General features: G+C 31.5%; 109 protein-coding genes and 1 tRNA gene (2 of these 110 cut by a window edge). 48 read left to right on the top strand and 62 right to left on the bottom strand.

Annotation, left to right across the window (positions count from 1 at the left end; all coding sequences use genetic code 11):
• From aroE to recO, 3 genes are all read left to right on the top strand, one after another.
• Positions 1-353, top strand: partial view of a shikimate dehydrogenase gene (aroE, locus tag IPK88_08115; protein MBK8243375.1) — the final stretch only. Its footprint begins 376 nt before the window's first position; only the last 353 of its 729 coding nucleotides appear in the window; its start codon lies off the left edge, out of view; its stop codon occupies positions 351-353.
• 108 nt (positions 354-461) lie between these two features.
• Positions 462-1,550, top strand: a complete 1,089-nt coding sequence (locus IPK88_08110) for a proline dehydrogenase family protein (protein ID MBK8243374.1) — start codon at positions 462-464, stop codon at positions 1,548-1,550.
• 46 nt (positions 1,551-1,596) lie between these two features.
• Positions 1,597-2,319 (top strand): DNA repair protein RecO, encoded by a 723-nt coding sequence (gene recO, locus IPK88_08105; protein ID MBK8243373.1) that lies wholly within the window; start codon positions 1,597-1,599, stop codon positions 2,317-2,319.
• On the opposite strand, the gene IPK88_08100 is transcribed toward recO, so the two are convergent.
• Genes IPK88_08100 through carB form a run of 3 tightly spaced genes read right to left on the bottom strand, consistent with a single transcriptional unit; the run spans position 2,316 to position 7,038 of the window.
• Entirely contained in the window at positions 2,316-3,554 is a 1,239-nt protein-coding gene (locus IPK88_08100; protein MBK8243372.1) for an ABC transporter permease, read from the bottom strand. The two genes, recO and IPK88_08100, sit on opposite strands and share 4 nt — an antisense overlap.
• The gene (locus IPK88_08095; protein MBK8243371.1) at positions 3,551-4,180 is read right to left on the bottom strand and encodes an ATP-binding cassette domain-containing protein; all 630 of its coding nucleotides are present in this window, start codon (positions 4,178-4,180) and stop codon (positions 3,551-3,553) included. Before IPK88_08095 ends, IPK88_08100 begins: the two co-directional genes overlap by 4 nt.
• Positions 4,181-4,221: 41 nt before the next feature.
• Positions 4,222-7,038 carry a carbamoyl-phosphate synthase large subunit gene (gene carB / locus IPK88_08090; GenBank protein MBK8243370.1) on the bottom strand — a complete coding sequence of 939 codons (2,817 nt, stop codon included), beginning with the start codon at positions 7,036-7,038 and terminating at the stop codon, positions 4,222-4,224.
• Between the two features lie 367 nt (positions 7,039-7,405).
• Here carB and IPK88_08085 point away from each other — a divergent pair, with 367 nt between their 5' ends.
• On the top strand, positions 7,406-7,672 hold the full coding sequence (locus IPK88_08085; GenBank protein ID MBK8243369.1) for a co-chaperone GroES: 267 nt from the start codon (positions 7,406-7,408) through the stop codon (positions 7,670-7,672).
• 55 nt (positions 7,673-7,727) lie between these two features.
• A complete protein-coding gene (groL, locus tag IPK88_08080; protein ID MBK8243368.1) occupies positions 7,728-9,362 on the top strand; it encodes a chaperonin GroEL in 1,635 nt (544 codons plus the stop codon).
• Between the two features lie 196 nt (positions 9,363-9,558).
• Here groL and IPK88_08075 read toward each other — a convergent pair whose 3' ends face one another.
• Entirely contained in the window at positions 9,559-10,263 is a 705-nt protein-coding gene (locus IPK88_08075; GenBank protein ID MBK8243367.1) for an SOS response-associated peptidase, read from the bottom strand.
• An 88-nt stretch (positions 10,264-10,351) separates the two neighbouring features.
• A complete protein-coding gene (locus IPK88_08070; GenBank protein MBK8243366.1) occupies positions 10,352-11,083 on the bottom strand; it encodes an SPOR domain-containing protein in 732 nt (243 codons plus the stop codon).
• 334 nt (positions 11,084-11,417) lie between these two features.
• Here IPK88_08070 and IPK88_08065 point away from each other — a divergent pair, with 334 nt between their 5' ends.
• Together IPK88_08065 and IPK88_08060 are read left to right on the top strand one after the other, a co-directional pair.
• Positions 11,418-12,635 carry a trypsin-like peptidase domain-containing protein gene (locus tag IPK88_08065; protein ID MBK8243365.1) on the top strand — a complete coding sequence of 406 codons (1,218 nt, stop codon included), beginning with the start codon at positions 11,418-11,420 and terminating at the stop codon, positions 12,633-12,635.
• An 89-nt stretch (positions 12,636-12,724) separates the two neighbouring features.
• Complete coding sequence (locus tag IPK88_08060) at positions 12,725-13,441, top strand: ComF family protein (protein ID MBK8243364.1); 717 nt, start codon at positions 12,725-12,727, stop codon at positions 13,439-13,441.
• 187 nt (positions 13,442-13,628) lie between these two features.
• Here IPK88_08060 and rpoN read toward each other — a convergent pair whose 3' ends face one another.
• Complete coding sequence (rpoN, locus tag IPK88_08055; protein MBK8243363.1) at positions 13,629-15,185, bottom strand: RNA polymerase factor sigma-54; 1,557 nt, start codon at positions 15,183-15,185, stop codon at positions 13,629-13,631.
• A 140-nt stretch (positions 15,186-15,325) separates the two neighbouring features.
• Here rpoN and IPK88_08050 point away from each other — a divergent pair, with 140 nt between their 5' ends.
• The gene (locus IPK88_08050; GenBank protein ID MBK8243362.1) at positions 15,326-17,113 is read left to right on the top strand and encodes an aminopeptidase P family protein; all 1,788 of its coding nucleotides are present in this window, start codon (positions 15,326-15,328) and stop codon (positions 17,111-17,113) included.
• A gap of 24 nt (positions 17,114-17,137) precedes the next feature.
• On the opposite strand, the gene porQ is transcribed toward IPK88_08050, so the two are convergent.
• The 8 genes from porQ to IPK88_08010 form a co-directional block, all read right to left on the bottom strand.
• Positions 17,138-18,241 carry a type IX secretion system protein PorQ gene (porQ, locus tag IPK88_08045; GenBank protein MBK8243361.1) on the bottom strand — a complete coding sequence of 368 codons (1,104 nt, stop codon included), beginning with the start codon at positions 18,239-18,241 and terminating at the stop codon, positions 17,138-17,140.
• A gap of 11 nt (positions 18,242-18,252) precedes the next feature.
• Positions 18,253-18,867 (bottom strand): toxin-antitoxin system YwqK family antitoxin, encoded by a 615-nt coding sequence (locus IPK88_08040; GenBank protein MBK8243360.1) that lies wholly within the window; start codon positions 18,865-18,867, stop codon positions 18,253-18,255.
• 108 nt (positions 18,868-18,975) lie between these two features.
• On the bottom strand, positions 18,976-21,099 hold the full coding sequence (locus tag IPK88_08035; GenBank protein MBK8243359.1) for a peptidylprolyl isomerase: 2,124 nt from the start codon (positions 21,097-21,099) through the stop codon (positions 18,976-18,978).
• Positions 21,100-21,373: 274 nt separating this feature from the next.
• Positions 21,374-23,647, bottom strand: coding sequence for a gliding motility-associated C-terminal domain-containing protein (locus tag IPK88_08030; protein ID MBK8243358.1), 2,274 nt, complete (start codon positions 23,645-23,647; stop codon positions 21,374-21,376).
• 793 nt (positions 23,648-24,440) lie between these two features.
• A complete protein-coding gene (locus IPK88_08025) occupies positions 24,441-25,814 on the bottom strand; it encodes a peptidylprolyl isomerase (protein MBK8243357.1) in 1,374 nt (457 codons plus the stop codon).
• Between the two features lie 48 nt (positions 25,815-25,862).
• Positions 25,863-26,723, bottom strand: coding sequence for a peptidyl-prolyl cis-trans isomerase (locus tag IPK88_08020; GenBank protein MBK8243356.1), 861 nt, complete (start codon positions 26,721-26,723; stop codon positions 25,863-25,865).
• Positions 26,724-26,728: 5 nt separating this feature from the next.
• Complete coding sequence (locus tag IPK88_08015; GenBank protein MBK8243355.1) at positions 26,729-28,696, bottom strand: peptidylprolyl isomerase; 1,968 nt, start codon at positions 28,694-28,696, stop codon at positions 26,729-26,731.
• Between the two features lie 458 nt (positions 28,697-29,154).
• A complete protein-coding gene (locus IPK88_08010; protein MBK8243354.1) occupies positions 29,155-29,427 on the bottom strand; it encodes an HU family DNA-binding protein in 273 nt (90 codons plus the stop codon).
• 188 nt (positions 29,428-29,615) lie between these two features.
• Between IPK88_08010 and IPK88_08005 the strand changes: the two genes are divergently transcribed.
• Positions 29,616-29,816 carry a hypothetical protein gene (locus tag IPK88_08005; protein MBK8243353.1) on the top strand — a complete coding sequence of 67 codons (201 nt, stop codon included), beginning with the start codon at positions 29,616-29,618 and terminating at the stop codon, positions 29,814-29,816.
• A 1-nt stretch (position 29,817) separates the two neighbouring features.
• Here the strand turns inward: IPK88_08005 and IPK88_08000 are convergent, their stop codons facing one another.
• Entirely contained in the window at positions 29,818-30,807 is a 990-nt protein-coding gene (locus tag IPK88_08000) for a bifunctional phosphoglucose/phosphomannose isomerase (GenBank protein MBK8243352.1), read from the bottom strand.
• Positions 30,808-30,847: 40 nt separating this feature from the next.
• Here IPK88_08000 and IPK88_07995 point away from each other — a divergent pair, with 40 nt between their 5' ends.
• Positions 30,848-31,204 carry a YraN family protein gene (locus IPK88_07995; protein ID MBK8243351.1) on the top strand — a complete coding sequence of 119 codons (357 nt, stop codon included), beginning with the start codon at positions 30,848-30,850 and terminating at the stop codon, positions 31,202-31,204.
• A gap of 8 nt (positions 31,205-31,212) precedes the next feature.
• On the opposite strand, the gene IPK88_07990 is transcribed toward IPK88_07995, so the two are convergent.
• Together IPK88_07990 and gyrB are read right to left on the bottom strand one after the other, a co-directional pair.
• The gene (locus tag IPK88_07990; protein MBK8243350.1) at positions 31,213-32,766 is read right to left on the bottom strand and encodes a glycine--tRNA ligase; all 1,554 of its coding nucleotides are present in this window, start codon (positions 32,764-32,766) and stop codon (positions 31,213-31,215) included.
• Positions 32,767-32,823: 57 nt separating this feature from the next.
• Entirely contained in the window at positions 32,824-34,758 is a 1,935-nt protein-coding gene (gene gyrB, locus IPK88_07985; protein MBK8243349.1) for a DNA topoisomerase (ATP-hydrolyzing) subunit B, read from the bottom strand.
• 177 nt (positions 34,759-34,935) lie between these two features.
• Between gyrB and tsaE the strand changes: the two genes are divergently transcribed.
• Together tsaE and IPK88_07975 are read left to right on the top strand one after the other, a co-directional pair.
• On the top strand, positions 34,936-35,367 hold the full coding sequence (gene tsaE / locus IPK88_07980) for a tRNA (adenosine(37)-N6)-threonylcarbamoyltransferase complex ATPase subunit type 1 TsaE (GenBank protein ID MBK8243348.1): 432 nt from the start codon (positions 34,936-34,938) through the stop codon (positions 35,365-35,367).
• Positions 35,364-36,578 carry an alanine dehydrogenase gene (locus IPK88_07975; protein ID MBK8243347.1) on the top strand — a complete coding sequence of 405 codons (1,215 nt, stop codon included), beginning with the start codon at positions 35,364-35,366 and terminating at the stop codon, positions 36,576-36,578. The genes tsaE and IPK88_07975 overlap by 4 nt, the downstream gene beginning before the upstream one ends.
• Before the next feature lie 19 nt (positions 36,579-36,597).
• Here IPK88_07975 and IPK88_07970 read toward each other — a convergent pair whose 3' ends face one another.
• Positions 36,598-37,116, bottom strand: a complete 519-nt coding sequence (locus IPK88_07970) for a DUF2480 family protein (protein MBK8243346.1) — start codon at positions 37,114-37,116, stop codon at positions 36,598-36,600.
• Positions 37,109-37,720, bottom strand: coding sequence for an SMC-Scp complex subunit ScpB (gene scpB / locus IPK88_07965; GenBank protein MBK8243345.1), 612 nt, complete (start codon positions 37,718-37,720; stop codon positions 37,109-37,111). The genes IPK88_07970 and scpB overlap by 8 nt, the downstream gene beginning before the upstream one ends.
• A gap of 379 nt (positions 37,721-38,099) precedes the next feature.
• Between scpB and radA the strand changes: the two genes are divergently transcribed.
• The 3 genes from radA (at position 38,100) to IPK88_07950 (ending at position 42,512) form a co-directional block, all read left to right on the top strand.
• Positions 38,100-39,485, top strand: coding sequence for a DNA repair protein RadA (radA, locus tag IPK88_07960; protein ID MBK8243344.1), 1,386 nt, complete (start codon positions 38,100-38,102; stop codon positions 39,483-39,485).
• Between the two features lie 36 nt (positions 39,486-39,521).
• Complete coding sequence (gene fahA / locus IPK88_07955) at positions 39,522-40,763, top strand: fumarylacetoacetase (protein MBK8243343.1); 1,242 nt, start codon at positions 39,522-39,524, stop codon at positions 40,761-40,763.
• A gap of 273 nt (positions 40,764-41,036) precedes the next feature.
• Positions 41,037-42,512, top strand: a complete 1,476-nt coding sequence (locus IPK88_07950) for a hypothetical protein (protein MBK8243342.1) — start codon at positions 41,037-41,039, stop codon at positions 42,510-42,512.
• A 268-nt stretch (positions 42,513-42,780) separates the two neighbouring features.
• On the opposite strand, the gene IPK88_07945 is transcribed toward IPK88_07950, so the two are convergent.
• Positions 42,781-43,038 (bottom strand): Txe/YoeB family addiction module toxin, encoded by a 258-nt coding sequence (locus tag IPK88_07945; protein MBK8243341.1) that lies wholly within the window; start codon positions 43,036-43,038, stop codon positions 42,781-42,783.
• Entirely contained in the window at positions 43,035-43,289 is a 255-nt protein-coding gene (locus tag IPK88_07940) for a type II toxin-antitoxin system prevent-host-death family antitoxin (protein MBK8243340.1), read from the bottom strand. Before IPK88_07940 ends, IPK88_07945 begins: the two co-directional genes overlap by 4 nt.
• Before the next feature lie 521 nt (positions 43,290-43,810).
• On the opposite strand from IPK88_07940, the gene IPK88_07935 reads away from it, so the two are divergent.
• Positions 43,811-45,025, top strand: coding sequence for a site-specific integrase (locus tag IPK88_07935; protein ID MBK8243339.1), 1,215 nt, complete (start codon positions 43,811-43,813; stop codon positions 45,023-45,025).
• Between the two features lie 400 nt (positions 45,026-45,425).
• Here IPK88_07935 and IPK88_07930 read toward each other — a convergent pair whose 3' ends face one another.
• A complete protein-coding gene (locus IPK88_07930) occupies positions 45,426-46,499 on the bottom strand; it encodes a hypothetical protein (protein MBK8243338.1) in 1,074 nt (357 codons plus the stop codon).
• Between the two features lie 57 nt (positions 46,500-46,556).
• Complete coding sequence (locus tag IPK88_07925; protein MBK8243337.1) at positions 46,557-47,159, bottom strand: peptidase S24; 603 nt, start codon at positions 47,157-47,159, stop codon at positions 46,557-46,559.
• 97 nt (positions 47,160-47,256) lie between these two features.
• Here IPK88_07925 and IPK88_07920 point away from each other — a divergent pair, with 97 nt between their 5' ends.
• The gene (locus IPK88_07920; protein ID MBK8243336.1) at positions 47,257-47,463 is read left to right on the top strand and encodes a hypothetical protein; all 207 of its coding nucleotides are present in this window, start codon (positions 47,257-47,259) and stop codon (positions 47,461-47,463) included.
• A 145-nt stretch (positions 47,464-47,608) separates the two neighbouring features.
• Here the strand turns inward: IPK88_07920 and IPK88_07915 are convergent, their stop codons facing one another.
• The 14 genes from IPK88_07915 to IPK88_07850 all read right to left on the bottom strand — a co-directional run bounded on the left by IPK88_07915 (position 47,609) and on the right by IPK88_07850 (position 59,875).
• On the bottom strand, positions 47,609-47,794 hold the full coding sequence (locus tag IPK88_07915) for a hypothetical protein (GenBank protein MBK8243335.1): 186 nt from the start codon (positions 47,792-47,794) through the stop codon (positions 47,609-47,611).
• A 109-nt stretch (positions 47,795-47,903) separates the two neighbouring features.
• Complete coding sequence (locus IPK88_07910; protein ID MBK8243334.1) at positions 47,904-49,064, bottom strand: hypothetical protein; 1,161 nt, start codon at positions 49,062-49,064, stop codon at positions 47,904-47,906.
• An 87-nt stretch (positions 49,065-49,151) separates the two neighbouring features.
• Positions 49,152-49,847 (bottom strand): FRG domain-containing protein, encoded by a 696-nt coding sequence (locus IPK88_07905; GenBank protein MBK8243333.1) that lies wholly within the window; start codon positions 49,845-49,847, stop codon positions 49,152-49,154.
• A 158-nt stretch (positions 49,848-50,005) separates the two neighbouring features.
• Entirely contained in the window at positions 50,006-50,737 is a 732-nt protein-coding gene (locus IPK88_07900) for an ATP-binding protein (protein ID MBK8243332.1), read from the bottom strand.
• 16 nt (positions 50,738-50,753) lie between these two features.
• Positions 50,754-52,340, bottom strand: a complete 1,587-nt coding sequence (locus IPK88_07895; GenBank protein MBK8243331.1) for an IS21 family transposase — start codon at positions 52,338-52,340, stop codon at positions 50,754-50,756.
• 622 nt (positions 52,341-52,962) lie between these two features.
• Positions 52,963-54,006 (bottom strand): hypothetical protein, encoded by a 1,044-nt coding sequence (locus tag IPK88_07890; protein ID MBK8243330.1) that lies wholly within the window; start codon positions 54,004-54,006, stop codon positions 52,963-52,965.
• A gap of 43 nt (positions 54,007-54,049) precedes the next feature.
• Positions 54,050-54,511 (bottom strand): hypothetical protein, encoded by a 462-nt coding sequence (locus tag IPK88_07885; protein MBK8243329.1) that lies wholly within the window; start codon positions 54,509-54,511, stop codon positions 54,050-54,052.
• Between the two features lie 408 nt (positions 54,512-54,919).
• Entirely contained in the window at positions 54,920-55,792 is an 873-nt protein-coding gene (locus IPK88_07880) for a relaxase/mobilization nuclease domain-containing protein (GenBank protein ID MBK8243328.1), read from the bottom strand.
• Between the two features lie 48 nt (positions 55,793-55,840).
• A complete protein-coding gene (locus IPK88_07875; protein ID MBK8243327.1) occupies positions 55,841-56,380 on the bottom strand; it encodes a hypothetical protein in 540 nt (179 codons plus the stop codon).
• On the bottom strand, positions 56,364-57,806 hold the full coding sequence (locus tag IPK88_07870) for a type IV secretory system conjugative DNA transfer family protein (GenBank protein MBK8243326.1): 1,443 nt from the start codon (positions 57,804-57,806) through the stop codon (positions 56,364-56,366). Before IPK88_07870 ends, IPK88_07875 begins: the two co-directional genes overlap by 17 nt.
• Positions 57,803-57,961 (bottom strand): hypothetical protein, encoded by a 159-nt coding sequence (locus IPK88_07865; protein ID MBK8243325.1) that lies wholly within the window; start codon positions 57,959-57,961, stop codon positions 57,803-57,805. Before IPK88_07865 ends, IPK88_07870 begins: the two co-directional genes overlap by 4 nt.
• Positions 57,962-57,965: 4 nt before the next feature.
• Positions 57,966-58,670 (bottom strand): hypothetical protein, encoded by a 705-nt coding sequence (locus tag IPK88_07860; GenBank protein MBK8243324.1) that lies wholly within the window; start codon positions 58,668-58,670, stop codon positions 57,966-57,968.
• On the bottom strand, positions 58,651-59,670 hold the full coding sequence (locus tag IPK88_07855; GenBank protein MBK8243323.1) for a hypothetical protein: 1,020 nt from the start codon (positions 59,668-59,670) through the stop codon (positions 58,651-58,653). Before IPK88_07855 ends, IPK88_07860 begins: the two co-directional genes overlap by 20 nt.
• A gap of 13 nt (positions 59,671-59,683) precedes the next feature.
• Positions 59,684-59,875, bottom strand: a complete 192-nt coding sequence (locus IPK88_07850) for a hypothetical protein (GenBank protein ID MBK8243322.1) — start codon at positions 59,873-59,875, stop codon at positions 59,684-59,686.
• Between the two features lie 490 nt (positions 59,876-60,365).
• Here IPK88_07850 and IPK88_07845 point away from each other — a divergent pair, with 490 nt between their 5' ends.
• Together IPK88_07845 and IPK88_07840 are read left to right on the top strand one after the other, a co-directional pair.
• On the top strand, positions 60,366-60,812 hold the full coding sequence (locus tag IPK88_07845) for a sigma-70 family RNA polymerase sigma factor (GenBank protein MBK8243321.1): 447 nt from the start codon (positions 60,366-60,368) through the stop codon (positions 60,810-60,812).
• Positions 60,813-60,816: 4 nt separating this feature from the next.
• Positions 60,817-61,017 (top strand): hypothetical protein, encoded by a 201-nt coding sequence (locus IPK88_07840; protein ID MBK8243320.1) that lies wholly within the window; start codon positions 60,817-60,819, stop codon positions 61,015-61,017.
• A 61-nt stretch (positions 61,018-61,078) separates the two neighbouring features.
• On the opposite strand, the gene IPK88_07835 is transcribed toward IPK88_07840, so the two are convergent.
• The 3 genes from IPK88_07835 to IPK88_07825 form a co-directional block, all read right to left on the bottom strand.
• On the bottom strand, positions 61,079-62,002 hold the full coding sequence (locus IPK88_07835; protein MBK8243319.1) for a DUF1738 domain-containing protein: 924 nt from the start codon (positions 62,000-62,002) through the stop codon (positions 61,079-61,081).
• A 30-nt stretch (positions 62,003-62,032) separates the two neighbouring features.
• Entirely contained in the window at positions 62,033-62,512 is a 480-nt protein-coding gene (locus IPK88_07830; protein ID MBK8243318.1) for a JAB domain-containing protein, read from the bottom strand.
• Between the two features lie 227 nt (positions 62,513-62,739).
• Positions 62,740-68,550 carry a PKD domain-containing protein gene (locus IPK88_07825; GenBank protein MBK8243317.1) on the bottom strand — a complete coding sequence of 1,937 codons (5,811 nt, stop codon included), beginning with the start codon at positions 68,548-68,550 and terminating at the stop codon, positions 62,740-62,742.
• 189 nt (positions 68,551-68,739) lie between these two features.
• Here IPK88_07825 and IPK88_07820 point away from each other — a divergent pair, with 189 nt between their 5' ends.
• Positions 68,740-71,769 carry a gliding motility-associated C-terminal domain-containing protein gene (locus IPK88_07820; protein MBK8243316.1) on the top strand — a complete coding sequence of 1,010 codons (3,030 nt, stop codon included), beginning with the start codon at positions 68,740-68,742 and terminating at the stop codon, positions 71,767-71,769.
• A gap of 90 nt (positions 71,770-71,859) precedes the next feature.
• Here IPK88_07820 and IPK88_07815 read toward each other — a convergent pair whose 3' ends face one another.
• Positions 71,860-73,032 carry a type IV secretion system DNA-binding domain-containing protein gene (locus IPK88_07815; protein ID MBK8243315.1) on the bottom strand — a complete coding sequence of 391 codons (1,173 nt, stop codon included), beginning with the start codon at positions 73,030-73,032 and terminating at the stop codon, positions 71,860-71,862.
• A 106-nt stretch (positions 73,033-73,138) separates the two neighbouring features.
• Between IPK88_07815 and IPK88_07810 the strand changes: the two genes are divergently transcribed.
• Entirely contained in the window at positions 73,139-74,128 is a 990-nt protein-coding gene (locus tag IPK88_07810) for a site-specific integrase (protein MBK8243314.1), read from the top strand.
• Between the two features lie 257 nt (positions 74,129-74,385).
• Positions 74,386-76,092: a hypothetical protein gene (locus IPK88_07805; GenBank protein ID MBK8243313.1), complete on the top strand. Its 1,707-nt coding sequence runs from the start codon at positions 74,386-74,388 to the stop codon at positions 76,090-76,092.
• Between the two features lie 30 nt (positions 76,093-76,122).
• Here the strand turns inward: IPK88_07805 and IPK88_07800 are convergent.
• A tRNA-Lys gene (locus tag IPK88_07800) sits at positions 76,123-76,195 on the bottom strand.
• Between the two features lie 496 nt (positions 76,196-76,691).
• Between IPK88_07800 and IPK88_07795 the strand changes: the two genes are divergently transcribed.
• The 3 genes from IPK88_07795 to IPK88_07785 all read left to right on the top strand — a co-directional run bounded on the left by IPK88_07795 (position 76,692) and on the right by IPK88_07785 (position 78,956).
• Entirely contained in the window at positions 76,692-77,573 is an 882-nt protein-coding gene (locus tag IPK88_07795) for a tyrosine-type recombinase/integrase (GenBank protein ID MBK8243312.1), read from the top strand.
• Positions 77,574-78,110: 537 nt separating this feature from the next.
• Positions 78,111-78,449 carry a helix-turn-helix transcriptional regulator gene (locus tag IPK88_07790; protein ID MBK8243311.1) on the top strand — a complete coding sequence of 113 codons (339 nt, stop codon included), beginning with the start codon at positions 78,111-78,113 and terminating at the stop codon, positions 78,447-78,449.
• Positions 78,450-78,455: 6 nt separating this feature from the next.
• On the top strand, positions 78,456-78,956 hold the full coding sequence (locus IPK88_07785; protein ID MBK8243310.1) for a hypothetical protein: 501 nt from the start codon (positions 78,456-78,458) through the stop codon (positions 78,954-78,956).
• A 28-nt stretch (positions 78,957-78,984) separates the two neighbouring features.
• Here the strand turns inward: IPK88_07785 and pgeF are convergent, their stop codons facing one another.
• The 3 genes from pgeF to IPK88_07770 all read right to left on the bottom strand — a co-directional run bounded on the left by pgeF (position 78,985) and on the right by IPK88_07770 (position 81,061).
• Positions 78,985-79,707, bottom strand: a complete 723-nt coding sequence (pgeF, locus tag IPK88_07780) for a peptidoglycan editing factor PgeF (protein MBK8243309.1) — start codon at positions 79,705-79,707, stop codon at positions 78,985-78,987.
• Positions 79,700-80,641 carry a hypothetical protein gene (locus tag IPK88_07775; protein ID MBK8243308.1) on the bottom strand — a complete coding sequence of 314 codons (942 nt, stop codon included), beginning with the start codon at positions 80,639-80,641 and terminating at the stop codon, positions 79,700-79,702. Before IPK88_07775 ends, pgeF begins: the two co-directional genes overlap by 8 nt.
• A 63-nt stretch (positions 80,642-80,704) precedes the next feature.
• Positions 80,705-81,061: a helix-turn-helix transcriptional regulator gene (locus IPK88_07770; protein ID MBK8243307.1), complete on the bottom strand. Its 357-nt coding sequence runs from the start codon at positions 81,059-81,061 to the stop codon at positions 80,705-80,707.
• 150 nt (positions 81,062-81,211) lie between these two features.
• Here IPK88_07770 and IPK88_07765 point away from each other — a divergent pair, with 150 nt between their 5' ends.
• A complete protein-coding gene (locus tag IPK88_07765; protein MBK8243306.1) occupies positions 81,212-82,015 on the top strand; it encodes a hypothetical protein in 804 nt (267 codons plus the stop codon).
• A 41-nt stretch (positions 82,016-82,056) separates the two neighbouring features.
• On the opposite strand, the gene IPK88_07760 is transcribed toward IPK88_07765, so the two are convergent.
• Entirely contained in the window at positions 82,057-82,887 is an 831-nt protein-coding gene (locus tag IPK88_07760) for a hypothetical protein (protein MBK8243305.1), read from the bottom strand.
• A gap of 485 nt (positions 82,888-83,372) precedes the next feature.
• On the opposite strand from IPK88_07760, the gene IPK88_07755 reads away from it, so the two are divergent.
• From IPK88_07755 to IPK88_07720, 8 genes are all read left to right on the top strand, one after another.
• Entirely contained in the window at positions 83,373-83,720 is a 348-nt protein-coding gene (locus IPK88_07755) for a helix-turn-helix transcriptional regulator (GenBank protein MBK8243304.1), read from the top strand.
• Positions 83,717-84,223 carry a hypothetical protein gene (locus IPK88_07750; protein MBK8243303.1) on the top strand — a complete coding sequence of 169 codons (507 nt, stop codon included), beginning with the start codon at positions 83,717-83,719 and terminating at the stop codon, positions 84,221-84,223. Before IPK88_07755 ends, IPK88_07750 begins: the two co-directional genes overlap by 4 nt.
• Before the next feature lie 224 nt (positions 84,224-84,447).
• Positions 84,448-84,990 (top strand): hypothetical protein, encoded by a 543-nt coding sequence (locus IPK88_07745; protein MBK8243302.1) that lies wholly within the window; start codon positions 84,448-84,450, stop codon positions 84,988-84,990.
• Between the two features lie 300 nt (positions 84,991-85,290).
• The gene (locus tag IPK88_07740) at positions 85,291-85,779 is read left to right on the top strand and encodes an NUDIX domain-containing protein (GenBank protein MBK8243301.1); all 489 of its coding nucleotides are present in this window, start codon (positions 85,291-85,293) and stop codon (positions 85,777-85,779) included.
• A 2-nt stretch (positions 85,780-85,781) separates the two neighbouring features.
• A complete protein-coding gene (locus IPK88_07735) occupies positions 85,782-86,321 on the top strand; it encodes a radical SAM protein (protein MBK8243300.1) in 540 nt (179 codons plus the stop codon).
• Positions 86,322-86,386: 65 nt separating this feature from the next.
• Complete coding sequence (locus tag IPK88_07730) at positions 86,387-86,944, top strand: SPASM domain-containing protein (GenBank protein MBK8243299.1); 558 nt, start codon at positions 86,387-86,389, stop codon at positions 86,942-86,944.
• A gap of 10 nt (positions 86,945-86,954) precedes the next feature.
• A complete protein-coding gene (locus tag IPK88_07725; GenBank protein MBK8243298.1) occupies positions 86,955-87,644 on the top strand; it encodes a class I SAM-dependent methyltransferase in 690 nt (229 codons plus the stop codon).
• A gap of 15 nt (positions 87,645-87,659) precedes the next feature.
• On the top strand, positions 87,660-88,718 hold the full coding sequence (locus tag IPK88_07720; GenBank protein MBK8243297.1) for a hypothetical protein: 1,059 nt from the start codon (positions 87,660-87,662) through the stop codon (positions 88,716-88,718).
• A 27-nt stretch (positions 88,719-88,745) separates the two neighbouring features.
• Here the strand turns inward: IPK88_07720 and IPK88_07715 are convergent, their stop codons facing one another.
• The 9 genes from IPK88_07715 to IPK88_07675 form a co-directional block, all read right to left on the bottom strand.
• Entirely contained in the window at positions 88,746-89,591 is an 846-nt protein-coding gene (locus tag IPK88_07715; GenBank protein ID MBK8243296.1) for a hypothetical protein, read from the bottom strand.
• A gap of 126 nt (positions 89,592-89,717) precedes the next feature.
• On the bottom strand, positions 89,718-90,881 hold the full coding sequence (locus IPK88_07710; GenBank protein ID MBK8243295.1) for an FxsB family radical SAM/SPASM domain protein: 1,164 nt from the start codon (positions 90,879-90,881) through the stop codon (positions 89,718-89,720).
• Between the two features lie 45 nt (positions 90,882-90,926).
• Positions 90,927-91,076, bottom strand: a complete 150-nt coding sequence (locus IPK88_07705) for a hypothetical protein (GenBank protein MBK8243294.1) — start codon at positions 91,074-91,076, stop codon at positions 90,927-90,929.
• An 11-nt stretch (positions 91,077-91,087) separates the two neighbouring features.
• A complete protein-coding gene (locus IPK88_07700; protein ID MBK8243293.1) occupies positions 91,088-91,240 on the bottom strand; it encodes a hypothetical protein in 153 nt (50 codons plus the stop codon).
• A gap of 245 nt (positions 91,241-91,485) precedes the next feature.
• Positions 91,486-92,313 carry a hypothetical protein gene (locus IPK88_07695; GenBank protein ID MBK8243292.1) on the bottom strand — a complete coding sequence of 276 codons (828 nt, stop codon included), beginning with the start codon at positions 92,311-92,313 and terminating at the stop codon, positions 91,486-91,488.
• 27 nt (positions 92,314-92,340) lie between these two features.
• The gene (locus tag IPK88_07690) at positions 92,341-92,571 is read right to left on the bottom strand and encodes a hypothetical protein (GenBank protein MBK8243291.1); all 231 of its coding nucleotides are present in this window, start codon (positions 92,569-92,571) and stop codon (positions 92,341-92,343) included.
• Positions 92,572-93,221: 650 nt separating this feature from the next.
• Positions 93,222-93,701, bottom strand: coding sequence for a hypothetical protein (locus IPK88_07685; GenBank protein ID MBK8243290.1), 480 nt, complete (start codon positions 93,699-93,701; stop codon positions 93,222-93,224).
• A 19-nt stretch (positions 93,702-93,720) separates the two neighbouring features.
• Positions 93,721-93,951 carry a hypothetical protein gene (locus tag IPK88_07680; protein MBK8243289.1) on the bottom strand — a complete coding sequence of 77 codons (231 nt, stop codon included), beginning with the start codon at positions 93,949-93,951 and terminating at the stop codon, positions 93,721-93,723.
• Positions 93,951-94,220, bottom strand: coding sequence for a helix-turn-helix domain-containing protein (locus tag IPK88_07675; GenBank protein MBK8243288.1), 270 nt, complete (start codon positions 94,218-94,220; stop codon positions 93,951-93,953). Before IPK88_07675 ends, IPK88_07680 begins: the two co-directional genes overlap by 1 nt.
• Before the next feature lie 345 nt (positions 94,221-94,565).
• Here IPK88_07675 and IPK88_07670 point away from each other — a divergent pair, with 345 nt between their 5' ends.
• Positions 94,566-95,822, top strand: a complete 1,257-nt coding sequence (locus IPK88_07670) for a site-specific integrase (protein MBK8243287.1) — start codon at positions 94,566-94,568, stop codon at positions 95,820-95,822.
• Positions 95,823-95,896: 74 nt separating this feature from the next.
• Here IPK88_07670 and IPK88_07665 read toward each other — a convergent pair whose 3' ends face one another.
• The 7 genes from IPK88_07665 to IPK88_07635 all read right to left on the bottom strand — a co-directional run bounded on the left by IPK88_07665 (position 95,897) and on the right by IPK88_07635 (position 100,400).
• Positions 95,897-96,259 (bottom strand): hypothetical protein, encoded by a 363-nt coding sequence (locus IPK88_07665; GenBank protein MBK8243286.1) that lies wholly within the window; start codon positions 96,257-96,259, stop codon positions 95,897-95,899.
• A 116-nt stretch (positions 96,260-96,375) separates the two neighbouring features.
• Positions 96,376-96,927 (bottom strand): bifunctional (p)ppGpp synthetase/guanosine-3',5'-bis(diphosphate) 3'-pyrophosphohydrolase, encoded by a 552-nt coding sequence (locus IPK88_07660; GenBank protein MBK8243285.1) that lies wholly within the window; start codon positions 96,925-96,927, stop codon positions 96,376-96,378.
• 804 nt (positions 96,928-97,731) lie between these two features.
• The gene (locus IPK88_07655; protein MBK8243284.1) at positions 97,732-98,523 is read right to left on the bottom strand and encodes a hypothetical protein; all 792 of its coding nucleotides are present in this window, start codon (positions 98,521-98,523) and stop codon (positions 97,732-97,734) included.
• A gap of 41 nt (positions 98,524-98,564) precedes the next feature.
• Positions 98,565-98,864, bottom strand: a complete 300-nt coding sequence (locus IPK88_07650; protein ID MBK8243283.1) for a hypothetical protein — start codon at positions 98,862-98,864, stop codon at positions 98,565-98,567.
• 34 nt (positions 98,865-98,898) lie between these two features.
• Positions 98,899-99,495, bottom strand: a complete 597-nt coding sequence (locus IPK88_07645; GenBank protein MBK8243282.1) for a hypothetical protein — start codon at positions 99,493-99,495, stop codon at positions 98,899-98,901.
• A gap of 75 nt (positions 99,496-99,570) precedes the next feature.
• Positions 99,571-100,149 (bottom strand): thermonuclease family protein, encoded by a 579-nt coding sequence (locus tag IPK88_07640; protein ID MBK8243281.1) that lies wholly within the window; start codon positions 100,147-100,149, stop codon positions 99,571-99,573.
• Positions 100,146-100,400: a hypothetical protein gene (locus IPK88_07635; protein MBK8243280.1), complete on the bottom strand. Its 255-nt coding sequence runs from the start codon at positions 100,398-100,400 to the stop codon at positions 100,146-100,148. The genes IPK88_07640 and IPK88_07635 overlap by 4 nt, the downstream gene beginning before the upstream one ends.
• A 959-nt stretch (positions 100,401-101,359) precedes the next feature.
• On the opposite strand from IPK88_07635, the gene IPK88_07630 reads away from it, so the two are divergent.
• The 13 genes from IPK88_07630 to IPK88_07570 all read left to right on the top strand — a co-directional run.
• Positions 101,360-102,013 carry a recombinase family protein gene (locus IPK88_07630; protein ID MBK8243279.1) on the top strand — a complete coding sequence of 218 codons (654 nt, stop codon included), beginning with the start codon at positions 101,360-101,362 and terminating at the stop codon, positions 102,011-102,013.
• Positions 102,014-102,097: 84 nt separating this feature from the next.
• Positions 102,098-102,313 (top strand): helix-turn-helix transcriptional regulator, encoded by a 216-nt coding sequence (locus tag IPK88_07625; GenBank protein ID MBK8243278.1) that lies wholly within the window; start codon positions 102,098-102,100, stop codon positions 102,311-102,313.
• Between the two features lie 1,292 nt (positions 102,314-103,605).
• Entirely contained in the window at positions 103,606-105,168 is a 1,563-nt protein-coding gene (locus tag IPK88_07620; GenBank protein ID MBK8243277.1) for an N-6 DNA methylase, read from the top strand.
• On the top strand, positions 105,152-106,333 hold the full coding sequence (locus IPK88_07615; protein MBK8243276.1) for a restriction endonuclease subunit S: 1,182 nt from the start codon (positions 105,152-105,154) through the stop codon (positions 106,331-106,333). Before IPK88_07620 ends, IPK88_07615 begins: the two co-directional genes overlap by 17 nt.
• A 7-nt stretch (positions 106,334-106,340) precedes the next feature.
• Positions 106,341-107,510, top strand: a complete 1,170-nt coding sequence (locus IPK88_07610; protein ID MBK8243275.1) for a toll/interleukin-1 receptor domain-containing protein — start codon at positions 106,341-106,343, stop codon at positions 107,508-107,510.
• Entirely contained in the window at positions 107,510-108,169 is a 660-nt protein-coding gene (locus IPK88_07605) for a hypothetical protein (protein MBK8243274.1), read from the top strand. The genes IPK88_07610 and IPK88_07605 overlap by 1 nt, the downstream gene beginning before the upstream one ends.
• A gap of 4 nt (positions 108,170-108,173) precedes the next feature.
• On the top strand, positions 108,174-108,782 hold the full coding sequence (locus IPK88_07600) for a TIR domain-containing protein (protein MBK8243273.1): 609 nt from the start codon (positions 108,174-108,176) through the stop codon (positions 108,780-108,782).
• 3 nt (positions 108,783-108,785) lie between these two features.
• A complete protein-coding gene (locus tag IPK88_07595) occupies positions 108,786-109,367 on the top strand; it encodes a toll/interleukin-1 receptor domain-containing protein (protein ID MBK8243272.1) in 582 nt (193 codons plus the stop codon).
• Positions 109,368-109,397: 30 nt separating this feature from the next.
• On the top strand, positions 109,398-110,000 hold the full coding sequence (locus IPK88_07590; protein MBK8243271.1) for a transposase: 603 nt from the start codon (positions 109,398-109,400) through the stop codon (positions 109,998-110,000).
• Entirely contained in the window at positions 109,997-113,209 is a 3,213-nt protein-coding gene (locus IPK88_07585) for a type I restriction endonuclease subunit R (protein ID MBK8243270.1), read from the top strand. The genes IPK88_07590 and IPK88_07585 overlap by 4 nt, the downstream gene beginning before the upstream one ends.
• A gap of 53 nt (positions 113,210-113,262) precedes the next feature.
• The gene (locus IPK88_07580) at positions 113,263-114,321 is read left to right on the top strand and encodes a hypothetical protein (protein ID MBK8243269.1); all 1,059 of its coding nucleotides are present in this window, start codon (positions 113,263-113,265) and stop codon (positions 114,319-114,321) included.
• Between the two features lie 85 nt (positions 114,322-114,406).
• Positions 114,407-114,760 carry a helix-turn-helix domain-containing protein gene (locus tag IPK88_07575; protein MBK8243268.1) on the top strand — a complete coding sequence of 118 codons (354 nt, stop codon included), beginning with the start codon at positions 114,407-114,409 and terminating at the stop codon, positions 114,758-114,760.
• A protein-coding gene (locus IPK88_07570) for a DUF3987 domain-containing protein (GenBank protein ID MBK8243267.1) crosses the window boundary here: on the top strand, positions 114,757-115,343 show its beginning. It continues 901 nt past the right edge of the window; the window shows 587 of its 1,488 coding nt (coding positions 1-587); it begins with the start codon at positions 114,757-114,759; its stop codon lies beyond the right edge, outside the window. The genes IPK88_07575 and IPK88_07570 overlap by 4 nt, the downstream gene beginning before the upstream one ends.

The following is a 115,343-nucleotide window of genomic DNA, read 5'->3' as shown; positions in this document are numbered from 1 at the left end:
GAGGATCGTCTAAAGCTGTTTGCTATGTTTTGGATAAAAAAAACATTAATTATCAATTAGTATCAAGAAATCCACTAAATTTTGAATACCAAAATATAACTAAAGATATCCTGAATCAACACAAACTTATTATCAATACAAGTCCCCTTGGAATGTTCCCTGATCTTACCTTAGCTCCAAATATCAATTATTCCTGGATAGGAACTGAGCACTTTTTATTTGATTTAGTTTATAATCCTGAAAATTCACTATTTTTGAGGCGAGGTATTCTTCAAGGATCTCATGTTCAAAATGGATTAGAAATGTTATACCGGCAAGCCCAATTAAGTTGGGATTTTTGGAATCATTCTTAAATTATGAAAGATCAACTAGACCCTACATTAAATTTTAACAATACTGAAATAGCATTTTCGTACAAATCCAATAAGGAACTCATCCATACTTATCGACTTTTTCAATTTATGAATAAGCCAACATTGGTAAAATTAGGTACTTATTTTGGTCAATTAGCTTCCCAATTACCTTTTGGAATTGCTGATCCTATCATCAGAGAAACCATATTTAAGCAATTTTGTGGCGGTATTAGTTTATTAGAATGCCAAAAAGTTATAGACCGATTAAATTTAAAAAAAACACTTACCATCCTGGATTATGGTGTAGAAGCTAAAGAAGTTGATGAAGAATTTCGTAAGACTTTAGATGAAAATCTTAAAGCTATTGAATTTGCATATAGCAACTCAAATGTTCCGGTAATTAGTACTAAATTAACTGGATATATTCCAATAGCTGTCTTAGAAAAAATACATGCGGGTGAGACCTTAAATCAAGCTGAACAAATAAAATTTGAACGTTTAGAAGAACGTTTTGCAATACTTTGTAAAAAAGCTTATGAAATGGGGGTCTCCATTTTTGTCGATGCAGAAGAAAGTTGGATTCAAAAGCCTATTGATGATTTGGTTAACAAATACATGGCCCTTTATAATAAAGAAAAACCAATTATTTACAATACCTATCAGATGTACCTTTCGGATCGTTTAGAAGCGTTGAAATTGCAGTTTGAACAAGCACAACAACATCATTTTATTCTTGGTGCTAAAACAGTCCGAGGTGCTTATCTTGATAAAGAAAGAAAACGTGCACAATCAAAGAACTATAAAGACCCTACCAATGCGAATAAAGAAAAAACGGATGAAGACTATAACAAAGCCATAGCATTTTGCTTAAATAATCCAGATCAAATCAGTATATGTAATTCAAGTCATAACTGGGCTAGTAATTTATACATGACTGAATTGATGGATCAGAAAAAAATAGCAAAAGATCATCCACATTTAAATTTTTGTCAGTTATTCGGAATGAGTGATAACATTACATTTAATCTAGCTGCAAAAGGGTATAACGTAGCTAAATATTTGCCCTATGGGCCAATAAAAGATGTTATTCCATATTTAATCAGACGAGCTCAAGAAAACACAAGTGTAACAGGAGATATGAGCCGCGAACTTCAATTATTAACAACAGAAATGAAACGAAGGGGTCTCATTAGTTAATGAGATATCCTTATTTCTTGGATGGTTTGATTCCGTATTGATTAATATGCTAGAAACACGCGGCGTTATTTTAAGAAGTATTAAATATAAAGAATCAAGCTTAATTTTAGATATATATACAGAACATAAAGGATTACAATCCTTTTTAATAAATGGTGTTTTTAAAAAGGGGAACCAAAGATTAGCAGGTATTCTTCAATTATGCAATCTTGTTGATCTCATCTCATATTTCAATGAGCAAAAACATCTTCATCGAATTAAAGAAATCAACTTAAATTATATATATAGTGATTTGAGTTATAATTTAACCAAATCAGCTATTGCTACATTTATTTTGGAGATTTGCAAAAAATGTTTAAAAGATCAACAAACGAATGTTGAATTATTTAAGTTTATTCATAGATGTTTTATATTGTTGGATAAACAAAGTCCGATTGACCCCAATTTTCATTTAAAATTTCTGGTACGCTTTATTCAGTTTTTAGGTGTTCAACCAACCAATAATTATTCAACAATAAACAACTCATTTGATTTAAGAAATGGTTGTTTTGTAGCATATGATCAAATATTAATTCATGCAATAGAACCTGAGTTGAGCAAACTATTTAGTTCTCTATTTAATGAAAAAGATTTTGGCTCGGGTTTCACAATAACTATAAACTATTCAGACAGGAAAAACCTTTTGGATCTATTAATACTATATTATCAATTTCACGTAGAACAATTTGGTCAATTAAAATCTCTTGAAGTATTGAGAACACTTTTCTAAATTTTAGAAATCGTATGATGTATGTTTTGACTAGAGGCTCTAATTACAGGAAGTATAGTTGCTACCAGTCCACATACCAATCCAATAAAAAGAACATAAATTTCATCAATACAAAAATAATGTCCTTGAATTCCATATTTGTCAGATAAATGATATTTTGAAGCTGAAAAAAATAAAATAATATGTCCCAAAACCAATCCTAAAATTATACCCATAAAACTTAAAATGAATCCTTCAAAAATTAGTAATTGAGCTATGTAACTTCGACTTCCTCCACCTATTCGTATTAAAGCAATTTCAAATTTTCTTTCATTTAAAGCTTGTGACAAATTAATAAAGATAGCAATAAAAGCTAATATAGATAAAATGATTCCAATTAGATTTAATAGCTCACTTGCTGAGCCTGTTAATTCATACAACCTATTTAATTCAATGGCTGGATTGACTGCCATTACATTCGTGTTTTCATTAATACTTCGCCCAAAATTTAAACTTTGGATATTAGTCCCTTTGAATTTTACTAACAAGCTTGTAATGGTTTTATCATAATTCATTAATTCTTGATTTGATAAAACATTTTGCTCATGATGTATATGTTCATGATCTACTTCATGTTCATGTAAGTTCCAATAACTTGAAATACTGATAAAAATCAATCGATCCTGAATACCCCCAGAACGATTTAAAATACCACTGACGATTAAATCATTATTATGGTGATGTTCATCATCTATACCTACTAACCCATGACTCGATTGTAATGTATCACCAATATTTAATTCATATTTTGAAGCCACTTCAGAACCTAATACCAATTGAAAATCATTATTAAAAAATTGTCCTCGCTCAATGCCTAAGGAATACCAATCAAAGTATTCCTCTGTCACTCCAACGATTCTATATCCTTGATAACTATCGCCAATTGCAATTGGCAATGCCTTCTTAATAATTGGATGATTTGGGTTTAGAAATGGCTTAATCTCAGAAATACTAATGTTCCCTGTTGGAGCATCGATGTGCATAATATTACATAATACAGATTGTAATGGACTCCCTTTGGCACATAAGATTAAATCTACATCCGAAGCATTTTTTTCAAAATGTTGACTCATTTGTTTATTAATCAATAGTATCATGACTAATAAACTAACAGCCATTCCAATCAATAAAATATTAAAAATAAATCTTGAAGGATGATGCATTAAATTCTTCCATGCTAAATACCATTTACTCATTTCAATCGTATTTTATTTTGGAATTTAGAAAACAATCTTTCATCATGGCTTACTATAACTAAAGCGGCATGATGCTCTTGACATTGGTTTTTTAATAATTCGATAATAATATGTGTATTGGTATCATCTAATGCTGAAGTGGGTTCATCAGCAAGTATGAGTTTAGGATTATTTATTAATGCTCTGGCAAACATCAACCGTTGTTGTTCCCCTTGTGACAAGGTATATGTTTTTTGATGCGCCTTATTTATTAATTTCAATTGGTTTAATTGTTCATTAATAACTTTAATATTCTTTTTATTACCAATAAGTTCTTGCGCTAAAATTAAATTTTCTAAAACAGTTAGTGATTGAATGAAAATTGGCCTTTGCAAACATATGCCAATGTATGTTCCTCTAAATAAATCTAAATGAGAGGATCTCAAATTTGTAATATCCTGATTAAAAATATTAACAGTACCCGTTAATGGTTTTATAAGTCCAGCCAAAATATGAAGCAAAGTTGTTTTTCCACAACCTGATGGTCCATGAATTAAAAAAGCATCCTTTTGACTTACGTCAATATCAGGAAATGTTATTTCATTTTCCTGACTATAACGTATAGAAAGATTTCTAGTCGAAAGCATAAATCAAATCTAACAACAATATAAATAATTGAGATATAAAATTATCTCGTCAAATACATATTACGTTTAGAGTCTAAATCTCTAAAATATGGATCAAATAAGTCCTTAATAAAATAAATGCCTTCGCCTGTGGATTTCATTTCTGGTCCAAGACTAATGTCTACATTTGGAAATTTATTAAAAGAAAAAACAGGAACTTTAATTGCATAACCATTCAATTTATGCTCCATTTTGAAATCTTTTAATTTATGGGTTCCTAACATGACTTTAGTCGCAATATTTAAATATGGAACTTGGTATGCTTTTGCTATAAATGGTGTTGTCCTAGACGCTCTTGGATTGGCTTCAATAACATATACCTGATCCCCTTTAATTGCAAATTGAATATTTATTAAACCTCTTATTTGTAATCGAATTGCAATTCTTTTAGCGTATTCCTTCATTTTCTCAATACTCGCTTCAGAAAGACTATAAGTAGGCAACACTGCTGAGCTATCTCCCGAATGAATACCGGCAGGTTCAATATGTTCCATAATTCCCATAATGTGTACATCTTCACCATCACATATAGCATCAATTTCTGCTTCCTTCGCACGCTCCAAAAATTGGTCTATCAATACTTTATTGTCGGGCATATGTTTGAAAATCGATAATACCTGCCGTTCCAATTCTTCATCATTTATGACTATTCTCATTCGTTGACCTCCTAAGACATAGGATGGCCTTACCAAAACTGGATAACCAATTTCATGTGCTACATCAAGAGCAATATCAGCATCTGTAATAACACCATATTTTGGATATGGGATATCCATTTCTTTCAATAAATCAGAAAATCTTCCACGATCTTCGGCAATATCCATATTATTAAAATCTGTTCCAATAATAGGCACGCCTTTTAAGTGAATTTTTTCAGCTAATTTAAGAGCGGTCTGTCCTCCTAATTGTAAAATAACGCCTTCAGGTTTTTCCAGATCTAGTATTTCTTCAATGTGTTCCCAATACACTGGTTCAAAATATAATTTGTCGGCAATATCAAAATCAGTAGAAACGGTTTCAGGATTACAATTTACCATTATTGCTTCCATGCCTACCTCTTTAATAGCTAGAATTCCATGCACGCAACAATAATCAAATTCTATTCCTTGTCCTATTCGATTAGGCCCGGATCCTAAAACGATTATTTTCTTTTTATCACTTGGAATACTTTCATTTTCTTGATCAAATGTGGAATAAAAATATGGGGTCTTGGCTTCAAATTCAGCGGCGCAGGTATCCACCGTTTTATAAACCCTATTTATTCCGTGCTTCTTTCTAAATTTGGTCACCTCTTGATCCCCAACACGCAATAACCAAGCTATTTGTACATCAGAATATCCATTCTTTTTTAATTCCATAAAAAAATCCACTGGGATGTCTTCTGGTAAATTATACTTCAAAAGTTGCTCTTCGAACTGTACTAATTTTTTAATTTCTCTAATAAACCAAAGGTCTATCCCGGTTAGTTTTTGAACAGATTTTTCTGGAACTCCAATTCTTAATGCATCCTTTAATCTATATATTCGATCGTCACTAACTTGCTCCAGGCGCTCTAAAATATCCTGTGTATTTAACCATTCTTTTTTATCTGCTCCAAGACCATGTCTATCATTTTCCTGACTCTGACATGCTTTTTGAAGGGCTTCATTAAAACTTCGACCTATGGCCATTACTTCACCAACAGATTTCATTTGAAGACCTAACCGTACATCGGCGCCTTGGAATTTCTCAAAATTCCATCTTGGCATTTTAACGATAACATAATCCAAGGAAGGCTCAAAAAAAGCACTCGTAGTTCCTGTAATCTGATTGGGAAGTTCATCCAGTGTATAACCTAGTGCCAATTTTGCAGCAACTTTGGCAATAGGATATCCAGTAGCCTTACTAGCCAGAGCAGATGATCTACTCACTCTTGGATTGATTTCAACAGCAATCAATTCTTCTGTAATCGGATTTTGAGCAAATTGTACATTACATCCACCTGAAAAATTACCCAAGGAACGCATCATCATGATGGCTTGATCTCTCATTTGTTGAAATCCAGTATCCGATAAAGTCATTGCTGGTGCTACGGTTATACTATCTCCAGTATGAATTCCCATAGGATCAATATTCTCAACAGTACAAATGATTACCACATTGTCTTTGTGATCTCGCAATAACTCTAGCTCAAATTCTTTCCAACCTAGTACTGCTTTTTCGACTAATACTTCATGTGTTGGTGAAGCATCTAAACCTCTTCTTAATGCTTCATCAAACAATTCTTGTTTATAAACAAGACTGCCACCACTTCCTCCTAAAGTAAAAGAAGGTCGAATCACTAATGGAAAACCTATTTCTTGAGCAGCTTCCTTTCCTTCTAAATATGAGTTTGCAATCCTGGAAGGAGCTACGGAAACACCAATCTTAATCATGTGATCTCTGAATTGTTCCCTGTCCTCAGTCAACTCTATGGCTTTAATATCGACCCCAATCATCCGAACTCCAAAACGAGACCAAACATTTTGTTTTTCAGCCTCAATGGCTAAATTCAATGCTGTTTGCCCTCCCATAGTTGGTAGAACTGCATCAATTTGTCGTTCCTCTAAAATTTTTACAATACTTTCAACTGTTAATGGCCACAAATAAATATGGTCAGCTGTTACAGGATCAGTCATAATTGTTGCTGGATTAGAGTTTATTAAACTCACTTCAATACCTTCTTCCCTAAGGGATCTAGAAGCTTGAGTTCCAGAGTAATCAAACTCACATGCTTGACCAATAATTATAGGTCCGCTTCCAATAATGAGTACGGATTTGATAGTATTATCCTTGGGCATATAAAAATTTCCGCAAAGATAAACGATAAGATGGTTTTATAATTACAAATTGATATGAAAATAAAAATGTTTAAAAAGCTGATAATAAATAATTTAGAATAAAAATTGGTGCTTAAAAAACAATTATAGAGAAAATTACCGAATCACCAATTCTTAACATATTTTGATATTTTGAAATCCTTAAAATTGCGACCTACACGTTATTAACCTGACAAATTGAGCTCATCTTATGAATTTCGAGGTAAAAGTTCCATTTAATGGCAGAAAAAGCAGACAATTTTTCAAGCAACATGCTTTGGCATAGTTTTGATGAAGTCATTGTTATTGTTAAAACAATTTTTAAAAATTTTTAAAATTCTATAGACTTATGAAGCCAATAAATGATCGAGTTATTGTGAAGCCAGCATCTGCTGAAGACAAAACTAAAGGTGGAATTATTATACCAGATACTGCCAAAGAAAAACCACAACGTGGTGAAGTTATTGCAGTTGGACCAGGAAAAGATGGAAATCTGATGACTGTTGCCAAAGGTGATATCGTACTTTATGGTAAATATGCTGGCCAAGAATTTACTTTCAAAGGACATGATTATTTAATCATGCGTGAAGATGATATTCTTGTCATCATTGATTAATTGTTATTTTACTATTGAAGTTTTTTATTTAATAAAATTATAAAATCTAAATACCATGTCAAAAGATATTAGTTTTAAAAATGATGCCAGAGAAAAGTTAAAATCTGGTATCGACAAACTTGCAAATGCAGTCAAAGTTACTCTTGGTCCAAAAGGGAGAAATGTTGTTATTCAAAAATCTTTCGGAGCCCCTCAAATTACTAAAGATGGTGTAACCGTTGCAAAAGAAATTGAATTAGAAGATGCGGTTGAAAATATGGGTGCTCAAATGTTAAAAGAAGTTGCTTCTAAAACCGCAGATATCGCTGGTGATGGAACAACAACAGCAACAGTATTAGCTCAAGCTATGGTCACTGCAGGTATGAAATATGTAGCAGCAGGTGCTAATCCAATGGATCTTAAAAGAGGAATTGATAAAGCAGTCGCTTCTGTTACAAAAGATCTTAAGAAACAAACAGAACAAATTGGTAATGATTACGAAAAAATCAAACAGGTAGGTTCTATCTCTGCAAACAATGATGATGAAATTGGAGGCTTGATTGCTGATGCTATGAAACGTGTTTCCAAAGATGGTGTCATTACAGTGGAAGAATCTAAAGGTACAAATACATATGTTGATGAAGTAATCGGAATGCAATTCGACAGAGGATATTTATCCCCGTACTTTATTACCAATGCAGAAAAAATGATCGCTGATTATGATAGTCCATATATCTTAATCACTGATAAGAAGATCTCCAATATGCAGGAAATAGTACCCATTCTTGAGAAAGTAGTGGCTTCAGGAAGACCTTTATTAATCATTGCTGAAGATGTTGATAGCCAAGCATTAGGGGTTTTAGTGGTCAATAGACTACGGGCTAATCTTAAAGTCATTGCGGTAAAAGCTCCGGGTTTTGGAGATCGACGAAAAGCCATGCTTGAAGATATAGCAGTATTAACTAATGGCACGGTAATCTCTGATGAAAAAGGTTACAAATTAGAAAATACTGAACTTGATATGTTGGGTCAATCTGAAAAAATTGAAGTTGATAAAGACAATACCACTATAGTAAATGGTAAAGGAACTAAGAAAAATATCGAAGCTCGTATTGGTCAAATCAGACAGCAAATAGATGCCACAACTTCAGATTATGATAAAGAAAAACTACAAGAGCGGCTTGCAAAATTAGCAGGTGGTGTTGCTGTACTTTATGTAGGAGCAGCGACTGAAGTAGAAATGAAAGAGAAAAAAGATCGCGTTGATGATGCATTAAATGCTACTCGCGCTGCAGTTGAAGAAGGTATAGTTGCTGGTGGTGGTGTAGCATTAGTTCGCGCTATCGATTCCTTAGAAAAAATCACTTCTCTAAATGAAGATGAAAAATTGGGAATTGACATAGTACGTAAAGCACTTGAATCACCTATGCGGGTAATTGCAGAAAATTCAGGTGATGAAGCATCTGTAGTCCTTATGAATGTCAAAGCTAAAAAAGGATCTTATGGATATAATGCTCGGACTGGTCAATATGAAGATTTGAAAAAAGCTGGTGTTATTGATCCTACAAAAGTAACTCGAATTGCATTAGAAAATGCTGGTTCCATTGCAGGAATGGTATTGATGACAGAATGTGTAATTAATGACAGACCGAAGGAAGATAAGGGTGGACATTCTCACGCACATGGTGGTGGAATGGATGGAATGATGTAATTATTTCATTAGAAACCAAGAATAATTATAAAAACCTCTTGAATGATTTCAAGGGGTTTTTTTATTTAAAAACAAAATGTCAAGTGGACGAATGGGTTAGTATGGTAGAATATTTACCATCATAAATCTATGAGTTATTAAAATAAGATGCTGTGATAAAAAAATTATTTAATACCTCTTTTATCCTATTTTCAAATCAAAACAAACTTTGATTATCAGTTTCATCTAACTTTTCAATAAGTGATGCATTGTTATTTTTAACTTGATTAACGGCATCAGAAACTGGATATGCGTCTAAATAATCACCTGCAAGGGGTGTAATAAGTTGGAGTGACTGCTCTAAGCTCATCAGTGGATCTAACCAAAGAGATTCTTGTTCTCTTTGAAGTATAGCTGGCATGCGATCATGAATGCTACTCAAATAAGGATTCGGCTTTTGAGTAATGATAGTAAAACTGTGTATTATTTCAGCTTTTTCGTTTTTCCATTGATCATATAAACCAGCTACAAAAAAAATCGAATCATCCTTAAAGCGAATTCGATATGGTTTTTTAATCTTATTAGCTACAACTTTCCATTCATAAAATCCATCCAATGGGACTATACATCTTCGATCCTTTAAAGCAGATTTAAAAAATGGTTTCTCAATTAATCCTTCCACACGGGCATTAATTAATTTTGAACCTATTTTATGATCTTTGGACCAACTTGGTATTAAACCCCATTTGAAATATTGAAAATGCTGAGGGTCTTGTTGTGTAATTACAGGATGCCATTGAGTTGGTGCCAGATTAAAGGTGGGTAAAGGATTATAGCGCTCCAAATCATCAGAATAAAATGTAGCATTAAATCTTTTTTCCAAATCCTTTTCTACTTTATTTAATGAGCCACGTCCACACATAAATTAAATTCATTTAACAAAAAAAGGAGTACGTTTTTGTCAAACATACTCCCAGTATTATTTCAATTACAAAATAAAAATTAAATCACTATTCTACTTTCAAAAATGCTTTTTCACCTTTTGATCTAACTAATTTTAAAGTTTGTTCAGCATCAGCACGTGTATCATATCTACCCACTATAGCAGAATAATATTCTGCATTACCAAACACTTTTTTCTCAGAGGATGAAAATCCCAATTTTTTCAATTTACTCACTTGTTTGTCTGCGTGTGAAGGGACTATAAAACTACCAGAAATTACATAAAATTTACCCGTTTTACTGGATTTTGCAACATTAGCAGTACTTTTTGTACTTTTCTCTGTGGTTGCAGCAGAAGTTTTATTTGTGACTTTTTTATTCTCCGTTTTTGAAGTCTTGTTTTCTGTTTTTGATACCGATGTTTTTACTTCAGCTGCAGTAGTATTAGCAACACTTACATTGGTTTTATTTGAAACTGTTTGAGCTTTAGGGCTCATATTTTCATGTTTACTTTGGTCACCATTTTTGACAGGCTGGCTATAATCAATAGATCCATTATCATGGTCAGCAGGTCCAACTTGGTTAGGCAATTCTCCTGTCATTCCTAAAATAAGGCTATCCTCAGCCGTTAGGGCATTTAAAGCTGCCATAGTTGTATCTACAAACAAACTATCAGTCGTTTCAGTAGTTGGCTCAATTTCAGGAACAGGTGTTTTATAACGTTTATACATCATAACTGAAATAGCCACAACAAGTAGTGCTAAAAGCACATAGAGTAATACACGAATCAAATTCTTCATTTTTATAATATATTTTAGTGCAAATATACAACATTTTACAAATAACGAAAATAAAAATATGTAAATATTTGCTATTTTTTTGTTAACTATCACAAATATTAAGACTGACTCTTTTGACTAAACTTAAGTTACTTTGTCCCAACTTAAAAAGAATCATCTGATTAATAAAACCTGGTCAAAAAATGGACTTAAAATCGTTTTTAATAATATTAAATCAACCATTTTAATCATTAATACCTTGGTAATGACCCTGTTAAAACTATGTTAAATCAAAATTTACAAAAAACAGCATGAAACAACTTTGCGTTTTAATCAGCAAATAAATTAACTAACTATGAATCGAATTATTTCTTATGGAATCGCAGGATTTATCGGTGGGTTGGTTGCTTTTGGTGGCATTCAATTCGTTGATAATCAGACTAAAAGTAAAAACACTACAGAGCAAACTCAATCAGCTCAGCGGGTCAATCAATCAACATCATTTAATGCGTCTGTAGGGCCTGATTTCTCTGTTGCTGCAGAAAAAGGGATGAATGCAGTAGTTCAAATTAATGCCCAAGAAAGTGATAAACTTGTTCGACAAAATGAAGAACGCAATAATCCATTTAAAGATCATCCTTTGTTTAGGGAATTTAATTTTCCAGGATTTGGAGGTTATATGCCAAAAAAAGGAAGTGGTAGTGGAGTTATTTATTCTTCAGATGGGTATATCGTAACAAATAATCATGTCGTTGAATTTGCAGATGAAATAGAAGTTATTTTGAAAGACGGCAAAAAATATTCAGCTAAAAAAATAGGGACAGACCCAAGAACAGATTTAGCTATTATAAAAATTGAAGCGACAAATTTACCAGTCTTACAAATGGCAAATTCTGATGATTTAAAAATTGGAAGTTGGGTCCTTGCAGTAGGAAATCCATTTGGCTATCTTACATCAACGGTAACTGCTGGTATAGTAAGTGCAAAAGGGCGTGATCTAAATTTAATAAATAATCAAATGGAAGATGAAAATCCATTTTCCAATTATCAACAATTAAATAGCAGAACAAATCAAGGTATTGAAGAATTTATCCAAACCGATGCAGCAGTTAACCCGGGTAATAGCGGTGGGGCATTAGTAGATGAGCAAGGTAGATTATTAGGGATAAATTCAGCAATCGCGTCTAAAACTGGTTATTATAGTGGTTATTCATTTGCAATACCGGTAAATTTAATGAATAAAGTGGTTAAGGAATTAATTTCTAAAGGAAGTTTTAATCGCGGCAGATTAGGAATTTCAGTCTCTGAAATTGATGAAAATAGTTATAAAGAATTGAACCTTTTTTCAAAAGACGGCGTTATTATAGAGTCTTTAGAAGAAAACAGCTCTGCTAAAAATGCTGGATTGCAAGAAAAAGATGCAATTATTGGTATAAATGGCAAAGATGTAAAGAACTATGATGATCTTCAACGAATAGTTGGTTTAACTAAAGTTGGTGAGACCCTAAACATTAAGATTATTAGAAACGGTTCTGTTCGTGATATTCCAGTCAAAATTTTGAAAGGAATTTAAAAAGGTTTTTGTAGCTTTCTATAAAGTTGGTTTTTCGTTTTGTTTGAATGTCCCGATCAGCAATGGTCGGGATTTTTTTATTGTATTAAATGGACATCCAGAAAATTAAACAATTGATGCAATATGGGATTGAATCTGTGTTAGATTTGATCTACCCTAATTTATGCATGGGTTGTGAAAGGAGATGTAACAATCAAAAAGATTTATTCTGTTTATCCTGTCAATCAAAAATTAGTCCTACCAATCATTATGCACATCTCATCAATCCATTTACTGAACATTTTAATGGGAGAATTAATTTATACACAGGTGCTAGTTTATATTATTATGTTCGAGGTGGTTTGGTTCATGATATCTTAGAACAAATTAAGTATAGGAATAGAGAAGATTTAGCTTACAAGTTTGGCCAATATTATGGAATGATTTTAAGTGAAAGTCCATATTATCAAAACATCGATGTTATTATTCCTGTTCCACTTCATAAAAAAAGGCAGGCTCAAAGAGGATATAATCAATGCAGCCTTATTGCAAAAGGTATCGCTGAAGCATTACATTGTAGTATTTCAGATCAAATAATAATGCGAAAAATAAATACACTAACTCAAACAGATAAAAGCAGGATAGATCGGATCAACAATATGGAAGGCGTATTTCATATTTTGAATTTAACTGACATTCATCAAAAAAACATTTTAATTGTAGATGATGTATTAACTACAGGCGCTACTCTTGAATCATGTGCATTGGAATTATTAAAAGCTAAACCTGCCACGATTCGCATGGCTACTATTGCTATGGGATTATAATTTCAATTCAATAGTTTTATGGATTGTTCTTTTTAAAACATCCTAAAACATAAAGGAATCTTGTTTTTTGTATTCCATGTAAAGAGAGTTAAGAACTCAATAATCATTCGAATTACCTTATTCAATTAATAGTATCTTTTAATTCTAATGTTTAAAAGAAATAGTAAATAATAAAATTCAATAAACGCTATACTAATTCTCTTCTTAATCTCGCAACAGGAATGTTGAGTTGTTCTCGATATTTTGCTATAGTACGTCTGGCAATATTATAACCCTTCCTAAGCAACATTTCTTTTAATTTTTCATCACTATAGGGCTTGCGTTTACTTTCGCCCGTTATCATTTCAGAAAGAATTTTTTTAACTTCTAGTGTAGATACTTCATCACCTTCTTCGGTTTGCATAGATTCAGAAAAGAAATCCTTTAACCGCTTATTTCCAAATTCTGTTTGAACAAATTTGCTATTTGCAACTCTCGACACTGTAGAAATATCCAGACTGGTAATATCGGCAAGATCTTTTAATATCATGGGCTTTATTTTTTTCTGATCTCCAGTCAAAAAATATTCCCGCTGAAACTGCATGATTGCATACATGGTACGAAATAAAGTATCTTGACGTTGTCTGATAGCATCAATAAACCATTTGGCACTTTCTATTTTCTGCTTAATAAACATGACCGTTTCTTTCTCCTTCTTACCATTAGTTCCAACTTTTTTATTATCCTTATATGTTCTCAACATATCAAGATATTGATCATTAATTCTTAAATCAGGTGCATTCTTGGAGTTTAATGAAAGCTCCAATTCTCCATCTCTATTGGTAACTGTAAAATCTGGTATAATATAATGACCTGCAACAGAATTATAAGCTAGTGGATCGACATAACCTGAAGATGGTTTTGGATTCAATTTTAAAATTTCATCCATTGCTACTTTAAGTTGTGCCTCAGACAACCCTAATGCCCGCTGTAATTTTGGGTAATGCTTTTTTGTAAACTCTTCAAAATACTTATCCAGTAAATTTTCGGCTAATTTTAAGATTTTAATTTTAGATTTTCGCTGTTCATTTTTCAGTTTAAATTTTATTTGCAGCAATAAACATTCTTGTAAATTTCGCGCCCCAACACCTGGTGGGTCGAAAGATTGAATTTTGTATAAAATGGATAATATTTCTTTTTCGTTCGTATCAATATTTTGAGAAAAAATTAAATCGTCTATAATGGAGACACATTCACGCCTTAAATAACCATCATCGTCAATACTTCCGATAATTTGAAGGGCTATTTTATATTGTTTTTCATCTTTCAAATTTAATAAGCCTATTTGCCGTTCCAGGTGATCATGAAATGTATTCTCAACCGCAAAAGGTAAACTTTTATGCTCGTCTTGTTCTCCACTATAATCATCGGATTTATACTTATATGATGCTGTATCGTCATCCATATAGTTATTCAGGTAATCATCAAATTCATTATTGAGCTTATCTTCGTTTTGATCCTTTGCATCATAATCTGATTCATCTCCAATATAATCATCATTAGCTTCAGAATCATCTTCTATGTCCAGTTTGTCAAAAACTTCTTCTTCAGATTCGTTACCCTCTTCTAAGGCAGGATTTTGCTCCAGTTCTTCCTGAATACGCTGATCCAGAATAGCAGTAGGGATTTGAAGCAATTTCATTAACTGAATTTGTTGGGGAGATAGCTTCTGTAATAACTTTTGGCTTAAATGTTGTTTTAACATGTTTATAAATCTACACTAATGAAACAAAATATTACAATAATTGGTTTTTGGATCTTCAATCCTTATTCGTAGTATTGCAGGGCAAATATAACTATTCTTTTTTCATATTATAAAATTATTTAATATATAAATTGCAGATAATGGACATAAACTCAAAACTAGAGGCTATTAGGTCTAAAATGAAAATCAACGGCATCGATGCCTATATTATAGGAACTGCTGACCCTCATCAAAGTGAATACCCTCCAAGTTTTTGGGCTGGACGCCAGTGGATCAGCGGTTTTGATGGTTCTGCAGGAACCGTAATCATCAGCCAAGATCATGCTGGACTATGGACTGATTCACGTTATTTTCAACAAGCCGAACTTCAATTAGCTCACACATCATTTGTGCTACATAAACTTCAAGTCCAAACCCAATCCGAATATATTGACTGGATTTGCAATGAATTTAAGGCTGGTCAGACCGTCGGGGTTGATTTTTGGTGTTTTTCATTAAACCAAATACATCAGTTTGACAAATTGTTATCTGCCAAAGGCATTAAATTTAAAGATTGTGGAGATCTGTTAATGGATATTTGGACAGATAGACCACCATTATCTAAAACTCTGATTTATGAACATGACATTAAATATGCTGGACAGTCAAGAAAAGAAAAAATAGATTTAGTTAGGAAAGAGATGGCCCGATTAAATGCCAACATATCAATAGTCTCTGCACTAGATGAAATTGGTTACATTCTTAACCTTCGTGGAAATGATGTTCATTGTAATCCTGTTTTTGTGGCTTATTTAGTTATTCAGAAAGAGGATAGTATCTTGTTTATTGACGAGCAAAAACTAGAACCTTGGTTAAAAAATCAACTTTCAGTAGATCGTATTTTTACTCAAGATTATAAACAAATAGTTGATTATATAACTAAGCTTGATTTAAAACAAAAGGTCTTAATAGACCACAGTACACTTAATGCTAAGTTAACCTTAATGTTAGCTAAAGATTCATTAATATCAAGTGAAAGCTGTATCATGCGATTTAAATCAATAAAAAACGAAATTGAAATAAGTCATATCCGGCGTGTAATGCAAAAAGACGGTGTAGCATTGGTGAAATCTTTTAGATGGTTGGAAGCTAAATTAGCAGAACAAGACTACCCGACGGAATACCAATTTGCTATGAAAATAAAAGAATTTCGTGCTGAACAAGAAGGATATGTTAATGAAAGTTTTGATGCTATTATTGGATACAAAGGAAACGGATCGATTATTCACTATCGACCTGAAAAAGATAATTGTGAAATAATAAAATCAGAAGGTGTCTTATTATGTGATTCAGGTGGACAATATCTTGATGGAACTACAGATATTACACGTACCATTGCACTTGGTCCTATTGATGAAGAAATAAAAATTCAAAATACTGCAGTTTTAATGGGTCATATTTCTTTGGCCCGATTAATTTTTCCAGTTGACACCAAAGGTATTCAATTTGATATTTTGGCCAGACAACATTTATGGCAATTAGGTCTCAATTACAATCATGGAACGGGCCACGGTGTAGGCTTCTTTATGAATGTACATGAACCTCCGCAGGGTTTTGTATCCGTTTGGAACCAAAGAGGAAGTGCTTCATTTAAAGCGGGCATGCTGACCTCTAATGAACCAGGGTATTATCAAGTAGGCTCTTATGGAATACGAATAGAAAACCTAGTTTTGACTATTCCTCATTCAAAGAATGAATATGGTGAATTTTTACAATTCGAATCTGTAAGTTTATTTCCCATCGATGTAAACATGATACATCTGCCAATGCTTGATAAAGTATCATTACAATGGCTTAATACTTACCATGCTAAAGTATTCAATGATCTTAGTCCTTGGCTTAATACAGAAGAAAGAAATTGGCTGGAAGAAAAATGCAAACCGTTATAATTTTTTTTTAATTATTTATACCGATTATAATTTAGTATTTTTTAGAAAAGAATTAATTGAAGTTGTTATGCTAAATTGATTAGTCCCTCCTGCGATGTGATATTTAGCATATGAATAATCAATTTTAAACTTATATATTTTAAATCCTATGCCATATGACAAACCCCCAAAGGTTGTATAGTCAGCTACACTCAAATCTTTTTTTCTGAGATGATTATACCCTAATCTTAAATTAAACTGTTCTTTTTTACCTAACAACATTTCTCCACCTAATGAAAAGTGTCGCAATACATTATTCGTCCATTTAGTAAAAGCACTTTTCTCTTTGACATTGCCAAAAATATCTGAATTACTATTTAAATTTGGATCATCATATCTCACATTACCTGTCTCTAAATGATGAGCAGTGATGTAATAAATAAAAGGTAAATGAAGTAGTCGTTTTGAAAATCCAAGTTCAACAGTGAAGGGCAATTTTTCTTTTTCTATATCATAGGCATCCAAAACAACACCTAAATTTCTCAGAACTAAACTCAAACCATAATTCTTTTCCGGATTGAAATACAAACCACTAATAGAAGTGGCTAAAGCATTAGATGAAAATAAACCCAAATGACTATTGATATAATGTAAACTTGCACCAAGGGTAATTCGGTCATTAAATTTCCTAGAACCAACAACAAAAAAGTCCAGTTCATTTGCATCCGTAGTCCCATAAATATTACCAATTTCGTCAGCAGCAACTATTTTATCAGAGGAAATATATTGAATGCCAGCCTGAGCATTAATGTTCCATTTTTTAATAAGTTGAGAATAAGAAACATGACCAGCATCAATTCCATCAAAATAAAACTGATGATTAAAACTAATCGCCGTGTTCATTTTGTCATTTAATAATGATGGATTTAAATATGCTGAAGTTGGATCAGATCCCGGCCAGCTAATAGCATAAGATCCCAAAGCGGTATTTCTAGCAGAAGGTGATAAATTTAAAAATAAAAAGCTAGATTGACCTCCCGTTTGACCATACAAAGAGTGGCTGATAACTTGGAAAATAATAGCAAAGCTAATTGCAACCATCTTCATTTGTGTCCATTTGATAAATCTCATTCTAAAAAGTAGTTGCATGTTTTAAATAATTAAATTGAATCCCTTTTCCAAATGGTATTACAAATTCCATGATCACAGTTCATTTTACGAATCAAAACACCAGTGGAATCAAATAATTGAAGCAACCCATGTTCATTTGGTCCATTTAAATATGTTCCTTCAGCTTTTTTAGTTCCAGAAATATGAAATTCAACGAAAGGTCCATTTTCTTCATTGTTTGCCATTTCAACAATTTCCTTTATTTGCTGATTTTCATAATATGTTTTAAGTGTGCCAGTAAGGACATTATGCACATAATTACCCTCTAATTTTAATTGGCCATTTGGATAAAAAACCTGATAAGTACCGTGGAATTCATCATTGACATATTGTTCAATACTATACAAAGCACCTTTTTCATAAATTTTTCGAGTACCATCCAATTTGTTATCATGGTACATTTTACTTTCTATAAGGTTACCTAAGGTATCAAAATATTCATATAAGCCATTTTTGCCCATTAAAGTATCTCCATTAACTGTAATTCTTGTAGTTAAAAGACCATTTGCACTTCGAATCTCGATGATCTTATCATTTTTACATGATAATGAGACTAGTAAAAGGAGTATATTAAATAAAATGTGTTTATCAATTGTAAAAAACATAATAAACGTTTAACGTAAAAATAGCATTTTCATTTTATTGAGTTCAATAAAAAAAGCCTACCCTTTGAAAGAGTAGGCTCTGTAAGATTTAAATATTCTATTTTTCTATTAGAAGAATTTAGATCGGTGATCTACAACTCCATAATTTTTCTTTAAAGCAGCCATTAAATAAGTCATTGCAGTATTTACCGCCGGGTGTTTATAAAACTGTCTAAACATGGCTACATTGTTTTGTTTACCTGGATCTTTTTTCTCAAGTAATTTAGCAAAATAAACCCCACTCTCGCCACGGATTGGACCAACAAAAGTGTTTGGTTCTGAAATAGCTACTTGTGATATTAAATCATATTCATAGCCGGTTTTTAATTGTCCAGAATTTGTTGTGGTCTCTTTAGTCGTATCAATGACTGCTGTATAGGAACCATATTGAGTGGTCAAATCATTAACTGTTCCAATAGCTGCTACTATTTTATTGAATTTTACATCCTTCATTACATCTTCACGAACTAAATCTAAAAGAGCTTCTCCTTTTGGAATGCCTTTTTCATTAATGCTCGATAACCCAGCAATTATATATCTATTGGTAAACTTTTTGATAGGATCCTGCAATGAATAAACTTCTAAAGAAACATCACCTGGTTTGGTTTCCTTATTAAAAGCCCATTTGATAATATCTCTTGCTGCGCTGGATGAGTTTTCACCAAAATTTTTAATTTGATAACCATTCTCTAATATATTAGCTGCGGTTTCTAATTTATATTTTCCACCTTCATTGATCACTTTTTCCAGATTAACAAGATTACTATTTTCCTCAATCAATTTTTGGGCTTCTTCCAATTTACTATCCGTGATATCATCACCTGGAGCGATAGTTTCTGAAATTATACCCAGGTGCACACCCATTTCATTTTTTATGAATTTCTGATCTGTAATTTGAACTAAGTGTAAACCAAATTGGGTCGCAATTATATATAGTTTTCCTTTTTCTCCTTTATAAAAAGTAATGTCATTAAACTGTTGAACCATAGCACCTTTAGGGTAATAACCCATGTCTCCACCTTTTATACTAGAACCACCATCTTGACTGAACTGCATTGCTAAAGAATCAAATTTACCTTTACCAGTCTCGATTAAAGTTTTTAAACTATCTAATAATTTTGAAGCCGCTATATATTCTTCACGGGATTTAACTTGACGAAGGATGTGTCTTGATTTTACTGAATCTGGAATTACTTTTTTACCTAAGACTTTAGCTAAACGATATTCGCCTTCTTCAACATAAGGTCCATATACATCTCCAACATTGAGATCGAATATTGAAAATGATGAATCGTTTAATACTCCTTTTATTTCTGATTTAGTTTTGTATGCTTCGTCCCATTTTCCAAGATTGGAAACCACATAAATGGAATCTTTTGTTGCTAATTTAAAAGCCTCAACTTTATCTTCTAATATTTTTCTAATGTTAGATGAGTCTTCTTGGGTTGGAAAAATATCAATAATACTGTATTTAATATTTCTGGTATCAAATTCACTCTTATATTTATTTGGATTTTTGGACACAAATTTTTGGACATCTTCATCCGTAATAGTAACCTCTTTTTCATTAACCTGATCATAGCTTATCATACTTGAAATCAAAGTAATCTTTGTATTACTTTCTTCATGTTGTCTGGCTAACATAAAATCTGGCATATAAAGAGAATTTTTAATAATATTCTCGAGCTTTTTGAATTGGCGCTCCTTTATAATTTCCTTTTGTTGAACTTGCCAAAAGTCTTTAGCCTCTTGAGGTAAAGCATCATATCCATCCTTAAATTGATTTAATTGCTCTCTAAGAATTTGACCTGTATTGGGGTCTCTAAAATTTCGCTCTATTATAGGAGATAAATTATTACCAAATTCAAGTTCGGTTAACTCAGATTCACTAACTCCAAATCCAATGTGTTTGGCTTCCTCTTTTAATACCCCTTTCTCTAAAAATTGATTCCAGAGATATTCTTTACGACCATAAATGTCTACATCTGCGTTTTTATATAAAACGCTTTCTGTTTTTTGAAAATCCTTCCAACTGATGCTTTCACCTGCAATTTTTCCAACCGAATCAGGATTATTGAAAAACCAAGAAGATCGTCCTGACGACATATCCATAACAATAAACCCTAATAAAGCCAAGGCCATTAATATGGTTACGACCCAAAGTCGCTTTCTAATACTCGTAATTAATCCCATTTTAAAAACTTAATATATTGATAATCAAAAATTTATACTTAAAAATATCGATTTGAATCGTATTTTCGAAAAGTTCTGCAAAGCTAACAGCTTTATTCGTGATTTTCAAAGAGAATCACAAAAAATGCTTATAAATAGTAGTATTTATACTATTTCTATTGAGTTTTTAGTTTCGAACGAAGGTTTTTTGTTTAGGTTGCGTTTGTCTTTCTATTTTGACTCTATTTGTTATTGCATTATGGTCAAAAACAGAGTTATTCCTTAAATTTAAAACTTACCTTAATAAAGTCAGATCTCCGCTTATCACTTTGTTAATTAGTTCACCCTTTTCATTATAACCCTTAATTGTTAATACATAAATATAAACACCCGGATTTACATTTTTACCATTATAACTTCCATCCCAACCTTCAGAATAATTGGAACTTTTGAATAATTGAGATCCCCAACGGTCATAAATTTCTAATAAACCAATTTCACCATAGTAGACCTTAGGAACAAAATAATCATTTATTTGATCACCATTTGGTGAAAAGACGTTTGGAATAAAAAAAGAAAGCGGACATTTATCTTCAATGACTATGGTATCTGAACCCAAACAACCGAATGAATTACCTACTTGTACTGAGTAAATTCCTTCACGCTGTACTTTAAAGGTACTCACTTGAGAACCATCTTGCCACAAATAGGTATCAAATTGTTCTGTCGAAATAATCATTTGGCCCTTATCAAAGCAAAAGAACGTATCTTCTCCCAATAAAGGTATTGGATTTTTATGAATGGTTAGTTCAATATCTTCAGGATAACTCAGACAACCAAAATAATTACTTGAAACAGTATAAGTACCGGAATCTTCCGTTTTCAATTGTTTTAGAATCGGGTTCTGTTCATTAGATTTAAATTGATTTGGACCAATCCACTGATATATACAACCCGGGATATCATTCGCTAATAACAAAGCACTGTCATTTTCACAAAAAGAGCCATCTCCAATAGCTACTAAACCTCTTCTGAGTGAGACTAATATTAATTTTCTTAGCGTATCTATTTTATTACGACACAAATCATGAATTATCAATTCAACATTATAACTTCCTTGTTGTAGATATTTATGTTTCAATTCATACAAATTGGATTGAGTCCCATCTCCTAAATTCCACATAAGCTCATACCGTTTTTCTGGTAATCCCGTTTTAAATATCATTGTATCTCCGAGACACGCACCATCTGGCAATTGTAAGGCATTGATGGGTCTAAAATTTGCCCCACCACCATAAGCATAAGATTCTGCAAATCCATATCCATAGGCAATTGCAATTAAGCCGCAACCATTTGAAATTAAAGTATGGGGACCGGACCAAACATCTAACTGGACATAAGAAAATTCATTATTTGGCCCTATAGTTTGAAATTGATAACCCAATTGGCTGATCGTAAGATTATCTACTAAAAGATCCGAAGTGTCTTTAGTTTGTGTGATTATATTAATATAGTTCTCTGTTATATTTTGAAAAGTAGAATTAAAAATTGTGACTGTATCTCTATATTGTTCAAGGCTATTTAAGAGCACCATTGAAGGGTCTCCAATTTGATTATGCCCGTTGCATTCTCCACCAACTAAAAATTGTGCTATCTGTATTGGATTTGTAGCTTGAATATAAGATGCTACTGCATTTAAGCTAAACTCTCTCCATTCTCCTTTCATAAGTTTGAATGGTAAAATAGGGGTGCCTGAATTTACATTTATAGTTATATCCGTATTATCTTCTGAGGCAATAACTCTAAAAATATCTTGTGTGACGTTCTTCGCTGGAACAGTAACAAATTCCTTACCCCATACCTCTATAGGATACATTTGCTCTAAGGTGTTATCTCTGTTCCCACATCCATTAGGAATTTGAGTCCATCTATTTCCACTAAATACTGCGATTTTTTTATTTGATTTTAAATAAGATCCTGTAAGATCATCAGTAACTCGGGCTGCCTGGATCTGATAACTTTGACCTTCGTTAAGCACAATTTGTAATAAGTCTCCTTTTAACCTACCACTTTTAGTATTACAAGCTACCCGAACTTCAATAGAAGTATTATTTTCAATTGCTACTATGGCAAATTCGGAAGGGTAATGATCATCTGCATTTTCATAGCCTTTATAAGTAATGGCATAATATTGATTGCCTAAAGAATTAATGGGTAAAACTAAAGCTGCATCGGATCTATATTCATTAAATTGATGGATGTAAACAGAACTTGGGAGATCAGTTACTACCTTTACTCCCGTAGTAGAAATAATTTCAGAACCTATCATTTCTGATTCTTTTGGAACTCTAACGGTGTATACGGTATTGGCCAAAATATTAAATGACTCTCTCCAACCTATCGAAGGAAGCTCAATATAACCTGAAGTATTGTATTTAGAACTGATCATGCACATTCTATTATTGCCTCTGTCCCGATGTTCAAGAAAACTAAACCAAAATTCTGTGCCTTCATTGGACTGACCAAAAATCAAAATGGATGGCTCAAGAAAAAGCCACAATATTAGCAATAGGCAGAAAATAGGTTTGTGTGACATTTTAAATTGTGATCCTTAATGATTTATAAATAAAGATAAAGTTATCCATTTCTTTATACAAAGCTCAACATTTAACATTTATTACATTTTCAAAGATTCAAATGATCCATAAGCTTTTTATAAACTTAATATGTCCAATTTTTTGAACATTGGAATTTCGACAATTCAACTGAATTAATCATAAAATCAATCTAAATTTGGAAAACATTAAATATTACATAAAATTTATTAGAAAAAAATATAAATATATAAATTATTATTATTCAATAAATTATATGCCATCATAGATTTAAATATGACACACATATTTATTAAACCTTAAGATATTGAAAAATTGGCAAGGTTTATGCATTACAATATTTGTTGGAGTGATCCAATTTGTATCCAAGAAATTAGGTACTACAATTTCTGAGATCGGTTCGCTGGGGGGTATGAACCGGTCTCTTTTTTTCTACCTCATTTCTGTTTCTGTAGATTTTTCCTTAGGATAAAAAATCTCACACATTCTGCATTGCCTTAGTTGATAAGGAAAAAACAAATACTCCATCCCTAGGACAAATGAGCAACTCTTTACTCGCTAATCGGTCAATTGGATTTCTTAAAATAGATGGATAAAAAGGTCATTGCAGTTTGATCAAATAAATGTTAACCTTATTCACTTCTATTTTTGAAATACGCCAATTATCACTGGAGTTTGAATTTTGGTAATCAAAATTCAAATTTTTAGTATGATGATGTAGTCAAATGAAATTGAATTCCAGACAGATCAATTATTGGTTGTCCCCCAATTACTTAAGTTTGGACATTGTGATTTAATGATAGGGTCGATTTCAATATATACTTTAGGTAATTTCCGATCAATCCACTCTTTAAAATATTCATTTTTTTTATTTTCCTTCGCTGCTGCCTGGATTTTGGAATAATCTTGTTTCAAATTAGCTTTGTGTGGATCTGTTCTGGATCTTAGTTTAAAAATACGATAATATGTTTTACCCTCTTGATCTTTTGAAGGTATTGCTTTCGATAATTCACCAACTTTCAAAGCATCAATGGCGAAATATATATCTGGTTCTAAATCGGCTACTTCAAAATATGAATTTCCTGTTTTAGGATTCAAAACCTGACCTCCATTATGATAACTTTCTGTTTTTTTATCACTAAAAATTCTGACTGCTGATTCAAAAGACATAGTATCATGAAGCATTTTTGTTCTTATACTGTCAAGATACTTTTCAGCTAATGTATAATCATGATCAGTATATTGAGGTTTAATTAAAATATGTCTTGTATTAATATTATTGCCTCTTCGTCCTAATAATTGAATTACATGATACCCAAATTCAGTTTCAACGATTCCAGAAATGGAATCTTTTTCTAAATTAAAAGCAACAGCTTCAAACTCCGGAACCAAATTACCTCTCTTAATCCAACCGAGGTTCCCACCGTTTTTTGCTGAACCTAAGTCATCGGAATATGTAGAAGCCAATTTTGCAAAATCTTCACCTTGATTCAATCGTACTAGTAACTTAGATAATTTATCTTTTGCTTTTTGAACTTCAATAGGATTTACTTTAGGTTTATAAACAATTTCAGATATTTCAACATCCGAATTGAAATAAGGTAAACTATCCTTTGGTATTCTTTTAAAAAATAATTCGGTTTCATCAGGAGTAATCGTTACTTCGCCAATTACTTTTTGTTGTAAACGTTCTGACAGCATTTGGTTCATTAGGTCATCACGGAACTTATCTCTAACTTGATTTACTGTTTGTCCATAATAAGCTTCAAATTTCTTGGTATCATTTTCCATGTATTGAAGTATCTGTTCAATCCTTGCTTCCAACTGCTGATCTATTTCTTCATCTTTGACTTCCACACTATCTAATCTAGCCTGATGTATCATGAATTTTTGGATAAACATATTTTCCAAAATAGCGCATTGATCTTCATCTGAGAGTTGTGTTTGTTTTTCCTTTATATAAGAAACCTGATCATTCCAATCGGAATACAAAATAATTTCGCCTCCTATTTTACCAATTATCTTATCAATGGTTTTACTTTCCTGACTAAAACTGATATTTATACCTAATATAAAAAATAGCAAAATATTGAACTTCATTTTATTTATCTGTAATTTCATATTTAAAAATTGGCTTATTAATGATAGAACGTAAAAACGGCATTCTAATTACTTAATATTTTTTTGTTTCAATTGATTTTCGTAAAACTGGATTTTAAACTGATTAATTAAATTAATTTTTCTTTGATGTAATATGGATTCTCGGGCTTGTTCTTTTACAAATGAAAGTGGGGGATCCTGATTGGGAAGTACTATATCAATTACTTTGGTATAATATACATATTTAAAATCAGCAAATTGCCTATTCATACCTTTATAAAGTGTATTTAAGGTTATTAACCGATCTGGAAAATTATTTTGAATGTCATTCCATTTTTGCCATTTGTCTGGTTTCAAGAGACTTATTTCAGCATTATTCTGGCAAAATTTTTGCAATTGCAACAAATTAGAATTTGTAGGATTGCTCCATAAATCCTCAAACATTTTTTGTTCCTTTTGAGGCTTTGAAAATTTTGCAAAAAGCATCCTAATTATTGGACCATCCAATTTATACTCGCTTTTGTTACTATTATAATATTTTAATAATTCCTGATCAGAAATGAGTGTATCCAATTTCTCATTGATCAGCTTGTTTTCGAAGCGATCTAAAATCAAAGAATTTTTATAATCTTCAACTAAATCTAATATTTCATTTTGATCTATAACACGCTTTGCTTCTTCCAAAAAAATAACTTCCTTAGTCCAGCGATCAATAGCACCAGAAACTAAATTGGCACTATCCTCACTTGAAGTAAATGAGAATATCATTGGTTCGATGTCTGAATAGAATAATTTATTAGATTTATATGTTGCTACAAGTTGATCTTTAATATCTCCAGTAACTTTTTTAGGTTCTGTTTCTTTGCATGAACATAATAATAAGACCCAAGTGCTTATTATTAAATACAAAAAACATGACCTTCCATACATAACTTTTATTTACGAACCATTTTGTTTAATTCTTCTGTATTGATTTGAACCGGATATTTTTGTTTTAATTCATCAATCCATAAGGATTCTAAGTAATCCTGATAATCTGCTATTATATAACCTCTAGCATCATCTAAAGATTTATTTCCTACTCCTAAAATCTGATCTACTTTTTTAAAGGTAAATATATTTGAATTTTCTTCTTTAACCAATGCACTTACAAAGCCTTTTTCAAATTTTAAACCTGCGTAACTATCTGTATTTTTTTTCTCGTTCACCGTCTTCTGATAAGAGATAAAATCTTTCTTTTTATCAAATTTGGCAATTGCCTTATCCAAATCTTTCTTTTGTATATAATTATAAATTTTAGTCGCAAGTTTAACATTTGAAGTATCTATAGAAACAGTATATATAACTGCTCTTTCATCCCACTTATAATTATTTTTATTTTTTTCATAAAAAGCTTTAAGTCCGGTCGTATCTTCAGATGCTCTATCCCAAACCACATTTTTAGTGGCTTCAAAAAGTAATATACCCTCACGATATTCACGCATTAATGCTTTAAAGTCAGGATATTTTTCTTCTAATCTGCCTTCCTCATATTGTAAACATTTCTGTGCAATAAAATCGTCAAACATAGTTTGGATGGTAATTCTAATATTTTTTGATTCTGAATTTTGAAGTCTTTGTCTGGTATTAGATTTAACATAATCAGAAAAATCTTCAGAAGTTAGGGTATTAACTCCTAACGTAGCTATATTTTCTTTTACTAAATTTTCTGGAGCTTTCCACTTATAAGTAAAGAAATTGGTATCCATTTGATTTGCGAAATGATCCAGTGCCTGTGAATTTTCTTTAAAATTAGATTCAATTTTAATCTTTTCAATCAAGCTACCTTGTGCTTGTGCGAAACGACTATCTCTAGTTATATCTGCTTGGATTTTACGTTTTGCCCGATCATATGGCAATTCATCTTCATGTCTCAATCGTTTGATAATATGCCATCCAATATTTGTTTCAACTGGTGGGGCAATATCGCCATCTTTTGCAAGGTTAAAAGCTGCATCTTCAAAACTTGATTCATATTGATTAATTCCAAAAAAACCAACATTACCACCAATTAACATGGTTGTCTTATCGTCACTAGTGGTTCTGGCTAATTCTTCAAAACTGGATCCTTTTTTGATCAATTTATAAATACTATCGGCCTTCATTTGAGCAAATACATCAGGACTCCCTTTTTGAGCCTTTTTAATTAAAATATGCGCTGCTTCCATACGCCTTCTAGCTGGGCGGATATTATTCACTTTTACGATATGGTAGCCCAATCTGGTTCTAATAGGTCTCGAAAATTTTCCCTTCTCTAAAGAATAAATAGCATTTTCCAAAGCATAAAACCCATCTGGCATCATGGCTGTAAACCAACCTAATCTACCTCCTTTAGGTGCTGAAGATAGATCATTAGAATATTTGCGGGCTGTGGCTTCAAAACTTGAACCATCCAAAAGTGCTTTGTAAGCTTCCATTGCTAGGTTAAATGTTTTTAAAGTATCTGCTGGTAACGCATTTTGACTAAGACTAAAAAGTATATGAAAAACTTCTAGATCTTTTTTCTGACGTTCATAAACTTCATTTGCCAATTTGTCGGTAACTTCCTTATCATTTAGATAATTTGTAGTTAATTGCTGCCTATAGCCTTCTAATTCTTTAATTAATGAAGGTATAGTATCCAGCTTCATGTCTCTTGCAGCTTGGACTTTAAGTTTAAACCGGGTATATAAATTGAGGTAATCTTCCAAAGATTGCCTACTATAATTTGCATCCTTACCATTATTTTTATTATATATATAATCAAATTCTGACACTTTTACTGGATTTCCAGCTACAGAAAACAGAACTGGATCACTTTTCTGAGCAAATAAGTTGCTTGAAATACTTAAAAAAATTACAAATAGCTTCGTTGAAAATTTCATATTGTTTTGTTTTATAAGAGGTCAAAAATAACCATAAAATAAGGATATTGATGAATGTTTATTATGACTTTAAGATTATTTAACGTTTCTTTATCAAATAAATTTGGTAAAATAGGATTATTTGATTTTTTCATACTTTTTAAAATGAGAAGGTCAAAAAATCACTATTCTAAATCCTGTAATCATAATATCGCATCCAGAATTTCATTCGTATAGAATAGAAGAATGGTCACAATTAGAGATAAAATAAAGACTATTAATCTTTATTCTAAACCTTGTACTTATTTTAAAATAAACCTATAGAATTTGAAAACTATGCCTGAAAGTGTTTACTCTCTAATTCCATTTTTCCATAAAAATGAATATAATTCCTTAACAATCAGTTAATTTCAAATTTAACTTAAAAGAAAAAAGCTCTGAACCATATGGAGCAGAGCTTTTAAATTTTTTGTGGTTTACTAGTTTAATTTTTCAGAAAGACCTTTTCCTGCTTTAAATCGAACCACTTTTTTCTTAGGAATTTTAATAGTTTTTCCGGTTGCTGGGTTACGACCTTCTCTTGCTTTTCTTACAGAAACAGCAAAAGTACCAAAACCAACTAAGGTAACTCTATCTCCTTTCTTAAGGCTTTTCTCGATTGACTCTAATACTGAGTCTACAGCAGCTGCTGCTTGTGCTTTGGTTACATCTGCAGCTTTTGCTACATTAGCGATCAAATCTCCTTTGTTCATGTTTTATGAATTTTTTATTTTTTAAATGATATCACAAAAATATATGATCTATTTTAATTATACAAACATATTTACAAATAAATTATATCTGAAACATCAACATACATAGGTCTTTTGAACACATTTCTTATGAAGATAGTAATAAAATCGTAACTTTTAACGTTGATTATCAATAAATTGCCCATAAAATGGAAAGAAAACTGCACTCATACTATTATCAATTATTTGTATTCATCTTTTTTGCCTTATGTATCATCTCATGCCACAGAGGGACAGGATGTCCTGCAGAAGATACTCATGTCAAATTGGACAAACACGGTAATCCCAAAGGAAAGCCTCAATCAGGACTTTTTGATAAAAAAATGCAAAAGAAAATGAAACACAAATAAATTATTTGTTTAGATCCAATTGTGCTTTAAACGCATCTATAACTTTAACTTCAACTACATCAACCTGATTTAATTCTGCTAAATATAAACTAACATAATCCAGTAGATGTACTAAATAGAGGCATTTTTCAATCAAAGTATTTCCTTTAGATATCAAATCAATGGTAGTACCCGCAAAATGAGAAACAACATCTTTGGTCAGGTCCATCCTCAATTTGTTTTGTTTTCGATCGTCTTGGTTTCTTAGAAAAAGTACAGCTAAGGATTCATCATTCTTGCGCCATCCAACCAATTCATTATGATTCATTTCAGGGATGACATTATGCCAACACAATCGTTTTGAATTTTCATTAATTTGTTGCCTAAACCTTAATGCTACGGGTTCAATGCGATCGCTACAATATATTACAACTGTTTTGTTAAATAAAGCATTAGCTAAATGCTGCGCTTTTTCTTGAATATTCTCGGTTTCATCTTTCAATAATTGGACACTTGATTGGAGTTCAGATTCAAAATCTAAAGTTACCAAACCTAATTTTTTAAGTATAAACATTTGAGCAACAATTGAATATCCTAGACATGCTCTTGGAGAAGCCCATCCACTAGTTACTTGAATAAAATCAAGGTCATTTTCTTTTGCAATTTGTAAGATTTTACCACCTGAAGCAACACAAATAATTCTGGCACCAGTTGACATCATTTGATTTAATGATGATAGGGTCTCTTCAGTATTTCCGGAATAGGAGGAAACAATAACCAAAGAATCTTTATCGATATAAGCAGGAGGATCATATCCTTTATTAACGATATATGGAACTTTCAAATGATTTCTAAAAAAACTCGCCACAAAATCTCCACCAATTCCTGATCCACCCATTCCTGCTACGTAAACTTCAGTAATTGGTATATTTAAACTTCTTATCTGTGATTCATTTGCTATTCTTATTGCTTCCAGAATTTGTTCAGGAAAGCGTTTGATCATTTCCAACATAAGCGATTACCTTTGAATTATTTATAACAAAAGTACGAATTTGAAGTCAAATAAAGAAATTGGTCAAATCGGTGAAGATGCTGCTGTAGTATTTCTAGAGCAATTGGGATATAACATTCTAGAACGAAATTGGCGTTTTAGCAGAGCTGAAATAGACATTATTGCAAAGGATCATGACATCCTGGTTTTTGTAGAAGTAAAAACAAGATCTTACAATTACTACGGTGAACCAGAAGATTTTATTAATGAAAGAAAGGAACATTTACTTTCCGATGCTGCCTCACAATATATGAATTTGATCAAGTATGATTGGGAAATTCGATTTGATATTATTTCAATTCTAATATTAAAAAATCAGGAACTTCAAATTAAGCACTTTAAAGATGCTTGGTTTTAAAAAAAAAATTACTTAAATAAATTTTGCCAAGCTATTTTATTTGAAATTAAATTTGCAAGATCCTTAATGAGCACACGTTCCTGCAATAGGCTGTCTCTCTCTCTAATAGTAACAGAGTGATCTGACATTGTTTCAAAATCTACTGTTACACAAAAAGGTGTTCCTATAGCATCTTGTCTGCGATAACGTCTACCTATTGCATCTTTATCATCATACTGACATTGAAAATTAAATTTCAAATCATTAAAAATTTGTTTAGCTTGCTCTACCAATTCCGGTTTATTCTTAACTAAAGGTAAAACGGCACATTTAATGGGTGCAATTGCAGGGTGTAATTTTAAAACTATTCGTTGTGACTCTTGACCATCTGCATCAGGAACATTTTCTTCTGTGAATGCTTGACTCATTAAAGCTAAAAACATGCGATCACAACCAATGGAAGTCTCAACAACAAAAGGCACATAATTTTCATTCATTTCTGGATCAAAATATTGTAATTTTTTTCCTGATAATTCCTGATGACTTGTCAAATCAAAATTCGTTCGAGAATGAATTCCTTCTAATTCTTTAAAACCAAATGGAAAATCATATTGAATATCAACAGCAGCATTAGCATAATGTGCCAAATTCTCATGATTATGAAATTTTAATTTGGCAGATGGAGTGCCTAAGGATTTATGCCACTTTAATCTGGTTTCCTTCCAGTATTCATACCATTGCATTTCTTCACCTGGTTTGACAAAAAATTGCATTTCCATTTGTTCGAATTCACGCATTCTAAAAATAAATTGTCGGGCTACAATTTCATTTCGAAATGCTTTTCCAATTTGTGCAATTCCAAACGGAATTTTTTGTCTCGTTGTTTTTTGAACATTTAGAAAATTAACAAAAATACCTTGTGCTGTTTCAGGTCTGAGATACAACTTTCCTTCTTCTCCCGCAATATTTCCCAATTGGGTATAAAACATTAGATTAAATTGCCGAACTTCAGTCCAATTTTTTGAACCGGAATCTGGATCTACAATTTCTAAATCATCAATGATATTTTTTAATTCAATCATATCATTTTTCGTCATAGCTTCAGTCAAACGATTAGTGTACGATTGACTTTTTTGTAGATATTCAACAACTCTTGGGTTGGTTTCTCTATAAAGTTTTTCATCGAATGATTCACCAAAGCGAGCTTTGGCTTTTTCAACTTCTTTTTCAGCTTTTGCTTCGATTTTTGCAATAGCATCTTCTATCAAAGTATCTGCCCTAAAGCGCTTTTTAGAATCTTTGTTATCAACTAAAGGATCATTAAATGCATCTACATGTCCTGATGCTTTCCATGTTTTTGGGTGCATGAAAATTGCTGAATCCAGACCTACAATATTTTCGTGCATTTGCACCATGCTTTTCCACCAATAGGTCTTAATATTATTTTTAAGTTCAATACCGTTTGGACCATAATCATATACTGCACTAAGGCCATCATAAATTTCTGATGAAGGATAAATAAAACCATATTCCTTGCAATGGCTTATTAATTTCTTAAATGAATCTTCTCCTGATATGGCCATAAATAAATAATTTGAACTTAAGTTTTTTAATCTAATAAATTAGTATTTACAATTCAATTAGATATCAATTTTTGCATAGTGAGCGTTGGCTTCAATATATGCTCTTCGTGGTGGAACGTCTTCACCCATTAGGATTGAGAAAAAATCATCTGCTACAAATGCACTATCTATTACCACTTGGGATAATATTCTACGATTTGGATCCATGGTGGTTTCCCACAATTGTTCCGCATTCATTTCTCCAAGTCCTTTATATCGTTGCAATTGAACACCGTCTTCCTTTCCTTTACCCATTTCTAAAGTAAATTCTTTTCGTTCTTTTTCATTCCAGGCATACCGTTGTTCTTTACCTTTCTTAATTAAATAAAGAGGTGGCCTTGCAATGTACAAATGTCCATTCTTAATGAGATCATTCATATAACGATAAAAGAATGTTAAAATCAAAGTTGTAATGTGACTACCATCGACATCGGCATCGCACATAATAACTATTTTATGATACCTCAATTTATCAAGATTTAACCTGCGATCTCCTTCTTCATCAACATAAATATGTACACCTAAAGCGGTAAACATATTCTTAATTTCCTCATTCTCGTAAATCCTATATTCAAGTGCTTTTTCAACGTTTAATATTTTACCTCTAAGTGGTAAAATCGCTTGGAAATGTCTATTTCTTCCTTGTTTCGCGGTACCTCCCGCCGAATCTCCCTCTACTAGAAAAAGTTCAGATTCAGCAGGATTTTTAGAAGAACAATCTGCCAATTTTCCTGGTAAACCACCTCCACTTAACACATTTTTTCTCTGAACCATTTCCCGAGCCTTTCTGGCGGCTTCCCTTGCGGTTGCAGCAATGATCACTTTCTCCACAATTCTCCTTGCTTCTTTAGGATGCTCTTCTAAATATGCAGTTAGCGTTTCACCAACAATTCTTGAAACAACCCCTACAACTTCAGAATTACCTAATTCACCTTTAGTTTGACCTTTAAACTGTGGTTCTGGTATCTTAACTGAAACAATTCCGGTCAGCCCTTCCCTAAAGTCTTCTCCACTTATTTCAACTTTAAGCTTCGAGAAAAGTCCATTATCATCCCCATATTGCTTAAAAACTCTGGCTAAAGCCCTACGAAAGCCACTTACATGAGTACCTCCTTCACGAGTATTTATGTTGTTCACATAAGAATACACATTCTCTTGATATCCAGTATTATATTGTAATGCAACTTCTACTTCAACATTGTCTTCTTTACCTTTGACATAAATGGGCTGTTCACACAATGGTGTTCGGGTTTGGTCCAAGTATTGGGCAAACTCTCTTAAACCACCTTCAGAAAAGAACAGTTCATTTTTGATTTCAGGATCTCTTTCATCTTTCAAATAGATATGCAAACCACTGTTTAGATAAGACAACTCCTTGAAACGATGACTTAAAGTATCATAATTATAAATTAATGTTTCAAAGATCTCATAATCTGGTTTGAATGTTACAGAAGTACCCCGATCACTACTATCACCAATTTGGGCCACAGGAGCTAATGGTTTACCTCGTTCATATTCCTGCATGTAAATCTTCCCTTCCCGACGAACTTCTACCCGTACATAAGAAGAAAGCGCATTAACACAAGAAACCCCGACACCATGCAATCCTCCAGAAACTTTATAAGTGTCTTTGTCAAATTTTCCTCCGGCATGAAGGACCGTCATAACTACTTCAAGGGCTGATTTTTGTAACTTTTCGTGCATATCAACCGGAATACCCCGGCCATTATCACTTAATGTTATGGAATTATCTGGATGAATGGTTACCTGAATATGAGTACAATACCCAGCCATGTGTTCATCAATAGAGTTATCTATAACTTCCCAAACGAGATGGTGCAATCCTTTGACATCGGTACTTCCGATGTACATTGCTGGCCTCATTCTTACCGCTTCTAATCCTTCCAGTGCGGTAATATTACTAGCACTATAATCTCCTGCTTTTTGAGTCATGTTTTTATTTTAAAAAATGGTGTGCAAAGATAGTCAAATAAAGCTAAATAAAGGCGTTTGAAGCTTTCTAATATGAATTAAAATCAAGAAATTTTTGAAAAAACAAATATGCTGAAAATTTTAAAAAAATGGTCTCTTTTGTAGACATTTACACCTCCTATTAAAGTCCATTTTAGCATGAATTTTTGTTCAGATGAATCTTCATTAACAGACCATATTCCAAAAATTTTTGATTTCATCAATCAATATAAATTGTGTTTATTGTTTGGACAAATGGGTTCTGGCAAAACAAGTTTAGTACGTGCTTTGGGGAAATATTTGGGCTGTAGTAAAGATATTGGCAGTCCAAGTTTTTCAATCATCAATGAATACCTATACATCAATACTGAAGGACAAGCTGATCAATTCTATCATATGGATTTATACCGATTAGATAGGATTGAGCAGGCTTTAGATATTGCAATAGAAGAACCCCTATTCAGTGGCCATATTTGTATTATTGAATGGCCAGAGTTAATAATGCCCCTCATTCAAAATGAACAAAGGGTCGAAATTTATATTGATTTCTTGGAAAATCAAAAAAGAAATTATACCTTGATCACTAAATGAGTTCGCCACAACTACTTCCGCAAGAAAAAACCGGGTTTCAAACCAAACCGGAAATGTTAGCTTTGGCACATGCTAAATCTTCTCTGCGTATTGGAATTCCTAAAGAATCAACCCTACAAGAAAATCGTGTTGCTCTGGTGCCGCACTCTGTTCATAATCTAGTGGCACGAGGCCATCAAGTTATCATTGAATCCGGTGCCGGTGAGAAATCAAACTTCAGCGATCATGAATATTCTGAAGCAGGAGCTGAAATTCAGCCTTCTCGTGAAATCGTATTTCAATCTAATGTGATCTTAAAAGTCGCACCTCCAACTTTGGATGAAATTCAGCTGTTTAGTCCCAATCAGATTTTGATATCTCCAATGCACCTTCCTGTGATAAATGCTGATTATATTCAAGCTTTACGACTCAAACGAGTGACTGCGTTGGCTATGGAGTATATGCAATCGGAAGATAACTCTTTTCCTATAGTTAGAATCATGAGCGAAATAGCTGGATTGGCTGTAATTCATACAGCCGCTGAGTTATTGAGCAATTCTAAACAAGGGAAAGGTGTTCTTTTAGGTGGAATTTCCGGAGTGCCACCAGCTAAAGTGGTCATTCTTGGAGCTGGTGTTGTAGCAGAATATGCAACTCGAGCTGCAGTCGCACTTGGTGCTTCCGTTAGAATTTTTGATGATCAAATTCATAAATTAATACGTATACAAACGCGTATTGGGCGACAACTTTATACCTCTTCATTAAATCCAGTAATCCTACTCAATGAATTGATTACTGCTGATGTCGTTATTGGAGCCATACATTCAAAAATAGGTAGAACTCCTGTGGTTGTTACAGAAGACATGGTCATGCAAATGAAACCCGGCTCCGTAATTATTGATGTAAGTATTGACCAGGGTGGTTGCATTGAAACTACCGAAATGACCACTCATGAAAATCCTACTCGAATCATTCATGGTGTAGTTCATTATGCCGTCCCCAATATTGCTTCAAAAGTCAGTCAAACAGCTTCGATAGGAATTAGCAATATTATTACTCCAATTTTACAACAGGCGGGTGAAAGTGGAAGTATAGAACAAATTTTATATATGCATAAGGGACTTAGAAACGGTATTTATACTTACAAAGGTTGTCTCACGAATGAATACCTCAGTCATCGATTTAATATAAAACATACCAATTTAGAATTGCTTCTTACTTCTATCATTTGAGGTCAATAATAGTATTCGGTTACTGATTCTTTTTCTTAAATACTGGAACTGTAGAGCAAGGTTCGCCATACATGATACTGGATGCTATCGGAACCAATTTATTCGTAACTTCCAGATATGCTGATGCTGGAACAGGAAGATCGCTACAGCCTTTAATGACCACTTTGGCATCTTTATAAGCGGTCCAATCGAAAGCATCAATTTTTTTTGAAAAATAAGATCGTAAAGCTTCATCTGAACTGCCAAAAAAAATAGAATGAATATAAGGAGCTGCATAACTTGCAATCAACATATATGCCCAGGTAGGAATGATAGCATCATTGGAACACCATACACTTAAAATTTTATTCTGATAATGGCTCCAATTGTGTTCTTTAAGACTTTGTCGAAAGTCTAATTCTTTCAAAATCAGTTCTCTAAATAAATAATTCTTGAGATCAAAAACACAGATTTCTTCTTTTGGAAAAAAATCCTCCAGCTTTATGGTAATCAAACCACTTGATGCAACACGATTGGTTAATATAGTATCGCTATTCATCATCTGTTCGATCTTCCTGGTTATGTACATTAAATGGTATAGTCTCTTCTATAGGAGCGGCTTCTCCTATCTCATGATCAGGCATCGCAAAGTCCTTGATTCGCGGCATTTCTGCAAGATTTTTTAAGCCGAAATACTCCATAAATCGAGTACTGGTACCCAATAAAATGGGTTTTCCGGGGCCCTCACTTCGTCCTTTGATTTCGATCAATTCTTTTTCCAATAATTTCTGAATCGAATGATCACTATTAACCCCCCTTATTTGTTCTACTTCTGACTTGGAGATGGGCTGCTTATATGCAATGACCGCAAGAGATTCCATTGCAGATTTTGTCAATTTTTTTCGATTATTGAGCTTTATGTGCTCAGCTATGATGGCAAAATGGTCTGGTTTTGAAAGAAACTGATAGCCACCTGCGATTTCTTTGAGTTCTATGCCAAAATGTTCTGGTTCATAACGTTTTTGTAATTCGGTGATCGTCATCTCGATCTCCTCCAAATTTAAGCTAAGAGCCATACTATTCTCCAGACAATACTTAATATCAACAGCAGTAATAGGTTGCGGAGCAGCAAAAATCAAACTTTCAACAGCAGGTAAGTACATATTTATTTCCATTGGGCAAAAATATGAACTAAAACAGCTATTAACTATGGAATGTTGCATAATTCCAGATCTAATGAATGGTTTTTGATGGCATTTTTGTTAAAATCGCTCATATTTATACCGATAATTTGATCAAAATAAGCCATTTAAAGCAATTTGGCATTTATGTCAATTGTTACCATTTTAATGAAAATTGAATTTTCTAACAAGCTTTATGCTAAATCATTGTCATCGATCTTAGTTATTTAAAAACATAACTATCCATTAAAAATTCACATTTTGAGAACCATTTTGAATTAACTACTTTTGGCTTTTATTTTCGGAATCTTCGCATTGTAAAAAATACTTCCATTGGAATATATCTAAGAAATAAGACACTTTGGCAAAGAGCAAAACCATATTCATATGTTCCAATTGTGGAACACAATCCCCTAAGTGGATGGGGCACTGCACAGCCTGTGACTCATGGAATACTTATGTAGAAGAAGTCATTCATAAAGATCATAGTGCAGATGATAAATCCGGTGGATGGCGCAGCCTCAATCCCGAATTAGTTCCTTCAAAAGCCATTCGTCTAGATCAGGTGACTGCAGGAAAACTCAAACGCCTGGATACAGGAGATGTAGAACTTAATCGCGCATTAGGTGGTGGATTGGTTCAAGGTTCCGTTATACTTCTTGCAGGTCAACCAGGAATTGGAAAGTCAACACTATTACTTCAACTGGCATTACAATTACATGGAGAAAACATTCTTTATGTGTCTGGTGAGGAAAGCGAAGAGCAAATAAAAATCAGGGCCAATCGATTATCACAGAAGCAAGAAAACTGTTATTTATTTGCTGAAACTCGCGTAGATAGAATACTTCATGAAGCCGCTAAAATGCGTCCTGCATTAATGATTGTGGATTCAATACAAACCCTAGTATCAGGACATCTTGATGCTGCGCCTGGTACGATTTCACAAATCAGGGAATGTGCTAATGAGTTGATTCGATTTGCTAAAGAAACTTCAACGCCACTTTTTTTGATAGGACACATTACAAAGGAAGGTGAGATTGCAGGTCCTAAATTATTGGAACACATGGTAGATACGGTGTTACAATTTGAAGGTGACAAACACTATTCTTACAGAATATTAAGAACCCTCAAAAATAGATTTGGATCCACAGACGAAATGAGCATGTATGAAATGCAGGCTACAGGTCTCATACCAATCAGCAATCCATCTGCCTTACTGTTATCACAACATGAAGAACGATTAAGTGGTAGTGCAGTAGCTTGTACTGTTGAGGGTTTACGTCCCATTCTAATAGAAACACAAGCATTGGTTAGTGCAGCAGTATATGGAAATCCACAACGAGTGGCAACTGGTTTTGATGGACGTAGACTATCTATGTTATTAGCTGTTTTGGAAAAAAGGTGTGGATTTATGATCGGCAATCAGGATGTGTTCTTAAATCTTGCTGGCGGAATTAGGATCAATGATCCGGCAGTTGACCTTGCGGTCATCGCTTCACTTATTTCTTCATTGGAAGATAATCCATTGCATCGGCAAATATGCTTTGCAGGAGAGGTTGGATTATCTGGTGAGATCAGAGCGGTATCCAGAATTGATCTCCGGGTTCAAGAAGCAGAACGATTGGGCTTTAAAGCTATATGTATTTCTAAATATAATGGTCAAATCAACGCAGGCAAAGCATCAAAAATAAAGATCGTATCTTTAGCAACGGTCAATGAATTATATGAAAAGGTTTTCGCAAAATAATGATCTTCTATTTTAAAATTAAATGTTATACATCATATGAGTTTTATAATTGATTCTAATCTTAAGTCATGGATTTCATACTCTGAAGATCATGGATTTCCAATTCAAAACCTGCCACTTGGTGTATATTCAGTAGGACATGGCTCAAAAAGAATATGTTCTGTCATTGGTGATCAAATTATAGATTTAAGAGGCTTGTTTGAATCACAATTATTGAGAATAAATGAAATTCAAAATAATGAATTAGCACAAGAATATTTAAATGCATTAATAGCATTAGGTAAAGATGTAACGAGATCCATTAGAAAAGAATTAAGTCATTTATTTACCAAAGATGCAAATCCAAGTATTCAAGAATCTTGCAAAAAACATCTCATCCCTTTTCAAGATGTTCAGCTTCATGTTCCAATAGAAATTGGTGATTATACAGACTTTTACAGTAGTAAAGAACATGCTTACAATGTAGGTGTCATGTTTCGGGATCCTGCCAATGCATTAATGCCTAATTGGTTGCACTTACCTGTTGGGTATCATGGTCGTGCATCTTCTATTATCGTAAGTGGAACACCTATTAAAAGGCCATCAGGACAAATACTCCCTGCGAATAGTGAAATTCCTGTGTACAGCCAAAGCAAACAATTAGACTTTGAACTTGAAATGGGTTTTGTTATAGGCAAACCAAATGAATTAGGAAATCCAATTCCAATCGACCATGCAACAGACCATATCCAAGGGTTGATGCTGTTCAATGATTGGTCTGCGAGAGACATCCAGAAATGGGAATATGTGCCTTTGGGTCCATTCTTAGGCAAGAATTTTGCCTCAACAATCGCACCATGGTTGGTTGATCTGGATGCATTAGAACCTTTTAAAACAGTTGGACCAGTACAAGAACCTAAACCATTAACTTATCTGGCTCAAGATGGAAAAAACAATTACGACATACAGCTTGAAGTTTGGTTGAATGACACATTAATCTCTAAATCCAACACCAAATATTTGTATTGGAGCATGATCCAGCAACTGGCACATCATACGGTCAATGGATGCAATATGCGCATAGGCGATTTATGTGCTTCAGGAACCATTTCCGGACCAACACCCGAATCCTATGGTTCAATGCTGGAACTCGCCTGGAAAGGAACAAAACCAATAACGCTTAATGATGGTTCGACCAGAACATTTTTATTAGATGGAGATGTTTTAACTTTGAAAGCTTATGCACAACATGATCAGTATAGAATAGGATTTGGGGAATGTAGTGGAAAGGTTATGTAAGGCACAAGTTGAAAACTTGCGACAGCAGGGAAAAGTATGTGCAAAAATATTTTTATACTTTTATAAAAACTCCTGTGGCAGAAGTAAAAAACTTGCGCCAACAAAAAGGGAAGATTATGTAGGGCACAAGTTGAAAACTTTTGCCAGCAGTATGACTCGTAGATTGATAGTATTAAAGATCAACTAAAAGAAATTAATAAAGATGGGAAGTACAAAAAGGTTCTCGATAAAATTGATGTCGAGATAGGTACTTTCTTGGACTAAATAATTAGGATGAAAATTCATTTTATTGTTACACTATTTTCAAAAAGCTCATTGAGAGATTTTTTCAATTTAATCATTTCTGAATTTCCAATTGAATTCGAGATTGGAATGGTGGAAGTTAATGATCTTGAATTCAAGACGAGTGAATTTATGGCTCCATATTTTGAAACATATGGTGATTTTGGAGTTCGTAGTAAGAAGGATTCTACTATTCACCTTGCCTTTGTGTATTGCCGTGAAGTGAAAATATATTCGAATAAAGATGATTCTAGAGAGGTTATTCGAGTTATTGGAAGTTGCAACTATTCTGAGAATGTCTTTAACCACTATATTCAGTTAAGTAAACGAGAAGAAGTATTCTTTTCATATATTGCGAATGGCAATTATTGGTTTGAACAAGGACGGCTTCGACATTCAGAAGAAAATAAGGTGGAACGAGAATTGTATTCTGTTCAAAGCGGCTTTTTAGGAAGGATATTCGGAAAGTCAGAGGAGAAACTAAAGGAAAAGCTATTGAATTTAATTTATAAATATCCTGGTACAAGCGCATCAAGGATATCTGGTTATTTTAATTACGAGGGAAATCAAACAATGTACTTCGGACCAGAGTTTTATCATTTTATTCCTAAAGATTTTATACTCAATTTCAAAGATGCCTATTGTATCGAGCAATTGCCAAATGATATTATTAGAATGCAACTCTACGAAAGACTTGAAGATGCAAATGATCCCATAAGTCAGAATAGACAGAGAAGCTTTCGTCAGTATTTCAAAATGGTAGATCATATAGATCAAAATAAAATTGATTATGAAGAATGGCCGTGGCTAAAAGATGATTCGAACTTTGGTGTTAAAATTCAGCATTTTCAGTTCCCTAGAATGTATATTGCTATTACATCAACTTTATCTAATTTGATGGATGTACTTCAAATAAATGATTGGCAATCTGATCAGGACTGGAATAAAGCAGTAGAACTAACCGGTGATGAGAAGATCTTATTTATTAGTCCTGAATATGAAGGCTGGGTATGGATTGGTGGAGAGTGTTTGTTTAATGATATCAAAGATCTTTATAAAGACAAGTTATTGCAAGAATTGAGTAAACGATTTGGTGAAGTATGCTCATGGATTTATATCAGTATCAACGATGTACATGAGATCAGGTGGTATAAAGATGGAAAGCTACACAGAGCAATCCATCATTGTGGTGAAGATGGCCGATTTGCACACAAAGAAGATCTAACTGAAAGTGAACTTGAAATGGTGAATAAGTATGTCAATCAATTGAAAAAAATGAAATTAAAAATTACAGAAAAGAAGAGAAGCCAGATTGCTAAATCAATCATTATTAATAATATGGAACCCATCTTTAATTCATGGTGTCCAAATATTATTGAGCTCAAAGAGCAAGAGTCTTTCCGCTCAAAGCAATGTTACACAATGAATTACAAGTCTTTTTATAAGGCAATTTTGAAAGGTAAATAAACAGTAAGTTTACTTTAATTATATATAAAAAATTGTCTAAACTTTCATCAAGCACAAGTTGCACCTGTTTCGACCAAAGCGTCGGGAAACTTGTTAGCAGAGGGAAACAGGATTAGCTATATGTATAGATTTTCCAATATTTTATACATTTATTTTATCTTATGTATAGAATTATTAAAAATTAATACTAAGTGATAGTATGGTTGTCAGCAAAATGGCTCTTAAATATAAGGTTATTTCTGCCGCATAAGTTGTTGAAAATTCATCCTCAGTCATAATGAAATCTGCATTTCGCAATTTGTATTTCATCATCTTTCACTTTATAAATTAATCTATGTTCCCCATCAATTCTACGAGACCAATATCCTTTATACTTATACTTCAATGGTTCTGGCTTTCCAATACCCGTAAAAGGAGTCCGAGAAATGTCTTTTAACAAATTATTTATTTTTAACAGCATATTCTTATCTGTCTTTTGCCAATACAAATAATCCTCCCAAGGCTCATCCACAAAAATATATCTCAAGGCTCAATTATTTCTTTTTGAAATGAAGTACCTGTTTTTAGTTTTTCAATAGCCGAATCTAATCTCGCTTCATTGGTCTTTGAGGATAATTCCTGAAAAGTTGTCCGTAGTGAATTATACTCATCCAATGACATAATAACAACTCCGGTGTCTTTGCCTCTATTTATGATCAAAGTTTCAAAATTTTCAGTCACACGGTCGAGGTATCGCTTTATATCTTTTCTAAAATCTGAAATGGTTGTTGTCAACATATTTTTATAAATTTGTACACAATGAAGTACAAAATTAAGTACAAATAGTTAAAAATCAGTATTCTGATTAGATTTTTTAAAATATTAAAATAGCTTTGAATTAAGAAAAATTCCTCTAGGAGCATAAAACTTGTTGAGATGCACTAAAAGATCTGAGTTCCCTTGACGGCAAAGGATAGAAATTTAACAAAATGGGATTAGGCTTTTTAAGCTAACCAACATTTAGGATTATTCTGTACAGCTTTTTTATACAATTTCCGAAAAATAAGGAAACTCATATTTATGCCATAAAAAAAGGAGTTATGAAAATGAATTCATAACTCCTTGATAATCATGTGGGAAATACTGGGTTCGAACCAGTGACCCTCTGCTTGTAAGGCGTCGAATAAATGGTTTGATATGTATTAATTTGTACTTAAATCATTGATAATCAATTAAAATATTTTATAAATATTTCATATTTTTACAATTTAATACATAAAGTGCTGGCAAATCGCTGGCAAATAATTAAACAATGAAATATGTCAGTTTCAGTTAAGGTTGAATTAGACAAACGAAAATGTAAGAAAAATAGTTATTATCCTCTGAAGCTATTAATTGTAGTTAATCGCATATCACTTCGTTTACCTCTGGGTTATAGTCTTCTTGAAAAAGATTGGAATTCCAAACTTCAATGTGTTAAACCGGCATGCACCGACTTTGAACATATTTCCAGATTTAATAATTGGCTTCTAAAGGAAAAGAGCAAGGTGCTTAGCAAACTAATAACAATGAATGATGATGGAGTTCTTGATAACCTATCTATAATGGATATCAAATCTAGGTTATCGGACACCAATAGCGAAATATTAGCATTAAACTATTTGAGGAATACAATCCAAGAGTTGGAAAAAGCCAAACATTATGGAAATGCTAAGGTGTACAATACAGTTTTTAGAAGTATCTCAAATTTTGTAAATGGCAAAGATTTTCCACTCAAACAAATATCTTTTACTTGGCTTAAAAAATATGAAGCATGGTATTTATCAAAAGGTAATAGTATAAATGGACTAAGTGTCAATTTAAGAACATTAAGAGCTTTGATGAATTTAGCTATCAAACAAAAGAAGTTATCGTCTGCAAATTATCCTTTTAAGGAATATTCAATTAAAGGACAAGAAACTCGGAAAAGAGCTATAAGCAGAGAAGATTTAATTAAAATACTTCAATTCCAACCTCAAACTCATAGGCAAACTAGAGCAAAGGACTATTTCTTAATTAGTTTCTATTTGATGGGAGCATCATTTGTTGATATTGCAATGCTTAAAATTAAAAACATTATTCAAGACAGGATTGAATATAAAAGGCAAAAGACTGGAAAGCTTCATTCTATTCCGCTATCAAGGCCATTAATTGAAATTCTAGATAAATATAGAAATGGGAAGGCAGATAATGATTTTATATTGAATGTAGTAAAGTCAGTCGATCCAAAAATTCAACTAAAACAAATAAGTGATGAACTAAGGCGATATAATAAAAGCCTAAAAGAAATAGGAAAAATATGTGAAATTGAATCTTCGATCTCAAGCTATGTAGCAAGGCATTCATATGCAACAAGTGCTAAAAAACTTGGAGTGCCTATTTCTGTAATAAGTGAGTCTCTTGGTCATACTACAGAAAAAACAACTCAAATCTATTTGGATTCGTTTGAGAATGATGTTGTTGATAAATATCATGATATGATTATCGATCTTTAAACAGTTAATACTATTTTTAAAAGTATGGAATTAAAAAAATTTAATTGGTAATTTTCATTTATTAAAGATCTGTTCCAAATCTAGATTTAGATTGTTAACAATTAGAACATTTACAATGCTCTCTTGCTAATTCAGAATTTTGATGTATTAATAAAATTGCTTGATTTCTTATTTGCTCCTCTGAATGTAATGACCTGATATTTGATTTGTCTGCAGAATATGAAAATGAATCACAATCGCAATTATTGCAAGTAGTTGCCGTAATATAATATGTATTTCCTTCAATTTGGAGAGGAAAATTTATGTATGTTCTACAAATAGGGCAATTATCAATTCCAATTATAGAATTACAATTACAAGCGTTTCTTAGAACTATAGGATGTTATTAAATTTATTCTAATTAATTATTTACTTCTTGAACTAAATGAGTTGGGTTTGTAATTTTATATCTACCATTATTATACAAAATAATTTTATTATTAACGTCTCCTTCTTTAGAAAGATCAAATTCTAAGTAAACTTCTGAATTCCGATTAAAAACACAACTATTATATTTATACATCCAATTAGTAAGTAAACGATTAAATATTTTAACAATTTTTTCAAAATCCTTTGGAAACTCATTATTCTTTAATAATATTATCATTGCACCACTTGGCCTGTTTTCGTCACATGCATATGGAATTGGACTTACTACTAGGTTGAAATTAGATCCACAAAAATCAATTTGAGATGAAACATATCTATTGTTTCGTAAGCAAGTTTCAACATGTTGTTGCAAAATTTGTTTATCTCCAATCATAGTAGGATTTTCAACTAAATCAATTGGAATGTAATCCTTTATTTCGTTATCATCTTTGATAACTATTAGCATGGGATTTTCAGGAGGTAATGATTTTTCTATCCAATCATCTTGAGCAATTTTTTGAAAATACACACCAACTGTAATTTGAGAATTTTCTCCTTGAATGATCGTATAAACTTCTGAAATAAATGGAGATAAAATTTGAATCAAACCGTCTTCAACATCCTTATCACATAGTTTATTTGCAATTTCATCGATTGTATCTTCTTTTGAGCTTAATGTACAAGTTTGATCATTTAAGCCAACTATTGTATCCGATATTGAATCATTAATAAGCGAACTTCTTTCTTTGCTTTTATTTATTTTAATATTCTCAATTTCTGATTTTCTTCTTTCAATTTCAATATCTTTTAATTCTAAGCTTTGTTCAACAGATTCTATAAGTGATATAGGAAATTTCTTTAAAAACTTATATCTTTCCAGATAGGTAATAAAAAAAACGATTCCACTAACTACAATCAGTAATGTCCAAGCTGATAATAATTCTTTAACTTGACTTGAGGCTACACCAAATACTATGATAAAAATCACTTCTATCAATATATAAGTCTTTACATGGGCAAAAGTTGACTCAAAAAATTCTTTTAATTCTTTTAAATATGGTTTCATATTGCTGAAATTTCCTATTTTAATATTTCAAATTAATTTAAAATGACAAAAACATGATTAATTATATTGTATTATATTCTTGACTATTCCTTCGATTTTAATTTCACTTTCACCGAAAACTTCTAATAATCTTTCATCTTTATTGAATGAGTTCAGTATGATCCTTCGTTCAATTACTAAATATTGTTTAATAATTGCTACCTCATTGAAGACACAAACTACTATATCTCCAGACTCAGCATAATTTTGTTTTTTTGCTATAATAATGTCTCCATTTTTTATTTTAGGCTCCATAGAATCACCTTTCGCTTCAACAATAAAAGCTAGTTCTACAGGAAACTTTAATAAACTAGAAGCGATGGGAATTCTCTCTTCAATCTTTCCACTAAGAACAGTTCCGTTTGGACCACATTGTGCTAAGCCATATTTATTTATGTAAACTACTTTTTTTTCTGGTAAATCCATAACATTGTAATCTTTTGGATTTTCAGGATTTCTTTTTAAATAACCCTTTTTTTCCAATTGCTTTAAATGAAAGTAAAGAACTCCTGGGGAATTTATTTCTGATTCTTTACTTAAGTCTAACATTGTCAATGGATTATCAATGTTATCTTTTAAGAGTTTAAGTAAAATTGATTGTCGCGGATGAAGTTTTTTCACCTTGTAAAGATATAATAAATTTAATAATAATAGAGTTTTATATAATTATTCTATTATTTACTCTATCTTTACGTTTTACTAATCAAAATCTAAAGTTATGGCAAAAGATGCACCAGGAATGAAAGGCATAAGAAGTAGAAACGATAACGGCGAGCTTCGTCAAAAAAGAAGCGATACATTCGTTGGAACTATTGAAAAACAGTATGGAGTTGATTTTAATGTGAGAAGTGATATGCATCTCAAAACTTTAATAGAGCAAAAGAAAGTTAATTCATTAAATGATCTGCTACATGATAAAAAGTAACTTTTAAAAAAAACTAAAAGAGAGTTTATTAATAATACTCTGTCTAAAATCAGCTATTGGTAGTTTAGAACGACTCCCTAAGTATATTTGTATATTTATTACAAATCGTTCTCTTAAAGGAGGAATATTTCTTTATATATTGTAATTAGTTTAAACTTTCTTTTGTTAATTTTTTGATAAATAAACCTCTTACAAAAGTTCCTCCTGCCCATTCAACTGCCTTTAGAAAATCTTCAATTGTATCTGGGTTTTGGTATAAGTCATATAATTTAATATATGTAAAGCCATTTTCATAGTCTTCGATTTTACTATATTCACCAAAGTGAATCAAGGTATATACATTAATAATTTACTTACCAACAATATTTTTTCTTTCATCAACTAACACAACCTTTTCTGGTTCTCCTTCTTTTAAAATATTAATTTTATTGATAGTCCCATTATTGTATTTTGATCCCTTTTTGCCAAAAGGCAAAACTGTTCATCTCATTAATGCTAATATTGCTTATATCAGAAAGCTTTTCTCGGTTAATCATTGTGCATTTATTAGCAATTATTTCATGTACTTTTCTTAATTTAACCAAAATTGAAATATATCCTCCAAAATTACTTCTTAATTCTTCTTCTTCCGTCCAAGATTCTTTTATTTCATTATTACTTAAATCACTTTTTGATTCATAGAATGCCTCAATATCTTTAACCTCATCTACAGTATTACAATATTTAATAAATTCATTTAAATCACCATTAAGTGTCAGTTCGAAAAATTTAAATTGATATTCCGAAATAAATAACCCAATAGGAAAATTAAAACCAAATTTTCTAATAATGTCTTTTGGTTTTAATAGCATTGGAAACATCACATAATAAATCCAAAGAACTGAATTAAAATATGATGCTAATGGATACCAAAAGAAAAATGTCTCTTGTTGATATTCAAAATTTAAATTTCCTCTTTTCCTAGCAGATAATTCTGGAGGATAGGCATGAGATGTGTTTGAAACATTTTCAAGTATTGTTTGTAAGGCTCTTTTAAGAGGATTTACAAAATTATCTTTAGGTAGAAAATAATTAAACATTTTTTGATTGGATGGCCAAATTCCGCTCTTTAAATAATCATTTAACGGTTTATATGAATTTTCTCTTTGGCATTTTTTAGATATATAACATTGCCTAATATTGAATTCAATAAATGTACGCATCAAATGCTGACTAGAAATATAAAAATTATTAAATCCTAGATAAAAAAATTCGCGCAATATATGTAATGATTCATAATAGAAGTAGTGCAATGCCGAGGAATCTTTATTTGCATAGTCAATATATCCAGTCTCAGGAAAAATGTCTTGAATACATAAGAATGCAAATAATTTAATTTTCAATTTTTGATAATCTTCATATAATGGAAATTCTGAGTCGTTTTCTAAAGTATCAATAATATGTTTTCCATTTTCATTTATCAAATCTTTATTCAATTGAAGAATATCTATCAAATCTAGATCAACTTTATTGTTTTTAATATTAGGGACATAAAGCAGTGAAAAAAAAGATGTATTTTGATTTTTTTCAAAAACATATTTTAAAAAATCTTCTCTATTCATATAATTTAGATTGAATATAGTTATGGTCGTTTGAAATTTATGATTTTGATAAATATCATAATGAACTAATTAATAGTAAAAAAGAAATCAACCTTTTACATGGCAGGTGGAATGATTGAATTTTATCTTTAAGTCATGGCTAAAACCATCAAGATCTGGAAATACACTTTCATGTCTTATTCCAATTAAATACAAAGTTCTTCTAATTTTTTCTGACACCTCTTTTGTAAAATTAAATTTAGTAATCAGATTATTTGGAAAATCATTAGATTTTATTAAGCTTTCAAAATTCATTTTAGGAGTTGGTTGAATTGAAAATAATCCAAATTGACCTGTAATCCTATTTGTTGTGTGTCTTGGGTAAAATAAACCACAACAATTATATTTAAAAGGATCTGAATGCATTTCGATATTAATATAATTATTAGTATGCCAAGCATATACACTTGTGCCATTACTAGAACATGGAAATAATGTACCGTTAGCGCGTATTGGCGTTTTTGTGGCAAAATACAATGCGATCAAAGGGCTTGAAGTCCAGTCCAATAAGCGAGTTGGCAATCCATGATGTTGAGCTAACGCCAACCAATCCCAATCATTTGTTGGCTGTATTTTCAATTCTGATGGTGACCGCAATTTAAATCTAGATAATGTTTCTTTTTCATAATCAGCCTCTTTTGATATAGAGGAACTAATTCTTCCAATGCTAGGTATGAGCTTATGCTTAATGGAATCTGAAACACCTCTATAAACGAAATGACCACATGCAAATTCTGGTTTCATTAGATACTCTACAAATTCACATAAACTTTTAATTTTTATAGATTGCAAAATCCGGACAAACTGACCCACCTTTCCAGTTCATGTTGACCCACCCTTTCCGGTGCATGTTGACCCACCCCTTTAGGTGCAATAAATTGAAGTCATAAAGGTAACAATAATTAATTGGTAGATTTCTTAAGTAATGAATCTCCTTTGAGTTCAATTCGATGGTTTTTTGCCATTAATCGATCTAAAATAGCATCTGCTATTGTAGGGTCATTTAGATAATCATACCAATTTTTAATAGGAAGTTGAGATGCTATAATAATTGCGTTTTTATTGTATCGATCTTCCAAGATTTGTAATAAAGCTAGTCTTAGATTTTGATCGAATGGTATCAATCCAAAATCATCAAGTATAACAAGTTCTGTTTTTTGTAAATAATTCAACAGTTTAGTAAAAGTTCCATCCAACTTACTTAACTGAATACGTTCAGTAAACCGATTCATGTTGAGATAAGCAACTTTGTAACCCATACAACAAGCCTGATGTCCTAATGCACAAGCCAAGTAGCTTTTTCCAGCTCCTGTGGCACCTGTAATAAGAATGTTTTCAGCTTTTCTAATAAATGAACAGTCCGCGAAGCGAGATATTTGTTCTTTAGTTAAGTTTCTTTTTTCAGAGCAAATGATTTGTTCTAAAGTAGCATCATAACGCAGCTTGCTAATTCGTATTAAAAATTTCATCTTCACATCTTGACGATGTTGCATTTCTGATTCTGTAATTTGAGCAACCAATAAATGAGCCTCAGGTTGTTGATGAGTCGGGAGGTCTGCAATAGCTTTGTAGGTGGTAGCCATGCCATGCAGTTTCAAAGTTTTGAGTTGTTGTAAAGTTTGTTCAGTATTCATATATTTTATTTAATGATTAACAATAAGAATCGGGTCCTCTTAGATTTTCATGATCAAATAAAGTTGGTGGTGTGGATATTAATATTTCTTGTTTATCCATATTATTTTTCAATATCCGTTCTAATAATCCATAATTAATTTTAGCGGCACTTTGGACTAATGAACAAGCTTTCTCTAATCGTTGAGGTGTATACATTTTGGCTAACCTGAGCACTCCAAGACAACTGTTGTAGCTTTGTTCTACAAAAGTTCTACTTTTAAGTATGTGATCTACTACAAGAGCTGTCGCAGGTCCAATTAACTTAGATTGATTTATAAAGTATTCACCGTCCCATCCTTTGTATTGATGCATAAATTGATGATTTAGTGGCATATGATTTTCCAATGTGGTATATGCGTGCCGCTTATAATTGCGCTTGTGTATTGCAATTCGCTTTAAATCATCATAAATTTCAACAATATCAACTGTGTAAATGATTTTTAAACGCTTTCCAATTAAGCCATATGGAACGCTGTATTGATGATAATCCTGACCTAAGATCACATGATAATTTCGTTGGACTTTACCGTAAGTTACTTGTTGATAAACATATGCTTGATCTGGTAGTGAATGCAAATATTTTTTTTCTTGAGTTTCAAAAAGTTCTTTTCTGGAATATGTCTTAGCTTGGAAGTGTTGAGTATTATGCCATTCCAACTGCTCCATAACTCTGTGTTGTAATTCTTCAAGACTAAAGAATTGTTGATCTCTCAGCGGAGCATAAATGCGCTGATAAGCCAAACGTACTGCATTTTCGACCGTAGCCTTGTCTCTGGGTTTTCGGACTCGTGAAGCTGTCATATAAGTTCCATAATGGGCACTCATCATTTCTATGGCTTCAGTAAAATTTGGTTCGTAACGATTCGCCTTGACTACTGCAGATTTTAAGTTATCACATTTGATACTATGTGGCACTCCTCCAAAATATTGAAGTGCATTGCATAATCCTTTTATAAATAATTGTTGCTGTTGAGATATTAATACTTCAACATAGGTTAGACCGCTAAATGGCATAACACACACCAGCACTTCACATTCTATAATTTCTCCACTTACTTTATCAATATAGCTCAACTTGTTTCCTGCAAAATCTACCATAACTTGTTCTCCAGGTTTGTGGTGAAATTTGAATACAGCTTCATTTGATTTTTCTTGTTGAAGTAAATACCAACAAAACTGACACTGGCCAAATCCTTGTGGATTTTCTTTTCTGTATTCATACCATAGTAGCGTTTTTGTAACACCTGGCTTTTGTAATTCTTTTCGATAGTAATCTAATCGTTCTTTAATAAAATTCTTCCTCATAGCCGCTTCATCACAACTCGTATTGGCTAACTTGATTTGCGATTCGTTTGAATTACTCAATAGATTTGATAATTCTTCATCAGGCAGAGCTATAGCAGCTTCATATTCTAAACCACAATCTTGTAACCGACGTAGATAGTCTCGTACGGTATTACGTGACATTCCAGTCTGTTTGACAATATTGCGAATACTATGATCCGCTTTTTTCATTTGAAAAATAATCTTAATTTGATGCATTTGCTTTCGTTTAGCTGACATGAGTATTTGGATTTAGTTCTCCAAATACAAATACTTTAGCATCAATTTTTTGCTCGCTCTAGGGGGTGGGTCACTTTGCTCCGGATTTTAGAATCATTAACCACTTTAAATCCCTTCTTTTCCAAAATTAGGGTGGGTCAATATGCTCCGGATTTAGTGGGTCAACATGCTCCGGATTTGGTGGGTCACTTTACTCCGGATTTGGTGGGTCAATATGCTCCGGATTATGCATAGATTTCATAATTTTGACTTAACATCTTAATTTAACACAACAATAATTTGTCCAAATTGCTCGACATGCTTTCGGTAATATATCGGAGGATAAGATACCAATCCAAATACTACATTAACTTAATCGTCATACTTCCATAAAAACTACAATTGGATATCAATCAAATTTCATTCATGAGGATGAAGTTGTGGATTTAGGGATTAATTTTAAGTGGTAATTTATTGATGTTATTAATTATAAGTTTACTATGTACCAAATGTTAATTGCAATGTTGCTTTTCTAGTGAAGTAATCAATTAGAATCAGTTTTATCGAATAAGCCAAAGTGTTTCAAATCCTTTCAATCGCATAGTCGTTTTTAAAATTTTAACTACAAAATAGTAATGGTCAATTATTCATTATATAGCAAAATTAATTTGTTCAATTCCTTTGATATAATATCAAAAATGGGTATCACTCCGTCTTTAAATTTTATATGCCGTGAAACCATTTCATTATACTGCACTTGAATATCATAATATGGGCCTTTTATTACAGGTCTAAACTCAGGCTTTTCTTGCTTTTCTCGAACCCATGTCCTACTATGGAATCCATCTTTAGGGTTACCTTTTATTTCAGTAAATGGATAATCTAATCCAAATTGCCCGCCAACTATTGATTTTATTCCATCAATTTTATTCTTATTATAAAATTCAGTACTTTGGTTTAATAATTCATCCGATTTATTTTTAAAATATGTTTCGAATTCTAAAACCGTTATCAGATTCTGTTTTAAGAATGACTGTCTATATTTGAAATCAACGTTCGCTACTTTAAACATTGTTTCAAGTAGTCCGATACTTGTAAACAATGCATAATGTGTCACAGGTCCATAGCCTTTAAGTTTGTTTGATAAATCTTGAACTTTCCACATAAGGTCTTCTAATCTTGCTTGGTAATCTGGGCCGTTCCTTGGAAATATTATTCTGTTACCCCTTTGAATCATTACGTCCGTTAAAGTTACAAATGACTGCTGGTATGCTTTCAGTTCTAGTTCTATGTCTTTTATAAATGCTTTTTCTAAATCAATTCGAAATTGAATGCTAAGGTCTTTTATTGCTTTAAGAATTTCATATTGAAGGGCAATAATTTTATCCAATTTTTGATTGATTTCCTTTAGTTCACTAACTTGACGAAAACTATTTATAGCACTTATACCACCAAATATAGCCGAAGCCACCGTTGCCCCGGCTACTAATTCAGGAGGGATTTCTGGCCACAGAAAATCATATCTTTCACTTTGTAAAAAATATGAAATTTCTTCTATCGAAGAATTCTTATTTTCAATAAAAAAGCTATCCAATTGAGTTCTAGTATTCTTTATTGCAAAGTCGCTGTTAATGTTTTGAGAAATCCCAATGAGCGGCATAAAGAAGGCTAATGTTATAATTTTCATTTAAATGATTTATCGATAAAATGGTACGTCGGATATTAAAATTTTACGGAATTATATACCCAATTCTAATAAGGGCATTTTCATCCGCATCAATTCGATTTAATACAAAGTCATCTTTTAAACCAAGGGGCACTTCAGTATTTACAATAATTGTAATTGTATGACTTCCTTCCTGAAGATCTTTTGTTCTGACTTTCAGACAATGATACTCTGGTCTGCCAGGAATAAAATCAGTATCATCAATTTGTCCAATTGGATTAGACAAAGGATTGCCGGCAACCCAATCAAAATAAACAAGATGAGGTCGTTTACCAATTGTTTCGATTTCGCTTGTAATTAAAATCAAATGAATTAATTCATTTCCCTTTGGAATGTTTTTTATAAGAATTGGAATCTGAAGAATTAACCCTACAAATGTACTATTATAAAAAACTCCAGGAGTATCTCCTAAATTCAATGACCCGCTCCAAATAGTGTAATATGGATAATTTTCTGGTTTCTTCATTTTATTTACTTTTTATATTTATTTACTAAAAGATGAACTTAAAAAATATTTTATTGACTTATTAGAATGGAATTAAAAATATTATTATGTATGGCATCAAATTTAATTTTGAATGTTATTAGGAGCATTGATTATATACAAGCATAGCAATTTGAATACGAAGCTTAATAAGGTTATAAGTTTAATGGTTTTCAGGTTTCAGGTTTTAGGTCTGCAAATATACAAATATACAAAAAAATTCCAACATTCATTATTTTAGGGGTTCGGGTCTCCCGACAAGATAGCCTCTAGACATAGGCAGATCATTAATCGCCATGGCGAGAGGCAATCTTGCAACTTACGAAAATTAGCATCCTAGAAATTGTTTAATGACCGGATTAAAATTTCTTAATTCATACTATTTAAAACTCAAAGACCCAATCCATCATATTCATCATCTTCAGAATTATTCTCTGTCTCTTCATAAGTCCCAATATCAATACTTCGTTCATCTTCAACTTCTTTTTCCAAATTTTTGGATTCTCGAAGATCACTTAATTCCTGTAATTCAGTTTCCTGCTTACTTGGTTTCTTATCCAATTCATCAAGTTTGTTAACATCAAATCCTATAGTCTTAAACCTAAAATGCCTTCCTTCATCCTCGATTCCGTACACTGACCCACCTCTATAATATGGCTCTAAACCCTCAAATTTGAGCTGAGAAAGGAATTCTTGACCTGAATTGGTCTTACCATAGACTTCTGTAATTGTCTCAGAAATTTGCTGTTTTTGAGACAATGTCCTAATTGAATCTTTAAATGGATAAGAAATATCTTGGGATTGGACTTTGGTCAATTTTCCATGGTTAGGCAAGCTATGTATTAGCTCTGGATATTTTTCTTTTTGATAATCATCTAGAGCCATCTTAAGTTCATGGAATTCCTTTTTGGAAATTCTATTTGATTCTCCGGTCATATATTTTGTTGAAGACATTAAAATATGTAAATGAATATGATCCTTGTCATGATGAGACGAAGCTAGATATAAATTGTCGTTGCCTCTTAATTCAATGAATTTTTTCGAAATGTCTTTAAGCAGGTCTTTACTGATATGTTCTATGTCTTTGTTTGAGAAAGACAAAATCGTATGATTGAGCTTAATATTATCACTTCTTTTGTATAACCTTAAAGAATCATTAGATTCAAATTCTTTAGTCCAACCAGTGGCTGAACGAGATCGAAGATTATGCTTTAATATTGGTTCTGATTTTTCATCCTTTTCAGGCTTAAGGATATAGTTCACTAATTGGCCAATATTACTTCGACGAGTTAGATTTTTTAATATCACGGATCATAAAGAGTTTATGAATTCCAATAATTGAGCTTTATTTCCTCCATCTTTTGCTATATGCAATTTAATATATTCCTCCAAGGTTTTAGGATGGTGAAGAAATGGGAGTATTTCTCGCTCCAGTCTATTTATTGATTCCATTATATCTCGGCCCAAATCAAAATTTAATTTGTTAGCATCAAACAAGTCTTGAACTGAATTGTATGTCATCGCAAGTAGTTGTGATATTTTTTTTACTTCTATTAAGTCTGGAACTATAAATGAGTTATTGATATAAGCGAATGTTGTTTCTTTGATAAACTGAGTTCTACTTAACTTATGCTTTTTAGACTCAAAGGTTAAAACTTTTAATTCATCAGAATTAAATGACACTGCGAATTCTTTGTCTTTTCTTCTTTTAGCTACTCTCCACTTTCTTTTATACTCCCTCCAATATTCACTCCGAACCTTTTGAATTTCTTCATGCGTTCCTTTTTCAAGTACTCCATTTGTTTTTAAATGTGAGTATATAGTATTCTCTTTGTTAACCTTTCTTCTCATCTTCGAATTGAATTAAAGGAGGAATATCAAAAGGAAGTATATTGACTGGAATATATGGAGGAATTTCAGTTAGCAATTTCAATTTCATGTTTTTGTAATATGGATACAATTTTGCATGAATTGGTGGTTTATTACCAATAAGTATAATAGCTTTATCACTCATTCGTATTTCATCAGAAGTCATTAATTGACGAGTATGCCTAACTTCATTTTCATCCTCATATTCAAATTTACCTAGTGTCATTTCTAACATTTTGCATGTTTCAATCGGCTGACCTGGCAAATACACTTTTGCATAACAATTGGCAGAAATATTTTTTGCTTCATATGAACCATAAATATGTTCTAGAATATGGTAGTCCTGATATATTAAAAGTATTCCACTATTGTATTTTCGGATATTAGAAATGATGGTTGAAAGTGAAGGCAAAAACATTGATCCTGCTTCATCTAAAAGAAAGAAAATATTGTTTTCATGCTTTTCTGGAATTCTAATTAATATTTCATTCATAAATTGCTGGAAAAACAGAGATGAAATTCCGCTATAATATTGCATTGTTGGAATTGAATTATTGATAAAAAGGGCAATCTTTTTGGTGCGGAATTCTGCAAAATCAATTGTATCAATGGATGTGATTTTAGCTATTGTTTCATCAGTGAATAATGAAAGGGATGCTTTGGCAGTAGCTACAATAGACATTAGGGTCTTGTCTCCATAGGCTACAAATGCTTTGTATTCGGATAACAATTTATCATCTCTAGTTTTAACGATGAGTTTGTCAATTTTCTCAGGATTTCCAGCAAATACATTTATCAGATGAAGGACATTGTATAAGTTTCTATGTCCTGGTTCACCATAGAATATTAAATATCGGATGAAAAGGGATAAAAGACTCTCAGCAGACTTGTTCCAAAATGGATCTTTGGCTTCACCCAGTGCATTGCGAACTAGCAGTGATGCTAATTTTTGAATATCCGAAATTGTTATACATCTTTGAAGTGGATTAAAGCATTCTGAGGCTTCATTGCTATAGTCTATTACTTTAATGGTATATCCATAACTTTGTAATGCACCACTTACAAGCAATCTAATTTCATGTGATGGGTCATTAAATATGAGAGACGAATTTCCTTTGGCCATGAATATTGCACTATTAATAAGCACTGTAGAGCTTTTTCCTGAACCGCTTCCACCTAAAATAATTGCATTTTTAAAACTCTCAGAAATTGAAAGACAATTTTCACCATCAAGACAAAATCCAGTATCTGAATTTTGCAAGACTTTATCTACACTAATAAAGTCAGCATTGAATTCTGTCTTTCTTTGATTTTCAAAAAGGCTAGTAATGAACCCAAAGATGCCAACAATGAGTTCATTACTAACCTCAAAAATGATGTCAAATATCAATCCAAATACCTTTATCATCGACTTGCTAATTTATCAACCAATTCTCCAGTCTTGATTAATATCGAGCCTACTGTTTTACAGGAAAAAGCAAATAATAATGATGCAAGTTTGAACGCAGTAATAAATAAAGTTTTAGACAATTCTAGGACTCTTTGAACAATTGGATTTGTCATTGGCTTAATTTAAATTTCCACTTACATTAACAATTGCTCCTTTAGACTCAAATAGTTTTTTATAGAAATCAGATACTATCTCAAATCTCTCGCTATCCCATTTATTAACTGGCTTGTATAAAATGTATATTGATATTCCTTTTAAATCGGCAACAGGATACTTATCTGTTAAAAGCTTTTCAATCTCATTTGGATTATTCCTAATCCGTTCAATATTGCTGGAATTAGTAAAATCAATAAATGAGTTTTCCATGAGGTCAGAATTAATAATTAGTATCTTCTTATCTGTTTTCGACTTATTTAAGTGATTTAATTCTTCACTAAGTATTTTAAAAATTACAGATCCACTTCGCCTAGCTTTACCTTTTTTTAAAAGTTGTAAACTTGAATCGATGGAAGAGTAAAACTTCTTTAATTCACTCCGTCTTTGATATTCATTTCCCAGTGTTGATGAAGCCACCCTTTCAATTTTGTGGCATTCCACAATATTAAATCCATTTTCTGTGATTGGCTGTATACGAACCAGCTCACCATTAAATACATTTGCATTTAGACTAGAAATGGTTTTATAGTCATTGATAGAAATATGAGTAAATGTTTCCTCAGTTAAATCAAGTATTATGATAGCTTCCGTAGTTAAAGTCTTGCAAGAAGACTGACTAATTAAGGAGATTATTATAAATATTACACTATGCAAGTTTTGTTTCATTATTCAAATTTTTATTTAACAATATTCTTCCATTCTTCAATTCATGCTCTTTTAAGCACGTTGCGTGCTGTAGTTCTTTTTCTTTGTCCAAGGACATTAATAGACCTTCCTTGTATTTTTTAAATGCCTCTAGTGTTTGCTTATTCTCATTGACTTTACTTTCCTCAACTTGAAGAGCTTTATCAAATTCTACATTTTGGTGTTTAAATTGTAATATTTGATTCTTTTTATCATTTAATTCATTAAACTTAAGCACCTGTTCTCTTGTGGGCAATTTTGTTGAAGCGAGTAGTAAGGCTATAATAAAGAAGAAGTCATTGAACAACATCCAAAGAATTGGTGAATTAGAAAATGTTGAGCCATCATCAGAAAATACCTGTCTTTGCATTCCTAAGTAAAAGAAAACCGCACTTGCTCCAATAAACCCAACTGCAAACCATGTTGCTTTTTCTTTTAGTGTCTTGGCAAATCTGATTTTGGATCCCAGAATATGCGCACCAAAGGCAAGCCCAATTGCAACAGCTAATGCAAGAATTATAGCGACTAATAAATTGCTGACCAAAACTTGCAAACTAGAGTAATTGGCCATAGCATCAATCGAGCAAAGAGATATGATTGCAATTTTGATCCATTTGTAATTATTCCAATCATATGAAAGCTTAGTTCGTTTAACATCAACTTCTAGTATTCCAATTTTCTTTAGATTGGCATCTTGCTTGGATTTTGTAACCTCTTTTAACTCTTCAATATTCGATTGGGATATTTCTTCAATTAGTTTTTCAATCTCAGGATTGAGCCTTTGGTTTACATGTTCTTTCAATACTTCAAAGAAAGCAGTGATTTCTAGAAGCAGTAAGTTTATAGTCAAAATACCTTGAGATACTGTTATATCAATATCTTGATGTGCTTTAGCCTTAATCCTTAGGATTTCAGCTGCAATAAATTTTTCGAGTTCATCAACTCGTAGACCAAATTGAAAAGAGTAAATGTCATTTTTCATATTTCTAAATTATTTAGGTTAATAAATTGTTGAAATCATTGGAAGGCTTTGACGAAGGTTCATCAACTAAGGAGCCAGTAAAATGTTGTTGAATAAGGGAATTGAGTCTAAGGTGCCTATTTGCAGTTATAACATTGAAACGAAGCTTAAATTCTGAATTTAGTTGATTTGACTCTTTAAATTGATCAATAATTGGTTCTGACATATAATTTGAGTTTTAGTTATATGCAGGCCCTTGATAAAGACAAGTAGTTGAATAAAAAATCCAATTATGCTACAATTACTTCAAATGTCGCAGTACATTTGGATTAATATTGATATCAGAATTAAGCGTTCAAATTCTATCTTCTGATATCTACTTATTTAGCTGGTCTTACAAGGGCCAGCTTTTTTATATCCCTTCAAATTGATTTATTTGAATTGAAAATAACTTTATTTAAATAATTTTATTTTTATTAAATATTAGTAATTGAAAATGAATTATTAATGCATGACGATATTATATAATATATTTTCAAATTATTATTTTAAAAAGCGATGATAAAAAAATTAAAGTATTAAATATTACAATAAATTATAATATTATAAATATTTTACATATCTTTGGAACCGAATTAATAATTCAGCGTTTGAAGAATTCATTTCTAAAGGATAAACTTTTTTTTAAAAAATTGTACGAAGATCATTATTCCAAAATGTATTCTATCGTTCATAAACGGGGATTACAGAAAGCAGATATAAAAGATTTATTCCAAGACTCAGTTATTGAAGTACTTACCACAAAAAAAGAATATGACAAAGAATCTTTTGAGAAATTTTTTATAAGCACAATTTACGATAGGAATGCAATAAATTTAGAAAAGAAACAAAAACGCCTCAAGTCATTTGACTTAGGAGATGAAAATTTTGAGAATACTTACCTAGAATTCAGCGAAATCGAACATGATATAGAAGCACTTCTACCAAAAATAATAGAAGTTTTACCTAGTAAATATTCTGGTTTTATTAAATTACACATCGAAGGTAAAAATAATGCAGAAATCGCTAAAACATTAAACTTAACTCTTGGAACTGTTGCTAAATATAAAAGCGAATGTCAAATTATTTTAAGAGAATCTATTTTACCACTTTTTAAAAATTAATATTATGGTAGGAACTAATCAAGTTATTGCCCCATCAATATCTTCAAAAGAAGAATTTATATTTGAATCTTTAAGGTACTTTAAAGATGAATATGAAATTCATTTAGCAATAAAAGAGGGAATTTTATTAGCTGAAAAAGATCTTGAAAATTGCGAAAAACAAATAAAAATTACAGCTACTGAAGTTTGCAAACCCGTATTTTAAAAAGTTAAAACAAAAAATCCCCACAAAGCCAAAAAAGCAAAGTAGGGACAGTAACCTCAAATTACAGATTTAAAATGAAATCAACACCTTTTTGAGCCTCTGAGGCTACCTTGAAAATGAATTTACTATCCTCCTTCAGAACTTTAAGCCATCCAGCTAGATAAGCGACATTGTTTTCAATGATTTTATCAAAGTCAATTTGCACACTCGAACATAGAAACGAAGCTCCCATTTCTGCAACTAACTCCTCTTTGCTATATGCCTTACTTCCAAAAGCATGAGGATTCATAACTTCTTCTCTAGCTAATCTTGTTGCATGGCCAGTAGAGTGAACTAGTTCATGGAAAAGAGTGGCATAATATTCTTCAGATGTTTCGAACTGTTCCATTTTAGGCATATTAACTATGTCCAAAATAGGTGAATAGAATGCACTATTATTTTTCTCATGCTGTATCAAAGGACACTTAGGCATAAGCTCTACAATAGATTCACATTTACCAATTTTCTCATTTGGCTTTAGCTGTATTTCAGAAATCTCAAAATCAATACCTTCCACATCAGAAATATTGAAGACATTGTAATACTTAATGAACTTCAATACTTTAACTTCTTCTCCTATATTATATAGGTGTGTTGCTTCATCTTTGTTTACTACTCTATTGTTTTGATCCTTGTAGATAAGATTAAAGAAAATAACCTTTTGCGCTTTCGCTCCTTTTTTCAATTTGCCATCCAGTGCCTTTACTTGGTTATATGTCATGAAATATGGAACATGATGTTCCGTATTGTTCATCAAGATGAAGTTAATTCCGGTATATACATGTCCAGTTGCATAGTTCTTGGCTAATCCATATGTACTCCATGTTCTTCGCCATGGTGCTACTCCTTTTTCAAGCATTGAAATGATTTTGTTTGTTACTTCTTGATATAAGTCAAAGTTTTTAGAAATAGCAGAGCTACCAGTAGATTCTAGTTCCTTTTTCATTTTAATAAATTAAATGGTTAAGTAATAGAACTATAGGGTACCTTCATCGGCGAAGGAATAATAACCAGAATTGGGTATAAGTATCAAATGGTCTATGATTTGGATATCAAGCAGTTTTCCTGCTTCAAGTACCTTTTTGGTTAATTCAAGATCTGCTTTACTTGGTTTTAAGTTTCGTGATGGGTGGTTGTGAGCTAGGATGATACCAGATGCTAATGCTTTTAATCCAGCGGAAAAAAGAATCTTGAGATCGACATAAGTATTTGAGACTCCACCTCGAGACAAGTGAAAGAATCCTTTTACACCATTTGCTCTGTTTAGGAATAGGGCATTAAATTCTTCAAGTAGTTCCATATCGTCACTCCAATTATTGCGAAGGATCAGTTCCGCATCCTTTGAATTGTTGATTTTTGGATAATCCGATGCTTTGGATTGGTTATGGTATGAGATTTTAACCTCAGCTACTAACCAAGATCGCTTTGATTGACTTAATTCATTCAAATTTTTCATTTTAAACTGGTTTAGATTGTTAAAGAATATTTCTAAACCAGTATATTTTATGTTTGAATGTTGATGTAGAGGGTATTAATTGCCAATTTGGCAATATCTAATATATGTATGATGTAAAAAAGCATTTGTTTCCAATCATTATGGATACATTAACCCATCTAAATAAAAAGTCCTTTGAGAAATAAAACTCAAAGGACTTTTTACTAAATAATTACTAAGCAATTAAATTATCTTAATACTACCCATTTTTGAACATTTCGTTTGAAACCATTTTCTTCTAAAATAATGTAATAAACTCCAGAAGGTAAAATACTAGCATCAAACTCTGTAAACCCATGATCATTACATTTGATTTTAATTATTTCTTGATTTGAAGCAATATTATATATTTTTAGAATTGGTGAAATTGGATTCTTAACAATTTTATAATAGAAAGTGGTTAAATGAGAAGATGGATTTGGAACGGTCTGAAGTGTATACAAAGGTGTTGTATTTACTTCCTTTTTGCTGTGACCCATAATACATTGGTCCAATGAAATAGTTTTTTCTGTAGTGAATACTATACCTTGGTTTAAATCATGCACTAAAAGTTGAATTGCTGCACTTGTAGAGCTTGAAGGCAGAATTAATGTAGAATGGATTCCATTTATGTCATAATAATTATCTTGCATCGCACCACCATTGGCATTAACTGATTCTATCACATATTGACCATCAGGGTTATTTATCTGAGTCAGAATATTCCATGAATTTGTTCCATCTCCATTTTGGCTACCACAATTATTTGTTATGATAGCGAATTGGTTACCATTAATGACCTGACACGTGTATGGATTTATGCAAATTGGACCAAGTATACATTCTTCATGACATGCTAAGTTTGTAGATTTTATTCTTACATAAAAGCAAAATGGACTTTGTCCCATAGTGCCAGTGAATGAGATGTTATGAGTGGATGGACCATGTTCGGTTAGCGTGAAATAATATGGAGGCGAACTAATTACATTTGTTAAAGGATACTCAATCGTGATGATTCCATTTCGACAAGCACTATTCAGTATAAATGCTTCTTTAAGATATACTTCAAGGTCGATGCTAACAGATCCCATACTAGGATAATTGCATTGTACTTGGTTAACTCTGAGATCACAAATGTCAGGTTCTATAGGACAACAATCGTAGTATAAAGTTTGCGTCTTTGAACATGTTATTTCGCCTTTGCACCAATGAACAGTGAATTGGACCGTACCATTACATGAATCACGGGGTTGTCTTACAAGTCCATTTCTCAATTCAATGTATGGTCCATTTTGAACTAATGTAGGGTATCGAATCCATTCTACAGGGTTAAGAAATTCTAAACCTTCCGGACAAATGTTAAAACCTGTAGGTATACGTATTGCTCCAATAACTTTATATATATCATAATCAGCAGAATCTGTATAATGATCTAGAGACGCCGCAATAGTCACATAAGATGCATTACAACTACATGGAAGTATATGAAATTTGTATGCCTTCGATTCTATTTGACATCCAAAGGCATCCGTTACAACTAACTTGATTTCTTGATTTTCCATTTTTTCAGTAAGTGTTAAGGATCGTGGATTAGAACCATTACCAAAATCAACTACCGAATCACCTACCTGAATTTTCCAAGATGAAGCTAAATATTCTGTTATCAAAAAATTTATTTTTTTCGGAATACCATCGAAAAATATGGAATCACATATGTAATCTTCCCCAGTTATATTAATTCCAACTCTTGGTCTGCCTTGAATTGGTGTTTCTACATACAAAAAACATCCCGAAGAGTCGATAAAAGTCGCACCATAATCTCCCTTTTTTGAAATTAGAATAGATGGACCACTTGAAATTATTCCATTTTGATCATTCCAAATAACACTAAATACTGGGTTAGTTTTAATTCTCAATCTAAACGGATCACAAGTGATACTGTCTTTAATTAATTCGAAGTTAGTAATTTTATTTATTTTGACAACTTTTGTAATTGTTTTACAGACCACATTTCCTTTTTTAGCCTCCACCTTTATAATAATACTGTCATTATTTAAAGGGATTTTTATAAGATATTTATTATTGCCTGTGCTTAACCATGTTGTTAATCCTGTACTTACTTTTAGATTATAATCCCCAACTGTAAATATTGTAAATTCTGCGAATTCATTAGGGCACCCTTTATCTGGTCCTTCTATAGTTATTAATGGATCATTAATCAATACTTCCTTTTGTGATTCATACTTACACCCGTTGACATCAGTTACTGTTACTCTGTAGCTATTACTAGAATTTACGTTTATAGAATTAAATAGACCACCTGTATTCCATTTATATTTTTGAATTTGATTACCATGTGTTTGATTAAATTCAAGTTTGTATTGTGATCTGCAAGTATCAGGTACAGATGAAACATAACCATCTAATTCATTGGGTAATACCTTTATGAGTTTTTCTGCAAGATATGTACATCCGAACTCATTGATTATAGTCAATTGAACAGTATAAGTTCCAGTATCTTTAAATGTATGTTGTGGATTTTTTGTTTTGGAAAAACTATTGTCTCCAAAATCCCATAAATAGCTACTTATTTTTGGATAATTCACAGGTAGAACGTTTGAAACAAAAGATATTAGATTATTTCGACAACTTGAATCCATTTGAATTATTGTTGCTGTGTTTAGTTTCGGTATGGGTACATTTAACTTGCTTTCACAAGAGTTAGTTGAAATGGAAGATACTAACCTAAGATTGACCGAATTACCTGAATAAGTCAATGAATCTAAAATTATCGTATCATGCATTCCAATATGCTTATTATTAACATACCATTCATGAACTGGTGTAGCACCTGTAGGATTATAATAAGTACCGGAAGCATATGCTATTAGTTTGTATGCACTTCCATTACATTCCCATTTATAGATAATATCTGGAATGGTATTGATGATACCTGATCTACTAGCTACCGTATCACAAATCTGGATTGTAGAATCTTCATCAATACTCTTTCTACCTGCTACCAGATCTATTCTGTAAGGACCTGCATTCTGGAAAGTGTATTGTTGATCAAGTAATTGTGATTGGGCAACAATGTTACGAATTATTGGAGTTGAATTACCTTCGAATATCTGCCATTCTTTATAAATGATATCGGAGTCACCAAAGACTTCTATTGTTCCTTCATAATTAGCAGTATTACATTTGTCAAAGTATAATGTATCTATACTTATCTGGATTTCTTTGGCATTACAGATGACTGGAGGAACATCCTCACAGGCCAATAATGTTAATGTGTCAGGAGTAATGCATGGGATATTCCCTATGGATTCTATTATGATCTGAAGCTTGAATTCAGTACCACTAAACTGATTTCCATAGATGAGTAAGGTAGGGGAAGTAGAATTTACAGTATACCACAGCTGATTATTCCGATTGATAGTGAATCGGTAATCCCCACTATTGGGTACTCCGGATGCAGAGAATTTTACATACTTCATAAAATGTATGTTTGGTGGAATACACAATAATTCATCACATGTCTGAACCAATGCAGATTCATGAGGACATATCTCTGCATATACGAATCTCAATTTATGCTTTGGATAAATCTGAATATTATGGAATGTAGGATTCTGAATGATACATGAATTGGGTTGTGTTGCTTGGACAGTTACATTATAATTATTATCTTGATTAAAATGATGCCATACTGAATCTGACGAAGTAGTTACCTTAGTTGAACCATCTCCGAAGTCCCATTCATAAGTATTACTATAATGTTGGGACATATATAGTAATGTAGAATCACCAAGACAGTTGTTCACATGATTAATCTTCATTGTATCTCCTTGAGAGAGATACACTATTTTATCTTTGGTTAAGGATTTATTATTACAATAATGGATAATCAGCCTAATAGTGGCCGTATGAAGTCCATTTATATTACTCCATTCAACTGTCATACTATCATTACGGTACGAAGTAATTCTTCCTGCGTCAGTAGGGATAATGCTCCAATCATAATTATCTGCAGTGGATTCATTGCATGTATAATCATTCATAGATTCTACACAGACAGTATCAGGACCAAGTATGTCAATTGTGGAGATATTCTTCAGTAATACTTCCAATGAAGTATACTCAGAGAGACATCCATTGAATTCTCTTCGCACCTTAAGGACTTTATCAGCGGTGGTATCGAGCCATGTGACTAATACAGCGGCATTAGCGGTGTCAATGATCATTCCATTCTTGATCTCCCAGGATATTTTATTTGAACCTACATTATCTGTGGAGTATCTGTACTCAGTGTCGGGACAAATTATATCAGGACCCATAATTGAAAAAGGTGGAAGTACAGGATCCATCACTTTGAAATCTTTGGTAATCGTACAAGTCATACTTTGACCCATATCTATTATGACTTCTATTTTGTAATGATCATCTGATTGGCTCAAGTATTGATGAGGTATTGTAATCACTGTATCAATAGTAGTATATTCATATTGTATGATACCGTTAAGTTTTAGAATAACATGTTTATTACTTCCCGACATTGCTGGTGCAATGACAAAAGTAGCATCTTCTCCATAACATACTAAAGTATTACCGTTAATACTAAAGTTGTATACAGTTATATTGGTCGTACTCTGATAAGTGCTGCAGGCAGGAATGGATGATTTAACTTCACAGCTTAATGTAAATGTTCCGGTAAAAGATAAAAAATTTGCAAAACAAATTGGCTTGGTAGAATCAGATAAGCTTATATTTCCTGAACCATTCTTTGATGATATTCGCCATATATAGCTTGCGTTAGGAATTGGATTTATGGAATAGGGCTGTTGGAATTGACCAGAACAAAAATAGACCTCCCCTTTTATGGGATTATCTCCTCCCATGATATAGACTTTATAGAATTCTTCTTCATCGCATACTCCCGTAGGGCATCCTGATTTAGTTATTCTGATGATACCATATCCGGAAGTAGGATCTTTATCCCATAATATGGTACAACTATCATTTGATACGTGCTGTATTGTACCACCTTCTACACCCCAATGATATGAAGTGCATAAATTATTAGTAGTATATGTTACTGATTGTCCTTTACATATTACATTAGTGAATTGGTTAAGAGATGAATTTCCATCTTCAATAGTGAGTTCCATGGATTCCGAATGGCTGCATCCGTATTGATTGGTTACGGTGAGTTTGACTATATAATTCCCACTGGTTAAAAAGGTATAATTAAATGGTGAATAGTAGGTTTGAGAAGAAGATGTTAATATCTGATTATTAGAAATCACAGACCATTCATAGTTATTTAAAAACTTTGGACCAGAAATGGCAGGTGGATCAGCCTTAAAAATAATTTCTGAATGCGTACAGAAATTCCTAGAAGAACTGGAATCTATTCTAAAACTAAACTGAGGCAGGTCAAACAAGTAGATTCGTTTGCACAACTTCTCCATACATCCATTTACTTCATTCGTGATCTCTACACATACATCAACCATTTGTTCTGATCCCATAATAATATTTATAGAATGAGATGTACTGTCTACAAGTATGGAATCATTATAAGTCCACCGATAAGAATAATTACTTAGATGTCTGGTAATAAATTGTAAGAGATCGCCTTTACAGGCTTGATTATCAGCTTTCTCTGGAGGTTTAGGAAAATATTCTATTGTAAAATATTCGAAGTCTTTTATAATAATAGTCAATGTACAAGTTCTTAAAAGATTTCCATTGACATCTCGGACTTCAGCCAATAGTGATTCTGTTCCTGCTTTGGTCCACAAGATGGCTACAGAATCATAGTTAACACTAAGAATTCTGCCTTTCATGTTTTGAAGCTTCCAGCTTACTTTCTCACCAGCGGATATTCCAACATCATATTTATAAACATTATTCCGGCAAACGGATATTTCTCCATTTATTGAACAAGCTTGAGCTTGAAGTAAATGGGTGTCAAAAAAAACAAAAAGTAGAAAGAATAAATACAGATTTTTCATAATATAATTGATTTAAGAAATGAATCAAAAATTTATGAGTTCTGAGTTTTAAAATATAAGAATTGAGGATAGTTTAGTTGATTGTCAAGGTAGCACGAATATGCAAATGTAATCAAATGCACATATTAATGTAAATATTTTCTTAAATTATAATAAATTTGTAATTTAAAAGATAGTACCAAGCATCAAATGCTTCAAAAATATGGTCTAATAGAAATGATGAATGAATTGTATTCAAGATTATTATTTATTGTCATACTATTCCAAAGCACCTCATCTCTAATCTATGGACAGCAAGATACATTTAGCACCCCGTCAGATTGTCCTACTGGATTAGAGACTTCGATTTGGTATATGGGTACACATGGGATAGATTGGCGATCTGGCACACCTCAGCCGGATTCATTTTTCTACAGTGCCTTAGGTATAGGAGAAGGGCATTCGAGTATCTGTGGTAAACAGGGCAATCTACTCTTCTACTCAGATAATGATTACATCTATAATCGTAATCACCAGATCATGGCAGGATGTCCACGATTCTCTAATCGGTCCTCAGTCATGTGCGCTATCTTGCCCCAGCCTGGTAGTGATTCCTTATATTATTTTTTTACCCCAGATCAATTTCCTACCATAACTGGACCACCTTATAAATTGAGATATGTCCAGATAGATATGAGTCAGGATAGTGGACTTGGCGCAGTAGTGACTCCAGAACAGGTACTCATAGATTCCAGTTCCGAACAAGTGCTGGCAGTTAAACATTGTAATGGACGTGATTGGTGGATTATCTGTCAGAATGCAGTAACAGAGGTCTTTTATTCATTCCTATTAGACACCAGTGGTATTCAATTCAATCAAATAGTAACATCTATATCTGGGAATATACATAATATATCAAATGAACAGTACAAAACAGGCGAATTAGCCATATCCAATTCTGGTGAACACCTTATTGAATGTACTTTGGGACATCCAAGTCAGGTAGAATTGCATCAATTCGATCCAAGTACAGGCATAATCTCAAACGGGTATGATTTATTTGATACAATTACAACAGCTAAAAATAGAAAAGAACTTATAGGTTCTGCTTTTTCATCAGATGACTCTAAAGTTTATCTTACTTTAGCAGATACCTTTGATGTAATATTTCAAGTGGACCTCCAGGATCCTGATTCTTTGATGGTAAGGAAGCGAATTAACAGGATAATTCACCAATTGGGTTTTGGTGTAGGTGGACCCGTTCTAGGCAGAGATGATAGAATGTACATTACTACATTTAGGAAATTTTTTAAAACCCTTCATGTCATCCATCAGCCCAATGAATATGGTCAGGCCTGTGAACTTATGCTTAATGACTTCTATCTGGGAGGTAAGTCAGGTTTAATTGCACCGAATTTTGCAGTAGGTTTAGAAAGACCTTATAGGGCTGTAGTTCAGGGAAAGAAAATAATTTGTAAGGATAGTGTGGCTCATTTTCTTGTGAAAGAGGCCTGTCCACATATAACAGAATGGATGCTACCTGATGGAGGTCAAATCATCCTCCAATCTGGGGATAGTCTTGCAATGGTTTTTCCTGATACTGGAATGTATAGAGTTATAGCAGCTTATCCGATTCGTTGTGGATTTAAATCTGATACACATAGGGTTCAAGTCAATAGATGTCACTGCTTACATCAATTTAGTCTTACTCAAGCTGATACTTTAGTGTGTGTGGGGAGTTCATCCACGATAGCATTTAACACGAATGCAAGTTCCTTTCTTATAGATGGTATTGTACTTCCTAATTCAACAGTAACGATAACAGACATAAAGAAAGATACATTGTTAAAAATCTATCTAACTTATCCAGACGCCTGTGATACAATAATCAATATCAGAATTCGTGTGATTCCTATTGATAGTAGTCAGACCGTCATGGAATTCTGCAATGGAGACTCCATATTTATTCAAAATCAGTGGTATCACCATGATGAAGAATTAAGAATACTATCAACTAATCAACTAGGATGTGATTCTGTTGTATTAATTTCATTAAAAACTAAACGATCTGAATCATTTGCAACAAACTATCAAATCTGTGAAGGAGATTCAGTATGGCTATTCACTCCAAATGGAGGAAAATGGATAACTTCAAATGAAAGTGATACTATAATATGGAATAACCAGGAAGGATGTGATTCTATTTATACTTATAATGCAACCGTATTTCCATCATTCCATGAGACCCTAAACTTCCACAAGTGTGTCAAGGATTCGTTATTCTACCAAGGAACTTATTATTTGCAGGATACTTCATTTCTCATTAACTACTCCACCCAATATGGTTGCGATTCTATTTTAAGTATTAACATCATTAATTATCCCATCTCGCCCGCTACCCATACTATTCATAACTTATGTAATGGGGATTCTATTCAAATAGATAATATCTGGTATCATGACTCGATCACCATAATAACTCAATTCAATAATCAATATGGTTGCGATTCATTCCATATGACAGAAGTACACCTTTTTCCTATTCATGAACCCACAACTATTACATTCTATTTCTGTATTGGAGACTCGGTCCAGATTGAGCAATTATGGTATACAACTGCCAGTGAATTCACTGTTCATAAATCGAATATACATTCTTGTGATTCAGTAATCCATTATACAGTTATTGCATACGAAGATATTTTTGTAGATCTTGATGATACCTTAGAATTAATTCGTGGAGGCACATATACATTAAGCGGTTTACATTCCATGAATGTGACTAGATTCAGATGGTACCCATCAGAATATTTATCTTGCACTGATTGTCCGAATCCAGAAATAAAGGCTATTCAAGATGGAACTTATTATCTTGAAGTAAGTGATGGTAATGGATGCACAGCAATAGATTCTATATTTATTCATGTCAAAAATCAAACTTCTGAAATATTTATTCCAAATATATTCTCACCGAATGCAGATTCCAAAAATGACACTTGGAATATAACATTCTCAGATTCCAAAAGTAAAATAATTACTTTACAATTGTTCGAGAGATGGGGTCAACAAGTATACTCCTGTGAATCCTATCCTAATGGCATGGGATCGAATTGTAATGGTTGGGATGGGATGGTTAATAACCGTCTATGTCTACCTAATGTATATATTTATTTAATTAATTGGGAGAATGCAGCAGGGCAAAGATTCTTAATTAAGGGGGATGTTACTTTGTTAAGGTAGTAAATTTGATATGGCTTACCACACTAACTAAACCATGTATGGCAACCGCATTCAATTTGGTATATTTTTTCGGATTCTTATTCAAATAAATTAGTACTTGAACTCATTTAAAGTATTCCCACTAAAAGGCCGACTAGGTCGTCCATCAATCATTAATTTCAAATATATCTTGTAATTTGGAAGGTTAATAAAATCTTGAACATCAAATTCAGGAAACATTTCTTCTGCCATATGTTTTGCATCTTCAGTTCCAATTCTAAAGGAAATAACTGTCCCTATATTCCCAAGTACAGCTTGTCTAATATCCTCATCAAGTTGATGCATATATTGGTGAGCTAGAATCATCCCTACTTTGAATTTTCGTAATTCGGAAAACATATTTACCAAAGACAAAGTAGTGAAATTATGAAATTCATCCATGTAAACCATAAATGGAACTCGGCTCTCTTCATCAATATCTACACGACTAAAAGCAGCCGAAGCTATTGAAGTAATAAATAGAGCACCGAGGATATGAGCAACATCAGCACCTACATGTCCTTTGGATAAATTGACTAGAATAATCTTCTTATCATCCATTGCTTTACGAAGGGATACTTCCTCTGTATTTTCAATCAAGACTCTTTTAATAACTGGGTGCACTAACATTCCTCCTATCTTGTTCATCACAGGCAGTAAGTCATATTTTTGATATTCAGGAAATTCTCTTTTCCAGAACTTCTTAACACTTTCACTTTTTACATGCCTAAGTGCATTTCTCCTAAATTCTTTATCAAGTAATAATTCAGAAATATCGGCAATAGTAGCTTCTGGTTGATCAAGCAAAGTTAGGATAGCATGTCTTAAGATATGTTCTAGCTTCACTCCCCATGCACTATCCCATAATTTTGAAAAGACATCTAAAATTCCAGAAGCCACTAATGACCTCTTTTCATAAGAGACCTTTTTAAATGGATTATATCTCAAATTTAAATTTGTATCAGGGATATTGAAATAAATTATATCCTTCTTTCGATGCTCTGGAATATTCTTTGCAATTTTTTCAACTAAATCTCCGTGTGGATCTAATAAACAACATCCTCGACCATGTTCAATATCCTGCATAATCATTGTCTCCAAACAAGTTGATTTGCCGGTACCAGTTTTACCAATCATGTAAGTATGCATTAAACGATCAGCTTGTTTAATGCCAAACAGCCTTTGGTCATTTCTCCAACCAACTTTTGCAAAATATGTGATTTCTTTGTTTACATTCTTTTGCATTAAGAAATCATAATTGATATAATATTGCTATCAAAGAAGGTATTATTTGCCACCATGACAAATATTACCTTCTACATTTCTAAAATAGATAATTTAAAATGGTTGGATGGAAAATGATAACAAAGTATTAAAACCAATAACTAAATTCTATAAAGAAAATGGAACGAAGTTGATTACTTCTCAGCTTGAAAAGATTTTTTGTGACTATATTAATGAGTGCAAATTTTCAATGTGTTTACGCCCCGAAACGATTCGTGGATATATTGCTGTTTTTAAGCTATTTTCAAAAGTAATGCCTGAAGTCACTTCGACTGAAGAACTTTCCCCTGAAATGTTGAACTTGTATTTTATGCGTATAAAAACTCGAACAAGAATAGTGGGTAAAAATACGCTTAAAACTGGAGTAAAAAATTCAACTATAAAAACACAATACAGTAAACTTATTGTATTCTTTAGATGGCTATGTAAGAATGGATATTTGGAGCAAAATCCTTTGAAGAATATTAAAGCTCCACAAGTGAATTATGACGATTTCCGAAGACTTGAGGATGTAGAAATCAATAAAATATATTCGGCAATTGTTAGGTGTTCAAGCAATACTCTTCTTCTCCGAAGAGACACAGTCATGGTTAGTCTTCTTTTATTTTGCGGTATAAGAAAAGGAGAGTTTATTTCTCTCCAAGTAAAGGATATTGATATAGAAAAGAAAGAAATCATAATAAGAGGTGAAACTTCTAAATCAAAGAGAACAAGAGTATTAAAAATACATCCGACACTGCTTCTTCATTTAAAAGATTATTTCCGAGAGAGGAAGAGTCTAAAAACAGAATGGCTTATTGTTTCTAACAGAGGTGAAGGTGGTTTGACGAGAGAGGGATTAATACATTGGGTTAAAAGTATTGCTGAGAAATCTGGTATAAGCTTTCATCTTCACCAGTTCCGGCATACTTTCGCATGTAAACTTGCAGAATCAAATGTAAATATTTTTAAAATACAAAAAATGATGGGACATCAAAACATAACCATGACAATGAAATACTCACGTTCTTTACAAACTGAAAATATGGAGGAAGATATAAGTAAAATATCAATTTAGGTTATTTATAATATTTTATAGAAAATATGTTATTGCAACCCATAATAAATATAACTATACTTAAAAGTTTTGTTTAATTTTGCTTTCAAACTATTATTTAAAGGAAATTTAAGATTTTGAAAGCAGTTTAAATAATCCAGGCATTCTTGCATTGGAATGAAGTTTATAACTAATTGGATTTATAATAATTCTGGTAAATCAATAGTAGATGGTGTTTTTAAAAATGATGACTAATAATGTTCTAATCCTTTGTAATTATGAGAATTAATAAAATAATTGAATACTCAGATATATTTGATAACTATGAACAAATAGATATCAATGAATTACTTAAAACAATTCCATCACGATTTATTTTGGAATTTACAACATTTAATGAGGCTAATCTCTTTACAAAGGAATCTGATTTTGGTTTTCAGTTGATGATCCTTAACAAATTAAGCCGTAGCTTTGAGGATCAACTAATAAATAAAATTAATAAATTATTTAGTGAATTTAAAAACAATGAGTATGAAATCATTTTATTAAATCATATTTCAAATTTAGAGTTGGTTCAATTTGCTTTAAAATTCAATATTCCTGGAGATCGATTAGAGTTGACTGGAATGGAAGAACTAAACTTATTTAAAGCTTGCTTATATTATAATCAAAAACACACAACTAAGCAATTAAAAAACTTACCACCAGAAGGTACAGAACTTAATGAATTTGCAAAATTCTATGTCCAAAGTCAATTGGCTCAACTCACCTTAAATCAAAGTGTGAATATTATTACAGAGATGTATAAATCTATCTCATTATTTAAGTTTTTATCCAATAATGATTTATTTAAAGAACTTTATCTTAAATTTATTGAATTTTACCATATTGAAAATTGGCAACAATACTTAAAAAATATTATAAATATTTTTATATCTGGTTATGTTTCTGGAAAAAGTTTTTCTCACAAAATAATCTTACGAGATGACCATCCACAAAAAGAATGGCTACTTACATTAGTCATTAATGGCAAAACTATTGAAGATAAAAAGGATTTTAAAACATTTAGAGAGTATCCAATTTATCAACTAAACAATGACGCATTTCTAATTTTAAATTACAATTTCTTTACAGAAAAGTTATACAATGGAATTCAATTTGCAATTATCAAACCAGCGAAAGAGTTTAAGTTATCAATATTAGGTCAAAAAATTGATAGTTTTCCAAAATTAAAATCTTTGTATTCAGAATATTTTTCAGAAGCTGAACTATTTCGCAATTTGATGAAATATTGTTTTGAGAAGTTTAATTGGATTAAATACTTTGATCCAGATTTGAAGAACTTAAGATTGAGGTCACTTCCAGATTTACTCATGTTTAATGGAAATTATGTATTTGTATTTGAATTTAAAGACAAAATTATTACGGCAGATTCCTTGCATTCATATGATTACTCAATAATTGAGTCTGAATTATACAAAAAGTTAGTTGAAGATGATGAGGGAGACAAGATAGGTGTCTCTCAACTTGTAAATATTATTGAGGACATTTCTGATGGAAGATACGTATTTTTGAATAAAAGAATTAAGAAGTTGAAAATTTATCCAATTTTAGTATATACCGATTTAGCATTGGAAACAAATGGTATTAATTACCTGCTTAATTTAGAATTCAAGAAAAAGATCTCATTATTAAATCTTAATGTTTCAAACATTTCTGATTTAACTTTAATAAATCTTGATACATTTATTATGTATCAAGATTACTTTCATAATAAGAATTTAAAATTAAATGATTTGATCGATTTGTTTAACAGGTATTTGCTATCAAATGACAGGGATGAAAATCTATTAAGAAAGCATTCAAGGAGAATATCTGTAATTGATGATTATATTAAGCTGTTTTTTAAAAATAATAATATTTTGTTAAATCAATATCCCAAATTCATTTACGAAGAATTGGGTACATTGAGATCAGAAGAATGATATAACAACTTACTTTGTCAATTTTGTTAGTGCGCCCAGGAGGGATCGAACCTCCGACCATTCGATTAAGAGTCGAGTGCTCTACCAGCTGAGCTATGGGCGCGTGCTTAGTAATATAATAAGTTGTCAACAAGGCATTTTCTTTTGTGCACGATTCTGATTATATCATATGTATTGATTTTTTAAAAGACATTAAAATAAATGCTTCTAAATTAACCTTTGGATATTTTATTTAAATCTGCTATAATAACTTTGCAGTCGAGCAATTTATTAATTTAATGTATCAATTGCAGAGTATTTTAATTGAAGTTATTTTAGTGGTAAACAGGTCGAAGGACATCACCTGTTTTAAATCCCAAAATCCAGTTTTATCTTTATTTTATATGGGTCATTTTGGAAAATCAATCTTCTTTGTTCCTCTTAAGGAGATGGTCTCTTGCTCAAATCCAAATGAGTGTACTATAATTGATTTTAAAAGGTTTTTTGGCAATATGAGCCATTTTGAACGACCAGTTCCCGTGGTGAACAGGTTCTCGGCTCCAAAACTTTTTCAAAAAGAATAATCTGCTTGCGATTAAAAATGTATGGATATAGAAATCTTGTCGCAGAAGTTTTGTGATTATTCTTTGTCTATTCGTGGATATTCAAAACATACCATAAGAAGATATAGAAATGTGGTGCGTAGTTATCAACAATTTGCAAAAATTAGTTATATAAGCCAAGTCAGTGATGATAATGTAAGGGCTTTATTTTACTATGGTAGAACAGAACGAAAATGGTCTGTAAATACATTTATCGTCTATCACAAGACGTTATTGGTCTTTTTTCGTTGGTGCATAAAACAAGGGCATATGCAGAATAACCCAATTATCGATATTGAGAAACCTAAAATGGAAAAACGCTTGCCAATAAAGCTAAATAAACAAGTTTCATTACGATTGTTAGAGGTGGTCTATAATTACCCATATGAATACAAGTTTCTGAGGTATCGCAATCATGCTATATTCTCGACTTTCATATTTACTGGCTTGCGCAAGCAAGAATTACTTAATCTAAAGTTCACCGACATAGACACAGAGAACCTAACTATTTTTGTTAAACAAGGTAAAGGCAATAAGGATAGAATAGTTCCAATTAGTTATACTCTGGCGCAGAGCTTAAAAAGATATCAAGAAGAAAGAAAAAGACTAAATAAAACAAACCCTGAATATTTTACTTCTCTACGGGGTAATATTGGCTTTACTGAAAATGGATTAAAGAAGTTAGTCGATCAGGTTCGCAAATCTTCAGGGGTAACATTTAGTGTTCATAAGTTGAGACACACCTTTGCCACTCTCATGCTTGAAGGTGGATGTGACATTTATTCTTTATCTAAAATGATGGGACATAGTGATATAAAAACCACTACTATTTACCTATCAGCCAGTGCAGAACACTTGAGGAGTCAAATGGTTAAGCATCCATTAAATGATTTATCGTAATGATTTTTTTACTATATTCTGAACAAATTTTACCAACTTGTCAATTACTCTTGTACATGATCTTGATTAAAACTTAAATCTTAACCCTTTAAAAGACATTAAATGTAGCAACACTAATGTTGTTCACATTATTCTATTATGATATAATTAAATATAGGAAGGCAGTCGGAAATGAATCAATTACTGACTTGCAGACACTCTAACTTCATTTTAGGCAAAAACTAAATTTATTTTAATTACAACAAATATATACATTGACGGTGCCTTTGCACCGTTGGTTTGCAGTCTGCGGTTCCTTTTAATTACCGTAGATTATGGGTACCTACAGGTGCGAAGGTGCCTATTTTATCAATTTAATTTAAAACATTATGACTTCACCATAATCGTTTACTTACAATTCAACAGATTATCCACAAAACGTGGAACGTGCGCGAAAAAATTTGCCAATTTGGCAAATTTTACCTTCTACAATAGGTCATATTATAAGAATACACTTAGGGCATCAGAAAAATTATTTCTGATGCCCAATTTTTATTTATGTCTACAATACCAAACTATTTAAAAGCATATCGCAAGCGAACTCCTTTAATGCAAGAGGAAATATCTTTTTTATCTGACAAACCAGATACTACAAACATATCCAGATATGAAAAAGGCCAAAGAGAACCAAACAATGAAACACTGCTTGTCTATCACTATATTTTTGATGCTCCAATTGAAGAATTATTAAAACCGGAATCTAGGATAGTAAAACAGAAGATTGTCGAACGGATAAGAGATTTAATCAACGAACTAAGAAAAGAAGAACAAATAACATTAAAGAATACCTTTAAAATTAATTTCCTCGAACAAACATTTAATAGATTAACTACATAAAATCATATGCAAACAACAATAGAGAAAATAAACACCATATTCGCAATGTATCCAAACACAAACGGTTTTGGCTTTGTGTATATGGAAAATGTCAGAAAGCTAGTCGGGTTTGGCTCAGTTAGATTTAATCCAATTAGCAATAAACGGATTTTGGAAAGAATCAAAAAAATGTTTGAGGACTTCCCGCCGACACATATTGTTTTACTTAATCCGGAAAGCAAAGTGTCCAGAACTGGTAAAAGGACAAAGAAACTCATTAATGAAATTATGGCTTTTGCGGAATCAGAAAAACTTCCAGTCATTCAATATTCCAGAGACCAAATACGTGATGTCTTTAGGCCGAAACATGTTACAAAATATGAAATTGCCAAGCACTTGCTGACAGAATTTGAAGAACTTAAAGTCTATAAACCAGCAGAAAGAAAACTATGGATGAGTGAGGATAGGAATATGGCGATTTTTGATTCATTATCGCTAGCTTTGACATGGTTTTTTTTAAATGATTAATTGCATTAATAATCAGTTAAAGACCATTTTATTCATTAATCCAAACAACTGTTGCCATTCTTCCAGATCTTTCTCCATCTCTTCTACTTGAATGCAAATCCAAATTAGAAAATGTATCCCACTTAGCACCAGAAATTTGTGATGTTTTAACTCCAAGATTAATTAATTGAATTTTTGCTATCATATATAAATCTGCTTGGTACTTGCCGTTTATCTTTTTAGTAAAAGCACTTCCAAAATTTATATCCAAATTTGTAAATTTATCATAAATTTCAGAACCAACTTCATAACTCTCCGAAGAAATTCCAGGGCCAATCCAAACTAATAAATCTTTAATTGGTTCATTCAATTTAGCGATCATATTTCCAATTATTTCATTGTATAGTCCTCTCCAACCAGCATGCACGATGCCAACTTTGGTACATTTTGAATTTGTAAAAACAATAGGTAGGCAATCTGCAGTCTTTACTGCACAAACTATTCCTGGCACATTTGTAAATGATCCATCTGCTTCTATATCATTTGATGCAGGTAATTCTATTATTTTATTGCTATGTATTTGTTTAATCCAATGAATTGGAATTTTAGGTTTAATATACATTTCCAATTTATTCCTATTCTCATTTGCTATTTCAGATTCCCCATTAAAAAAAACTGGTTCACCAAGTTTAGAATTGGATAAAATTGTAAAAGCATTGACATTGGATAATTCTGGCCATTCAGGTCCAATTATTTTAAAATAATCATTCATTTTCTTTATTTATAATTAAAGCATGTTTTGTCCAGTATTCAAATAATTCATTTTCAGTTACTGTTGATATTTGTAATGAATTATTCCATAAACTTCTAAAGTATCTATAGACTATATTATACATTGTTTTTGATATTTTATTTTGCATAGAATTGTTTTTAGCAAAGATTTGAGGAAAATACTTACCATTATCGGCTCTCCCATAAACAGATATTGATGCAACACAATACTGTTCATCTAAGAACATTGCTCTAAATATTGGTAGTTCATCAATGGTTCTTGCATTGTACATTCTTACTTCAATATTTATTCCAAGTTTTCGTTTTAGAAAAATAATTTGTCCTAACGACAATCTTGCCTGATTTTCATATAAGTTTTCTCTAACCCCTCTGTTACTAGCTGCTTCTACAAGTCCGACTGAATTTGGGTCAGCTAATAGTAATTTTACATCTCCACTTGATTCTCTTATTCTTTTTAACATATGTTCAAATTCTAATAAGTTGGAAAAACTATAAGCATTTGTTCCGACAAGATAAAAAGATCTATTAGTTGATTTAAACGCAATTGAATATGTATCAATAGCAATTTGAGAAGCAATATGACTTAATCCTAAATTCCAAAATTTAAAAGTTTCTTTAAGAATTAGGATACATAGAATTGTACACAAAAGAGCCATTAAAATAAACACACCCCTTTTTGTTAATGAATCATAATTAAAATAGAGAAATAACATTGCGGTGAAAATAGCTATGATACACTGAACAAGTACTATATACCTTTTATCATATAAATATCTCTTTCTGTTATAAAGTGTTAATTTTTTTATTAGAATCTCTCGAATTAGCTTAATAATAAAAATTAATAATAATTCAGTAAAACCAGCAAGTAGGTTGATGGTAAAATCAGTAGACCAAATAGAGTTAAGAGTCTCCATCGATTTTTCTCAACATATATTTTTTTTCTTTAGTTCAAGTTTATTTAGAATTCGATAATTATATTAGTTAAGTGTCAATTGTTTGATTTTATCTTCTAAAAATTTAACCTTTTCCTCAAGCAATTTAATCTGTGCTTGATAAAGTTCTTTCATTTCAGAAGAATAATAATACGACCCAATTTGTTGATGAATTTTTGGGTTAAAATTTGTAATTACTGTTTTTTCATCAAAATTGATGATATTCTCAATTTGAGTTTCTAAAACCTCAGCAATTTTCATGAGCTTATCATAAGTAATATTGACCTCATCTCTTTCAATTTTACCATATCCAGCTTGACTCATTTCTAAGGCATGCGCCATGTTTTCTTGCGAATATCCTTTGAGTTCTCTGATTTTTCGAATTTTAGTCCCTAAGCTCATAAATCAAGTTTAATACAAATTTACAGTAATAATTTAATTCTTCAAAGTATTATTTTAAAACTCTGAGTTTTAGAAGATTATGTATCCTGCTTCTACCTTTGTGTTTTTGCAATTAAGACAAATCTATAATTCCACATAAATTTTAAAATTATGAAAAAATGGCTTTGCTTGAAGAGATTAAATACTTGTTTAAAGATTGGGCTCTTCCTTTTAATAATAATCTTCAATGGGTGTTCTCCAAAAAAAGCACCTGCTTTTATTCAAGTAAATAAAAATCCAGTTAAATTTGATTACAGTACAAATACTATTGCCGGAACTGGATCAGCAGAGGTAACGATTGCTTTATTAAATCCTGAATATGGTAATTCAAACATGGATGGTAGCTTATTTGATACCTATAGAAAAAGTATGGGTAATGATTTTGAAGAACTTCTTACTTCTAAAGGGTTTAAAATCAGAGGACCTTATAATCAAATTGGAGAAATGCTATATAACGACAAATTGAATTCTGACATGATTGTTAAGGTAGTTATAGATTTAAATTTTTCAAATTTAGAGAGAAAGGTTAAAAGAAATGAAAAAGCTCCTTCATTTGCAGAATTAATGGTTGATAGTAAGGCACAGTCAACAGTTTGGTATACTTATTTTGGCAAAGGATCTTTTACAACAACACTCACTATTACAGCAAGCTCAAGTAATTTTAATGAAAAGCTATGGAAGAAGAATATTACATTACCTGAAGCTCCATTGACTTATACAGGGAGTATAAAGTGGAGAGATCGTGATGTTTCATTTTTAGGTGAAATAACTAAAGACAATGAAGTATATAATATTTTCACTAAGTCATTAATGGAACAATACAATAGTATTTTTGATCTACTTGAAAAGCAAATAAATGCTGAAGAATTTCAAGGTATTAAAAAGGAGGCCCATAAGGTAGATAAGAAAGAATAAAAAATCCAATAAAAGCGCCCTTAAATTCAATCACACAGTACTTAATTCTTTTTAATTTTTAAATTTTTTATTTCCGATTTATATTTTGCAACTTCAATATTTAATCTTTCAGAATCCCAATAATTGCATTCTTTAAGATTAAATATTTGGGAATTAAAAATTCCTTCTGATGAGCTATGCTCATCTATTCTATTATAATATCTATACGCATAAGTGTTTGAAAACATAGTAGTTTTTATCAAAGGTTTAATTTGTTTGAATTCAAATTGAAGAACACAATAGAAAGTGTCTATAGTAATAAACTCATCCCAATTAAATCTTTCCTTCATTTGGTTATTAATTTTTATAGCCGGATTCCTTTCTATTGTATTGTCTTGTATTAAAATTTTATCTGACCAAATATTAGCATACTTCATTCTACCAAAATTTTTATCAAAAAAATATTCGTGAATAGCAATCAATTTTGAATGCCTTACTCCAACGTTTTTTATTTGATAGTTAAACGACATGTTTTGACAATTTTCGGACAAACAAATAAATCTAATTCTAGATATCCCAATAATTGGTTTTTCTACTTCTGACATATATTGAGAATTATTTTTTTGAATTATTGCTTGTTCCATAAGTACTTCAATTTGGCTTTTAGCCAATTCAATTATAATGTTGTTTTTAATTGAGTCCAAGCTATCATTTGTATTGCTCCTTAAATAATTTTGTACTGACTCAGTTTTTTGTTGTTCGAGTGCCCTTTCTGATACTTTTACTGCTCTAATTGTATAAAATACAGTTATAAGAGTTAGAATTGTGAGGATGATTTGAATAATATCTTGGATACTTAAAGGATTATTTGAAATCCATTTTCTTAGATGCATAAAATTAAATTTATCTGTAGGAACAATAACAAACTTTAATTTGCAATTAATTTAATAATTTCAAATTAACAAATCAACCAAATTTCTTTTTTATTAGTTCAAAAAATTTAAAATTAAGCTTAAAAATACCAATCCTGTGGATAACTTAAAAATGTAAAATCAGGTTAACAAACCACCATTTCCAAAATAATAAGTAAAATCAACACTAAATAATCCTTTCATCCCATAGGATTGCTTTTAGCAATCCCTTTCTAATTTGCGTCAAAAAGCATATCAAATATGGTTATGATAGTGATATAATATCAGCATATTACAACCTAATAAGTTTCCTGAAATGTTCTAATCGAACACTTGGAATCCATACTAAAATCGAAGCTGGCGAAAAAAATTTGCTAATTTGGCAATTTCTGCCCTCTACATATAGAATTGAATAAAGACTAAAGTTAGAACATTAGAAAGCTAATCATTTTCTAGTTATTAATTTTATGTCCCATCCATCAAATTATTTAAGGATCTATCGTAAAAAGTCGCCATTAACTCAGAGCGATATGGGTTTTCTAATTGGCCTAAAAGAAGTTTCAAACATCTCTAGATATGAAAAAGGCCAAAGACAACCAACCATAGAATTCCTACTTAATTACCACCACATATTTGAATTATCGATAGAATCATTCTATGAACCACAATCAGAATTGATTAAAGGACATCTCACTGAAAGGATACAAATGTTGATATTAGAGATAAAAAAAAGCAATAACACATTAAAGAATAACCCTAGAATTAATTTTCTTGAACAAATTATTATTAGACTAACTAATTATATAAATCAATGACACAATCAGCACAAAGGAAGAATATAGTATATGCATTGTACCCAAATGCTAATGGCTTTGGTTTCGTGTATTTGGAGAACCCAAGGAAACTCTTAGATTATGGAGCTGTTCGGATTAATCCAATAAGTAATAGAAAAGTACTGGAACGGATAAAAAGGTCTTTTGATTATCTTAGACCCTCAATTGTGATTATTCAAGATCCCAATGGTATTGCTTCAAGATCTGGAAGAAGGGTGCATAGGCTAATGGATAAAATCATAGCTATGGCAAATGAAGAGAAGCTAAAAGTTGTCATGTATTCTAGGGACCAAATCAGAGAGGTTTTTGAGCAATTTGGAGCGGTCACCAAGTATGAGATAGCAAAAGTTTTACTTACTGAATTCAAGGAATTGGGATTACGAGAGCCGAAAAAACGGAAAACCTGGGAAAGTGAGAGTCATAATATGCCGATATTTGATGCTCTGTCTTTGGCTTTGACTTGGTTTTGGTTGAATGAGTATTAATATATTTAAAGTCTTTAATATTTTATAACATAAATATTGTAAACCAATTATATACATAAGGTGTGGACAAATATAAATCTTAATTTGTAGTCTTGACCATCTATTAGTTTTTTCAAAGAAAGTTTTTATATCTTTGTTAACACTAAAGTGCTTTATAATAAATACGATCAGTAATAAATGTCGCTTTATTTAAATGTACATTATAATAATTAGAAATTCAATCTATGAAAGATTCTATAGGTTTGGAGTTAGCAAATCTAATGCATACTGAAGATCAGATTACTATTCTAAATAAGTATTATTCAGATGTAATAAATGGCAATAAATCATTAAATGAAATAATAAATTTTGACATAACATTTGATCAAAATATTAGGTATATGTGTGTGCAACTTTTTGCTCAATTTAATGAATTAGTTGAGTCTGACCTTGAAGATCGTTATATTTTAGGAATAAATATCAGAATTTTAAAACATACTAAGATATTTGAAATATTAAATAGTAAAAGTGAATTAGTTAAACGGATAAGAAATAAAACAAAGGATAATATTTTCAAAATATTAAAACTATCCGACAAATATGAAACTCAATTTTCTGGAATAGTTCATCATTTTTACTTGGCATCTGATTATGAGGTAAATTTTGATATATTATTGAGTGTTGATCAAAATAAATTAGAAATTAAAGAAGTCTTTTTTTCTAGAAATGAAATTAGAATCGAATATATGTATAATAATACTAATTGTATTAATGGCCAAGAATTTTAATGAATAAAGTAATAAATCAAATACCTACTTACAATATATGAATATGAGTAAGAATTAATTAAATTTTAATAATTTATGTCTCAATTTAGAATTTTTCTTAACTTACTAGCAATTTTAGGTTATATGTTGTATATTAAATTATGTTTTAAATAGGAAGAGAGTTAATTACATATATATAAACTGAATTAAGGGTTTAGATATTTCTATGTTTATTATCTTCATGTTCTGAATTAAGCCATTAACTTTAAATCAAATAACTGGAAAAAATCGCTCAATTAATCAAGTTTCAATTTAAAATAAATGACAAACTATATAATAACAGCAGGAATAGTAAGAAGAAATAATGAAATTCTATTAGTAAAACACAATTCAGAATTTGGATCTAAGGATTTTTGGACAATACCTGGTGGAACAGCAAATGAAAATGAAAATGCATTGCAGTCAGTTACTAGAGAATTAAAAGAGGAAACAGGCTTAGATGTCAACAACTGGAAGTCAATTGCTTATATTGCTCAACATTTAAACTACAAGAGAAATTGGCAAAGTATAATTATGGTTTTTGAAAGTGATAATTATGAAGGAAACCTTTCAATTACAGATCCCGACGGGGACATTATAGAAGTTGACTTTTTTTCAATTGAAGATGCAATTGAATTAATTAAAAGGATTCCATTTCCAGTAATGCGCGATCCACTTATTCACTATTTGTCAAATGAAATTAAAAATATTTTCTGGGTTTATAATGAAAACAATGAAGGTTTTGTTGAATTAACAAATAAAATTAGCTAGTTATGAATTATGACTTTATAGCAAGAAAAGAACATTATGGATGGGTTGTTTTTGATACAAAACTGCATTCTGTAGAAAAGACAAATTTGGATTTTGTAGAAAACTTAGAAAAGCAAGGTTATGTAATTAATAGAATTGAGAATTCATTAATTGAGGGTGCACTAACTGCTCCTTTAAAATTATTTATAAATGTTTCAAATCATTGTAATTTGGAATGTATTCATTGTTTTTCAGACTCCTCTCCGCATCACAAGGAATCAATGCCTTTTGATAAAATGAAAGATTTGATCAATGAAGCTGCAAATATGGGTGTTTTTCTGATAATTATTGGTGGTGGAGAACCATTTATGCGAACAGATATTTGGGAAATTATATCGTTAATAAGAGAAAAAGGAATGGGTGTTTCATTAACTACAAATGGGACAATTATATCTCCAGAAATTATTACTAATATTCAAAAGCATAATGTAAGGATGAATATTAGTTTTGATGGATGCGAAGAAACACATGATTTTATTAGAAAAAGCAAGGGGCTTTTTTAAAAACACTTTCAACAGTAAAAATATTAAAAGAAGCTGGTATTAAATCGACAATACGATTTACACTTATGACTTTAAATATTAAAGATGTAGCTTATATGTTACACCTCGCTACCTCACTTGAATTACAAATTAAAATTAGACGAGCAAAACCTTCGGATAGAGCCATTAATAATATGCTATTAATTAGAGAGGCAACGCCAGAATATTACAAAGCAATAATGTTGATGAATAGTGATCCTAATTGTAATGTAGAAGATATAATGAATTGCTCAGGAGGATTAAAAGAACCATTATTACTATCTAAATCTGATTGCGGAGCAGGTACAAGGATAATGTTTGTAGAAGCAGATGGTACAATTTCTCCATGTACATTTTTAGGTAAAAACTTTCATTCTGGAAACTTCTACAAAAATTCGTTAAGTGAAATATGGAAAGAAAGTCCTGAATTTCAACAAATGAGAAATGTTCCTCTGAATGAGGATTGTAAATCCTGTCATCGAAAATTAACATGTCACTCAGAATGCCCTGCAATGAGATTACACATTGGAGGTAGTTTAGATGCAGCTGACCCGAGTTGCCTTAAACCTTTTTTTGAAGAATATTTGCCACTACAAAACCTCTAAAAATCCTTATATGTTTATTAAAAGTGCTAAATTTTATGATGATTTTAAAGTAAATAAAAATTATAAGTTAGAAGCAGAGCAACTAAGGAAAATAATATTAAATTCTAATCTAAAAAATTGTAAAATTTTAGAAATTGCTTGTGGAACAGGTGAACATATAAAATTTCTGAAAAATTATTTTGAAATAGATGGGATGGATATAAATCCAACCTTTGTATCCATTGCGAAGGAAAAGAATCCAGAATGCAACATATATCAAGGTGATATGAGAAATTTTTTGATTCAAAAGAAGTTTGATGTAATATTATGTTTATATGGAGCCATAGGATATTTAGTTAATACTATGGAATTAATCAAAGTTTTAGGTAATTTTAAAAATCATTTAAATGATAATGGAGTAATAATTATTGAGCCATGGTTTTCTCCTAATAATTGGTTGGCAAATAAAATACATAATACAGTAATTGAAAATGAAGCAATGACAATTGTAAGGATGGGATTTGGTAGCCCAGAAGGAAAAATTAAATTTCACTATCTAGTAGGCAAATCAAATGGAATAGAACATTTTATTGAAGAATATGAATTTGCATTATTTACGGATGAAAATATTAGAGATGCATATACATCAATTGGATTGAAATCTACATTTCTATCAGATTTAATTTTTAAAAAGGGAATTTATATAAATAATCGTAATTAATAAATTGAATTAATAATGACAAATATAGAATATTTCAATTTATATGGAGGGACAGCTTTAGGCTTAAAATTGGCATATGAAATTTCTACACAAATTCCTAACCTTAATATTCCTGCTTACGATTTGTTTGAAGTTGAGACATTAAAAATAAAGAATTTTGATTTGTTAAATATTCAAAACACACTAAATAAAACTGTACTATTTAAATTTTCAGGAACAAATGAAGATTTTTCTCCCAGAGCTGCAAGAGGAATTAATTCCTCTAGAAGTAATCCTATTTTTATTGTTAACAAAAATGATTTCAATGAATTGGTTTTCAGAAATGAAAGTCTAATGAATTCTTCTAAAATCTATAAAGCAATTATCATCCAAGAGCTTATAACTCAAGGTAATTTTTATATTTCCCAGATTATCGATGGATCTCTTGCAATAGAGTTAAATTATAAAAAAAGTAAAGTATTAATAATTTCAAATAATGAAAATAGTAGTCCTATATTTGAATCAAATGGTTCCAAAAAAGTACTACATGAGTTTCTCTGTGAAATTAATGTTCAAGAATTAATTAAGCAACTTTGGCAGATAACATTTAAATTTGAATTTGAATCAAATGTCGAAGGATTTATAAATTCTGTAAATAAAAATATAATTGTTCAATTAAGACCTACGCCTAATGACATAAAGAAAATGTCAATTCCTTCCATTAATGAAATCAATGCAGATTACCAAACCTATTTCAATTTCGGATCTTTTGAAATAGAAGGATTAGTGTACGATATAAATGATAAATTATTAGACAAAACTGAAAACGATTGTTTAGTACTATTGAATGAAGAGAAAATACCATTTGAGCTTAAAAAGTATCACAATCTAACAAATTTTAAAAAGGTAGTTTTTCTTCACAGACAGAATTGCTTTAAATTGTCCCATTCCCCAACTGATTTGCCTCCATTTGGAAAAGCACGAGACAAATATAATTACATTTATGTTGGCGACTTTATGAAAGAAAATATTATAGGTAAAAAATTTAGGGCTTTATGTGATGGAAATATTGCTAAGCTTATTAATATTGAATGATTTATAAATTTTGAATGTATCAACTACTTATGATGCCTTGCTTATTTTATAAAATCCAATTTTTTTTAATCTATTTTTCTCATTAGAAATAATATCATTATTTGCTTTTTGATAATATAAGAAATCTTTATTGAATAAGCTCGTAGCCCTTCTTACATCCATACCTAAAAGTTCTTTTTTAATAGATATTGCGGCTTTCATTTGCTTTTCTACTTCCATAGAAGTGCCAAGTTTGTTACCAAGACATAAATTATTCAAAACACCTATGTTAGATACTATAGCTGTCAATACATCTTCCTTTCTTTTATAAATGAATCCAAAAGAATAGAAATTAATGGTAAATGGTGTTGAAAAATTTAGTTTGTAAAAATATTTTGATTCACTTAAAATTGAGTGTATAAATCCTTTAAGCAGTAAAATAACATTATTTCTTGCGTCTAAATAGTAAATTTTGTTATTTAGAAATGCAAGTATTGCAATATGACCGACAGGTGATATGAATTTATATGTAATTTTATTATGGTCCAAAATACTGCTTAAAATTAATGTCGCTCCAAGGCAATCAGTACCCTTAGAACCACTTTCCAACTTGTGCATTAAATTGGGCGTTGAGCCAAATCCAACAGGAAGTTTTGATAATGATTGAATACTAGTTTTTACTAAATTGTAAATCTCATTTTTATTTTGTTTTGGAGGTATAATACTTAATTCTATTGCCAATTGATACCACTCATGTTGAAGTAATTTAAATATAGCTTTTCTATCAATTGGATACTTATTGTACTTCTCCTCTAAGATGAATTGGTTTATAAAATTTAGTAGTAATCGCTTTTCGGATCTATTAGAAATTTGATCATTCCATATAGGGCACATTTAGAGATTATAGCATAAACCTCTGGATTTCTCAATTAATTGATTGCTAAATTAGTAAAATTTGATAAACCAATTCAAATCAATAAATTATTTTCAAATTAGGGAATATTCAACAGCAATTGAAAATCAATGATTTATTGGCTGTGCAACCAATTCCGTTTGTTGAGAGATACCTTTAATTTGTGATATTTTCACTTTAATATGATGAATTAATCGATATAAATCTTCACAATAGACTGATGGATTCATAAAGCCATTTTCAGAATATCTATGAGGTATGTAACCGCCTCCACAAATTTTCACAACATCACACTTAAGACATTCAACGCACAAATTATTTACTCTATCTAATCGTGAACCAATTAAATAATGAGAAATCGCCTCGTCAAAAGAATGTTCGAATACATTTTTGCCAGTGTATATGGCACCATCAAATGTTGATTTAAGACTGTCCACTGCTTCGTAGGCCCCATCGGTTTGAATTACGATTAACTCAATTGGTGCGAGTCCTAAGTTTTCTACAGCATAAATACCGCCTAAAAGTAAATGAATAATATGCTCAAATATTCTAATAGAAATAGCATCACCATTTTCATACCATTCATCAAAAACAGTAATTAACCAATTAGATATACTACCATTAGATTCCCCTAAAGGGAAACATGGTTTATCTATATAATTATGGTGAGGCATTAAAAAATCAATTGCGGGAACTTCAAGGCTTTTTAAAAATCTGTAAGTTTCCAATGCTGGATTACTTGGATTTATTACAGTAAGGACTCCACCATTTATTTTAATGTACTTTTCTCTGTTTAGTAAATCAATACCCTTCATAACATCATCAAAAGTCGAATTGCCTTTGAAATCAACACGATATTTATCATTACTTTCTTTTGTTCCATCAATACTAATTCCCACTTTAATTCCTAATCGAATAAATTCATCTAAAATTTGTTTTGTTATTAAAATGCCATTCGTTTGGAGGGAAAATTTAATTGAACATGTGTTTGATATCATGTTTCGAAATAAATCTACTGCTTTAGAAAAAAACTCAAGTGGAACAAGTAATGGTTCCCCTCCATGAAAAACAACATTAATAGCCTTTAAATCTTTCTCCTGCACATATTCCGATATTCTTTTTACAGTAGAAATAAGTGTATGGTTTGACATTGTACCTGGTTTTTCCCTCCAGGATTGATCACTAGAGTTATATTCATAACAATATGAACAATTTATATTACATCTTGCTTTAACCTTTAGGAGAAAAACTTTGATTTTTGAGCCAGTCATTAGTTTAAGCTTCTACTATTTTAATATCATAAGTGAAAGTTAAAACTAATCAGAATTCACATGATTTGAAAATTCAGTATGATCATTTGATGAGTTTGCATCTTCATTAATCAATCGTTCAGCGACTCGAATAAGTGCTGGTTTTCCTGTCTGAATCAATGCAGCACCTAAAGTTACTTTTGACTTGTTTTCCATATTGATGACAATTATAAAGGTGAATCTACGAATGCGGAGTAATCTGTGTGATCACAAAATGACTTGTTTGATTCATTAATCAATCGTTCAGCGACTCGAATAAGTGCTGGTTTTCCTGTCTGAATCAATGCAGCACCTAAAGTTTCTTTTGAAATGTTTTCCATATAATTAGTTTAAATTTAAAAAAAAGTCTAAGCTAAAATGATATACATCTAAGGTATTTCAAAACTTGCATCTCTAATTCCTATCCCCCAATTTAAGGATGCTAAGCTATGATAAAAATTTGTTAAATTGAAAAGATAATAAATATATATATTTAAATAATTTGTAATTATTTTATTTTCAACTAATTAATAATAATTACTTTGTTGGTTGGTAGAAAATTATCTTACTGGAACTATTTTGGAAATTATCTAAATAGATCCTTTTTAACCCAGAAGTTACCAATTAACGACAAAGTAATGTCAGGAAATGCTTTATTTAATGTAGTGGCATCATGAATTATATTTTCAGTAGGTGCAATATAAGCCTCTCCAGGATAAATATTTAATTTTGTAATTTGTTGATTTGGGTATTTTCTCAGATATAATCGCCCTAGTTCAGAACCACCTCTAAGATCAAAATTGTCAATTTCTAAATCATCTATAAGTTCAATAATTTTCTTATTTAAGAATATAAAATGCCTTACTTCTTTGCCTAAATTAATACAAATTCTATTTCTTGAATTCTCCCTATCATTCAATTTTTTTCTGTCCCAACTATCAAGGTGTAAACCTATTCTAAGGTTTAAATTGCGGTCAAATGTAGAAGTTTTCAAATTAGGACTTTTAAAATTTAGCCCTAAATATTGAATTTCACCATCTATATCAAAAAATTCATTTAAGTCTTCAGTGAATTTTTCAATTACCATTTTAAATAAATTAGATTTTGAAATATCATTTATTTGTTTAATATTTTTACAAGTATGAATACCAATATTAAAAAATGATATTACAATTTTATTAAGATTAAGAACTCCAATAAAATTTTTATTAGTTTTACTGTTTTCGAACTTAGCTGACATTAAGAAATCGAAAGAAAGGTTATCAATTTTAGTAAAAGTATCATTAGGAATAATAGAACCATATGAGTATGCAGGATCATTTTTAATTTCATATGTACCATCATTTATTTCAATTCGTTCATTACGATGCTCAATTTCTCGTGCAAAAAATATTGGAAAAGAACAATCCTCCATTTTAAACTGTTTATAAATGTATAATGGTTAATTCTTGCTTAAAAAATTATCTTCCCTCAAGTTATTTCTAATTTGTGCAAATTCAATTAATTGTGCTTTTGATAATTCGAATTCATTTCTCTCACATTTCAATTCATATAAATATGAATTGATAGGCTGAATATTGATTAAAAATGAGATTACTAACTTAGGTTCATAATTAGCGAGTAAGTGCCCTGTATTTAACCCCTCAATAAATTTCTGCTTATCAAATTCCATTAGAAATTTTTTTTGAATGTTTGTCCAAATATACATTAATGGAATCGGTATCATATAGAATTATTTTCTTTTCTGGTTGTGAGAATCGAATTTTTCCTTCATCTCTTAGTTTTTGTAGGATAGTCTTGCTCTTAATTCTAAGCTTTGACATAGCTTCACCACCCGAAATCCATTTATCTCCTTTAATCCTTTCCTTTTCCTTTACACGAACTATTAATTGTTTCTTACTTTTGGTATGATTTATTGTATAATGAAATTAAAGTCCAAATGTATATAATATTAAATAAAACATACTAAATTTGAAATATTTAAGTAATTTTTGCAATTAGGATGCATTAAATACTTGTTTCTTTCTTGTTAAGGAGAAGCAAAAAGTTGTACAGTATTCAAATTATTAGATCAGAGATGTTTATGAGCAGTCGCTAAAATCAGATTTTTGTTATTGATTTCAAGGACTTAGCATCATGGGAATCTAAGAAAAGGAAGCTATGGGATAGTGATGATCTAAATATGATAATATTTGATGCTCTATCTTTGACTTCTCAATGGTTGAATCATTAAAGTAAATATCCATGCTGAATGCAACATAAATTTACCAATAATAAGTAAATTTGATTATTTAGCATTTAAAAATGTTGAAAAGCACTATTTTATTTATTGAGATTCTTTAAGATTTCAACTTCAAAGTCTTTTTTCAATAATACAAACTTGTCCTCATCAGCTCCAATTTTTTGAAAACCTAGACTTTCAGCTACTTTAGTAGAAATATTATAATCTGACTGGTCATCATTAAGCAGACTAATTTCAATAGAATCATTGTGCTTAAATCTATCAGGTAGAATAGCATCAACCATTGCATTTTTAATGAATCCTTTCTTCCGATTATTAGAACTAGTGAAAGCATGCAAGTCATCTTCCAAGAGTTGAACAACACTAACACAATTTCTGGATTCTGGATCTAAGATAAAGTAAATATAATTGTATGTTTGAGGATTAGGAGTAGTTGGAGTAGGTAGTCCTAAAACTTTTTTGAATATGACGGAATTAGTAATTTGCCTAGACTCTTTCACATGGGGTAAAGTATCATTGTTGTAACTTAAGATATATTCTGCTAAAGTAATATTTGTCATTTCAACTGTTTAAAATTGTCTATTCTAAATCCCTAGATTTGTTCTTTTGGTGCCTTCTGGATTTAATTTCTTCTAACTGGGATTTATCAATCTCAAATTGAAGTTCTTGTTGTCCATAGTTCATTCCGGAAATATACGAATTGATAGGGTGAATATGTTCCAACAAGTCCGATAATACCTTTGGTTCGTATCTAGCAAGAAAATACCCAGCATTAAATCCCTTGATAAATTTAATTTCATCTATTTCCATCAGAATGTATTTTTTGAATGTTTGTCCAAATATATATCAATTGAATCGGTATCATACAGAATTATTTTCTTTTCTGGCTGGGAGAATCTAATTTTTCCCTCATCTCTTAATTTCTGTAGTGTAGTCTTGCTCTTAATCCGAAGCTTTAGCATCGCTTCTTCATCAGAAATCCATTTATCACTTTTGATACCCTCCTTTTCCTTTATCCGTGCCACCACTGTTTCAATAAGAGCATAAAAAGCTTCATCAGATAGGCAAATGACTTCCATATTACAAATGTAAGTGTTTATAAAATAATACTATTTGATATTATTATTCTAAGTTTTGAATTGGATTGCTGGCAAATTGCTGGCAAATAAAAAAGGAGTTATGAAAATGAATTCATAACTCCTTGATAATCATGTGGGAAATACTGGGTTCGAACCAGTGACCCTCTGCTTGTAAGGCAGAATATATTGTATGTGATATGCAATATTTGACATACTAAATTTATACAAATATACTGATTATTAAGATATTAGTATCATATTATTCATAGTTAATATATGAATATTTATAACTTCTGTATGCAAATTATATGCAAATGGATTAAATTTGCATATAAATTATAAATAATGGCAAAGCAAATCTACATTTCAATTTATCTGGATACACGCAGAACTAAAGCCAATGGTAAATACCCAGTTAAACTACGAGTATTCAATCAAGAACCCAGAAAACAAATGCTTTATCCAACCATCTTCGATTTCACTAAAAAGGAATTTCAAAATATTTGGATAACCACAAAACCGAGTCGAGAAAATATAACAATTAGAGAAGAGTTACAATCATTAGTAACGATGGCATACGAGAAATCTTCTAAAATTACTCCATTTTCATTTGAAGAATATGATAAATCATTAATAACCATTAAAAGTGACCAACAAAATCTAATTTTGAAGTATAAAGAACAAATTGACCGATTGAAAGCCCTGGACCAAATCGGAACCGCACAAAATTATGCGTCGAGTTTAAAATCGTTGCTTGCATTTAATAATTCGTCTTTAGGCAAGGAAGCCGAAATATTACATTTCAGGGAAATAACCCCGCTTTGGCTTGAAAAATATCAGAAACACATGGTCGATTTGAATAATAGAAGCTTAACAACTGTTTCTATGTATTTGCGAAGTTTAAGGGCAATATTTAATAATGCTATTGCTGATAAGGATATTGAACCTGAGTTATATCCTTTTGGTAAAAGGTTGTATACAATTCCTAGATCAAACGGGGTAAAAAAATACCTGGATAAATCAAAACTAAAATTACTTCTTCAAGCAGTCCCCAAGACATCAGAGCAGGAAAAAGCAAGGGATTTCTGGTTTTTTTCGTATTTCTGCAATGGAATTAATATTAAAGACTTAGCCCTGCTTAAATTTAAAGACTGGAAAAATGAAAGTATCTCATTCATTCGATCTAAAACCAAAAATACATCGAAATCAAATATTAAAATAATCAAAGTGCCAGTTAATAAAATGGCTGAGAATATAATTTTAAAATATGCTAAAATTTCAGAAGATCCTAATGATTACATCTTTTCAATTGTGGATTATACAGACAGCGAATTGACCAAGTTTAGGAAAATTAAAAATTTTACCAAATTCATAAATCAAAATTTAAAAAAACTCGCAATTGACAATGGACTTACCAATGAAATATCTACCTATTGGGCCCGTCACAGCTTTGCAGATATAGCAATTAAATCTGGCAAACATTTTGAGTTTGTTGGAGATGCATTTGGACATAGTAATATAAAAACTACTCAAGCATATTTTGCTGGATTCGATGATAAAACAAAAAAAGAATTTAGTGACCAATTAATGGATTTTGATTGATCTAATGACACTCAATCAAAATGGAGTGACGTCTATTTTCGACTGCTTATTCAGCCCTACTGAGGCGTTCTGAATTACAGCTTATTCTCAAATAAATTTATTTTAAATTTTAAATCGCGAATTCCTAAATTATCAACGAAATATATAGTTTTTGGTTGATGATTAGTTAATTGATCAATAGCTTGCCTATTATTATAGGTACAATTAAAATTTCGTACTTGCTCACCAGATATAAATTCTAAATTGCATTTATTTAATGTTAAAGCTGAAATTATACAATGGTCAATTTCAAAATCAATAATATTATTTATCATTTCAAAATATGCTTTACTTGCATCTTCACCTGCATAAGTTGCAATAATTTCCAATTGCATAAGTCCCTCATTAAATAAAAATTCAATTTTAAAAGGTTGATAAGATAAATGCATTTTATTCATAATTTCTAATTCTCATTTAAGATAAACTAAGTTTTCCATATAACCAAATTTTCAAACACTTATTTTATTTATGAAACAAACAATATTCAATACTTACAAATCTTAAATACTTCAGTTTAAAACGCACCTATATAAAGTCTTGCATATTCTTCAATCATTATTTCAAGTCGATTTGTTAAATAATTATTGCCATCCTTTAGTTCCTTTAATATAATTTTTGCTTCTGATTGATAATTAAGCTTTTTCTGAATATCCCAATAAGGTGGTGGTGTTTGAAGGTTAGCAATTCTATCGGCAAGTTTGACAGCCCAAACTTCATATTGCAAAACTTTAATTCTACTAATACTATCTTTCATTTGTTGATCTTTAGGTAAAAGACTATTCTTTGTCAATGCTAACACTGCATTAGATATATCATTTCCAAATTTATCTTTAAGTTCTCCAACAGTGGTTGACGTATCTTCAATAGTATCATGAAGCAATGCTACTTGAATTGCAAATTCTAAATTGAAATTTTCAGAATTGCAAGATGCAATTATTATTTCCATTGCTACATTACTTAAATGAACAACATAAGGAAGTTCAGTACCTGGGACTTTTTGTTCCTTTTCCATATGTTTTATTGTTGCAAAGATTATTGCCTCTTGATACAGATTTTGAATACCCATAAAATTATATTATATTTTTTAATGCTACTTTTTAAATTGTCTAATGTTTTGAATCCAACGTAATATTTCTGTTAATAACGGGTCTTAAAACTTTTACAACAAGGCATATTTTGAAAAATCACTATATTTCAATAAATTTCAAGCAAATAATCATCAGAATTATTTCACTCAATGTTCTTTAATACAAATCCTCCCGGTTTGAGATTAACGTCAATCATATCAAATATCTTACATTGTTTAGTAATCCATAAAAAATTAATGTAAATATAATTGTTTTTCCATATGCAACATCCATCCACATTGGTTACATTGATATATTTTCTATATGAACTAATTCACTTTTATGACTTGAATCATTTGCATAAAGAAATGTAGATGTCCCTATTCTAATTCCGTTACATTCCATCATTCATCCAGTATATGAACAGTGAACAATTACTTGTGTTTATTCTTGTATTTGATTAAGAAATTTGTCTTGTGCTTCTATATCAATTTTGACTTTTTGTTTTAAGGTTAAAACATCAATGTTTTTTATTTCTGTCATGGTATTTGAAGATATATTAAATTAAATATGTTAGAAATTATTTGTTAAACAAAAAAGTTTATGATCTTGATGGCAAAGCTTTAGGTCTACTAATTATCTGGGCATCACTTGTTTTCTTATTTTTGATGTATCTTTGGCGATATTCTATACTTTTATATTTTATTGACTCATTAAAATAAAATTTAATTGCAAGATTTTGGAAAATGTAAATAAATGATTACCTCATTAGGCAAGTAAACATTTTGCAGCAAATAAACAATCTAACCTCTTATGAAATCGTCCTTTCTAAAAATAATATTTATAATGTTTATAAAAATAAATAACATAAAGCAAATATAGAAGTAATTAAATACATTAAAGCCTAGCGAAATTACAAGATTTATAACCTTAAAAATAAATATTTTGAAACTACTGTTAAAAAATAGATCAATTAATAAGAGGCCAAATGAAAACCAGCCTAGATGAATTATTCTTTCAATTGTATTCATTTTGCCTTTCACAAATACTAATTCTGCACCGTAGTTTGTGTAATTGTTATATGGATCAAATACTTTTATGAAATTATTAGCATCTTCTCGACACTTAAAAACATAATTACTTTTTAAAGCTGCTTCAATATTATCGCTAAATATTTTTTCAATCCTAGCAATTCCATATGGGAAGTTTTCAAAATGTTTTAGAGAATTATCTTTTTTATCAGGTTCATACAATAAGTTGATTAGATAATTTCCATACTTAAAAGCTTTGTTGCTTATAACAAACTTAGCGACTGGATAATTTATCCAAAAGGTAAGATAGCCAAAAAATATTTCTACAATTGATTTGAATTCAAAATGTTCCTTTACAAAGCAAATATTTAATTCCTTCGTTTTTATTACTTTGAAAGCATCGTGTACACTCAAATAAACCAAGGGAAAACCTCTTTTATAATCAAACGTCCAAACCAGACCATTCTCATTTACCTCTTTTAGATAGTTTCCTGCATTGTCAGTTATTGTATAATATCGCTTCCGCAATCTTAAATTATCTGTCCATAACTCGTATCTGTTCATTCTGATTAATTTTAGAGTCGTTTATATATTAGCTTTGATGTTTAATTTGCCTTTGTATTTGGCGACAATTTGCAAGCATCTATTACCCACTTATTTTGTTTATGTATAATTGATTTAAATATTATGTTGATTTCATTTCCTAAGATTAATAAGGAATCATCCCCCATATTTGCAATCCGTAATACTTCTTCCTGATGGATTTTAATTATTATTGTTGGCACATTTACTTCAACGCTGCTATCGCATATTAATTCAATATCAGTTTTTATTTTACTTAATCCATCACTAATATTTTGTGATTTATTTGGGAATCTTTCAAGGATATAAATTGGCTTGCACATTTTTAAGTACCTAAGTATTTAGAAAAGAAAAAAATTAGTTTTCACTTGGATCTGGAGACAATATTCGACCGCTTTTGACCCATCTGTCATGTTGACTAATTATTGATGAAAGCTTTGTAACAATTTCATTTCCTAAAAGTGTAATGGCATCGTTGTTCAGATCGATTATTCTAATTACTTCTGCCATATGTTTAGCTATTCTACTTTTTGATGTGTAAATTTCGGGGCTGCTATTGTATGTAGTCTCAAGTGCACTTAGCAAATTTCGTAATTCAACTTCAATCTTTTTAAGAGAATCTGGGGAATTACCGAATATATGAATGTATTTAAGTCTTTGTAAAGCCTTAAGTTTGTATTCCATATAAAGACTAACATAACCATCTGTGATTAGCATGTCTGCCATCAATTCGTTCATTTCACTTGAATCCTCATAACTCATAATTCTTAATTCACTAAATTCTTTCTTATATGCCTCAATGGTTTTTCTATAGGCCTCAAGAGTCTTTCTGTTTTCAGTGAGTTCAGAGTGTAATTTCATAGAAAACCATCTCGTTCTTTCTTCTAGGGCTTCGTTTAAAATCAAATAAATTATCCCCGCTAAACAAACCAATGCAAAAGCATCATTCCACATATTATGTCTTTTTTTATTTTAATTTTCTATACCATCACATTACCTTCAAAAAAATTTCAAAATGTCAAAACTTATTTACGTGTTTTCACTGAAGCTATTTTTTTCAAGGTAGAATTTCCAATGAAATTCATATTGAATTATTACTTTTTTCAATTGCTTTATATTTACCATATTATAAAGCATTTTAATTACATCTTTCAGGATGTCTAAAACACCACGGTGCAATGGATTTGGCAGTGACCAAATTCCAATTTTCTGTGTTCTAGCAAGATTTTCTAGTTCAGCCAGGTTAATACTATTATCATATTTTTTATAATGCCAAGCAAGCCCTTCCAATAGCAAAGACTCGGATAAATCGGTTCCATCTAATAACTTTACCATGGCAACCATTCTATCATATTTGTCAAATTCTTTCTTCTTAATTACTACTTCTCGTCCAAAACAAAATGTAGATGTGAACTGCTTTGCTCTTGATCCGAAATCCTGATTCTTTTCTGGACAATCTATACCCTCAACACGTATTCGCATGCTTGTTTTGTTTATAAGAACGTCTATAGTATCACCATCAATAATGCCAACAACTGTTCCATTAAATGTTTGAGATACATTAGAACAGCACAATATTAAATAACTAACTATAAGATAAACTCTCATCTGCCACAAAGTTTACAAGCCCTTCTATTTAGTTCATCTTCTGCAAAATCTATGGTTACTTGATCAATCGGTGTACTACACTTGTCTAATCCATCACAAACCTTCACCAAATGGTAAACCTTAGACTTTGGGCCCATACAGACAAAGCATACATTATTTTCCTTTTTTGAATTATTATCTGAGCCAGGAGATGAACAACAGGAAATAGTAATAAAAAAAGTGAATAGCAAGAACTTAATTGATCTTTTCATGGTCAGTTACTAAATCTGATTGAACCCTGACCAGAGTGCTTAAATGAAAAGCGTGGATTCATAGCTATCCACGACTGAGGCACTGAGATGCCTGCAAAGCTAAATAACCCGAACCCACGCATAGCGTGGGCATTAGTTACTTAGTCTTTGCTTTAAAATTTCTCAGTTTTCAGTCGCAAAGTAGACTAACGCCTAAATATTTTCATGGCAAATTTAAATACAAATCTCAATTTAAAGCAATTTTTATGAGTCTGTTTTCATAAAAAAGTTAGCAATAATTGATTATGTAAATATGTCGATTGTATAATATCAATTCATACCATCAATTTTTTCAATTATACTTAATGATCTTAAAATCAAGAAACAATAATTTATCTAAATTCAAACTTAAACTTTTTATAGAAAATATGCAAAGGAGTTATGTTAATTGTCAAATTTATGTTTACGAAATAGAACCATATAAACCCATTTCTGATGACTTGGTCCAAATTTCCGTATCCCCCCTATGCGAAATTACTAATCCTATTCGCCCAGAAATTGTAATGGTTATATCGCTATTTTTTCAATCGGCAATAGTTTTATCCAATTTTTGGGGATCAGAGCTTTGGTGATTTTGTGTAGTTGTTACTTCTAATAATACATATACTTACATAAACTGGTCATTAATTTTCATTTTCAAAATGTAATACATTCTTTAATAAAATTCCAATTCCATTTGTGCCCTTTCACTTTTAAGCCATTATTTATTTAAAATCAATTTAATCTGATATAATTTAAATAATTATATGAAAATTTTTCAACAAGTATTTATTTTCAACGTTATAATGTACGTACATTTGAATGTACTTTGTTGAGCAGTCTTTTAAAAATGAAAAAAATGAAAAGTTACACATCTGGAACAACCGTTCGACAAAATAAAAAATGTAACCTTAAATTAATAAACTCTTAAAACAAAAATAATGAAACAATACATTGCATACCTACGTGTTTCTACTAAAGGGCAAGAAAAATCCGGATTGGGCTTAGAAGCTCAGCGAGCAATTATTAAACACTTTGTGGACTTAGAACAATCTACTATAGTTCATGAAGTCTTGGAGGCGGAAAGTGGCAAAGACATTGACAACAGGCCAAAATTAAATAATGCAATCCAGGAATGTGAAACAATGGGTTATACCTTAATTGTTGCGAAGTTGGACCGTTTGAGCAGAAATGTAGAACATATATTTCGTATTCATAACCGTCTAGGTAATTTATTCAGGTCATGTGACTTGCCCACAACAGATTCACTTACCTTATCTATATTTGCAGGGCTAGCTCAAAGGGAACGAGAAATAATATCCATCAGAACCAAGCAAGCATTAGCAGCTAAAAAAGCTAGGGGCGAAAAACTTGGAACTATAAAGAATCTGAACCGAATTGGAAGGATTGCTGGTAATAGATCCATTAAAGAAAAGGCTGTCATTAAAAATCAAATGGCAAAATCATTTGTCAACAAATGCGATGGCATGACATTAGCAGCAATTGCAACTGAACTGAATAATAATGGATTCAAAACATCTCAAGGCAAGAAATTTCATAAGACATCAGTTAAACGATTAAGAGAAACAATTTGAGGTAATTATGAATGCGATTTTCATACTGTTCAATATGAGTATTACTTTAAAGGATCTATTAAAATGGAACTCAAAACTAAAATTATGCAAGACTATAACAATCTAATACAACAACTTAAAGACCGTAAAGAAGCACTTGGATTAACACAAGAACAAATTGCAGATAGAATGCAGACAGAACGAGTCAGAGTAAACGAGCTATTTTCGTCAAAGAAGACCAATATGACCGTTAAAACGCTTCTCAAATTATGTAATGCGCTAAATATTACTATTCATCTAGCCTCAAATTCAGGAAAATAAACCTAAATCCAATAATTTGATAACCAAATTGTAAAAAGGTGATTAAATCTATAATTTTATTTTCGGCTGAAGCTGCAAGAATTTTTTCGTGAGATAATCATGAAGTATTCATGATTTGAATTTTACTATGGTTAGTTCTTTGAAAATGAATAAATACAGCCAATTACTAAAAATGTTATTTAAATAATCAATTCAAAAAAATCCAGATACTTATAATTTGGTTGGTTTTTACTGATTAATAGATAGTTATGTTATTCTACTCTGCCGAATTTGCCGTCATCTTGTTGCGAATGAAGTCAATATGACATTTAAGAATTGCAGAAACGTCCGAAATTGAATAATATTTTAAAGACCACTTTTAAGGGATAAAAATTTTGGTATTTGAAAATGAAAAAACGTACTATAAATATACATGTATAGAGGGCTCTTATGAAGGATGGCGTACTTTTTGCCAACGCAACTTATCACTATAATTCGAGAGCAGCCCAACGATTCTTATACTTTATTTGCCAATTTGGACCTTTTATGAATCCTTTTACTGCAAGAATTACAATTTACAAATTTTGTTTACTCAAGACACAATGATAAATATCGGTAAAAACGCTTCAGCAACACCTAATATTTAAAAGTCAAAGGAAATGCCTTTATATCTTTTCTTATATTTGGCAATAATAAACCAATATAAGTAGGTGTTTAAATCATGATGATCAGTAAGTATAATGTATATCAGTGGATAATAGACTGCACAATTTTTTAAAATGATTAATCTTAATTTCTTCTAAAGTGGATTTAATTAAAACGTCCGAAATTGAAGTAGAACCTACACACCAATTTTAAGTGGTAAAAAAAATTGTTTAAATAAAATTTATAAATCATTTTCAATCTCTTATGGTATACTTATAGTGATTACGCGCATTTATAAACCCCTTTTGTTTGATTTTTTTCCAAACTTCATTTATTACAAGCAATTTGGCAAGTCCAATAATTTATCACAAATCTATATTTGTTCAAAATCAATAACTATAAGAATAAATGTTCAGGACAAACTAAATTAGCCAAAGCTCTAAATCACAAGGAAAACCCATATAATCTTTTCTTATATTCGCCAATATTTAACAATTCAATTAATTACCGCCTAAAAAGCAATGAAAATCAGGACAATCATTAGGTTTTGCAAAATGTACAAGCTAGCGTTTCATTTCAAAATGTCAATCTTCGCCCACTCGCAGAGAACAAAGCAATTTAAAACTTACCTATCAGAAAGATATAATACAATATTTTAACACCATAAAATGGCTAAACTGAAAAAAGAGATAAAAGAAAAAGCAATCGAAGTAACACTTTGGGAAGCAGCTAATAAACTAAGGGGCAGTGTAGAGCCAGCCGAATACAAACACGTAGTATTAGGGCTGATCTTCTTAAAGTTTGCTAGTGACAAGTTTGAAGACCATCGTTCCAAACTCATAAACGAAGGAAAAGAAAAATACATAGAATTATCCGACTTCTACAATATGAGCAATGTGTTCTTTTTGGAAGAGACCAGTCGTTGGAGTTACCTCATAAAAAGAGCAAAACAAAACGACATTGCTCTGCTCATTGACACAGCTCTTCATACTATTGAAAAAAATAACAAAGCCTTGAAAGGTGCCTTACCTGACAATTACTTTTCCCGTCTGGGTTTGGATGTTACCAAACTGGCTTCTTTACTTGATACCATAAACGATATTGACACCACCAAAGATCCGAAGCACGATGTAGTTGGCAAAGTGTATGAATACTTTCTCTCCAAGTTTGCTTTGGCAGAAGGAAAAGGCAAAGGAGAATTTTACACCCCTAAAAGCATTGTAAACCTGATTTCTGAAATGATTGAACCTTACAAGGGTATTATCTATGACCCTGCCTGCGGTAGTGGTGGTATGTTTGTTCAATCTATTAAGTTTATTGAAGCACACCATGGCAACAAAAAGGAAATCTCTATTTACGGGCAGGAATACACCAACACCACCTACAAACTGGCAAAGATGAATCTTGCCATAAGGGGAATAAGTGGCAACCTTGGCGAAAAAGCTGCTGACACCTTTGCAGATGACCAACATAAAGACCTGAAAGCCGATTACATAATGGCAAATCCACCCTTTAACCAAAAGGACTGGCGTGCAGAAAACGAATTGAAAGACGACCCACGATGGAGAGGTTATGATGTGCCACCCAAAAGCAACGCAAATTATGGTTGGATTTTGAATATGGTTTCCAAACTTTCCGACAATGGCATTGCAGGTTTTATATTGGCAAACGGTGCATTGAGTGGCGGTGGTGAAGAATATAAAATACGCAGAAAGCTCATTGAAAATAATCTGGTGGATGCCATTTTGGTATTGCCCCAAGATATGTTTTACACCACTGGAATTAGTGTTACGCTTTGGATTTTGAACAAGAATAAAAAAGCTCATTCAAAAAAAATCGGTGATGAAACTCGAAACTATAGGGACAGAGAAAAAGAAATCATGTTTATGGACTTGCGGCAAATGGGTATTCCGTTTGAGAAAAAGTACATACAGTTTTCAGAAGAAGATATAATCAAAATTACAGGCACATACCACCAATGGCAATGCAAGGCAATTGAAAACATTCCCGAGTTCTGCTATTCAGCAACTTTGGAAGAAGTCGAGAAAAAAGATTTTTCATTGGTGCCTAGCAAATACATTGAGTTTATAAACCGAGATGAAAACATTGACTTTGGCGAAAAAATGCAAACTCTGAAAGGCGAGTTTACCGAATTGTTGAAAGCCGAAGCAGCTTCAAAAAATGATTTATTAACTGTGTTTAAAGAGTTGGGCTATGAAGTCAAATTATAGACGCTTGGGCGATTATATACAGGAATTAAAAGTTCGCAATACAGAAGAAAAAGCGGAACAACTTTTAGGAATAAACATTGATAAATTCTTTATGCCTTCAGTTGCTAATGTTGTTGGTACAGATTTATCTGTTTACAAACTCGTAAGAAAAAATCAATTTGCTTGCAATAGAATGCACGTAGGTAGAGATTATCGTTTGCCAATTTCAATGTCAAAATCAGATGAGGAATTTATGGTTTCGCCTGCATATGATGTGTTTGAGATTAAAGACCCCGAAGTTCTTAACCCTGAATTTTTGATGATGTGGTTTTCACGTTCAGAGTTTGACCGTAATGCTTGGTTTCATACTGATGGAGATGTAAGAGGTGGTTTGCCTTGGAAATCATTTTGTGATATGCAAATACCTATTCCAAATCCAACCAAACAAAAAGAAATAGTAAAAGAATACAACGTCATCCAAAATCGCATTGCCCTAAACCAACAACTGATACAAAAACTCGAAGAAACCGCACAGGCAATTTATAAAGCCTGGTTAGTGGAAGGGATTGATTTGGAGAATTTACCGGAAGGGTGGAGAGTTGACAAACTTAAAAACCTTTGTGAAAAAATTGGGAGTGGTTCAACGCCAAATGGAGGAAAAGAAAGTTATTTCACTACTGGTATCTCATTGATTAGAAGCACTAATGTATTTGATTATAATTTTTCCTTTGAAGATTTAGCTTTTATAAGTGATGAACAAGCTAATAAGTTGAAAAATGTGGAAGTTAAAGAAAATGACATTCTTTTCAATATTACTGGTGTTTCAGTTGCACGATGTTGTAAGGTGCCTAAAAATGTTTTGCCAGCAAGAGTTAATCAACATGTAATGATTATTAGACCAAATGGTAAACTAAATATATCATTCTACTTGCTTTTAAATCTTTGTTCAACTGATAGTAAAAATACTTTGTTGGGTATTAGTCAATCAGGTTCAACAAGAGAAGCAATTACGAAATCAGAACTTGAAGAATTTCTACTTCTAGTGCCTGAAAATGAATTACTACAAAAATTTGAAAAACAATTGAGTAAATTGTTTTCATTGAAGGATTTAAAATCATTAGAAAACCAAAAGCTAACGGAAATGAAAGACTTGCTTCTTTCCAAATTAGCGACAATAGCAAATTAGAATCATCATGAGATATAAATATCAATTAATCCTTCTAGGTGAAAATGAAGAATTATTCAGTAAAATAAAAGCTGAAGTCGCGGATAGGTTTGATGAATTAAAGCTACTTCAAGATTTGCTTAAAATAATTAAAAAGGAAAATATTATTGAATACACAGGAGCAGAACCAGCTTATGTAATATACTCTGGGCACAAAGATAATTTGGATAAAGAAACAGAGGAAATTTTAAAGAATCAAAAATTAGATGGAAATGTCGTTTTGCCTATCTATTTAAATGACTTCAGTAAAGAGATGCCAGACATACTTTCCAACCAAAATGGTTTAAAATACGATAAAAACATAAAAAAAATAAGCAATTTAATTTTAGAAGGCTTCGAACTTTTAAGAAAAAATAGAAAAATATTTATTTCATATAAAAGAAGTGAGTCTACCAATATTGCAATACAACTCTATGAGTTATTGGAAAAAAACAATTTTGATGTATTTCTTGATACACATTCTGTTGATAAAGGCGAAGAATTTCAAGAGGAGTTATGGCATAGAATGACTGATTGTGATGTGATTTTAATGCTTAACTCCAAAGGATTCATAAAAAGTGAATGGTGTAATAAAGAGTTAGAAAAAGCGCATCTTAAAAGGATAGGTATTGTACACTTGATTTGGCCAGATAGCGACTTTGATGATTTTGCCCATTTGGCGTATTCTAAAAAACTAACAAATAGTGATTTTGACAAACCTTTTTTCGCAGATTTGACTAAAGGGAGATTAATTGGTGTTATTTTAGATGAAATTATTAATCTTGTCGAAAGTACTAGAGCTAGAAATCTAGCATCTAGGCAGGATTCATTAATAACTGAATTTACCCAAGCCGCCCATAATAATCATGTAGAAGTAAATCTACAATTTAGCAGGTACATTACACAAGATTTAGTAAGTGGTAAAAGGATTGTTTACATTCCAACAGTTGGTGTGCCACAATCTATTAATTGCCACAATTCTGAAAAGTTAATATCAAAAATAGAAAAGAATGAAATCGACTCTATACATTTAATCTATGATGAAATGTCAATTAGAGATTATTGGTTAGAACATTTGGGTTGGTTAAATAACTATTTAAAAATACGCACAATAAAAAAACAAGATTTTAATGTGGAGCTTTCTAAATATACTATCTAATGAACAACATATTTTTATCCGCCAGTATTCCATTGCCCGATAGGCATCCAAAATATTACGACAAAGCAGATATAATAGCTATAAGAGATGCTGTGATTGCATTGGCATCAATTGCTTTGCCAAAATATCGATTAATTTGGGGTGGCCATCCTTCCATCACACCTTTAATATATTATGTGATAGAAAGATTGATTGTTAACAATTTGAAAAGAGATGATTGGGAAATTGAGCTTTCAGAAGTAGAGAAAGAACAAATTAATAGAGACTTGAAAAAGAAAATTCAGAAACACGTAACTCTATATCAATCTTTGTATTTTAAAGACCGTTTTCCGGAAGATAATGCAAAATTTGAAAATATAATTTTTACTGAAAATATAGGAGATATCCCTTCAAGTATTCAGCATTTGCGTTATAGGATGTTAACTGAAAATAAATTTGCTGCTGCTGTTTTTATAGGAGGTATGGACGGAATTGAAGTTGAATTCAACATGTTTAGAGAGTTTCATCCCCATGCACTTTTATTGCCAGTGGCTAGCACCGGTGCAGCAACAGGAATAGTTTACAATAACCTTTTGCCCGAAGAATATAAAAATGAAAGGTTGGTAAAAGATTATGGCTATATGAGTTTATTTCAAAAATTATTAATTGATAAAATATAAAAATATGGCACGTAAAACATTCATATCATATAAATATAGTGAGGCAAGAAATCTAAGAGATAAAATATTGCAGTCATTAGGAGGTGATGCAACATATTATCAAGGCGAAACATCTTACTCTCCTGATTTATCTGACACTTCAACAGAAAATATTAAACGAAATTTGAGAGATATGATGTATAATACTTCTGTTACAATTTTAATAATTTCTCCAAATATGATTAGTAGCAAATGGATAGATTGGGAAATTGAATATTCCTTACATGAATATAGAAGAAAAGATAGGGTATCATTAACAAATGGTGTTGTAGGTGTGATAATGAAAGTAAATGGTTCAACTGATTGGTTAAAACAATACTCTTACGATATTCATGGAAATGGGATTGTTCAATTTAGAAATGAGTATTTATATCCAATTATTTATAAAAATCATTACAATTCATATCCCCCATTGAAACACTGTAATGATTGTAGTACTTATGATTCTTTAAATGGTTCATACATAACAATGGTTGATGAAGATGAATTTCTAAAATATCCTTCATACTATATAGAAAATGCATACATTAAAAGCGAGGACATTAGTAAGTATATTATAAAAAAAGAACAATAATTTATGAGTTTCATTACAGAATCAGAACTTTCTAGATATCGTGATAGAACCAAAACTTATACAAAAGATAATATAATAAATCTTAAAGAAAGTTTATCTAGAGATAGATCAATGCCTTTGATTTTTCTTTCTCACAAGCACGATGAAATTGCTATTCTTCAGGATGTTATAGCTTTTTTAAAGAAAGAATGTGTAGACATTTATGTTGATTGGATGGATGAAGAAATGCCAGCTTATACAAATTCGGAAACAGCTTTAAGATTAAAAAACAAAATAAAATCTTCAAATAAGTTTATATTGATTGCAACGCAAGATGCAATCAATTCGAAATGGTGTAATTGGGAGTTAGGCTTAGGAGATGCAGCAAAATATATTGAGCATATAGCTTTGTTTCCAATAAATAAAACAAATCAAAATTTTAGCGGTGCAGAATATTTACGAATATATCCATACATAGAATATAGGGATGGTACAACTAAATATAAGGATGGTACATTTATATCAAAAGGGTTTTATGTTTTTACTCCTTCAGATAAAGGAAATACAATTTCGCCAATTAAAGAATGGTTGAAAAAGAACATATAACTATTGATTTTTAATTAAACTATTTAATAAGTGACCCCATACAGCCCAAACATCCACCACCACCGATCCATCCGCCTGAAAGGATATGATTATTCACAGTCAGGGTTGTATTTTGTGACGATATGCGTCCAGGATAGGGCGTGTTTGTTTGGGGAAATAATTGATGGACAAATGATATGTAATGATGCGGGAACGATGGTTGAAATTGAATGGTTGAAATTGCCCGAACGATTTACAAACATCCATTTACACGAATATATTGTAATGCCCAACCATTTTCATGCCATTTTGGAAATTGTAGGGGCGACCCTTGTGGTCGCCCAAAATGAAACGTTCGCCCACAATAATTACAAAGATTCACAAAATGATGATGATTCACAAAAAGGGCAACCACAAAGGATTGCCCCTACGGGAAAAACCGTTGGCGATATGGTTGGGGTGTTTCAATCCATTGTTACGGTGGAATATATTCGTGGGGTAAAAACATTGGGGTGGACACCATTTAATGGCAAATTGTGGCAATTCAATTATAATGAACACATCATTCGCAATGAACAATCGTATCTAACCATTTCGAATTATATAATCAAAAATCCTGCAAAATGGGAGGATGATAAATTTTATCAACAATGAAATTCACAGAAGAAAAATTAGAAAAGGCGTTTACCGAATTGTTGGGGCAAGAAGGATTTCCCCACCACTTGGGTATTAGGATAACTCGTAAGCTTGATGAAGTATTGATAGAAGAAGATTTAGAAACATTTCTTTTAACTCAATACGCTGGTCAAGGCATTACAGTAAACGAAACCAAATCTATTATTCTGCAACTCAAATCCCTTTCCGCTTCCGACCTTTATGAGAGCAACAAAACATTTTTAAAAATGCTTTCTGACGGCTTTATTCTGAAACGAGAAGACCGCAGCCAAAAAGACATTTACATTCAACTGATTAATTACGCAGGCTTAAACAAACACCGCCAACCAGAAGCAGACAAAGTCATTTCAATAGCATCAGAACCTGAAGAGCTATATCCACATGACAATAACATTTACAAGTTTGTAAACCAATTAGAAATTCTTGGTTCAGAAAAACGCATCCCAGACGGCATTGTTTTTATCAATGGTTTGCCTTTGGTGGTATTTGAATTTAAATCTGCCATTCGTGAAGAAGCTACCATTTATGATGCTTACAAACAATTAACGTTTCGATACCGAAGAGACATTCCCGAACTGTTTAAATACAATGCTTTTTGTGTCATCAGCGATGGCGTAAACAACAAAGCAGGTTCGTTCTTTGCTCCTTATGAGTTTTTCTATGCCTGGCGTAGAGTGGCAGGTTTGGCAAAAGATGTGGATGGCATAGACAGTATGTTTACATTAATTCAGGGAATGTTTCACAAAAACCGTTTGCGAGATATCATTCGTAACTTCATTTATATTCCTGATAGCTCAAAGAAGAACGAAAAAATTGTTTGTCGCTATCCGCAATACTATGCAGCAAGAGCCTTGTATGATAATATCAAATTAGCTCAAAAGCCCCAAGGAAATGGAAAAGGCGGAACTTACTTTGGTGCTACTGGTTGCGGAAAGAGTTATACAATGCTATATCTGACAAGGTTGCTGATGAAAAGCGAATACTTTGAAAGTCCAACCATTGTATTGATTTCCGATCGCACCGATTTAGACGACCAACTTTCGGGACAATTTACCAATGCTAAAAATTTCATCGGAGACAATACTGTTGTTAGTGTAGAAAGCAGAGCCAACCTTAGAGCATTAATTCAAGGCAGAAAAAGCGGAGGCGTTTTCTTGACCACAATTCACAAGTTTACCGAGGACACTCAATTGCTTACAGATAGACCCAATGTGATTTGCATTTCGGACGAAGCACACAGAAGCCAAGTAAACCTTGACCAAAAAGTAAAAGTTACCGAGAAAGGCGTTACCAAAACTTATGGCTTCGCCAAATACTTACACGATTCATTACCAAATGCCACTTTTGTTGGTTTTACAGGAACACCCATAGATGCAACGCTTGATGTGTTTGGAAAAGTCGTAGATGCTTATACAATGACTGAATCGGTGAAAGATGAAATCACCGTTAGAATTGTGTATGAAGGCAGAGCCGCCAAAGTGTTGTTGAATAACTCTAAACTCAAAGACATTGAAGATTATTACTCCAAATGTGCTGAAATAGGCAGTAATGAAAATCAGATTGAGCAAAGCAAAAAAGAAATGGCACAGATGTATGCCATTATTGGCGATCCTGACCGTTTAAAAGCCGTTGCCGAAGATTTTGTAAACCACTATGAGAACAGAGTTGCGGAAGGTTCAACTGTAAAAGGCAAAGCAATGTTTGTGTGCAGTACTCGTGAAATTGCTTATGAGTTATATAAAAACATCATTACTTTAAAACCTGAATGGAACGAAATACGAGCAGTTGAAGAAGGTGCAGAACTTACCAACAAAGACAAACGGGAACTGAAACCAATAGAACGCATTAAACTCATTGCCACTAGAGGACAAGACGACCCGAAAGAAATGTATGATTTGTTGGGAACAAAAGACCAACGCAAAGAACTTGACAGACAATTCAAAAATGAAAAATCGAATTTCAAAATTGCTATTGTCGTTGATATGTGGCTCACAGGTTTTGATGTGCCTTTCTTAGATAGTATTTACATTGACAAACCAATTCAACGACATAATTTAATTCAAACCATTTCACGAGTAAACCGCAAGTTTGAAGGAAAGAACAAAGGTTTGGTAGTGGATTATATCGGCATCAAAACACAAATGAATTTGGCGTTGAAGCAATACAGCGAAGGCGACAAAGACAATTTTGAAGACATTGCAGAATCCATCATCATTGTAAGAAATCATTTAGACCTTTTAGCTAAATTGTTTCATAAGTTTGACAATTCTAAATATTTTAATGGCACTACAATTCAACAATTACACACATTAAACCTCGCTGCAGAATTTGTGCAGCAAACCAAAGATGTTGAAACTCGTTTTATGGGATTAGTAAAGCGACTGAAAGCTGCATATGACATTTGTGCAGGAAGTGAACAATTAACTCAGGCAGACAGAGATTTCACTCATTTCTATTTGGCGGTCCGTTCCATCGTTATTAAACTGACTAAAGGCAATGCACCCGATACAGCACAGATGAACGCCAAAGTTCGGGAAATGATAAAGGAAGCACTGCAAAGTGAAGGTGTAGAAGAAATTTTCAAACTTGGTAACGAAGCAGAAACCGAACAAGACATTTTTGATGAAGATTATTTGGCAAAGATTGATAAAATCAAATTACCAAATACCAAAATAAAATTACTTCAACAGTTATTGGCAAAAGTGATTAGTGAAATTAAAAAAGTTAATCGGGTAAAAGGAATCGACTTTACTAAAAAAATGCAAGCACTTGTTGAACGCTACAACAACCGTGATGCCAACGACATTCTGAGAAGCGAAGTTTATGAAGAAATGGCAAACGCCTTGACCGATTTAATTTGGGAAGTCCATAAAGAATTTTCAGCAGGAGATGCGTTAGGAATTGACTTTGAAGAAAAAGCATTTTACGACATTCTTAAAGAATTGTGTGTGAAATACGATTTCAAATATCCAGATGACAAAATGATTGAATTGGCAAAAGCCGTTAAAGACTTAGTTGACGGACAAGCCAAATTCCCTGACTGGAATAAACGTGATGACATAAAATCAGCTTTAAAAGTTGGACTTATTTTATTGCTTGACGAATTTGGTTATCCACCAGTTGAAAGAGACGAGGTGTATGTAGAGATTTTTGAACAGGCTGAGAATTTTAAGAAAAACCAGAAATAATGAGCTAAAATTTATCACAATATTAGTAGGAAATAAAAAACATTACCATTAGAATGGAAGAACTTGGAAATAGAAATTTATTTACTTCAGAATTTATAATTGGATGTGAATTTCCTGATAATAAAAAATTTGAATGCATTGAAACTCTTCATAATTGGATTAATATCAAAGAGAAATATTATGAAAGGAAAGTTTACAATCTTGAAAGAACACAATATATAGCATTTTTACATATTATTGATTTAAAAGTATTTGAAGGAATTCTAAATGACTTAGTAATAATTTATAAGAAATTTTACCCAGATGGTGAAAAAGCTGATTTTATTCAACATACATTTCGGTATTCTCTATATTCTTTAGAAAAATTTGTTAATATTCAAGAATTGGATTTAAATTATTACGAACCATATCATGCATTTGATAATGCTATCTATTACTATAATGATGGATCTAAATGTCCAATTATAGACTTCATACTTGAATCGACGAAAGAAATAGAACACTACAGGCAATTTTTTAAAAAAATTATTCAACTAATAAACAACTTAGATTTTGGCGGCAGCGTTGAGGAACAAAAGTTACCTCCACCTTCAATACCTGAAACAATAACTAATAAAATTGAAACCGCGGATATAGAACAAGCAAATTCTTCCAATGAAATACTTAATCCTAAGCCTGAAATAAATACTAATCAGCTTAATAATACAATTGAAAATAAAAACCCAATTAAAGCAGAAATATCACTAGCTGAAAAATATTTGTTTTTTTTGAATGGGGAGAGTATAACTGGTAAAAAATATCTCAAGGAGGAAGACTATTTAAGACTTCTTGATTATACGAATTATTTTATGGAAACATTAAAATTACCTTTAAATATTGATCCCATCAAATCAAATCATCTAAAATCAGGAGAATTAAGATATTCTTTTTATCTGATGTTTAAAGACAAATATCCACATTTGGACTTTCCTGAAACGCTTTTTGACTTTCTTACCAAAGTATTCCCAATGTTAAACGATCCAAATAAAAATGATTTCCGTAAAACCGCAAATTACAAGAGATTAAGCCAAGAGCCTTCCTATTGGGAACAGCTTATGAAAAAAAATAAGTAAGTCACAAAATCACTTCTTGTCCACCTTGTAGTCACTTATCCACCTTATAATATTGCCCTATGAAATATAACAAAATCATAGGACAATGGAAAAAAACTTAACTTACAATGACTTGCCAAAAGCAATTTCTGAGCTTTATTATGAAGTTGCTAGTATTAAACAAATTCTCATAGAGAATAGGAGCAACCAGTGCAAAGATTCCGATTACTGGTATGATCTTGCTGAACTTTGTGAATACTTACCAGACAAACCTTCTAAAGCAACAGTCTATTCATGGATTCATAACAGAACAATCCCATTCCATAAAGGTGCAAAAAAACTTCGGTTTCTAAAATCGGAAATTGATACATGGCTCAAAGAAGGCAAGAAGATCATTTTAACTGGTCCGAAAGTTTCCCCTGAAAGTTATTTAAAAATAAAAAATGAACATAGGAAATGAAGGATCAAATGAATGCCTCAGAGAATTCCCCGTTAAATGAACGGAACAAACATTCAAATTGCGAAGAGCCTAAAGCCAAATCTGATTTCATAAATAGTAATAAATTTGAAGATATTAATTCTGAATTTGAAAAACTTAACAATGAATTCATTGAAGAAACTGAAAATAAAGAAAACCCCTTTCCTGTTGATATTTTGCCTTATCCATTCAGAGAGTTAATTATTGAATGCAGCAAATCTTTGAACTTTCCAAGTGACTATACTGGCACTGCTATACTTTCGGCCATCTCAACAGCCATTGGGAAAAGTGCTAAGGTAAAAGTTAAGGAATCATGGTTTGAATTTCCTAGTTTTTACATTGCCCAAATTGGAAATCCAGGTGCAGCAAAAAGCCATTCTCTAGAATTAATGTTTAAGCCATTTCAAGAAATTGACAATTCTTCTATAAAAAAATTCAAAAATGAATTTGAAGAGTATGAATCAATACAGGCATTAAGCAAAAGAAAAAGTCACTCTGGGAACACAAAACCTGTTTTAGTAAAAACTGTTTTGAATAATTTTACCCCGGAAATACTACACCAAAG

The sequence above is a fragment of the Candidatus Defluviibacterium haderslevense genome, assembly GCA_016712225.1.
GTDB lineage: Bacteria > Bacteroidota > Bacteroidia > Chitinophagales > Saprospiraceae > Vicinibacter > Vicinibacter haderslevensis.
The sequence above is the reverse complement of the archived record's forward strand: the minus strand, read 5'-3'. Positions and strand labels throughout refer to the sequence as shown.

Excerpts from the sequence above, each read along its gene's own strand:
- IPK88_07600 (MBK8243273.1), top strand. The coding sequence starts at position 108,174 with ATGGCACGTAAAACATTCATATCATATAAATATAGTGAGGCAAGAAAT.
- IPK88_08070 (MBK8243366.1), bottom strand. The coding sequence starts at position 11,083 with ATGAAGAATTTGATTCGTGTATTACTCTATGTGCTTTTAGCACTACTT.
- scpB (MBK8243345.1), bottom strand. The coding sequence starts at position 37,720 with ATGTACTTACCTGCTGTTGAAAGTTTGATTTTTGCTGCTCCGCAACCT.
- IPK88_07700 (MBK8243293.1), bottom strand. The coding sequence starts at position 91,240 with ATGGAAAACATTTCAAAAGAAACTTTAGGTGCTGCATTGATTCAGACA.
- IPK88_07790 (MBK8243311.1), top strand. The coding sequence starts at position 78,111 with ATGTCTACAATACCAAACTATTTAAAAGCATATCGCAAGCGAACTCCT.
- rpoN (MBK8243363.1), bottom strand. The coding sequence starts at position 15,185 with ATGTTAAAACAACATTTAAGCCAAAAGTTATTACAGAAGCTATCTCCC.
- tsaE (MBK8243348.1), top strand. The coding sequence starts at position 34,936 with ATGAATTTTTGTTCAGATGAATCTTCATTAACAGACCATATTCCAAAA.
- IPK88_07635 (MBK8243280.1), bottom strand. The coding sequence starts at position 100,400 with ATGAAAAGATCAATTAAGTTCTTGCTATTCACTTTTTTTATTACTATT.
- IPK88_08075 (MBK8243367.1), bottom strand. The coding sequence starts at position 10,263 with ATGTGTGGACGTGGCTCATTAAATAAAGTAGAAAAGGATTTGGAAAAA.
- IPK88_07990 (MBK8243350.1), bottom strand. The coding sequence starts at position 32,766 with ATGGCCATATCAGGAGAAGATTCATTTAAGAAATTAATAAGCCATTGC.
- IPK88_08040 (MBK8243360.1), bottom strand. The coding sequence starts at position 18,867 with ATGTTTTTTACAATTGATAAACACATTTTATTTAATATACTCCTTTTA.
- IPK88_08025 (MBK8243357.1), bottom strand. The coding sequence starts at position 25,814 with ATGAAATTACAGATAAATAAAATGAAGTTCAATATTTTGCTATTTTTT.
- IPK88_07685 (MBK8243290.1), bottom strand. The coding sequence starts at position 93,701 with ATGACAAATATTACTTTAGCAGAATATATCTTAAGTTACAACAATGAT.
- IPK88_07825 (MBK8243317.1), bottom strand. The coding sequence starts at position 68,550 with ATGAAAAATCTGTATTTATTCTTTCTACTTTTTGTTTTTTTTGACACC.
- IPK88_07710 (MBK8243295.1), bottom strand. The coding sequence starts at position 90,881 with ATGACTGGCTCAAAAATCAAAGTTTTTCTCCTAAAGGTTAAAGCAAGA.
- IPK88_07745 (MBK8243302.1), top strand. The coding sequence starts at position 84,448 with ATGAAAGATTCTATAGGTTTGGAGTTAGCAAATCTAATGCATACTGAA.
- IPK88_07935 (MBK8243339.1), top strand. The coding sequence starts at position 43,811 with ATGTCAGTTTCAGTTAAGGTTGAATTAGACAAACGAAAATGTAAGAAA.
- IPK88_07765 (MBK8243306.1), top strand. The coding sequence starts at position 81,212 with ATGAAAAAATGGCTTTGCTTGAAGAGATTAAATACTTGTTTAAAGATT.
- IPK88_07735 (MBK8243300.1), top strand. The coding sequence starts at position 85,782 with ATGAATTATGACTTTATAGCAAGAAAAGAACATTATGGATGGGTTGTT.
- porQ (MBK8243361.1), bottom strand. The coding sequence starts at position 18,241 with ATGCAACTACTTTTTAGAATGAGATTTATCAAATGGACACAAATGAAG.
- IPK88_07970 (MBK8243346.1), bottom strand. The coding sequence starts at position 37,116 with ATGAATAGCGATACTATATTAACCAATCGTGTTGCATCAAGTGGTTTG.
- groL (MBK8243368.1), top strand. The coding sequence starts at position 7,728 with ATGTCAAAAGATATTAGTTTTAAAAATGATGCCAGAGAAAAGTTAAAA.
- IPK88_07895 (MBK8243331.1), bottom strand. The coding sequence starts at position 52,340 with ATGTCAGCTAAACGAAAGCAAATGCATCAAATTAAGATTATTTTTCAA.
- IPK88_07770 (MBK8243307.1), bottom strand. The coding sequence starts at position 81,061 with ATGAGCTTAGGGACTAAAATTCGAAAAATCAGAGAACTCAAAGGATAT.
- IPK88_07680 (MBK8243289.1), bottom strand. The coding sequence starts at position 93,951 with ATGGAAATAGATGAAATTAAATTTATCAAGGGATTTAATGCTGGGTAT.
- IPK88_07645 (MBK8243282.1), bottom strand. The coding sequence starts at position 99,495 with ATGTGGAATGATGCTTTTGCATTGGTTTGTTTAGCGGGGATAATTTAT.
- IPK88_07975 (MBK8243347.1), top strand. The coding sequence starts at position 35,364 with ATGAGTTCGCCACAACTACTTCCGCAAGAAAAAACCGGGTTTCAAACC.
- IPK88_07730 (MBK8243299.1), top strand. The coding sequence starts at position 86,387 with ATGACTTTAAATATTAAAGATGTAGCTTATATGTTACACCTCGCTACC.
- IPK88_07815 (MBK8243315.1), bottom strand. The coding sequence starts at position 73,032 with ATGCAAAAGAATGTAAACAAAGAAATCACATATTTTGCAAAAGTTGGT.
- IPK88_07885 (MBK8243329.1), bottom strand. The coding sequence starts at position 54,511 with ATGAAGAAACCAGAAAATTATCCATATTACACTATTTGGAGCGGGTCA.
- IPK88_07835 (MBK8243319.1), bottom strand. The coding sequence starts at position 62,002 with ATGAAAAAGGAACTAGAATCTACTGGTAGCTCTGCTATTTCTAAAAAC.
- IPK88_07575 (MBK8243268.1), top strand. The coding sequence starts at position 114,407 with ATGGAAAAAAACTTAACTTACAATGACTTGCCAAAAGCAATTTCTGAG.
- pgeF (MBK8243309.1), bottom strand. The coding sequence starts at position 79,707 with ATGAATGATTATTTTAAAATAATTGGACCTGAATGGCCAGAATTATCC.
- IPK88_07725 (MBK8243298.1), top strand. The coding sequence starts at position 86,955 with ATGTTTATTAAAAGTGCTAAATTTTATGATGATTTTAAAGTAAATAAA.
- IPK88_07905 (MBK8243333.1), bottom strand. The coding sequence starts at position 49,847 with ATGAAACCAGAATTTGCATGTGGTCATTTCGTTTATAGAGGTGTTTCA.
- IPK88_07610 (MBK8243275.1), top strand. The coding sequence starts at position 106,341 with ATGAGATATAAATATCAATTAATCCTTCTAGGTGAAAATGAAGAATTA.
- fahA (MBK8243343.1), top strand. The coding sequence starts at position 39,522 with ATGAGTTTTATAATTGATTCTAATCTTAAGTCATGGATTTCATACTCT.
- IPK88_07740 (MBK8243301.1), top strand. The coding sequence starts at position 85,291 with ATGACAAACTATATAATAACAGCAGGAATAGTAAGAAGAAATAATGAA.
- IPK88_07750 (MBK8243303.1), top strand. The coding sequence starts at position 83,717 with ATGACACAATCAGCACAAAGGAAGAATATAGTATATGCATTGTACCCA.
- IPK88_07670 (MBK8243287.1), top strand. The coding sequence starts at position 94,566 with ATGGCAAAGCAAATCTACATTTCAATTTATCTGGATACACGCAGAACT.
- IPK88_07580 (MBK8243269.1), top strand. The coding sequence starts at position 113,263 with ATGGAAGAACTTGGAAATAGAAATTTATTTACTTCAGAATTTATAATT.
- IPK88_07595 (MBK8243272.1), top strand. The coding sequence starts at position 108,786 with ATGAGTTTCATTACAGAATCAGAACTTTCTAGATATCGTGATAGAACC.
- IPK88_07785 (MBK8243310.1), top strand. The coding sequence starts at position 78,456 with ATGCAAACAACAATAGAGAAAATAAACACCATATTCGCAATGTATCCA.
- IPK88_07690 (MBK8243291.1), bottom strand. The coding sequence starts at position 92,571 with ATGGAATTTGATAAGCAGAAATTTATTGAGGGGTTAAATACAGGGCAC.
- IPK88_08085 (MBK8243369.1), top strand. The coding sequence starts at position 7,406 with ATGAAGCCAATAAATGATCGAGTTATTGTGAAGCCAGCATCTGCTGAA.
- IPK88_08010 (MBK8243354.1), bottom strand. The coding sequence starts at position 29,427 with ATGAACAAAGGAGATTTGATCGCTAATGTAGCAAAAGCTGCAGATGTA.
- IPK88_07830 (MBK8243318.1), bottom strand. The coding sequence starts at position 62,512 with ATGAAAAATTTGAATGAATTAAGTCAATCAAAGCGATCTTGGTTAGTA.
- IPK88_08000 (MBK8243352.1), bottom strand. The coding sequence starts at position 30,807 with ATGTTGGAAATGATCAAACGCTTTCCTGAACAAATTCTGGAAGCAATA.
- IPK88_07820 (MBK8243316.1), top strand. The coding sequence starts at position 68,740 with ATGCTTCAAAAATATGGTCTAATAGAAATGATGAATGAATTGTATTCA.
- IPK88_07675 (MBK8243288.1), bottom strand. The coding sequence starts at position 94,220 with ATGGAAGTCATTTGCCTATCTGATGAAGCTTTTTATGCTCTTATTGAA.
- IPK88_07585 (MBK8243270.1), top strand. The coding sequence starts at position 109,997 with ATGAAATTCACAGAAGAAAAATTAGAAAAGGCGTTTACCGAATTGTTG.
- IPK88_08095 (MBK8243371.1), bottom strand. The coding sequence starts at position 4,180 with ATGCTTTCGACTAGAAATCTTTCTATACGTTATAGTCAGGAAAATGAA.
- IPK88_08065 (MBK8243365.1), top strand. The coding sequence starts at position 11,418 with ATGAATCGAATTATTTCTTATGGAATCGCAGGATTTATCGGTGGGTTG.
- IPK88_07775 (MBK8243308.1), bottom strand. The coding sequence starts at position 80,641 with ATGGAGACTCTTAACTCTATTTGGTCTACTGATTTTACCATCAACCTA.
- IPK88_07630 (MBK8243279.1), top strand. The coding sequence starts at position 101,360 with ATGAAACAATACATTGCATACCTACGTGTTTCTACTAAAGGGCAAGAA.
- IPK88_07900 (MBK8243332.1), bottom strand. The coding sequence starts at position 50,737 with ATGAATACTGAACAAACTTTACAACAACTCAAAACTTTGAAACTGCAT.
- IPK88_07910 (MBK8243334.1), bottom strand. The coding sequence starts at position 49,064 with ATGAATAGAGAAGATTTTTTAAAATATGTTTTTGAAAAAAATCAAAAT.
- IPK88_07760 (MBK8243305.1), bottom strand. The coding sequence starts at position 82,887 with ATGCATCTAAGAAAATGGATTTCAAATAATCCTTTAAGTATCCAAGAT.
- gyrB (MBK8243349.1), bottom strand. The coding sequence starts at position 34,758 with ATGACTCAAAAAGCAGGAGATTATAGTGCTAGTAATATTACCGCACTG.
- IPK88_07705 (MBK8243294.1), bottom strand. The coding sequence starts at position 91,076 with ATGGAAAACAAGTCAAAAGTAACTTTAGGTGCTGCATTGATTCAGACA.
- IPK88_07605 (MBK8243274.1), top strand. The coding sequence starts at position 107,510 with ATGAACAACATATTTTTATCCGCCAGTATTCCATTGCCCGATAGGCAT.
- IPK88_07625 (MBK8243278.1), top strand. The coding sequence starts at position 102,098 with ATGCAAGACTATAACAATCTAATACAACAACTTAAAGACCGTAAAGAA.
- IPK88_07875 (MBK8243327.1), bottom strand. The coding sequence starts at position 56,380 with ATGAGAAGAAAGGTTAACAAAGAGAATACTATATACTCACATTTAAAA.
- IPK88_08060 (MBK8243364.1), top strand. The coding sequence starts at position 12,725 with ATGGACATCCAGAAAATTAAACAATTGATGCAATATGGGATTGAATCT.
- IPK88_07720 (MBK8243297.1), top strand. The coding sequence starts at position 87,660 with ATGACAAATATAGAATATTTCAATTTATATGGAGGGACAGCTTTAGGC.
- IPK88_07650 (MBK8243283.1), bottom strand. The coding sequence starts at position 98,864 with ATGTGCAAGCCAATTTATATCCTTGAAAGATTCCCAAATAAATCACAA.
- IPK88_08110 (MBK8243374.1), top strand. The coding sequence starts at position 462 with ATGAATAAGCCAACATTGGTAAAATTAGGTACTTATTTTGGTCAATTA.
- IPK88_07665 (MBK8243286.1), bottom strand. The coding sequence starts at position 96,259 with ATGAATAAAATGCATTTATCTTATCAACCTTTTAAAATTGAATTTTTA.
- IPK88_08035 (MBK8243359.1), bottom strand. The coding sequence starts at position 21,099 with ATGGGATTAATTACGAGTATTAGAAAGCGACTTTGGGTCGTAACCATA.
- IPK88_07640 (MBK8243281.1), bottom strand. The coding sequence starts at position 100,149 with ATGAGAGTTTATCTTATAGTTAGTTATTTAATATTGTGCTGTTCTAAT.
- IPK88_07660 (MBK8243285.1), bottom strand. The coding sequence starts at position 96,927 with ATGGGTATTCAAAATCTGTATCAAGAGGCAATAATCTTTGCAACAATA.
- carB (MBK8243370.1), bottom strand. The coding sequence starts at position 7,038 with ATGCCCAAGGATAATACTATCAAATCCGTACTCATTATTGGAAGCGGA.
- IPK88_07810 (MBK8243314.1), top strand. The coding sequence starts at position 73,139 with ATGGAAAATGATAACAAAGTATTAAAACCAATAACTAAATTCTATAAA.
- IPK88_07655 (MBK8243284.1), bottom strand. The coding sequence starts at position 98,523 with ATGAACAGATACGAGTTATGGACAGATAATTTAAGATTGCGGAAGCGA.
- IPK88_07855 (MBK8243323.1), bottom strand. The coding sequence starts at position 59,670 with ATGAAAAATGACATTTACTCTTTTCAATTTGGTCTACGAGTTGATGAA.
- IPK88_07755 (MBK8243304.1), top strand. The coding sequence starts at position 83,373 with ATGTCCCATCCATCAAATTATTTAAGGATCTATCGTAAAAAGTCGCCA.
- IPK88_08015 (MBK8243355.1), bottom strand. The coding sequence starts at position 28,696 with ATGAAATTTTCAACGAAGCTATTTGTAATTTTTTTAAGTATTTCAAGC.
- IPK88_07805 (MBK8243313.1), top strand. The coding sequence starts at position 74,386 with ATGAGAATTAATAAAATAATTGAATACTCAGATATATTTGATAACTAT.
- IPK88_07860 (MBK8243324.1), bottom strand. The coding sequence starts at position 58,670 with ATGAAACAAAACTTGCATAGTGTAATATTTATAATAATCTCCTTAATT.
- IPK88_07865 (MBK8243325.1), bottom strand. The coding sequence starts at position 57,961 with ATGACAAATCCAATTGTTCAAAGAGTCCTAGAATTGTCTAAAACTTTA.
- IPK88_07950 (MBK8243342.1), top strand. The coding sequence starts at position 41,037 with ATGAAAATTCATTTTATTGTTACACTATTTTCAAAAAGCTCATTGAGA.
- IPK88_07870 (MBK8243326.1), bottom strand. The coding sequence starts at position 57,806 with ATGATAAAGGTATTTGGATTGATATTTGACATCATTTTTGAGGTTAGT.
- IPK88_07930 (MBK8243338.1), bottom strand. The coding sequence starts at position 46,499 with ATGAAACCATATTTAAAAGAATTAAAAGAATTTTTTGAGTCAACTTTT.
- IPK88_07890 (MBK8243330.1), bottom strand. The coding sequence starts at position 54,006 with ATGAAAATTATAACATTAGCCTTCTTTATGCCGCTCATTGGGATTTCT.
- IPK88_08005 (MBK8243353.1), top strand. The coding sequence starts at position 29,616 with ATGGAAAGAAAACTGCACTCATACTATTATCAATTATTTGTATTCATC.
- IPK88_07920 (MBK8243336.1), top strand. The coding sequence starts at position 47,257 with ATGGCAAAAGATGCACCAGGAATGAAAGGCATAAGAAGTAGAAACGAT.
- IPK88_07940 (MBK8243340.1), bottom strand. The coding sequence starts at position 43,289 with ATGTTGACAACAACCATTTCAGATTTTAGAAAAGATATAAAGCGATAC.
- IPK88_08020 (MBK8243356.1), bottom strand. The coding sequence starts at position 26,723 with ATGTATGGAAGGTCATGTTTTTTGTATTTAATAATAAGCACTTGGGTC.
- recO (MBK8243373.1), top strand. The coding sequence starts at position 1,597 with ATGCTAGAAACACGCGGCGTTATTTTAAGAAGTATTAAATATAAAGAA.
- IPK88_07695 (MBK8243292.1), bottom strand. The coding sequence starts at position 92,313 with ATGGAGGATTGTTCTTTTCCAATATTTTTTGCACGAGAAATTGAGCAT.
- IPK88_07845 (MBK8243321.1), top strand. The coding sequence starts at position 60,366 with ATGTATTCTATCGTTCATAAACGGGGATTACAGAAAGCAGATATAAAA.
- IPK88_08050 (MBK8243362.1), top strand. The coding sequence starts at position 15,326 with ATGGACATAAACTCAAAACTAGAGGCTATTAGGTCTAAAATGAAAATC.
- IPK88_07615 (MBK8243276.1), top strand. The coding sequence starts at position 105,152 with ATGAAGTCAAATTATAGACGCTTGGGCGATTATATACAGGAATTAAAA.
- IPK88_08100 (MBK8243372.1), bottom strand. The coding sequence starts at position 3,554 with ATGAGTAAATGGTATTTAGCATGGAAGAATTTAATGCATCATCCTTCA.
- IPK88_07840 (MBK8243320.1), top strand. The coding sequence starts at position 60,817 with ATGGTAGGAACTAATCAAGTTATTGCCCCATCAATATCTTCAAAAGAA.
- IPK88_07620 (MBK8243277.1), top strand. The coding sequence starts at position 103,606 with ATGGCTAAACTGAAAAAAGAGATAAAAGAAAAAGCAATCGAAGTAACA.
- IPK88_07850 (MBK8243322.1), bottom strand. The coding sequence starts at position 59,875 with ATGTCAGAACCAATTATTGATCAATTTAAAGAGTCAAATCAACTAAAT.
- IPK88_07715 (MBK8243296.1), bottom strand. The coding sequence starts at position 89,591 with ATGTGCCCTATATGGAATGATCAAATTTCTAATAGATCCGAAAAGCGA.